This is a genomic window from Komagataeibacter swingsii (assembly GCF_003207895.1).
GTDB classification, from domain to species: Bacteria; Pseudomonadota; Alphaproteobacteria; order Acetobacterales; family Acetobacteraceae; genus Komagataeibacter; species Komagataeibacter swingsii.
In genome coordinates this window covers 1-115343 of record NZ_NKUB01000010.1, presented here as the reverse complement: position 1 = coordinate 115343, position 115343 = coordinate 1, and the positions used below count along the sequence as shown (strand labels likewise).

The window sequence follows — 115343 nt, the reverse complement described above, 5'->3', positions numbered from 1 at the left end:
CCGCAGCCCTTGTCCTGCTGGATGAAGCCGGCGCGCGCGTGTCGCCCTTCCTGCGCGATGGCGGGCTGACGGGAGGCATCCACATCCTTGCCGCTGCCCCCGGCATTGCCGATACGCTGTCGGACGCGGTGGGCGTCTCCCTTAAATAACCGCAATATATGGCTGTATCGCGCCACATGGTCTTGCCTTATGGACCATGATTCAGCCATGAAAACGGACCACTCCAAGGCACGGGCCGTTTTGGTGGATCTGCCGTTACGAATCGGAAAGGGAGCATGGGTTTGCACAAGTTTCATCTCATCAGGACATCATTCGCCGCCCTGGCCCTGATGATGCCGCTGCATGCCGCCATGGCTGCCAGCATGGAAGAAGAACAGAGCCTGGTGGACCGCGCCACCCTGACCGTTCGTGACATGTTTTCCACCGCGACCGCAGGCAGCAAGGTGACCCGTTACCTTGCTGAATCCCGCGGGGTCATCGTCTGCCCATCCGTCTTTCGCATGTCGATCGCCTTTGGCGGCGGGGGCGGCGGCTGTGTGTTCCTGACGCGTGACGCCCACGGGTCGTGGTCGGACCCGGCGTTCTACCGCATGTCCTCGGCCAATTTCGGCCTCCAGCTTGGCATGCAGGATGTCGAGGTCATGCTGTTCGTCATGACCGATGACGGCGTGCAGTCCCTGCTGGACAGCCAGATGAAGCTGAGCGCGGATGTCGGCACGTCCTTCGCCTCCTCCGGGTCGGGACTGGAAACCGGCACGGCGGGTGAACACAACACATCCATCCGGGGCGTGCAGAAATCCAAGGGCCTGTTCGCGGGCGCCGCCCTGGGCGGGTCCAAGATGCGGGTCAACAGTGCGGCCAACCGGGCCTATTACAACCAGATCGTGGGACCGGAAGACATCGTGGTTTCCATGCGGGTCAACAATTCAGGCGCGGACCCGCTGCGTTCTGCCCTGACCGAGGTCCTGACTGCGGCACAGGCCCGCCCGGACAGGAATGGCAAGACCAGCACCACGAATACGGACACCACGACGCAGCCCATGGCAACGGCCCCATCCGGATCGGTCAGCAGCCAGAGCCTGCCGCCGCAGTAACCACGCCGCCAGACACAGCCGCCCGCCCCCTATCTGGGGGATGCGGCCTGTGCATGTTTCCCGGCCCGAAACGCCGATACGTTGCGGTTATGATCCCCCAGCGTCGCCGCAAAATCGTGGCCCCCATGCCCGTTCGCCACGAAATAAAGCTGGTCGCCCTGTGCCGGGTGGGCTGCGGCCTCCAGCGCCGCCGCCCCCGGTGAACAGATCGGCCCCGGCGGAAGGCCCGCTATCACATACGTATTATAGGCCGTAGGCTGCATGAGGTCGGCATGGGACAGGGCATGGCCCAGTGGCCCCGCACCCTGATTCAGCCCATAGACCACGGTCGGGTCGGACTGCAGCCGCATGCCCTGATGCAGGCGGTTGAGGAACACACGCGCCACGATCGGCCGTTCAGCCGGGTTTCCCGTCTCCCGCTCGATCATGGATGCCAGAACCAGCAGGTCATGTCGGTTCATGATGGTCGGGTCCACCTCCCGCCCTTCCCATGCCTGGTCCAGCGTGCGATCCATGGCGCGCTGCATGCGGGCCAGCATCTGCGCACGCGGCATACCCCATTCGTAATCATAGGTCAGCGGCATGACCGCCCCTTCGGCAGGGAATGGAAAGCTGCCATCCATATACGGCGCATGTTCCAGCAGGTTTGCAATCTGGATGGCGGACAGGCCTTCGGGCACTGTCAGCCTGTGCACCACCGGCCTGCCGTGTCGCAGCACGAACAGCACCTGCTGTATGGAGGCATGGGCGGGGAATACCAGTTCAGCGGCATGGAACGCCCCATCCACACGGGTCAGCGCGGTTGCGGCTTCAAACACCCTGCGCGTCAGCGGGCCGGCATCAACAATGCCTGCCTGCTGCAACGTCAGCAGCACCTGTTCCGTGCCGCCATGCGGGATCACGACCGTACGCTGTTCGGTCAGGGGACCGGGGGCTTCGTAATGCCGCATCCCCATGAAGGCGATAGCCAGAGCGGACAGGACCAGCACCAGAAACACCAGCCCAAGTGCAGCCAGAACCCTGCGCACGCCCTCTCCTTACCCTGTCCCAGAAATGAAAAGGGGCGCCCGCAGGCGCCCCGGTCTCACACGCCGCGCAAGATCACGCTGGCATTGGTCCCGCCAAACCCGAAACTGTTGGACAGGATCGTATCGATCTTGCGTTCCTGCGCCGTATGCGCGATCCGGTCGATCACGCTTTCACGCGACGGGTTATCCAGGTTGAGCGTGGGCGGCGCCACGTTATCGCGAATGGCAAGGATGGAATAGATCGCTTCCACCGCGCCCGCAGCCCCCAGCAGGTGGCCGGTGGCGGACTTGGTGGACGACATGGCCAGATTGCGCGCATCATCGCCAAACAGGCGTTCAACCGCTTCCAGTTCCAGGTCATCCGCCATGGTGGACGTGCCATGAGCATTGACGTACTGGATGTCGGCCGGGGTCAGGCCCGCGCTGCGCAGGGCGTTCTGCATGGCGCGGAAAGCGCCTTCATGCCCGGCGGCGGGTGCTGTGATGTGGTGCGCATCGCCCGACATGCCGTAGCCGATGACTTCGGCATAGATCTTGGCGCCACGGGCCTTGGCGTGTTCGTATTCTTCCAGCACCACGATACCGGCGCCTTCACCCATCACGAAACCGTCGCGGTCACGGTCCCACGGGCGGGATGCCTTTTCCGGTTCATCGTTGAAATGGGTGGACAGGGCCTTGGCGGAACAGAACCCCGCGATGCCCAGCGGGCACACGGCGGCTTCGGCCCCGCCGGCGACCATGACATCCGCATCGCCCAGCATGATCATGCGCGCGGCGTCGCCAATGGCATGTACGCCCGTGGCGCAGGCCGTGACGACCGAATGGTTCGGTCCCTTGAATCCGTATTTGATCGAAACATGCCCCGAGACCAGGTTGATCAGGGCGGACGGGATGAAGAAGGGTGACAGGCGGCGTGCCCGTCCTTCCTTCACCGTCACCGATGCCTCGTAAATGGTCTGGAGGCCACCAATCCCCGAACCGATCATGACACCGGTGCGGCAGCGGTCTTCTTCCGATTCCGGCTTCCAGCCCGAATCCTCGACCGCCTCGGTCGCCGCCACAAGACCAAGATGGATGAAACGATCCATCTTTTTCTGGTCCTTGACGGGTATCCAGTCCGAAAGGGTCAGGCCGCCACTTTCCGTCGGCCCCGCGGGCACTTCGCCCGCGACCTGTGCCGGCAGGTCGGACGCGTCGAACGAAGAAATGCGGCCAAAGCCGTTTTCCCCGGCCACGAGACGTGACCAGTTACGCTCCACACCCAGTCCCAGTGGGCTGACAATGCCCATACCGGTTACGACAACGCGCCGTTGTCCAGACGTCAATCCGGTAGACTGCATCAACCCGTCCTGCTCCTGAAAGTAACGATACCTGACTGAATTCGTGTAATTATGATCGGAAACAGACCGATCAGGCAGCTTTCTGCTTCTCGATATAGTCGATCGCGTCCTTCACGGTCGTGATCTTCTCGGCGGCGTCTTCGGGGATCTCGACGCTGAACGCTTCCTCGAACGCCATGACCAGTTCAACCGTGTCCAGGCTGTCGGCGCCCAGATCATCGATGAACGAGGCATCGGGGGTGACCTTGCTTTCGTCCACACCAAGGTGCTCGACTACGATCTTCTTAACCTTATCGGCGATTTCGCTCATCTGTCTCTGCTTCCTGTCTGCCCCTGAAAGAAACGGGCGGTTCGAAACGTGTTCGTCCTGTAACGTCCCTGCAAACCAGTGTTTCACACCAGCCCGCTTCGGACGAAGCTGCGGGCGATTAGCACGGTTTTGATGCGATCGCCAAGGCGGCGAATGCATTTCCTGTCTGCTCGCCCCGCAATTAAGGGGACAGCGCGGCCGTCAGGACTACCTTTTTTGTCACTTCCGGCCTGCTGTCCAGCAAAATATCACATCTGTCAGACCATCGCCATGCCGCCATTGACATGGATCGTGGCCCCGGTAACCCACCCGGCCTCGTCAGAGGCAAGGTAAACCACGGCCGGGGCGATGTCGGTGGCCTGCCCCATGCGGCCCAGCGGGATGGAGCCGACCAGCTTTTCCTTCTGCGCCTCCGGCAGAACATCGGTCATGGCAGTCTGGACAAAGCCGGGCGCCACGGTGTTGACGGTCACGCCCCGGCTGCCCGCTTCCTGCGCCAGCGACTTGCCCATGCCGATCATCCCGGCCTTGGCGGCGGCGTAATTGGCCTGGCCCGCATTGCCCGTCACCCCCACGACGGAGGCGATGTTGACAATCCGCCCCGCCCTGCGGCGCAGCATGCCCTTCAGGGCCGCGCGACACAGGCGGAAGGGGGCGGCCAGGTCAACATCCAGCACGCGGCTCCAGTCCTCGTCCTTCATCCGAATCGCAAGCGTGTCGCGTGTCAGCCCGGCATTGTTGACCAGGATGGCCAGTGGCGCACCGGCCTTTTCCTCGGCGCTGGCGACCAGCGCGTCGGCCGCCGCCGCATCCGACAGGTCGGCGGGACAGACATGCAGCCGGTCCACGCCACCTTCCGCGCCGATGGACGCCACGACGTCCTCCAGCACCGCCTGCCGGGTGCCCGACAGCACCACGACCGCACCCTGCGCATGCAGCGCACGCGCGATCTCGCGCCCGATTCCACCCGATGCCCCGGTAACCAGAGCAACCTTTCCGTCCAGCCTGAACATGACCTGTCCGTTCCCTTTGGTATCCATCAATTCAACATGACCCCACGACCGCTGCCGTGGGACAGATGCTTCTTTTTCAGCGTGCGGCCAGATAGGCCTCGATATCGGCCGGGGTCCCGACCGAACGGGTGGCCACGTCGCCATTGATCCGCTTCACCAGCCCGGCCAGAACCTTGCCCGAACCGATTTCGACAAAGCTGTCGATGCCCATGGCCACCATGGCGTCCACGCTTTCACGCCAGCGCACGGTGCCGGTCACCTGACGCACCAGCAGGTCGCGGATCGTGGCGGGGTCGGTGACCTTGGCCGCCGTGACGTTGGCCACCACCGGCACGACCGGGGCCTTGATGTCCGTATCAGCCAGGGCTGCGCGCATTTCCTCGGCGGCCGGGGCCATCATCGAGCAATGGAACGGGGCGGATACCGGCAGCCTGAGCGCGCGCTTGACGCCCTGCGCCCTGGCCAGGGCGATCACGCGGTCGATTGCCGCCGTCTCGCCCGCCACGACCACTTGGCCGCCGCCGTTGTCATTGGCGACTTCCAGCACCTGCGTGTGGGTCCTGCCCGCTTCATCGGCAAAGGTCGCGGCTTCCGCGCACAGGCTGGCGGCGCGGTCCATGTCCATGCCCACGCCGATCAGGGCCGCCATGCCCCCCTCGCCCGGCGGCACGGCCTTCTGCATGGCGTTGCCGCGCAGGCGCAGCAGGCGGGCCGTCTGGGCGATGCCCAGCGCGCCGGCGGCCGCAAGGGCCGAATATTCACCCAGCGAATGCCCGGCCACCAGCGCCACGTCACGCTTCAGGTCCACGCCCCCTTCACGCTCCAGCACGCGCAGCACGGCCAGCGAGACCGCCATCAGCGCGGGCTGGGCATTGTCGGTGCGGGTCAGGTCCTCCATCGGGCCTTCGAACATGAGCTTCGAGAGGTGCTGGCCCAAGGCGTCATCCACTTCCTGGAACACTTCCCGCGCAGGGGCGAATGCCTCGGCCAGATCGCGTCCCATTCCAACAGACTGACTTCCCTGACCGGGGAAAACAAAGGCTTGCACAGGCATGACTTCCATCCACACTCATATTGTTTTTCGGTTCAACCGCGTGATGCGGGTTGCGGCAGGCAGTGTCAATCACCATCCCGTCCCGCGCGCAGGCGGTACCATGCCAGCAGCAGCGCATCCCACGGCAGCGCCGCCCCTTCGCGCAGGCGCCAGAACCAGCGCCGGCCCAGCCGCTGCGCGGCGGGCGCATCCGGCGGGGGCACGCGCACCACCTGCCACCCCATCATCCGCATGAGCAGCAGGCAACGCGGCAGGTGGTAGGCACTGCTGGCTACCGCAACCGGCCCCGCATATCCCTGTCGCCGCAGCAGCCCCGTGCACCGGATGGCGGAGGCCAGCGTATCGGGGGCCGTGTCCTCCACCATGATGGCATCGGGCGGGACGCCCATGGCCTGCAGCATATCGGCCATGACGACCGCCTCCCGCCGGCCCGAAGGCTGCGAAGGGCCGCCGGTGGGCACATACACCACCCTGCCCCGCCGACGGCCAAAGGCATGGGCCGCCCCCACGCGCAGGCGCAATGTGCGCGTGGGGGCGCCATCGGGATGCAGTCTCGCGCCGAATATGACGACTGGCAGGCCGTCCTGCCACGCCTGTTCCGCCATGGTCAGCGCGGCGCGCGCAGCAGCACCCGGTTCAGCGATTCCAGCGTGGTGAAAACCTGTTCCCAGACTTTTGCGAACCGGCTGGCGGACAGGCCGCGCGTTTCCATGATCGCGGCGATCTCTCCCACCGTGCGGTCCCCGTCGATCAGGGGCAGGATGCCGCGCGCCTGCGGCGGCACGGCGATCGCGACCTGCAACGTGCCAAAGGCGAAGGGCAGCCGGTCATCGCCGCCGATCATGCGGGCAAGCTCGATGCCCGGGATTTCACGCATTATGGGTACGGCATCCGCCGCCATGGGGTTGGCGCGGCCCACGGGTTCGCTGGCCCGGCGCACATAGGCGACATGGGTGGCCATGTTGCCCGCCACGTCCTCCGCCACGGCCTGGCGCGCGCGTTCGGGCAGGGCCGCGATCCGTTCACGCAGGCGCGGATCGGGCAGCAGCAGGGCGGGATCGTAACGGGCCGGTTCCATCAGGCACGCGGCCGCCAGCCCCGCGCGGTCCAGCAGGGCGTGGAAGGCGGTGATGTCATACGCCCGGTCACGCGGGTTGAGCAGCAGGTCATACAGCCCTGCATCGCCCCCAGTCAGGTGATCGCCAAAATTGCCGTTCTGCCGCAGCCACGCCGTGGCGGGCAGGTGCCGCATGACACGGCGCGCCACGTCCAGCCGCTGCCGTGGCGCATCCGCCACCGGGGCCAGTCGCTCCAGCGCGTCCTGCAGCATGTACACGCCCGTGCGGCCATAGGGGGCATAGACCATGAGGCCCATCCCCCCACCCGGGGCCAGCACGCCTTCCAGCGCCGCAAGCCCGGCATCGGGGTCAGGCAGGTGGTGCAGCACGCCACAGCAGTCGATATAGTCGAACGGCCCGGGGGCGACCGCGGCGAGGTCGGCCAGGTCACCGCGTACGAAGCGCATGTTTTCCAGGCCACGCACGTCCGCCCGTGCCCGCGCTGTCTCCAGCGCCACGGGGGAACGGTCAAGGCACAGCACCTCCCCCGCCCGCCCCGCGCGCGCCATGTGGGTGGCCAGCATGATCGCGCCATCCCCCGTGCCACACCCGGCCACCAGCACCCGCAGCGGCAGGGATTGCGGCCGGGTGGCCCCGAAGACCCAGTAATCGATTTCGCGCAGGTGGCTGGGACTGCCGATCAGCAGGCGGCCCTTTTCCTCACGCGGGTCGCGGGCGGGATAGGGATACTGCTCGTACTGGGCCTGAAGTCCCGCATCACGCGCATCGTGGGCGGGCAGGGCATCGGTTTCATGCTGGCTCATGGCATGGCTCTCAGCGCGGCAGCAGCTTGCCGCGCTGCCATGCCTCGGCGGCTTCATCGGCACTCATGCCATCAAAGCGCATGGCGTGGTCCAGCGCACTGACCACCTTGTTGCCCAGCGTCAGTTCATCAAGTTCATCCAGCAGGTCCTGGTCCATGTCGGCCCGCGCGGCGGAACGCAGCAGGATACGCGCATCCTGTTCCGCCCCGTACGCGCCCTTCGGGTCATCCAGTTGCACCAGGCGCTGGCCATAATGCAGGAAGGAGGGCTGCCATGTCGGGATGATTTCGGGCAGGCCACCGGCAAGGATATGGGCCGCGTGGTCATACGCCTGCGCATCAGGCCGGCTGGCGATGGTGTAGCCCGCTTCCGTCAGGTTGTAGGCCGCGACAACCTGACGCACACGGTCAAGGATGGAGTCCGGGGTCACGATCTCGCGGCAGACGGGGCAGCCCTCACCGGCCAGTTGGGCCAGCGAGGTGATGCCGGTCGCCGCCGCCTCGGGCAGGCACCAGCCAAAGGCCGGGCGATACAGCTGGCCAAACGCCTCCATGCCCAGGTCGGGGGCAAGGAAGGCCGCATCGACATCGGGCAGCCATGCGGACACGAACAGGTCCACATCGCCACGGCGCATGTGCTCCACCATTTCGGCGCGGGCGGCCACGACGTATTCGATTTCAAGTTCATAGGCTTCCAGCACGCGCGCCACGGCTGCCGCCGATGCCTGCTGCAGGGTATTGTCCAGATGACCCAGGGTCACGGTTGTCATGTAATCTTGCTCCTTGATGGGATGGGTCCGGCCCGTCAGCCCTGCTGCTGGGGCACACGCAGGCGACCGGTCTGGACCGGGGCCTTGCGCTGGGGATGGGTGGCAGGGACGACATAATCGAACACGAGGGTGCTGATGATGAAGGGGGCCGCGAATTTCCTGAAGGCTTCATGCGCGGGATCGAAATAGGCCGGGTCGGTCACGACGGGACGGCCGACATAGTAATTGCGGTCCCCCTCGGAATTGAACGTGACGACGAAGGCCTGCTGCAGTCCCTCGTCCAGCCCTTCCCCGCTCATCTGCGCGCCGGTCTCGATGGCGGCGACGACAGGGCTGCCATCGCTGCGCCGGGAAATCTGGCGCAGCGCCATGAAGCGGCTTACGACCTCCGCGCGCTGGGCGTCGGTAATGACGGGCAGGAAGCGGAACATGACGATATGCCGCACCGTGCCACGGTGGAAAGCGGGGGACGTGAAATTCACCAGCCCGACCTGTGATGCAATCAGCCGCTCGGCACGGGCGGCGTCGCTGATCTGGGCTTCGGGCGGCGTATCCGTCCCTGCCGTGTCGGGGGCGGGGGCGGGGGGCGCATCCGCCCGCGCCGTGCCCGCCAGCGCAAGGCAGCCCGCCGCCACAAGGGCGAGATACCGCGTCTTCATGTCCCGAGCCTTCATTATGTCTGTCTTCATTCCTGTCTGTAATCCGGGGCGGGTCAGGCCGCGGCCATGACCCGCGCGAATTTGCGCTGCCGCATCATGAGAAGGTGGTACACCGCGCGCGCGATCAGCGCATGCAGCCGCCCGTGCGGCGTCCACCCGATTGTCTTGAGGATCATGCCCGTCACCCGCACGGCATGCCGGGGCTGGTAGAAGCGCAGCGCGCGCGACATGTAGGCCGCGATGCAGCGCTTGTGGTCATAGGGCACGGTGCTGGGTTCGTTGGTGGTATGGAAGGCGGAGGCCAGCTCGTCATCCTCGCTTTCCGTCACGCGCCCCAGCGCGATGCGCGTGCGCCGCCATACCCCAAGGTGCTCGCGCCGCAGGTAGCGGTGCATATGGTCATAGAACAGCTTGAAATGACGGTATTCATCTGCCGCGACCTGCCGGCATATCGCCTTGAGCACGGGTTCGTCCGTGGCGTCGGCCAGCGCGGTGTAGAATGAGGACGTACCCGTTTCCACCATGCAGCGCGCGATCAGTTCCCCCGTGCGCGACCCGCGGATGGAAGCATCCACGTCAAGGTCCAGCCGGTAGGACCGCCGGTACCGCTCGAACGCCGCCATGTAATCCCATGACGGGTCCGCCAGCATGGCCCACCGGCCCAGGGCATCGCCATGCTGCACCTCCTCCTGCGCCCAGTTATCCGCCGCCTTGCTGAAATCAGGGTCATCGGCGAATACATTCTTCAGGTAACAGGCATAATCCAGGCCGTTGCGTTCAACGACCGAAGCGGCCTTGACCAATGGGACAATGTCAGGGTCCACACGTCGCGGATCGAAACGGTCCCAGTCCATCTGTTCAATGCGCCAGTGTTTCATCGCTACCTGTTCTTCTGCATTTTCTCCATGACGGCGCGCCGCGCGTGCCATTGCTGGAGACGACATGACACATGTTTCATGTTTACGCCAATCCCGCATCCATCCCACCCCTGTCATTCCGGGGCCATATCGTGCTAGGGGCGTAGCCCGACACCGCCAATAAGAACGACAGATTGGGTCGCCAAATGAATATTCACGAATATCAGGCAAAGGCGCTTCTGCGCTCCTACGGCATGCCCGTGCCTGAAGGACGTGCCGCCACCACCGCAGCACAGGCCGCCGATGCCGCCCGCGCCCTGAACGCGCCGGTTACGGTGGTCAAGGCACAGATCCACGCCGGTGGCCGTGGCGCCGGGCATTTCGCGGGCAAGCCCGAAGGCAAGGGCGGCGTGCGGCTGGCGCGCAGCATGGACGAAGTCAGCGACGCGGCAGACGCCATGCTGGGCGAAGTGCTGGTCACCAAGCAGACCGGCCCCATGGGGCGCCTCGTGCGCACGCTGTATGTCGAATCCGGCTGCGATATTGCGCGTGAACTGTATTTTTCCATGCTGGTCGATCGCGGCACGGGCCAGATCGTCATTGTGGCATCCCCCGATGGCGGTATGGAAATCGAGGAGGTGGCGGCCCGCACGCCTGAACGCATCCTCAAGGAATATGTCGACCCGGCGAAGGGGCTGTGCGACTACCAGTCACGCGACCTTGCCGTGCGCCTTGGCCTGACGGGGCGCGAGATCAGAGCGTTCCAGAACGTCGTACGTTCCGCCTACAGCGCCTTTACCGGCCTTGACGCCGCGATCGTGGAAATCAACCCGCTGGTCGTGACCGGGTCGGGCGACCTGCTGGCGCTGGACGCCAAGATGGCGTTCGATGAAAACGCGCTGTTCCGCCACCCCGAACTGGCGAAGCTGCGTGACGTGCACGAGGAAGACCCGCGTGAACGCGAAGCCGCCGAATACGGGCTGGCCTATGTCGGGCTGGATGGCAACATCGGCTGCATGGTCAATGGCGCGGGGCTGGCGATGGCGACGATGGACATCATCAAGATGGAAGGCGAGGAGCCGGCCAACTTCCTTGATGTAGGCGGTGGCGCGTCCAAGGAGCGGGTGGCGGCCGCCTTCCGCATCCTGATCGGCGATCCCAAGGTGCGCGGCATCCTGGTCAACATCTTCGGCGGCATCATGCGCTGCGACGTGATCGCGGAGGCCATCATCGCCGCATCGCACGAAACCGGGCTGAACGTGCCGCTGGTGGTGCGGCTGGCGGGCACGAATGTCGAACGCGGCAAGGCGCTGCTGGCGGAATCCGGCCTGACGATCATCCCCGCCGATGACCTGGGCGATGCCGCCCGCAAGATCGTATCCGCCGTCCGTAACGCGGGAGCCTGAGCGCATGTCCATACTCGTCAACAAATCCACCAAGGTGATCACGCAGGGCTTTACCGGCGCGCAGGGCACCTTCCACACCGAACAGGCCATCGCCTATGGCACCCGCATGGTCGGCGGCGTCACACCGGGCAAGGGCGGCAGCCTGCACCTGGGCCTGCCGGTGTTCGACACCGTCGCACAGGCGCGCGAGGCCACGGGGGCCGAAGCGTCCGTCATCTACGTGCCGCCCGCAGGTGCCGCGGATGCGATCCTTGAGGCGATCGCCGCCGGCATCCCGCTGATCGTGTGCATTACCGAAGGCATCCCGGTGCAGGACATGGTGCGCGTGCGCGCGGCCCTCGAACGGTCCGACAGCCTGCTGATCGGCCCGAACTGCCCCGGCATCATCACGCCCGATGAATGCAAGATCGGCATCATGCCCGGCCCGATCCACCGCCGTGGCCATGTGGGCATCGTCTCGCGCTCGGGCACCCTGACCTATGAGGCCGTGGCCCAGACCACCGCCATCGGGCAGGGGCAGAGCACCTGCGTCGGCATTGGCGGCGACCCGGTCAAGGGCATGGACTTTACCGATGTGCTTGAACGCATGATCGCGGACCCGGACACCCATTCCATCGTCATGATCGGTGAAATCGGCGGCACGTCCGAAATCGATGGCGCCGAACTGATCCGCGCCAGCGGCACGCGCAAGCCGGTCGTGGGCTTCATCGCGGGCGCCACCGCGCCGCCGGGCCGCCGCATGGGCCATGCGGGCGCGGTGATTACCGGCGGGCACGAGACCGCCAGCGCCAAGATCGAGGCCCTGCGTGAAGCGGGCATCCATGTCGCCCCCAGCCCCGCCGAACTGGGCACCACGCTGGCCCGCGTGCTGGGCTGACCCATATTTCCGGCGATGGCCCCATAACAACAAAAGTGTGGTCATCGCCGGTTTTGTATGGCACAGCCGGGAAAGTTTTCCACTTCACCGCCAGAGGATCCAGACCGATGCCCGATGGGAGCAGCCCGGACACCCTGTCCATGCACGCCGGGGCCACCAGCCTGCCCCCCATAAGGACAGACTGGACGCGTGACGAAGTCGCGGCCCTGATGGCGCTGCCCTTCCCGGACCTGATCTATCGGGCGCAGACGGTGCATCGCGCCCGTTTCGACCCCACGGAAATGCAGATTTCTACCCTGCTGTCGATCAAGACAGGCGGGTGCCCCGAAGACTGCGCCTACTGCCCGCAGAGCGCGATGCATGAAGATGGCGGCGTAAAGGCCAGCCGCCTGATGGCGGTCGAAGAAGTGCTGAAGGAAGCCCGCGCCGCCAAGGCCGCGGGTGCGGCGCGCTTCTGCATGGGGGCGGCATGGCGCAGCCCCAAGGAACATGACCTTGAGACCGTGTGCGCCATGGTCGAGGGCGTCAAGGCGCTGGGGCTGGAAAGCTGCGTGACGCTGGGCATGCTCGACAACCGCCAGGCGCACAGGCTCAAGGATGCCGGGCTGGATTACTACAACCACAACATCGATACCTCGCCCGAATATTATGGCGACATCATCTCCACCCGCACCTTTCAGGACCGGCTTGATACACTGGAAAACGTGCGCGACGCCGGGATCAATGTCTGCTGTGGCGGCATCGTCGGCATGGGGGAGGACACCACGGACCGCGCGGGCATGATCGCGACGCTGGCCAGCCTGCCCCGCCACCCCGAAAGCGTGCCGATCAACATGCTGGTGCGCGTGGAAGGCACCCCGCTGGCCGACAGGGCCACGGCGGTCGACCCGATCGAATTCGTGCGCACCATCGCCGCCGCCCGCATCACCATGCCCGCCAGCCGCGTGCGCCTTGCCGCAGGCCGCGAGGACATGAGCGATGAAGCCCAGACGCTGTGCTTCCTTGCCGGCGCCAATTCCATTTTCTATGGCGAACGCCTGCTGACCACGCCCAACCCGGCGGCCCTGCGTGACCGGCAGTTGCTTGACCGGCTGGGCATGCATACATCACACAAACAGGGCTGAACCCGACGCAGCCGGGCGCGGGACCGGCGGGGCAGTTCCCACGCGTGGTGCCCTTTTCCGGCCGCGTGCATTACGAAATCTGGAACATGTCCTATACCGTAAAGGAAATCTTCCCCACCCTGCAGGGTGAAGGCGCGCAGGCGGGCCGTACGGCGGTATTCTGCCGGTTTGCGGGGTGTAACCTGTGGTCGGGCCTGGAACGCGACCGGGAGCGGGCGACGTGCCGGTTCTGTGATACGGATTTCATCGGCACCGACGGCCCCGGTGGCGGCCGCTTCGCGGATGCGGACCAACTGGCGGATGCCATTGCGGCCCGGTGGCCCGGACCGGACAGAAAGGCAGCCTTTGTCGTCCTGACCGGCGGTGAACCCCTGTTGCAGCTGGATGACGCGCTGGTGGCGGCACTGCATGCGCGGGGTTTTGAAATCGCGGTGGAGACCAACGGCACCGTGGCCGCGCCGGAAGGGATCGACTGGATATGCGTCAGCCCCAAGGCGGGTGCGGACCTGGTCCAGACACGCGGGCATGAACTCAAGCTGGTCTATCCGCAGCCGGACCTGCCGCCCGATCAGGTGGCCGGGCTTGATTTCCAGCAGTTCTGGCTCCAGCCGATGGATAATGCCGACCGTGCCCGCAACACTGCCGACGCGGTCACGTATTGCATGCGCCACCCGCAATGGCGGCTGTCGTTGCAGACCCACAAGCTGATCGGGATACCCTGACATGCGCGCTCCCCCTCCCCCATCCCATCCTGAAAACGAAGCCGCACTGGTCCTGTTTTCCGGCGGTCAGGATTCAGCCACCTGCCTTGCATGGGCGCTGGCGCGTTTTGGCCGGGTGGAGACGCTCGGGTTCGATTACGGGCAGCGCCATGCGGTCGAACTGGAATGCCGCGCAGCCCTGCGCGACGGGATGGCGACACAGAATGCCCTGTGGGCGCAGCGCCTGGGCGCCGACCATACGCTCGACCTTGCCGCCCTTGGCACCGTATCGGACACGGCGCTGACGCGTGAAGCCGAAATCACGATGAATGAAAACGGCCTGCCTAACACATTCGTGCCCGGCCGCAACCTGATTTTCCTGACCTTTGCCGCGGCCCTGGCCGCACGCCGCAACATCCGCCATATCGTGACCGGCGTGTGCGAGACGGATTATTCCGGCTACCCCGACTGCCGCGATGACACGATCAAGTCCCTGCAGGTGACGCTCAACCTCGGCATGGATGCCCATTATGTGCTGCACACACCACTGATGTGGATAGACAAGGCGCAGACATGGGAGCTGGCCCACCAACTGGGTGGTGATGCGCTTGTCCGCCTGATCAACCGTGAAAGCCATAGCTGCTACCTTGGCACGCGCGGCACGCTGCATGCATGGGGGCATGGCTGCGGCACCTGCCCCGCCTGCACATTGCGCAGGGCGGGATGGGAGCAGTACATGGCGGCACGCCAGCATGTTTGAACTGGTTTTCACCCGGCGCTTTTCCATGGCGCACCGGCTGCTGGCGGGCGAAAGCGAACGCTGCGCCCTGCCCCACGGCCATAATGAATACATACGCGCCCACCTGCGCGCCACGAACCCCACGGCGCTGGATGGCCGTACCAACATGGTCATGCCCTTCCAGCGCGCAAAGGGCGTCTGGCACGGCTTTATCGACAACCATGTCGATCATGCCCTGCAACTGGCGGAAGATGATCCGCTGCTTGCATGGTTCGCCAGCAACGAACCACGGCGCGCGCGGCGCATACTGGTTACCCCCGGCGACCCCACGACCGAACTGCTGGCCTGCCTGCTCATGGCCAAGCTGAACGCCTTCCTTGCCGCCGATGGCGGGGCGCTAACCTGCGCCAGCATCGAAATCGAGGAAACACCCACCAACACGGTCCGTTACAGTGGCGACCCGCTGGCGGTCCTGCCCCGGCCGCGCGCTGCGCCCCAATGCTGGTGGCGACGCGCGGATACGAGCATTTCCGATACCTGATGACCCTGCTGCCCCGAAAGGCCCTGTTTTTTTCATGTCTGCACTCGCCCGTTACCGTCAGGAATGGTTCGGTAACATCACGCGCGATACACTGGCCGGCATGGTCGGCACGTTTGCGCTGATCCCCGAAGTCATTGCATTTTCCTTTGTCGCGGGGGTCGATCCCGCAGTCGGGCTTTATGCGTCCTTTGTCATAAGCGTGGTGATCGCCTTTACCGGCGGCAGGCCGGGCATGATATCCGGGGCGGCCGGATCGGTGGCGCTGGTCGCCGCCGCCCTGGTGCGCGCCCATGGGGTGCAGTACCTCCTGGCCGCGACCCTGCTGTGCGGGCTGCTGCAGGTGGTGTTCGGCATCCTGCGCCTGCATGTGCTGATGCGCTATGTCTCGCGCCCGGTGCGGACCGGGTTCGTCAATGCACTGGCCATCCTGATCTTTTCGGCGCAGGTGCCGCATATGCTGCATGTGACATGGCATACCTATGCCATGATCGCGCTGGGGCTAGTCATCATCTATACCCTGCCCCGGCTTTTTTCCGCCATTCCGTCGCCCCTGATCTGCATTGTGGTGCTGACCGTGGTGTCGGTCCTGTGCCCCATGCCGCTGCACACGGTGGCCGACCTTGGCCGCCTGCCGGACAGCCTGCCACATCTGGTCTGGCCCGATGTGCCGTTCTCGGTTGATACACTCAGCATCATCGCGCCCTTTGCTCTCGCCATGGCCAGCGTGGGCGTGCTGGAATCCATGATGACGGCCCGCGTGGTGGACGACCTGACGGAAACCCACAGCAGCAAGCGGCAGGAATGCATGGGGCTGGGTATCGCCAATATCGCCGTCGGCCTGTTCGGCGGCATCGCGGGCTGCGGCATGATCGGACAGACGGTGGGCAACCTGCGCTATGGCGGGCGGGGGCGGCTTTCCACGTTCGTCGCGGGCGCCTTCCTGCTGCTGCTTATGGTCATGCTGCGCCCGTGGGTGGCGCAGGTGCCGGTGGCGGCACTTGTGGCGATCATGATCATGGTGTCGGCCAGCACGTTTTCCTGGTCGTCGCTGCGTGACCTTGTCCATCACCCGCGCACCACCAGCGTCATCATGCTGGCGACGGTGGCGGTTGTCGTGGGCACGCATGACCTTGCCGCGGGGGTCGCCGTGGGCGTAATGCTCAACGGGCTGTTCTTTGCCTTCCAGGTGTCCAGCATGCTTTCGGTCAGCAATGCGCTTTCGGCTGATGGGCAGACGCGGACCTATATCGTGAACGGGCAGGTCTTCTTTGCCTCATCCGACGGCTTTGCCGATGCGTTCGACCTGCATGATACGGCCCGCCATATCACGATCGACCTGACCCATGCCCATATATGGGACATGACGGCGGCCGGCATGCTGGAAGAACTGATCGGCAAGATGGAAGCACAGGGCATGGATGTGCAGTTGATCGGCCTGAACGGGGCCAGCACCCGGTTTCTGGCCCGGCATACACGGTTGCAGGCCGGATAATCCAACTTTACCAATTTTTGGGCACCGCCTTTTTTGCAAAAAAGGCGGCATTCCTTGAAGCTTTTTGAAAAAAGCTTCACCAAAAACTTTGACCAATTCACCCGATACACACAACGGATGCACCTGTTGTGTAAAGGGCTGACCCTTACTTTTTCTTTGTTGCCGTCGTGGTGTCGGACTGGGCAAAAGGATCTGCGGCGATGGTCGTGCCCGCCTGCTTCGCCCATTGATCGGCGGCGGCCTTGTCGCCTGCCTGCCGCGCGCTCTGGCTGGCGCGGGCATAAAGCTGGGATGCCTCCTGCATATTCCCCGCCTTGCCAGCCGCGCGTGCGGCAACGCCAAGGGCACGGGCCATATCACGGTAATCCACCTGCGTCTGGCGGATGGTTGCCGCCTGCATGGCGTCCTGCATGGCCGTCTGCGTACTGCCCCCCGTGACCAGCAGGTTCCGGGCAGCTATTTCCCTTGCATCCGCCGTCCAGCCATCCGGCAGTTTCCCGGTCAGGCTGGCAAAATAGGCATCAACCGAGGCAAGCGTGGCCTGATCCCCGCTGTCATCCGCAATCAGTCCCCGGATCAGCTGGGCTTTCTCGACAATGTCGGTATCCTGCGCGCCTGCGGCACGTGTTGCCGCGGCAGCCGCTTCGGTATCGCGACCCAGCCGGCGCAGGGCACCTGCCTGCACCAGGTCCAGCCCGGCATCGTCACCCGTCTGCCCCCGCATCGCCAGGGCCGAACGTGTCGCGGTTACCGTGGACAGCGCATCCTGTGGCTTGCCTTCATCCAGTTGCACCGTCGCAAGGTTGTAGCCTGCATCGCCAATAGCCGAGACATCGTCGCGGGCAATGGCGCGCTGGCCCGCGGCCCGGTACTGCTGCTCCGCCACAGAAAGGCGCTCAAGACCCACGGCATCCTTCGCGTTGTCCATATCCTGCGACAGGGTTGTGTCACCCGGCTGGGTGACCGCCTGTCCCCCGCCGCCACATCCCGCCAGCGCAAGGGCAAGGCCAAGGGCCACGTGTTCCTTTTTCATGCTCATGGCTGCACCTTCTGCGCCGGAAGGCGGGCATGGACATGCTTCGCCGCCTTGTTGCCATTACCACCCAGTATCCACAGGCCACGCATCTGGTCGACCAGCTTCTGCAGGCTGCTGGCGGTCGTCTGCGCCTGGACCAGAAGCACAGGCAACTGCTGGCTGGCATCCTGCAGGTTGTGGGTAATGGCTGGGGTCGCGTTGCTCAGGTCGCCCGTGGCCTTCTGCACGTTGGTCATGCTTGCGCTGGCCTTGTCCATGACACCCGCAAGCTGTTTTTCGATCGGAGTCAGCTGTGCAACGGTGGCGTTAAGGCTGGTGATCATCTGTTCGGCCTGGCGGATCAGGTCGTCATTGGTCATGAGGCGCCCGATGGACCCCTTGCCCGCATGCATGTCCGTAATGGTGGCGTCCAGCGTCGCCATCATGTGCTGGGCATTGTCCAGAACCGGGATGACGCGGTCGCGGATGTCACTGAAGGTCTGGGTAATGGTGTCAGCCGGGTTGGGGGCGTTGGTGGCGCTGAGCACCGCGTAGCTCCAGTCCAGCTTGTCCCCCGTCCCGCGTGAGACGTCGATGTAGCTAGCGCCAGCCACCACAAAACGCTTGCGGATGATGGCGGTGCTGTCACGGCGGATATAGGGTTCGATATCGGGATCGATCTCCACAATGGCGTACATGCCCCCCGACGGATTGATCCGCACGCGCCGCACGGTGCCCGCATGGATGCCCATGACCTCCAGGTCGTCACCAACCGACAGCCCGCTGACCCCGTTTTCGGGCAGCACGATCCGCAGCCTGCCCGCCGGCGTCAGCCAGTCGCGCAGCACGCCGGCCTCGATCACCGCGCCAAGCAGGATGACAAGGGCCACAAGGACCAGTATCCCCACCCATTCATCGGCGTAACGGACACGCACAAGCTGCCGGATTCCGTCTGACTGTTGTTTCTGGACCATTACACCACCCGCATGGGAAAAAGACCTTCGTCAAGAAGGCGCATGTGGATATTCACCGCCTTGCGATATTCATGCCAGGCCGCCGCGGAACGGACGAACCATAGCACGCCACAGCCACGATCCCGCGCCGTGGTCATCATTTCAAGGAACGGCAGGATATTCTCCTCTGGCAGCGTGTCGGATATGTCCTCCAGCAGCAGCAGGTCCGGCCGCCCCATGAAGGCGCGCACACACGCCGCCCGCGCCAGATCCGCGCCTGACAGCCGGTCCGGCGCCGAGGTTGGCAGGCCGGGCAAACCAAACCGGTACCCCAGTTCGGTAGCGTGCAGGACCACGTTATCAAACGGGTCCGTGGTATGGTACAGGTGCGGCAGCATGATGTTGAGATGCGTGCCAAACAGGTTGAGCCAACTGCTGTTGCGCGAAACGCGGCCAATACGCCCACGCAGCGCGTTGAGCTGCCGGTCGTGCAGCGCGCTCCAGTCCAGCCCCATGAACTTGATGCTGCCCTGCGTCAGCCCGATCATGCCGGAACACAGGTCGGCGAACATGGCGGCCCGTTCGAAATCACGGCAGTCAATCACCGCGCATTCACCGGGCATGATGCGCAGGTTGTACGGCGCGGGCATGAGGCCGGTCTCCTCGAACGACGGCACGACGTCACGCAGTTCCAGCAGGGGAGCGTTGGCTGTCATGTCAGAAATCCAGCATGAAGAGGATATTGACCACCAGCACCAGCATGATCCCGCGCGCAAATCCACGCGGCATGATGGTGGCCATCGTATCATTGCTGCCGACGGTCAGGCCCGATACGCATGACCCCACCCCGACGAAGAAACCGACCAGCACGAATTTCAGCGGGATGATCAGGTAATCCCACGTGGTCATCGCGCCAAGGACATTGAAGAAGAATGTCCAGACCGAGGAGGTGATGGCCCCCGTGGAATGGGCGACCACGAACCCCATCAGCAGCGATACGACGGCAAAGATCATGCCCAGCGTAAAGCCGCCCAGCGTAAAGGCGAACGTACGCGGCATGACCAGCGCCAGGAACGGGTCGATGCCGCGCGCCTGCAGCGCCCGCACTTCCCCCCCCAGCACCATCATCCCGATTTCGGTCAGCGACAGCATGCCGCTGCGCCCCATGATGATGATGCCGACAAGGATGGGCGAGATTTCACGCACCAGCACGGAAACAAGGATCGACCCCGTCATCTGCGCCATGCCCGCGTAACCCAGCCAGTACGCAGCCTGCGACACCACCATGAGGCCCGTCAGCGTCGCGGTGATCACGATACTCAGGAAACCGCCACTGACCACCTGCCGCAAGGTGGCGCGGAATTCATAGATAACCGGCCTGCGCCATGAATTGGGCCGCATGCTTTCGCGTAGCACGCCCCACCCGGAACCGATCACCAGCAGGGCGAAACGGACCTGGTGCCGCGTCAGCCGCCCAAGGGCTGCAAGCCAGGGCGCGAACCGCCGCAGCAGGTGCACCAGACGGCCGTCATGGTCCGGCTGGGGAACAGCCATGGGGTCGGCCTGTGGCGCCACGTGGTCAGGGGCGTGGGTTGGCGTATCGGTCATCGCCGCCCGGCCAGCACATAGGTACGTGTCAGCCCCATGCCGGGGATGAAGAACCGGCCACGTTCACGGAACAGGAAGTACTGGCGCAGGCGCTGGTAGACATTTTCCGATACCTGGATCGTACCGACATCCGGCGCGCCCTGCGCCATCATCTCGGCCATGCCCATGGCGTCGCCCCACAGGTTGAACGCCTGCGGCTTCTTGCCCAGCATGCCGCCGAATACCGGCCCGACATCCAGACCGATGCGGAAGACCGGGTCCAGATCCGCCTTGGACAGCATGGCCAGCGCGTTTTCACGCATCATGAGCGCCGCATTCGCAATGCGGAACACCGCCCCCTTGTCCGGCGTGCGCGAACACCCGGCCACACAGACGACGCGATGACCCAGCATGCGGATGGAGTACAGCCCGCACTGGTGGGCGATATCCTGCAGCGCGCCCGCCATGTCATCAATCAGCTTGATGTTGGCGGTCGGGTCGTTCTGGGCCGTCATGATCATGTCGGACAGGCTGATGACCATGATGGCGACGGCAGGGTAGAACCCTTCCATCTGGCTCAGGTCGGTCGTGCCCGGCTGCCCGTTTATGGACAGCGCGCCGGGGGCCAGCAGGAAGCCCTGGCTCGGATCCTCGGGGCCTTCGCCACCCTGGGCGGGTTCCGTTTCCAGTTCCTCTCGCGCCGCGGCCACCGCCGTGTAATGCTGGGCGGAGAAGCGGGCCGCCGCCACCCCGGCGATCATGTCCACGAAATGATAGACCATTTCGGCGCGTGGCGCGTCTTCCAGCGTGATGACGCCAACCGGGCCGCTACTGCCCAGGATCGGGCTGCAGAACAGGGATTTGCTGCCAAAGGCACGCATGTATACGCGGTAGAACGCTGTCGTGCGGTCATCGGTGGCAGCATCGGTGGTGACCAGCGCGTCACCATGGGAAACAGCGTCAAAGAAGCTCTTGAGGTCCGTCGTGGACATCTCGAACCCGCCGGAATGCACGTCCTGCTGCCGGTCGTAGGAATCGATGCACATGAGCGTATGCCCATCATGCAGGATCCGCCATATGGCCGCCCGGCGGCCATGGGACTGGTCCGCCAGCGTTTCGGTCAGGACAAGGGCATTGTCTTCGGGGTTGAACAGGTCGGGATAGGCCGCAACCGACTGCAGGGCATGGCTTTCGTAATTGGCAACCGCCCGCGCCTGGGAAATCTGGTTGCGCAGGCGGTCCCCGCGCCGCGCCTGCAGGAACAGCAGCAGGCCAAAGCCCAGCGCCATGATGACGACCAGGACGAAGAACAGCAGGTTCTGCCGCCCGTCCGCCATGGCGAAACGTGAAAAATCATCCTCGGGCGCGACCAGCAGCAGGACCCAGCTATCCTTGCCCACCGGCAGGTTGGCGGTGATGGTCACATACCGCCGCCCCTTCACCTGGACGGTGCGCGCGCCGTAGCTATGGACGCGGTATTCGTCAAACGCCTTGGTCATGACCGGGTATTTCAGCGGGTCCAGCGTCATTTTACCCGGGTCGCCATGCGCCTTGGCCTGCGTATCCTGCATGCCATGGCCGGCGACGACATGCCCGTCCTGATCGAGCAGGATCGCGTTGCCACTTTCGCCGATCTTCAGCGAATTGAGAAAATTATTGAGATGGTTGAGGGACATGTTGATGGCATAGACATATGTCTTGTCATTCACGCCCTTGTACGGGACGGCCGCCGTGATGGTCACCTGCTTGGTGACCTCCACGATGTAGGGATGGGTCCAGATTTCCTGCCCCGACTTGACCGCATCGGTAAACCAGTCATGCCCGCGGGGATCATACGTGCCCGCCGGGGTCTGCCACTGCCTGAGCAGCTTGCCATTGCCGTCACGCAGTTCATGCGTGAAGGTCGCCTTGGGCGTACCCACGTCATGCAGGGTCGTAAGCGCGGTCTGGCCGGGCTGTTCACCATGTTCCAGCGTACTGAAATTGCCATCGCTGTCGGCGATGTAGAACGACTGGATCTGCGGGACATTCCGCATCATGGTGCTGCTGTAGCCGTTGAAGATCTTCTGCTCGACTTCCGGCGCGCCATGTTCGAGCATGTCACGCGCCACGATCGCCCCGGCCGAGGCAGGCATGAGGAAGGAACTGACTTCCTTGGCGATATAATCCTGCTGGCTGACCAGCAGGTCATGCGTAAGGCTCAGCGCGCCGGTCCGGACGGTCCGGTAGGAATGCCACCCCACCCCGGCAATGACGGCGATGACCGAAACCACACCGGCCACCGGAATGCCGATATGAAACAGGAAGCGCCGGAACTGGTCGGAAGGGGCAATCGTGGGATCGACAATCTCGTCCGTGGACAATGCTCTCTTCCTGTTTCAATACAATCAGGTACGGGTAACGGGCACAGACTAACCCAAAGCTGCCACCAGGGCCACTCCCTTTCGTTACATACCGCCCATTCAGCCCTGCCACAACGGATCGGACAGGCGGCTGACAAAGGCATGATGGGCTTCCAGTTCGGCGGCGTCCGGCCGGACGCGCACGCTCATATGCCCCGCCGGCCGCGCATAGACATAGGTGGCGATGCCGCCGCCTCCTTCATCCACCGACAGGCTCAGCCCGCGCTGCCTGCCCCCGGTCAGTTCCAGATACACCGCAGCCAGCAGCCTGCAGTCCAGCAGCGCGTTATGGGTCGTACGTTCCGACAGGTCGATGGAAAAACGGCGGCACAGCGCGTCAAGGCTGTTGGGCATGCCGGGAAAACGCTCACGCGCCATATCCAGCGTATCGACCATGCGCCCCATATCCAGTTCGGGCAGACGCGCACGCGCCAGTTCCGCGTTCAGGAACCCGAAATCGAAGCGGGCATTATGCGCGATCAGGGGATCATCGCCGATGAATTCAAGGAATTCGGGGGCCACCTGCGCGAATTTCGGCTTGCCTTCAAGATCCGCGCGGGTAAAGCCATGCACGCGCGATGCTTCTTCGGGCACATCACGTTCAGGGTCGATCAGGACACGGAAACTGCGCCCGGTGGGCAGGTCGCCAACCAGTTCAAGGGCCGCGATTTCAATGACGCGGTCCCCCTTCAGCGGATCAAGGCCGGTGGTTTCCGTATCGAACAGGATGGTGCGTTTCATGTGGGCTTTCCCCTGGCCGCAGCCCATGCGGCTGGACTTCCCTCGCGCATCGCATACAGCAAACGCCTGACCTGCCGCACCGTTTCGTGGCGTGACAGACCGGTTTCGATAATGACATCGGCCCGCCGCCGCCTTGCGGCATCGGGCATCTGGCGGGCGATGATGGCGTCAATCTGGGCCGGTGTCATCCGTCCCCGCCGCAATACGCGCTGGCGCTGCATGGATGCGGGCGCGCTGACCACCACCACGCGGTCGCATATCCTGTCGGCTCCGGTCTCGAACAGAAGCGGGATATCCAGCACGACCCACCGGCAGCCATCGCGCCGCGCGCGTTCCACGAACCGCGCGCGCGCCCGGCGCACCAGCGGGTGGATGATGGCTTCCAGCCCCTGCATCACCCCCGGATCGGACAGCGCCGCCTGCCGCAGCACCGTCCGGTCCAGCACGCCATCGCGCACCGAACCGGGAACCAGCCGCGCGATGGCGGGCAGGGCCGCGCCATGCGGGCCTTGCAGGCCCGCAACGGTGGCGTCGGCATCAAACACCCGCAGGCCCGCGCGTTTCAGCAGGGCCGCCGTGGTGGACTTGCCCATGCCGATCCCGCCGGTCAGGCCCAGTATGCGCATGAAAGACCCCGTTCAGCCCGCATGCGCGCGCTTGAGGTCGGCATCCAGCAGGGCTTCAACCGCAGGCCCGATATCCGGCGTCGCGCCAAACCATTTTTCAAACCCCAGCCCGGCCTGATGGATCAGCATGCCCAGACCATCGACCGTGGGCAGCCCATAGCTGGCCGCCTGCCGGAGCAATCCGGTCTGTCGTGGCACATAGACAATATCGCACACGACCAGGCCGGCAGACGCCCGCGCCAGATCCAGCGGGAACACGGCATTCGCCCCCCCATCCATGCCGATGGAGGTAGTATTGACCAGAAACATGCATGACGGCAGCACGGCGCCCGCACCGGCCCAGTCAACGACCGTGATGCCCGCCAGTGACGCGGCCAGCGCATCGGCCCGCGCACGGGTACGGTTGGCCACCACGACCTCCACGCCGCGATCCAGCAGGCTTGCGGCGATGGCGCGCGCCGCCCCGCCCGCCCCCAGCAGCAGGGCGCGGCCACCCGTGACGGAAATCCCATGCGCCTCCACATTGGCCACGAATCCGTCGCCATCGGTGGAATAGCCCTCGATCCGGCCATCAGGTGCGAAGACCAGCGTGTTGACCGAACCCGAACGCCGTGCCGAACGGTCCAGAAGGCCGTGTTCCTCCACGATGCGATAGGCTGATTCCTTGTGCGGGATGGTCACGTTCACGCCACGGAAACCCGCCGCCTGAAGACCCCGGACCGCGACATCGAATGCCCCCGGCGCCACCGGCAGGGGTACGTACGCCCCGTTGATCCCGCATTGGTCCAGCCAGAAATTATGCATGAGCGGCGAGCGCGAATGCGCCACCGGCCAGCCGATCACCCCGGCCAGCAGGGTATGGCCGTCAATGCGAGGGCTGCGTTCCATCATCTTCCAATCCATCAAGGTCAGGTGCGGCGGTCAGTGCCGGAACTCTTCCCACGCCCGTGGCAGGATACGCGCAAGGCGGCCGGCCCAGTCCGCCTGCCCCTGTTCCGTTGCAATCAGGTCCTGGCGTATCTCGATTTCCAGATAGGGCACGCCGCGCCCTTCCGCATGCACGGGCACGGTGTAGTCGCTGACATCCGTCAGGGCGTAGGGTTCGTTGCTGCCGACCACCAGCCCGTCCTCGGCTGCCAGCAGGTCACGCACCCGCAGGCCGAAAGCGGGGTTGCGGTTATGCAGCACGCCCGTATGCCATGGCCGCGCCATGCCGTTCATGCGGTCGGTAAAGCTGTGCAGGGACACCAGCACCACGGGCAGCCCGCCCTCCAGCCGTGTCGAGATCTCCCGGCTGATCCGGTCATGATAGGGCAGGAAGATTTCCTCAACCCGCCTGCCTTCTTCGGCCGCCGTGATGTCGATATTGGCCGGAACCCGCGTCCCGTCACTTTCCCGCACGATGGATGTCGGATGCCCCGGCGCGCGGTTGCAGTCGATCACAAGGCGGGAATAGGCCTGTTCAATCAGGATGCAGTCCAGTTCACGCGCCAGCATCCGCCCGGTTTCGGCCATGCCCAGGTCACAGGCGATATGACGCGCACGATCGGCGGCGCTGACCCCCATGTCCCCCAGCGCGGATGGCAGGCTGCGCCCCGCATGGTCGCTGACCAGCACGAATGGCAGGCCGGACGGTGGCGTCACGCCATCAAGCGCGGATGTACCGAACTGGATGACGGGGGCCGGGTCATCCTGCGTCAGCAACCGTAATGGCTCCTGCGCAAGGGCTGTATGCTGCATTGTGCGGGACATCCTGTGCCATGGGCGGGTTCGCACCCGATATTACAGATCACGCCGCATGAGTGAAAGACCCCCCGCCGCAACCCACCTCGCCGGCCCCGCCATGCGGGGGGGATTACCGGGCACGGGAACGATTGTATCTGTGGCGGCAGATGGGTAGGGTGCGCGGCATGTGATGGCGTTACGCCACGACGTATCAGACACGATCCTTTTCACACTTGGGGTAGCTGGAACACAGGATGCCGGGGAACGCAAAAACGCTGACGGATCAGGACGCGCAGAAGGCGAACGCACAATGGGGCGGCCGCTTTGCCGGGGGGCCGGCGGCGATCATGCAGGACATCAACGCCTCGATCGGTTTTGACAAGGCCCTGTGGCGGCAGGACATCGCGGGGTCGAAGGCCCATGCCGCCATGCTGGCGAAAACCGGCATCATTTCCGATGCGGACGCCCGTGCCATTACCGAAGGGCTGGAGCAGATCGGGCGGGAAATCGCGGCCGGCACCTTTGAATTCAGCACCGCGCTTGAAGATATCCACATGAATATCGAAGCCCGCCTGTCCGACCGGATTGGCGAGGCGGGCAAGCGCCTGCACACCGCGCGGTCGCGCAATGACCAGGTGGCGACCGATTTCCGCCTGTGGGTGCGTGACGCGATCGACGGGCTGGACCGGCAGGCGGCGTCCCTCATGCGCGCGCTGGCGCGGCGGGCGGCGGAACATGCCGCCACCCCCATGCCCGGCTTCACCCACCTGCAGACCGCGCAGCCCGTGACATTCGGCCACCACCTGATGGCGTATGTGGAGATGCTGGCCCGCGACCGCGGCAGGCTTGCGGATGCGCGGCGCAGGCTCAATGAATCCCCGCTGGGGTCGGCCGCCCTTGCGGGCACGTCCTTTCCCATCGACCGGGACATGACGGCGCATGCGCTGGGCTTCGACCGCCCCACGGCCAATTCGCTCGATGCCGTATCGGACCGTGACTTCGCGCTGGAATACCTGTCCGCGCTGTCCATCATGGCCGTCCACCTGTCGCGGCTGGCGGAAGAAATCGTGATCTGGTGCTCGGCCCCCTTCTCCTTCATCCGCCTGTCCGATGCGTTCACCACCGGCTCGTCCATCATGCCGCAGAAGCGCAACCCCGATGCCGCCGAGCTGGTCCGCGCCAAGGGCGGGCGCATTACCGGTGCGCTGGTGGGGCTGCTGACGGTGATGAAGGGCCTGCCGCTGGCCTATGCCAAGGACATGCAGGAAGACAAGGAACCCGTATTCGCCGCGACCGATGCCGCGGCACTCAGCCTTGCCGCCATGGACGGCATGATCCGCGACCTCAGCGTCAATGCGGAGCAGATGCGCGCCTATGCCGGGTCGGGCTTTTCCACCGCCACCGACCTTGCGGACTGGCTGGTGCGGGTGCTGAAGGTGCCCTTCCGCACCGCCCACCATGTCACAGGCCGCCTGGTCGGCAGGGCGGAGGCGAAGGGCGTGGGCCTGGCCGACCTGACGCTGGAGGACATGCAGGCCGAGGAACCGGGCATCACCGCCGACATCTTCACGGTGCTGGATGTCGATTCCTCCATCGCCTCGCGCACCAGCCATGGCGGCACAGCGGCGAAGAACGTGCGCGCGCAGGCCGCGCGCTGGCTGGATACGCTCGGGACAGGAGAAAGCGGCACATGAACATCCATCCCACCCCACGCGGGCGCGCCATCGTGGTGCTGGCGCTGGCGGGCCTGGTCATCGCCTCCGCGCTGGGGGCATGCGGGCGTATCGGGTCGCCGCGGCAGCCTTCCGATTCCCGGGCCTATTACACGACCTATCCCAGCCCCGACCGCTGACGGGTCAGGCCAGGCTGTCCGGCCCGAAACTGTCGGGCAGCAGCTCCGCCAGCGTACGGACCAGCAGGACCGCCCCCCCGGCCGACACCATGGTGACAGGGGTCCGGGGGGATGCGAATTCCCTGATTTTCTGCCTGCATCCGCCGCATGGCGTGCAGGCGGCATCCCCGCCCCCGCAAACCACCACGCGACGGATATCACGCCCGCCCTGCGCCACCATGGCGGCGATGGCGCCGGCCTCGGCGCAGGTACCTTCGGGATAGGCCGCGTTTTCGACATTGCACCCGGTGAATATCCGGCCATCCGCCGCCGCCACCGCCGCACCGACCTGAAAGCGCGAATACGGCGCATAAGCCCGCAGGCGCACGTCAATCGCGGCCTGAACCAGGGGGTCATTGCTCATACCGGTCTGTCCTTACCTGTTCTTTCATGCGTCAAGCACCTTGGAAGCGACAGGGCAAGGCGGTATCGTGCGCCCATCATGGCTGATGCTTCCCCTACCTGTCGTGGACAGGACCCATCCGTTGCCGACCTTCTGGCCGTCCGTCCGGCGCTGTCCATGCATGCCATGGACGGGCTTGTGCTGGAAGACGTGCCCCTCAACGCCATTGCCGACGCGCTTGGCACGCCCACATGGGTCATGAGCGCGGGCACGCTGCGCGCGCGCTACCGCAGGCTTGCCACGGCCCTGGCCGCCACCGGCCGGCCGGTTTCCATTCACTTCGCCGTCAAGGCCAATGACCACCTGGCCGTGCTGCGCGTGCTGGCGGCCGAAGGGGCCGGGGCGGACGTGGTCAGCGGCGGCGAACTGCGCCGCGCCATGATGGCGGGCATCCCGGCGGAAAAAATCGTCTTTTCAGGCGTGGGCAAGAGCCTTGAGGAAATGCGCCTTGCCCTGCAGGCGGGCATTGCGCAGGTCAATGTCGAAAGCGCGGAGGAGCTTGACCTCCTTTCCGCCGTGGCGGAAGCCGAAGGGCTGGAAGCCTGCGTGGCCCTGCGCATCAACCCCGATGTCGATGCCGGCACCCACGCCAAGATCACCACCGGCCTCGCCACCAACAAATTCGGGATTCCCTACGACCGCGCGGTTGAACTTTATGCCCGCGCCGCCACTTTACCGGGTATCCGGCCCGTCGGGCTGGCAATGCATATCGGCAGCCAGATCGTACGCATGCAGCCCTACCGTACCGCCTATGCCAGACTTGCCGACCTCGTGCGGGCCATCCGCGCGCGCGGGCTTGCGGTCGAGGCGCTGGATTGCGGCGGGGGACTGGGCATTTCCTACCGCGATGAAACCGAAGGCGCGCCCGAGGCCCTTGCCGGGGCCATCCATGCCGAACTGGGCGATCTTGGCACGCGGCTGGCCGTTGAGCCGGGGCGCTGGCTGGCCGGTCCCGCGGGCGTGCTGCTGTCCACCGTGATCCTGCGCAAGCAGGGCTATGACGGCATGCCGCCGTTCCTTGTGCTGGATGCCGCGATGAACGACCTCATGCGGCCCAGCCTGTATGATGCATGGCATGGCATCATCCCGCTTTGCGCGAAAACCGCCGCCGCCCCTACCGAACAGGTGCACGTGGTGGGGCCGGTCTGTGAAAGCGGCGATACCTTCGGCCATGACCGCACCCTGCCGCATATGGAGGCGGGATCACGCCTGGCGCTGCTGGACTGCGGGGCCTATGGCATGGTCATGAGTTCCACCTACAACGCCCGTCCGCTGGCAGCACAGGTCATGGTGGATGGCGCGCGCTGGTCCGTCATCCGGGAACGCCAGCAGGTCGAAGACCTGTGGGCTGGCGACCATATTCCCGACTGGGTGGAGAATACCCTTCTCCCCGCTGGCGGAGGCCTATGACAGCCGGGCAGGACAGCTCCCAGCCCGGCGGCAGCCTGCCGCAACGCCTGGCCCACGCACGCCAGCAGGCGCGCCGTGCCCTGTGGGTGGAACAGTTGTGGCCGCTCATGCTGCCCACGCTTGACGCGGCCATGGGTGTTGCGCTGCTGGGGCTTGTGCGCCTGCCCCAATACATGCCGGACAGCCTGCATGCCGCCCTTCTGGCCGGGATTGCAGGCGGGGCGGCCTATGCCACATGGCGGCAGTGGCGTGGCATCCATGCCCCCACCACATCCGAAACCGACCGCCGGGTGGAACAGGCATCCGGCCTGTCCGGGCAGCCGCTGCGCACGCTGCATGACCGGCCAGCCAATGCCCCCACGCCTGAAATCACCTATCTGTGGCAGGTCCACCTGCACCGCACCACGGCGGCGCTGGGCCGCCTGCGGGGCGGGTGGCCACGGCCACGCCTGCCCGGCGGCACATGGTGGGCGGCGACCCCGGTCCTGGCCGTGCTCCTGGCCGGGGGCATGATGTGGACCGGCAACCATGCCGCAAGCCGGATTACGGCAGCCTTCCTGCCCGGCATGGATGATGCCGACACCCCCGCCCCGCAGGTCAATGCATGGATCACCATGCCCGACTATGCGCCCGGCGCGCCGGTTTTCCTTGATGCGACGCATACCAGCGCGACCGTTCCCGCCGGTGCGCAACTGACCATAACACTGAACGGGCTGAATGGCCGTCCGGCCCTGCGCATGCGGGCCAGCGGGACGCTGCCCGCCATCGGCCCGCATGATTTCCGCGCACTGGGCAATGCCAGTTGGAATGCGCAGGCCACCCTTCTGGCCAGTGGCACGCTACGCCTGCGCGGCCGGGGGCGCACGCTGGGGCAATGGACGCTGAACGTCACCCCCAACCCCGCGCCAGAGATCGCATGGGGCAAGGACCCGGGCAGCCATGAAGGCGAATGGCGCACCCGCCTGCCCTATCATGTGGCCCAGCCCTACGGCATCGCATCGATGCATGCGGAACTGGTCATGCCGGACAGCCCGCGCGACATCCTGACCGTACCAATCCCGCTGAACGGCCACCCCCGCGTGGCCGATGACGTGGCGACCCCCGACCTGTCGCAGAACCCGTGGGCGGGCGAGGACGTGACCGCGCGCCTGGTCGCCACCAGCACCAGTGGCATGAGTGCGACCTCCGTCCCCGTCCGGCTGCGCATGGGGGCGCGGCCTTTCAGCAACCCGCTGGCCAAGGCGGTGCTGGATATCCGCAAGCGCGTGGCCCTGCACCGTGAAAACCGCGCACAGGCAGCGCGCGAACTGCTGGCGCTGGGTCAGGCCGACACCATGCTGACCCATCATGTCGGCCTGCTGCTGGCATTGACCAGCGTCGCCGCCGTGCTGGGGGATGCGGATGACGTGACCGATGATTACGCCATTACGCAGGCGACCGGACGGCTGTGGTTCCTTGCGCTGGATATCGAACACAACCGCCGGGACATTGATAACGAACAGGCTGATTTTGGCGTGCAGGCGGCACAGGACGCCGTGCGCGAACAGCTTGAACACATGCGCGAAATGGGCGCAAAGGGTCAGGGGCAGGAGCAGCAGGCCGAACTGCAGCACCGCATGCAGGCGCTCAAGGACGCGATTTCACGCAAGATGCAGGCGCTGGCGCAGCAGGCCATGCGCGATCATTCCGCCATCCCCGCGATTCCCGAAATGACATCGCAGGGCGAACAGAACATGGCCCGGATGATGCAGCAGTTACAGGATGACGCCGCCAATGGCCGCAATGCCGATGCCATGCAGAAGCTGCAACAGATGGAGGACATGGCCAACGGCATCCGCAACGCCACCCCGCAGGACATGATGCAACTGGCCCAGCAGATGCAGGCCCGCCAGCAAGCAAGGGAACTGCGCCGGGCGCTGCGCGACCTGGTCAGCCGCCAGTCGCAACTGCTGGACCACGCCCAGTCGCGCATGGACCAGGCCCAGCGCCAGCAGGAACGCGACGCCGCCAGCCGCCAGACCGACATGGATGAAGAGGGTGGCGACCTGTCATCCATGTCCACCGCCGACCTGCTGCGCCAGCTTGGCATTACGCCGTCGGGCAGCGCCCCCCCGCAACAGGCCGGCCCCACCCCGCCGCCGGAAAGCATGACGCCCGAAGCCCACACGGCCCAGCAGCATGCCGACCGGGCCGTGCAGCATGCCCTGTCGCGCGCCCTGCATGAACTGCAACGCGAATTCAAACAGGCCAGCGGCAAGGACATGCCCGCGCTGGACAAGGCGCAGACGGACATGAAGGCCGTGCGTGCGGCGCTTGGCGCGGGCAAGGACCCCGATGCGGCAGCCGCCGAGAAAAAGGTGCTGGCCGACCTGCAGCAGGGTGACCAGCAGATGCGCCAGTCCATGCGCAGCCAGAGCGCCCGTGGCGGCATGACCGTGTTCCTGCCCATGCTGTCGCAGGATAATGGCAAGGGCAGCCATGGCAGCGGTGGCAACCATCCCGGCGGTGAGGATGATGATGACGACACCGACCAGCAGGCCGAAGACAAGGGTGATCGCGATCCGCTGGGCCGCAAGACCGGGGGCACCCATGCGGGCATGGATAATGATACCCACGTGCCCGACAACGCCAGCCGCGAACGCGCGCGCGAGATTGAACAGGAACTGCGCCGCCGTGATGCCGACCGCACCCGTCCGCCAGAAGAACTGGAATACCTGGACCGGCTGCTGCGTGCCTTCTAACGCAGCCGCGACGTTTGCGGATTTTTCTGAAGACGTTTCTGGGGAAGCTTTTTTCAAAAAGCTTCAGGCACCCTTAGAAGCTGTTTGAAAACAACTCCTTGATAAAAACAATAAAAGTTTTCGGGTGTCGCCTTTTTCTTAAAAAGGCGGCGTTCTTTCGAAGCTTTTGCAAAAAACTTCACCAAAAAACTTCCTTTAATTTTAAAGCACTATCATGAGCTGACTTTTCAAACAGTCTCTTATCCTTTTTGAAGAAAAGATAACCCGCATGGTCTTGCCCACCCGCTGCGGAGCCACGCATGGATTCCCTGCCACACGACATGGGATGCAGCCTTCCGGCATGCGGCCGTCGCTGGCGATCCCCTTGCCAGCCTGCCAGTGGCGCACGGACCCGCGCGCCACTGGCAGGCTATGTCATTGCAGGGCGACCTGAGCGGCCCAATCCCGACAGCATGATGGCACCGTATAACCAGGCGGATCAGCGCCACCCCGGCAGGTCAGGCATCGCTGACCTGCCCATCCTGCCGGACGGGAATGGCGCGGGTGACGGGTGCGGTGGCAAGGTCGATGGCGTCGTATGAGGGCAGGCTTTGCGATGCGTCCTCCCCATCCCGCGGCAGGAGCTGGGCATCGGGCAGTTCACCCTTGTGACGGGCCTGCGACAGGCGTTCAAGGTTTTCGCCAATGCGGGGGTAATCTTCCACCAGCTTGCGAAAGTTGCGCGCGCTCATCGTCATGAAATGCCCGAACTGCAGCGAACGGCTGGTCGCGGTGACACGCTCGTCCTTCAGCGCTTCTTCCCCACCCAGAACCGCACCCGCGCCAAAGCGCACGTCGTGCTTGGGGTAATGGGTTTCAGCCAGTCCCGCGCTGATGAAATACACCGTGCGCACCTTCTGCCCCTTACGGTACAGCCGCTCCCCGGGAGAGGAAAAGTGGATGGACATCTTCATGGCGATGTCATGCAGCACGCCATCGGCCATCCCCTCAAACAGGGGAAAGTTATGGATGCGGCTTTCGATCCCGGCCCGGATGTTGAATTTCAACCTGAAATCAAGCTGTTCGCGCCGGTGTTCCACATCGCGGTGCAATTCGCGGTGCAGTTCCTCGCTCAACAGCGATTCGGACATCAGGGTGTCGTATTTTTCCTCTTCCAGCCTGAGCGCGATCTGGCGCAACATGCGGTTTTCCAGCGCTTCGGAATAGCCGTGGTAATGCAGCCGCAGGGTCTGCAATGCCTCATCCAGCAGCTTACACTGCCGTCCCAGCACCTCACCCACGATTTCACTGATACGCGTGCCCAGCGTCGGCTCCATGCGCTGGCGCATGAAGCGTGTCAGCGACAGGGAAACGAAATAACCGATCATCAGCATCTCGAACCGTTCCATCATGCAGTACATGAGGGGCGTGTCGAAATTGAACCGATGATGGATGACCTGCGCCACACGGAAACGCAGCGACGGGCGCAGCCTGCGGCGCAGGGCGCGGACATAGCCAAAGCGCCCTTCCAGCCGTGCGCCATCCACCATGGCCTCGGCTGAGCGCAGCAGCGTTTCCATTACCCGGCGCGACAGCCCCTGTATGCGGAACAGGTCCAGCAGGATGGAGCGTTCGCGGTTGGCGACGACAATCAGCGCCAGTGTCACGCGCTGCCGGTCCCCCAGGGCGGTGTCAAAGGTATTGGCCTGCTCTTCCGAATGGACGCGGCGGTCGATCACCTCCACCACCGTATTGGTAACGTTGGAGGAAAAGCCCAGTTCGCCCGCGACCTCCCGCGTCTGGTCACGCACTTCCCCCAGCCCGATGGCAAGGATCTGGTGGCGTAGCGCCTGGTCAATCAGCGGCAACTGGTCCAGCTTGAGGAACAGCACGAGATACCGCAGCGACATCCCGTTCACGAACAGGGTAATCAGCACGAACCCCGTGGCGATAATGCCGATGAAGTGGGCGATGCTGCTGGAAACATGCTCGTTTTCCGTAACAGCCAGCGCCAGCGCCAGCGTAATGGCGCCACGCAGGCCACCCCATACCATCGTGACCTTGAACGGGGTCGGCACGGGCGGCGACAGCCTGGTGGCGGCAAGGATGGGCAGCATGCCAAACACCACCGCCCCGCGCGCCAGCAGCCCCGCGCCCGCGGCCAGCAGGATCAGCACGCAGTCCCATCTGGTCATGCCCACCAGCAGGCGCGGCACCAGCATGGACGCCAGTACGAACACCAGCGACCCGGCCCAGAATACTAGCTGTTGCCACAGCTCGTTTAGGAATCGCCATGTCTGTGGCCGGAAGGTGGACGGGCCGTAAATCGAAATCGTCAGGCCGGACGCCGCCGTAGCCACAACGCCGGAAAAGCCCAGGAATTCATCACATACGATATAGGACAGGTACGGCAGCGCCACCGTCAGCGTGACCTCCGCCGCGGGCGCCGCCCCAAGCGCCGGGATGACCATAAGGGTCAGGCGGCCAAACACGATGCCGATGATCAGCGCGCCGATGAAGGAGACAAGGAACTCCAGCACCGCGCCACCCAGCATGATCTTGTGATGCGAGGTGATGGAGCCAAGCAGGATGGTGAAAATGGAAATGGCGGCCGCGTCATTCAGCAGCGCCTCGCCTTCCACCAAGCGCGTCAAGCGGCTTGCGGCACCGATTTCCTTGAATATCCCCGCCACGGCCGAAGGGTCGGTCGTCGCCACGATGGACCCCAGCAGCAGGCACACCGCCAGCGGCATGCCGGCAAAGGGATACAGCGCAAAGCCGATGGCCGCGGTCGAGACCGCCACCGCCACCACCGCCAGCAGCAGCACGGTCGCGGTTTCATGCGCCAGCCTGCGCACATCAATGCCCAGCGCCCCCTGGAATACCAGTATGGGCAGGAAAATCAGCAGGAACGCTTCGCTGTTAAGCGGGAAATCCAGCAGCGTCTGCGCCGCGCCATTGAAGATTTCCAGGTGGGAATTGCGCAGAACAAGGTCGGCGGCCCCGCCGATCACGATACCCACAATGGCCAGCAGGACGGTTTCCGACAGTTCCAGACGGCGGGCAAGCGGCTGGACCGCGCTGACAACGACAAGCAGCACGGCAATCGCCATCAGAATTGCTGCCAGACCCGCTATCTCCATTCAAAATCCCCGATTTCCGGCCATATTGCGCTTACAGGCCGATCCTAATGGCTGACCATGAACAGATTATGTCCACCGTGTTTCAGATCAACAGAATCTGGCTTATAGGATCAACATCTGGCCGTGAAAGACGTTCTTTCACAGGCCCCCGTACCAAGTATCAATAATGCCACACCAACGTTGCATCAACAACACATGATGCATCACATTATGTTCCAGAATTTCACACCCTGACCGCATGGTCAGTGGCGGCCAGCCATGCACGGACCCGTGCCTGCGGGTCCGGCATGCGGATGAAGTCGGACACCGCCGAAACACAGTCCGCCCCCGCCGCGATACACAGCGGCGCGCGCGCAAGGGTAATCCCCCCGATGGCGACAAGCGGGATATCGCCAATGCGCTGCTTCCACACCGACAGTTTTTCCGTCCCCTGTGGCCCCCAGGGCATTTTCTTGAGCTTCGTGGGCCAGACCGGCCCCAGCGCCACGTAATCGGGGGTAACCGACAGCGCGCGGTCCAGTTCGGCATCACTATGGGTGCTGACCCCCAGCCTCAAACCCGCCGCGCGGATGGCGGGCAGGTCCGCCGTATCCAGATCTTCCTGCCCCAGATGGATGAAGTCCACCCCTTCCTCGATCGCCATCCGCCAGTAATCGTTCAGCACAAGGCAGACATCATGCGCGCGGGCCAGATGGAGGCCTTCACGGATTTCACGGCGCAGGTCATCTTCCGCCATGTCCTTGAGGCGCAACTGGATCAGCCGCGCACCCGCCTGCCCAAGGCTACCGACCCAGTGCGCCGCGTCCACGACCGGGTAGATACGTGACGGAAGCGCGGTGTTCATAGCACGGCCTGCCCGATCACGGGGGTAGAGGGCACGGCCATGTCACGTTCCTCCATCGGGTCGGCGATATAGGCCATGCGCCCGGCTTCCACCGCCATGGCGAAGGCCCGCGCCATTTCCGCGGGGTCGCCCGCCTTGGCCACCGCCGTATTGATCAGCACCGCGTCATACCCCAGTTCCATCGCCTGCGCGGCATGCGACGGCACGCCAATACCGGCATCAACCACCATCGGTATATCGGGAAAATGCGCCCGCAGCGCGCGCAGGCCAAACAGGTTGTTCAGCCCCTTGCCCGAGCCAATGGGCGCGCCCCATGGCATCAGCACCTCGCATCCCGCGCGCAGCAGGCGTTCCGCGCCGACCAGGTCCTCGGTCATGTAGGGAAAGACCCTGAACCCGTCTTCGGTCAGGATGCGGGCGGCTTCCACCAGCGCGAACATGTCGGGCTGCAGGGTGTCGGATTCGCCAATCACCTCCAGCTTGATCCAGTCCGTGCCGAACACCTCGCGCGCCATCTGCGCCGTGGTCACCGCTTCACGCACGGTATGGCAGCCCGCCGTATTGGGCAGGACGGGCACGTCCAGTTCCCGGATCAGCGCCCAGAACGCCTGCCCCGCGCGCGTGCCGGCGGCCTCGCGCCGCAGCGAGACAGTGACAACCCCGGCCCCGGCGCGGCGGACGGCATCAGCGAGTATTTCGGGGGATGGATACTGCGCCGTGCCCAGCATCAGGCGTGACGACAGTTCAGTGCCGTAAAAAAGGGTCATTGCGGTTATCCTCCCTGCATGGGGGCCAGAATTTCCACCCGCGCCCCATCATGCAGGGGATGGGCCGCACGCCTGCCGGCCGCGACAAAGCAGCCATCCACCGCCGTCGCGATACGGGCTGTGGCATCATAACCCAGTTCATCAAGCAACGCCGCGAGGTCGCAGGCGGTCACGTCATGGCGTTCGTCATTCACCAGAATCTGCATGTCCATCCTCCCTTTGTGCCGGGTTCAGCCTTCACCAAACACGATATCGGCCGCCTCGGCCGCACGAACGGGGGACAGCAGGAAGCCATGGCGATACATGCCGTTGATATGGATATGCCGCCCCGACCGCCTGACAGCGGGCATGTTGTCGGGATAGGACGGGCGCAGGCCGGTGCCGGTTTCCAGTATCTCGGCCTCGCCAAACGCCGGGTGCAGAGCATAGATCGCGCCCAGCATCTCCACCATCGAACGCAGGGTCATGGGACCGGCGTTCTCGCTTTCGATCATGGTTGCCCCCACCATGTACACATGGCCCGCACGGGGCACGATGTAGATGGGAATGCGTGGGTGCAGCATGCGCACGGGGCGATGCAGGGTCACATCGGGGCAGCGCAGCAGCAGCATTTCCCCCCGCACGCCACGCATGTCCGCCATCTGGTCACGCGCCGCGATGCCGGTGCAGTCCACCACCCAGTCATAGCCTGCGGTGCTGGCATCAGGCGGCACATTGAAATGCAGGCCGCCCCCCAGTTCCACCAGCCGCGCGGCCAGCGCCTGCAGGGCGTCGCGCGGGTTGACGTGCCCTTCGCCCGCAAAAAACAGCGCACGGGAAAAACGGTCGGCAAGATCGGGTTCCAGCCGCGCGATCTCGCCTTCGCCAATCGTGGAATAATGCGATGTCCGGCGCGCGAACCGCATGATTTCACGCACGTCACGCGCCGGCGCCAGCACAAGGGTGCCATTGCGGTCCACGCCGGGCACATGCGCATCCCACCAGTCGAGGGAGGCAAGGGACTGGGCCGTCACCTCCGGGGTGGCGGACTCGGCCTCGCACCACGGGGCCAGCATGCCGCCCGCCATCCATGATGCCCCCCAGCCCACGCGGCCGCCACATTCATGCACGCTGACCCGCGCGCCACGTTCGGCCAGGGTCACCGCCGCCGTCAGGCCCGACACGCCCGCGCCGCGCACAAGGACAGACGGTCCCGCCCCGTGGGGAACTGCCGTTTGTACTGCCATGTGCGTCATGTCCCTGTTCCAGTTATCTGTACGAGCGGTGATTGTGCCGGTTATGGCCCATGTGTCTATTCAACAGTCACGGATTTGGCGAGGTTGCGCGGCTGGTCCACGTCCGTGCCCTTCAGCAGGGCGACTTCATAGGCCAGGATCTGTACCGGGATGGTCTGCAGGATCGGGGCCACGAATTCATCCACTGTCGGGATCGCCACCACGCATTCCGCGATCTCACGCAGGCGCGGCGCCCCCGCCATGTCCGTGAATACCAGCAGGCGGCCACCACGTGCCTTCGCTTCCTGCAGGTTGGACAGCGTTTTTTCAAACAGGGGACCGGATGGCACGGTCGCCACCACCGGCACCGTGCTGTCGATCAGTGAGATCGGGCCGTGCTTCATCTCGCCCGCGGCATAGGCCTCGGCGTGGATATACGTAATTTCCTTGAGCTTCAGCGCCCCTTCCAGCGCCACGGGGAACATCGCCCCACGGCCAAGATAGAGTACGTCGCGCGCATCCGCCACGATGGTGGCCATGCGGCGGATTTCATCATGGCGTTCGAATACCTCGGTCGCCTTGCTGGGCAGGTCCAGCAGGGCGGTCACCATGCCTTCTTCCTGCTGCGCGGTAATCAGCCCGCGCGCACGGCCCAGGGCGATGGTCAGGCAGGCCAGGACGGAAAGCTGCGCGGTAAAGGCCTTGGTGCTGGCGACCGATATTTCTGGCCCCGCCACGGTGCCCAGCACGGCGTCGCTCTCACGTGCCATGCTGCTCTGTTCCACATTGAGGACCGAGACGATATGCTGCCCCGCCGCCCGCATGCCGCGCAGGGCGGCCAGCGTGTCCGCCGTCTCGCCCGACTGGGAAATCAGCAGGCCAAGCCCGTCTTTGGCCAGTGGCGGGTTGCGGTAGCGCATCTCGCTCGCCACGTCGATATCGACCGGCAGGCGCGCGTACTGCTCGATCCAGTACCGCCCGATCATGCCCGCGTAAAAAGCCGACCCGCAGGCGGTCAGGACCACGCGCGGAATGGCCGCAAGATCAAATGGCAGGTCCGGCATCACGACGCGGCGGGTGGCCGGGTCAACCAGGCGCTGCAGGGTCTGCCCGATCACGACGGGATGCTCGTGCAGTTCCTTTTCCATATAGTGCCGGTAGCCGTCCTTGCCGACCGATGCCGCGATCAGCGCGGTCAGCCGGACCGGGCGTTCGACCGGGTTGCCCGCCATGTCAAAGAACGCGGCGCCAGCGGGCGTCACCACGGTCCAGTCCCCGTCATCCAGATAGGCGATGCGGCGCGTCAGTGGCGCCAGCGCCAGGCTGTCGGAACCAAGGAACATCTCGTTATCGCCAAAGCCCACCACCAGCGGCGCGCCGTGGCGCGCGCCGATGACCATGCCATCATGCCCCGCGAAGATCATGGCCAGCGCATAGGCGCCTTCCAGCCGCTTGAGGCATTCATGCGCGGCCTCCCGCGGGGACAGGCCGCGCTGCAGGTGGTAATCGACCAGCTGGGCGATCGTCTCGCTGTCGGTATCGGTTGAAAAGACCTGGCCTGCCGCCTCAAGTTCGTGGCGCAGTTCCTCGAAATTCTCGATAATGCCGTTATGGACGACCGACACGCGCTCCGTCCCGTGGGGATGGGCATTGTTTTCGGTAGGCGCGCCATGCGTGGCCCAGCGCGTGTGGCCGATGCCGGTCACGCCCGGCAGCGGCATGCGCGCCAGAAGTGTCGCCAGATGGTCCAGCTTGCCCGCCGCGCGCCGGCGTTCAACATGGCCGTCTTCCAGCGTGGCGATCCCCGCGGAATCATAACCGCGATATTCCAGCCTGCGCAGGGCATCCAGAATAACCGGCGTGGCCTGACTGCTGCCGACAACCCCTACAATGCCACACATCAGCCCCGTTCCTTCCTGTTCTTCAGCCGTTCGCGAAACAATGCGGCATGTCCCGCCTTGTTGGCCTGCCGTGCCCGGCCAACGGCCATGGCGTCATCTGGCACGTCATGGGTAATCACGCTGCCGGCCGCCGTAATTACGCCGGCCCCCAGCCTGACGGGGGCAACCAGCACGGAATCCGAGCCGATGAAGCTGTCCGCGCCAATTTCGGTCCGGTGCTTGAACACGCCGTCATAATTGCAGGTGATGGTGCCCGCCCCGATATTGGCCCCGCTGCCCACCGTGGCGTTGCCCAGATAGGTCAGGTGACTGGCCTTGGCCCCCGCCCCCAGCGTCGTGGCCTTGATTTCCACGAAATTGCCCACGCGCGCCTTTGCCCCCACGTCGCTGCCGGGACGCAGGCGGGCATAGGGACCGATCTGCGCATCCGGGCCGACGGTTGCCCCCTCAACGTGCGAAAAGGCATGGATTTCCGCGCCACTTTTCACATGCACGCCGGGGCCGAACACCACGTTGGGATGCACCACCGTATCGGGTTCCAGCACGGTATCGGCACACAGGAAGACGGTTTCAGGGGCGACAAGCGTGGTACCGCCATCCATTACCGCCTGCCGTAGCCGCGCCTGCACGCTGGCTTCGGCCTGCGCCAGTTCGGCGCGGGAATTGATGCCACGCAATTCATCTTCCGGGGCCACGACCGCGCGCACGCTGCGGCCATCCGCCACGGCGCGCGCCACCACGTCGCCCAGATAGTACTCGCCCTGCGCGTTGTCGTTATTGATTTCATCCAGCCAGCGGCGGAAATCGACCGCATCGGCGCACAGTACGCCCGCATTGCACAGCCGGATCGCCCGCTGGGCCGGTGTGGCGTCCGCCCATTCCACGATCCGCTCAACCCGCCCGTCATGGGCCACAACGCGACCGTAACGCGCCGGGTCGGCGGGTTCCATGGCCAGCAGGGCAAGGCCGGTATCTCCGCTGCGGCGCTGCGCCAGAAGGGCGCGCATCGTATCGGGCGTAATCAGGGGGTTATCGCCATACAGGACCGCGACATCACCATCGCCAAACAGGGCTTCGGCCTGACGGGCGGCATGGCCGGTGCCAAGACGGTCCACCTGCACCACGACCTGATGCGGGGCGGCAAGGGCGGCCACGTCGCCCATGCCCGGCCCCACCACCACGACAATGCGGTCAAAGACCTGGGCTGCATTATCAAGCAGGTAACGCAGCATGGGCTGCCCCGCCAGCGGGTGCATGACCTTGGGAAGCTGCGATTTCATGCGCGTGCCGCGACCCGCCGCCAGTATGACGGCGGTCGACAGGGCGCGTGCGGGGGGAGATACTGCGGTATCGGTCTGGGTATCCATGGCAGTGTGCGGGTACTCCGCACCTGCGCACCCTGTCAAACCCTTATGCGCGCGCGATACCATCACTTAGAATTTCCGATTGCTACTTCATTCACATACTCAAAGGCGTTCATGATGACCTCTCTCCCGCCCCGCCTTGCCGTTTTTGACATGGACGGCACGCTGATCGACAGCCTTCCCGATCTTGCGGCCTGCGCCAACCGGCTTCTGGCCCATTACGGCCTGCCATCCATAGCCGTGGAACAGGTCCGCCCCATGATTGGCGATGGCGTGGCAGCCCTGGTCAGCCGCCTGCTGGTCCATGCGGGGTCCGCCACCACGGGCATTGACGTGGCCGAAGCAACCCGGCGCTACATGGCCGACTACACGCCCCATTCAACCGACCTGTCCCGCCCCTTTCCCGGCACTGCCGGCATGCTGGAAGACCTGCGGGCCGCAGGGTGGCAGATGGCCGTATGCACCAACAAGCCCGTCGCCGCCGCACGCCACATACTGCAGGTCCTTGATCTGGAAAAATGGTTCGTGGCCGTGGGCGGCGGCGACAGCTTCAGCGTGCGCAAGCCCGATCCGCGCCACCTGCTTGGCACGATCGAGATGGCGCATGGCGACCCGAAGCGCGCGATCATGACCGGCGACCACCATAACGACATGGCCACCGCCATCGGCGCGCATGTCCCCGCCATTTTCGCCCGCTGGGGCTATGGCCGCCCCGAAATGGAGGCGGGCGCTACGGTCGGCGCCGATTCCATTTCCGAAATCCCCCATCTGGCCGCCGAACTGGTGCCCGCGTAACCGATCAGACGTCGAGGTTGGCAACCTTCAGCGCATTGCCGACAATGAAGTCGCGGCGGGGTTCGACCACGTCGCCCATCAGGGTGGAAAAGACCTGCGCCGCGTTTTCCACATCGCCCACCTTGACCTGCAGCAGGGTGCGCATGGCGGGGTCCAGCGTGGTTTCCCACAGCTGTTCGTCGTTCATTTCCCCCAGGCCCTTGAAGCGGTTGATGGACAGGCCCTTGCGGCCCTGGGCCAGAATCCGTTCATACAGCGATGCCGGCCCGTTGAAGGGCTGGGGATGGCCGTCGATCACCAGTTGCACCGGCCCTGCGAAATCAGCCACCAGACGGTCATGGCGGTCAGCCAGCCAGCGCACTTCCGCGCTGCGCAGGGCCAAGGCCTCAAGGCGGTAGACCTCGCCGACCCCACGCACGCTGCGGGCCATTTCCAGGCCGCTGTCACTGACGGCCACCTTCCACCCGCGTTCGGCAGGCGGCGACACCGCATCCAGCCGTGCCTGCAGGTCAACCACCCGTTCCGGCACCGCCTGCGGGTCGGCCCGCAGCACGCCCGCAATCGCCGCCTGTTCCAGAATCCAGACCGGCACCCGTGCCGACAGGCGCGACAGCGCACGGGTCACGTCACGGATGAACATCACGTCGGCGCGCATGGCCTCGCCCCCGATCTCGCGCCCGTCGGCATAGCGCAGCGTGGCATTGGCCAGCGCCTTGTCCAGCAGGTAGGATTCCAGCGCCGCGTCATCCTTCAGGTAGCGCTCGTCATTGCCGCGCTTGGCGCGGTACAGCGGTGGCTGGGCGATATACAGGTACCCGTTTTCAATCAGTTCGGGCATCTGCCGGAAGAAGAAGGTCAGCAGCAGCGTGCGGATATGCGATCCATCCACGTCGGCGTCGGTCATGATGACGATGCGGTGGTAACGCAGCTTTTCGATGGAAAAGCCGCCATGTTCCACATCACCCCGGCCAATGCCGGTGCCCAGCGCGGTAATCAGCGTCCCGATTTCAGCCGAACCCAGCATGCGGTCGAAACGCGCGCGTTCGACATTCAGGATCTTGCCCTTCAGCGGCAGGATGGCCTGGAACCGCCGGTCGCGTCCCTGCTTGGCGGTGCCTCCGGCCGAGTCACCCTCGACGATAAACAGTTCGGACCTGGCGGGGTCGCGTTCCTGACAGTCAGCCAGCTTGCCCGGCAGGGAGGAGATGTCCAGCACCCCCTTGCGCCGCGTCAGTTCACGCGCGCGCCGCGCCGCCTCACGCGCGGCGGCCGCATCCATCACCTTGGCCACGATGTGGCGGGCTTCCTTGGGGTGGGTTTCAAACCAGTGGGAGATCATGTCGGCCGCGGCGGCGTGCACCACCGGCTGCACTTCGGATGAGACCAGCTTGTCCTTGGTCTGTGACGAGAATTTGGGGTCCGGCACCTTGACCGACAGCACGGCGGTCAGGCCCTCGCGCATGTCCTCGCCATTCAGGGCGTGGCTGTCCTTCTTGCTGGCGTTCGCTTCGGCATAGCGACCGACCACGCGGGTCAGCGCCTGCCGGAAACCGGCCAGGTGCGACCCGCCATCACGCTGGGGGATGTTGTTGGTGAAGCACAGCATGGTTTCATGGAAGCTGTCGTTCCATGTCAGGGCGAATTCGACCTTGATGCCGTTTTCTTCATTCTGCAGGCTGCCGGTAATCGGCGGCTCGACAATCGCGTTCTTGCCCTGGTCCAGCCATTCGACAAAGGCGCACAGCCCGCCCTCGTAATGGAATTTCTCCTCACGCGCCGGGCTATGGCGTTCGTCACGCAGGACGATTTTCAGCCCGGAATTGAGGAAGGCCAGTTCACGCAGGCGGCGTTCGAGAATCGGGAATTCGAATTCCACCCTGGCGAACGTTTCGGCACTGGGCTTGAACGTGACCTGCGTGCCGGTCGGCTCACGGCTTTCCCCCACCACGCGCAGCGGTTCATCCCGCTCGCCCGCGCGAAAGCGGATTACATGTTCCTTGCCATCGCGCCAGATGCGGACTTCCATCCATTCCGACAGCGCATTGACCACGGCCGCGCCCACGCCATGCAGGCCGCCCGATACCTTGTAGGAATTCTGGTTGAACTTGCCACCCGCATGCAGCTTGGTCAGCACGACTTCGGCCGCGCTCACCCCTTCTTCATGATGCATGTCGGTCGGGATGCCGCGCCCGTCATCACGCACGCTGACGCTGCCATCCCCGTTGAGGGTCACGATACAGGTCGTGGCAAAGCCTGCCTGCGCCTCATCCACGGCGTTATCAATGATCTCGAACGCCATGTGGTGCAGGCCCGAGCCGTCATCGGTATCACCGATATACATGCCGGGCCGCTTGCGCACCGCGTCCAGCCCCCGCAGAACCGAGATGGATGCCGCATCGTAGTCCGCGGCGGGTGTCACGCCCCCCACGGCCTCGGCATCGTGTTTCTGATCGGGACTGGATTGATCGGACATGCCGGCAGATGCTCCACAGCGGATAACAACAAAATAACAGAACGCATTATAGCCTGAACCACCCGGCGTAACCAGCATTCCCCACCGAAATCATGCACGCGGCGCAAGATTACCCGCACCCGGCGTCACGAATTCGGCAATCTGGCGCAACGGCGCGAACTGTTCAGCATCCGTTCCGGTCAGGAACACGCCGGTCTCCATCCGCCCGATGGCCTGAAACAGGGCGTCGCGCCGCACGGCATCCAGATGCACCAGCGGTTCATCCAGCAGAAGCATCGGCATCTGCCCCCGGCACGCCGCAAGGATGCGCGCATGCGACAGGACAATACCCAGCAGCAGCGCCTTCTGCTGGCCCGTGCTGGACTGGCCGGCCGGACGCAGGCTCAGCCGGTCGGCCATGCGCAGGTCGGTGCGATGCGCGCCAAGGCGGCTGCCCCCGCGCTGGCGGTCGATCATGCGCATGGCCGCGATCTGTTCCGCCAGCCAGTCCTCCACCGCAAGGGCGGGCATTGCGCGCAGCCGGTCGGCAATCGGGCAATCCAGTTCCAGCCACGCGGCGGGAAAGCCATCTGCCACCGCCTGCTCATCCGCGTTCAGGCGCGCCACCATATCCACCCGGGCCGCGACCGCCGCCACGGCATGACGCGCCATGGTGCGTTCAAGGGCGGCCAGCCAGTCCTTATCCGCCCCGTGCTGCGCCAGCAGGCGGCTGCGCTGCATCATCGCGCGGTCATGGGCCGCCAGTTCCCGCGCATGGCCGGGTTCAAGCGCCAGCACCAGCCGGTCCAGAAAACGGCGGCGACCGCCTGCCCCCTCCTGAAACAGGCGATCCATCTGCGGTGTCAGCCATACGGCGGAAAAATATTCCCCCACAGCGTCACGATTGCGCAGGGCCTGCCCATCCACGCGGAACGCCCGCCGTTCAGGCCGGACGGGATCTGCCCCGGTGGCGATCTGGATGGACAGGGCATCATCACCCCACTGCGCCGTCACATCGGCTGCGACACCCCACAGGGTGGCGTTGTTCCGGGGCAGTTCATCCATGCGCGCGCCCCGCAGGCCACGCCCGGGCACCAGCAGCGACACCGCTTCAAGCAGGTTGGTCTTGCCGCTGCCATTCGGGCCGGTAATGACCGTGACCGGGCATGCCGGTTTCCATGAAAGATGGTGGTAATTACGGAAATCCGTAAGGACCAGCCGCGTTACGCAGGCCATGCGACCAGACGGCCGCGCGTGGTCACACGCGCATCGGCATCAGGACATACAGCGCGGACGGGCTGTCCACATCACGCACGATGGTGGGGGCGGAACTGTCGGAAAAGGCGAATTCCACTTCCTTTTCCACCTGGTCGGTAATGTCGTTCAGGTACCGCGCCTGAAAACCGATCTCGATGGGGGCGGCATCATAGGAGACGTGGTTTTCGTCCAGCTCTTCCGTCGCGGTGCCCTGGTCCTGGCTGGCGGCGGACAGGGTCAGCAGGTTGCGCGCCATGCTCAGCTTGACCGGGCGGGAGCGTTCCTGACTGATCGCGGCCACACGGGATACGGCGTCGGAAAAGATCTTCTTGCCCACGCGCAGGATCTTGTCATTCCCGTGCGGGATCACGCGCTCATATTCGGGGAACGTGCCGTCAATCAGCTTGGATGTCAGCGTGATGTTGTCGATGGAAAACTGGATGCGGGTATCGGACAGGGCAACGTCAACCTGCTCCGGGCCTTCCTCCAGCAGCTTGCGCAGTTCGGCCACCGTCTTGCGCGGCACGATCACGCCGGGCATGCCGGCGCTGCCCGCGGGCAGTTCGGTTTCCACCCGGGCCAGACGATGCCCGTCCGTCGCCACCGCGCGCAGCACCTGCCCCGCGTCGCCTTCGGCCACGTGCAGGAAGATGCCGTTGAGGTAGTAGCGCGTCTCCTCGGTGGAAATCGCGAAGCGCGTGCGGTCGATCAGGCCACGCAGCACTTGTGCCGGGATACTGAATTCATGCGGCAGGTTCCCCGCCATCATGGACGGGAAGTCGTCCACGTCCAGCACGTTCAGGCTGGTTGCGAACCGGCCCGCCCGCAGGCCCAGCGGCGCGTCGCCCCCGGCATGGTCCAGTTCGACCTGTGCGCCATCGGGCAGCTTGCGCACGATTTCATACAGGACAGCCGCCGGCGCTGTGACCGCGCCATCACGCCTGGTTTCGGCCGCCACCCCTTCGACCACCGCAATTTCCATGTCGGTGGCGGTCAGGGTCATGGCGCCGTCCACGACGTTGATCAGCACGTTGGCCAGGATGGGGATGGTATTGCGCTTCTCGGCAACGCTCTGGATATGGGCCAGTGCCTTGAGCAGCGTTACGCGGTCGGCCTTCAACTTCATCGGTACGATATCCTCCACATCCCGTCCCGTCACGCCAGGCATACGTGCAGACGGGGGGCGACCATCCTAGCAGCCCCGGGCAATCCCGGTAAAGAGGCCGTTGAATCCTAAATTCATTCAGCTTTCCAGCATGCGTCGCAGCAGTTCCACATCCTCGGCAAAGGCGGGGTCCTGTTCCATCAGTTCCGTCACCCGGGTCACCGCGTGCATGACCGTCGTATGGTCACGGTTGCCGAACTTGCGCCCGATCTCGGGCAGGGAACGGCTGGTCAGCTGCTTGGCCAGGTACATCGCCACCTGTCGCGGCCGCGCCACGGCGCGCGCGCGCCGGGCCGAGGACATGTCGGTCAGGCGGATATTCCAGTGCTCGGCCACCTTGCGCTGGATTTCCTCAATGGTGACACGGCGGTCATGCGCCTTGAGGATGTCATGCAGCACGTCCTGCGTCGCCTCCAGCGTCACGGGACGGCCAAACAGGTTGGCGTGCGCGATCAGGCGGTTCAGCGCGCCCTCAAGCTCGCGCACGTTCGACGTGATCTTGTGGGCAAGGAATTCCAGCACCTTGGCGGGCACAATCACGCCGGATGCGCTGGCCTTGGCCTCAAGGATGGAGATACGCAGCTCGAACGTGGTGGCGTGGATGTCGGCCACCATGCCGCAGCCAAGGCGGGTGCGCAGCCTGTCCTCCAGCCCCGACAGGTCGGACGGCGACTTGTCGGCCGAAACCACGATCTGCCGCCCCGCATCGACCAGCGCGTTGAAGGTGTGGAAGAATTCTTCCTGTGTATTGTCCTTGCCGATCAGAAACTGCAGGTCGTCGATCATCAGCACGTCGACCGAGCGGAGCTGTTCCTTGAATTCCATGGTGGACTGGGAACGGATGGCCGCGATGAAGCGGTACATGAACTTTTCCGCCGACATATAGGCGACGGACACCCTGCCCTCGCGCAGCAGTTCGGCGCCAATGGCGTGCATGAGGTGCGTCTTGCCCAAGCCCACGCCACCATACAGGAACAGCGGGTTGAAACCGGGGCTGGACGGCCGTTCCGCAACCCGGCGGGCGCAGGCATAGGCGAATTCGTTGGGCTTGCCCACGACAAAGGTATCGAAGGTGAAGCGCGGGTCCAGCGGGGCGGCAAGATCGCTGCGTACTTCGGCGTGGCGCGGCTCTTCCGCGACCGGGGCGGGGGCTGCCGGACGGGGAGCGGCGTCCCCGCGCGCCGCGGCAAGGGTGGCGGGGGCTTCCGCGCCATCCGTCGGGGGCGTTGCGGGTGCGGCGCCGGGACGGGCGACCTGCAGTTCGACACGGCGGATGGCAGGCACTTCGGCGTTCCATAGCGTGCCAAGCCGGTCGCCATACTGCCCCCGCACCCAGTCACGCAGGAACCGGGTTGGCAGGTAGAGGGTGATCTCGTCCTCCTCCACCGGGCCAACCGTGATCTGGCGCAGCCATGTGCGGTATTCGACCTCCCCGACCTCGGCCTTCAGCCGTTCGCAGATGCGCGACCAGTGAATGGCGAGCACACTTTTCTGCGCATTGGCTTCCGCAACCGCGTCATAGCCTTCCAGTCCGCCCGTCATATCCACTCCCGGCTACATGGGGCATGGGACCACGCGCCCCCGCGCATGCATCCGTCCCCCGCTCCATCCATAACTGTTCCCGCCTGCCGCCAGCCCCGCACGCAGCGGACACGAAGCCAGCCGCGTACCTGACACGACCCACAACCCGGCCCGCAGGACCAAGGCGACAGATGACGTTGGAATTATCCATATAAGGTAGAGCAGGGAATCGGCTGAAGCAACGGGAATCTGCCCCCGGCCCATCAAAACCCGATCACACCACATGAAAATGACAAACAAAAAAGGCCGCTATCGCCAATAATGGCGATAGACGACCTTCTTCATTACTTACTGCATTCTTTTAGATGAAAGAAACCAACCGTTCCTTACGCAGCAACAAGGGACTTGATGCGTGCGGACAGGCGCGAGATACGGCGGGCAACGGTGTTGGCGTGGAGCACACCCTTGCCAACCGCACGCTGCAGTTCCGGCTGTGCGGCGCGCAGCGCAACGGCGGCCTCGTCCTTCTTGCCGGTCGCGATGGCGACCTCGACCTTCTTGACGAAGGTGCGTACGCGCGACAGGCGTGCCGTGTTACGGGCGTTGCGGACTTCGTTCTGGCGGATGCGCTTGCGCGCGGATGCTGTATTGGCCATTGCTCTCAGTTCATCTGCATAAATCAGGTTACGGCGGTCCGCCACCCGATCGTTGCGGACATCCCATATCAGGCTGGCGATCTAGTCCACCCTGACCCCATTCGTCAAGACAAGTCTTTGCCTAAATCATTTTCCACCCCCTGCTGGCGGGGGCAGAAAAAGCTTGAACGCCCGGACTGGGTGATCCGGACCACCCCGTCGCATGCCGGCGGGCCGGGACAGTCGGGGCAGCCTTCCCCTTCCCGCCCGTACACGCGCCAGGCATGCTGGAAATAGCCCAGTTCCCCATCCGGTTGCACGTAATCACGCAGGCTTGAGCCACCGGCGGCGATTGCCTCCGCCAGCACGGCGCGGATTTCGGCGGCAAGCCGCTCATGTCGCGCCGCGCTGATCGCACCCGCCGGGCATGCGGGATGGATGCGCGCGCGGAACAGGGCTTCGGACACATATATGTTGCCAAGCCCCGCCACCACGCGCTGGTCCAGCAGCAGGGCCTTGATGCTGGTGCGCCGCCCGCGGGCGCGCGCCGCCAGCCATGCGCCATCAAAGCGGCTGCCCAGCGGTTCCGGCCCCATGCCCGCCAGCAGGCGGTGGTTTTCCATCTCCGCCACCGCGACCAGGTCGACCATGCCGAACCGCCGGGGGTCCACCAGCCCGCAGCGCGCGCCCTGCGCCGTCTCGATCACCAGATGTTCGTGCAATGCCGGCGGCTGGTTGCGTTCGGCCGCCGTGGGGCGTGACAGCAGCACACGCCCGGACATGCCCAGATGCAGCACCACGACCATCCCGCCCGAAAGCGTGATGAGGATATATTTCCCCCGCCGGGCGAATCCATCGATCCTGCGCCCCTGCAGCGCTGCCGCCAGACCGGGCGGAAACGGCCATCGCAGGCCGCCATGATGCGTGCTGGCGCGTGAAATGGTGTGGCCTTCAAGATGCACTCGCATCCCGCGCATCACAGTTTCGACTTCAGGGAGTTCCGGCATGGCCTCATCTGGGGTTATACTTGTTCATCATGACCGACATCAGCCAGCCATACCATCCCTCCCCTTCCGCAGGCCGTCCCGATGACCGCCACGCGGATACCACCGATTTCGGCTTCCGCGACGTGCCGTTGCGCGAGAAGAAATCCCTGGTCCGCAATGTCTTTGACAGCGTGGCCTCCAAATACGACATCATGAACGATGTGATGTCGCTGGGCATCCACCGCGCGTGGAAGAAGATTTTCGTCAACGAACTCGGCCCCCACCCCGATCTCTCCCTGCTCGACCTTGCGGGCGGCACGGGGGACATCTCGTTCGGGTGGCTGCGTGGCGGCGGTGGCCCTGCCATCCTGTCCGACATCAATGTCAGCATGCTGACGGTGGGCCGCAACCGCGCACTGGAGCGCGGGCTTGTCTCCGGCCTCAACTTCCTGGCCGTGGATGCCGAGGCCATCCCGCTGGCCGACAATTCGGTCGATCGCGTCTCCATCGCGTTCGGCCTGCGCAACTGCACGGACAAGCTGCAGGTGCTGCGCGAGGCCCGTCGCATCCTGCGGCCGGGCGGGCGGTTCCTGTGCCTTGAATTCTCCCGCGTGCAGGTCGCGGCCTTCGCCCCGGTCTACGATGCGTGGTCCTTCCACGTGCTGCCGCGCATGGGGGCCGCGATCGCGGGGGACCGTGAAAGCTACCAGTACCTGGCCGAAAGCATCCGCATGTTCCCCGATCAGGAAACGCTGGCGGACATGATGCGTGAAGCCGGGCTGGAACGCGTGTCCTACCAGAACCTGTCCGGCGGGATCGCGGCCATCCATTCCGGCTGGAAAATCTGATGGGGAATGGGGCGACCCGTTCCGTCCTGCTGGTCGTGGGTGGCGGCATCGCCGCCTACAAGGCGCTGGAGCTGATTCGCGGGCTGCGCGAACACGGCGTGCGCGTACGTACGGTGCTGACGGATGCGGGGGCACGATTCGTCACCCCCATGTCCATCCAGGCGCTGAGTGGTGAACGCGTCTTCAGCGACCTGTTTTCCCTGACCGATGAAAGCGAGATGGGGCATATCGCCCTGTCACGCGGCAGTGACCTGATCGTGGTCTGCCCCGCCACCGCCGACCTGCTGGCCCGCATGGCCACCGGGCTGGCCGATGACCTGGCCACCACCGTGCTGCTGGCCACCGATACGCCTGTGTTGGTGGCCCCGGCCATGAACGTGCGCATGTGGACCCACGCCGCGACACAGGCCAATGTCGCAACACTACGCGCGCGTGGCGTGAATTGCGTGGGGCCGGAATCCGGTCTCATGGCATGCAACGAATCCGGGCCGGGGCGCCTTGCCCAAACGGGGACGATCCTTGCCGCCATCCTGCGCGCGCTGTCACCCGACCGGCCACTGGCTGGCCGCCGCGCGCTGGTGACCGCAGGCCCCACGCATGAACCGATCGACCCCGTGCGCTACATCGCCAACCGCTCCTCCGGCACCCAGGGATACGCCATTGCCGAAGCCCTTGCGGCAGCTGGCGCGGATGTAACGCTGGTCAGTGGTCCCACCACCCTGCCCGACCCGGCGGGCGTCCACACCATAAGGGTGGAAACGGCCCGCGACATGCTGGAGGCCTGTCGCCATGCGCTCCCGTGTGACATTGCCGTATGCACCGCCGCCGTGGCCGACTGGCATGTGGCCCCGGCGGCCCAGAAGATCAAGAAAACGGCAGATGCGCCCCCGCCCGCGCTGCACCTGGTGCCCAATCCCGATATCCTTGCAATACTGGGCAGGCCCGGCCCTGCACGGCCCGGACTGGTGATCGGGTTTGCCGCGGAAACCGAGCATGTGCTGGCGCACGCCACCACCAAGCGCGCACGCAAGGGCTGTGACTGGATCGTGGCCAATGACGTCAGCCCCGGCACCGGCATCATGGGCGGCGCGGAAAACGAGGTCACCGTGATCGACGCCACGGGCTGCGAACACTGGCCCAGGCTGGACAAGGCGCAGGTCGCCCACAGGCTGGTTGCGCGGATCGCCACTTTCCTGCAGACGCCCCCCAACCCAGAATAACCCGACGGACCAGACCATGATTTCCTCCCCCCTGCCCATACAAGTCCGCCGCCTGCCCCATGCCCACGGGCTGCCGCTGCCCGGCTACGCCACCGATGGCGCGGCCGGCATGGACCTGCTGGCCGCCGTGACCGAGCCGGTAACCATTGCGGCCGGAAGCCGCGCGCTGGTGCCCACGGGACTGTGCGTGGCGCTGCCGCGCGGATATGAAATGCAGATCCGCCCGCGTTCGGGCCTTGCCCTGAAACACGGCATCACCCTGCCCAACGCCCCCGGCACGATTGATGAGGATTACCGGGGTGAAATCGGCATCATCGTCATGAATACGGGCAGCGAACCCTTTGTGGTCGAGCGCGGCATGCGCATTGCGCAGGCGGTGCTGGCCCCGGTGGTGCGCGGGACATGGGTTGAATATGCACAACTGGAGGAAACGGATCGTGGCGCGGGCGGCTTTGGCAGTACGGGCACCGCAGGGTGACAGACGCCAGCCTGCCGGGGAACCTGCGGGTCCGCCCCAATGTTCCGGACCTGCTGGGCCTGCTGGCGATCATGGCCGGGGCTGTTGTCGTCGCCACCGCCGGGCGTCACATGCTGGTGCCCATTCCCGCCAGCGAGGCGGGGACCATCCACCTCAACCCCGCATGGCTGCCCGCCTATGCCGTGCGGACCACGCTGCGCATGTTCGCAGCCCTTGCCGCGTCGCTGGTGTTCACCTTCACCTATGCCGTCTGGGCCGCCAAGAGCCGGCGCGCGGGGCAGGTGCTGATCCCGTTGCTGGATATCCTGCAATCGGTGCCGATCCTTGGCTTCCTGACCTTTACGGTGGTCTTTTTCCTTGGCCTGTTCCCCGGGCGGATGATGGGGGCGGAACTGGCCGCCATCTTCACCATTTTCACCAGCCAGGCATGGAACATGGCCTTTGCCATGTATCAGGCGCTGCGCACCGTGCCGCCTGACCTGGAGGAAGCAGCCCTGTGCTTCGGCCTGACGCCATGGCAGCGTTTCTGGCGGCTGGAAGTGCCGTTCGCCATCCCCTCACTGGTCTGGAACACCATGATCTCCATGTCCGGCGGGTGGTTCATGGTTGTCTATTCCGAAACGATCACGGTGGGGAATACCGATATCGTGCTGCCGGGAATCGGGTCGTATGTGGGCGTTGCGATCGAACAGCGCAACATATGGGCGATCTTCTACGCCATCGCCGCCATGCTGGCGGTCATCCTGGCCTATGACCAGCTTTTGTTCCGCCCGCTGGTGGCGTGGTCGGCACGTTTCCAGACCGATGAGGGCACGACGCTTGCGGCACCCGACCCATGGGTGCTGACCCTGCTGCGGCGCACGCACCTGCTGCGGCAGGCCTGCCTGAAGCTGGGTGACATGATGACCCGCATCGGCTGGCTGCCACTGGGGCCGCGCCCATCCGCCCCCCGGCGGCGGCTGGTTCCCTCCCGCCTGCTGGATGGCGCATGGATCGCGGCGCTGGCCGTCTGCGCCGTCACCATCGGGTGGAAGACATGGGCGTATGCCAGCACCCATTACACAGCGGGGCAGATGCTGCATGTCACCATGCTGGGCAGCATCACGCTGGCGCGCGTCATGATAACGGTCGTTGTCGCGTCACTGATATGGGTGCCGCTGGGCATATGGCTGGGCCTGTCGCCACGGCGGGCGCGACGCGCGCAGATGGCGGCGCAGTTCATGGCAGCCTTCCCCGCCAACCTGTTCTTCCCGCTGGTGGTCGTGGTGATCGTGCGCTGGCACCTGAACAGCAATATCTGGCTGACGCCGCTCATGCTGCTGGGCACGCAGTGGTATATCCTGTTCAACATCGTGGCGGGGGCGTCGTCCTATCCCGGTGACCTGCTCGAAGCGGCCAAGAATTTCCATGTCCGGGGCTGGCTGTGGTGGCGGCGCGTGATGCTGCCGGGCATCACGCCCTATTTCATTACCGGCGCGCTGACCGCGTCGGGGGGCGCATGGAACGCCGCCATCGCGACCGAGGTCGCAAGCTGGGGCGACACGACGCTGAATGCGGACGGGCTGGGCGCCTATATCGCCCATGCCACCGTGGCGGGCGCGACCGACCAGGTGGGCCTGGGCATGGTGGTCATGGCGGCGTTCGTGCTGCTGCTCAATCGCGCCCTGTGGCGCCCGTTATCCAATTATGCCGCGCGGCATTACACCTTTGACTGAGAGTTCATGATGCAGCAGCCGTCCGACACCGCCCCACCTGCCCCCAAGCCCGGGACAGAGCTTGTCCGGATCATCAACTGCCGGCAGGCCTATCACAAGGAAAGTGCGACCGACCTGGTGGTGCTGGATGGGGTGAACCTGTCCATCCGCAGCGGGGAAATCGTGGGGCTGCTGGGCCGTTCGGGGTCGGGCAAGTCCACGCTGCTGCGCATTATCGCGGGGCTGCTGCCGCCCACGGCGGGCGAGGTGATATGGGAAGGCAGGAAACTGGAAGGCCCCGCCGACGGCATTTCCATGGTGTTCCAGTCATTCGCGCTGTTCCCGTGGCTGACGGTACAGAAAAACGTGGAACTGGGGCTGGAGGCGAAGGGCGTGCCCGTGGCCGAGCGCCACAAGCTGGCCGAGGACGCGATCGGGCTGATCGGGCTGGGCGGGTATGAAAACGCCTACCCCAAGGAACTGTCGGGCGGCATGCGCCAGCGCGTGGGGCTGGCGCGGGCGCTGGTGGTGCATCCTGACCTGCTGCTGATGGATGAGCCTTTTTCGGCGCTGGACGTGCTGACGGCGGAAAACCTGCGCACCGACCTTGTGGAACTGTGGGCGGAAAAGAAGCTGCCCATCAAGTCCATCCTGCTGGTGACGCATAATATCGAGGAAGCGGTGCTGATGTGCGACCGCATCCTGATCTTTTCCTCCAACCCCGGCCGGGTCGCCCATGAACTGCAGGTGCCCTTTGAACACCCCCGCAACCGGGAGGACGCGGCCTTCCGGCAGTTCGTGGACCGGATTTACGCGCTCATGACCCGTCGCGCGCCCGTGGTGTCGGAAGCGGACATGACCGACCCGGACATGAAGCATGTGCAGATCACGGCCGATGCCGTGGCCCTGCCGGCGCTGCCGATCAATACCATCGTGGGCATGATGGAAACGCTGGCCGCCGACCCGCTGCATGGCCGCGCGGACCTGCCGCTACTGGCCAGCCGGTTGCAGCTTGAGCTGGATGACCTGTTCCCGTTAGGCGAGTCGCTGCAACTGCTGGGCTTTGCCGAACTGGAGGACGGCGACATCATGCTGACCCCCGAGGGCATGCGCTTTGTCCAGAGCGAGCATGACATCCGCAAGAACATCCTGTGGCACAGCATGCTGCATAACATCCCCATGGTGCGCACCATCCGCGCCGTGCTGGATGAACGCCCCAATCACCGCGCCAGCGCCGAACGCTTCCGTGATGAACTCGAAGACAGCATGTCCCCCGATTACGCCCGCCAGACACTACAGACGCTGATCGGCTGGGCACGCTATGCCGAACTGTTCGATTTTGATGAAGAAGCCGACCAGCTTTTCCTGGATGACGAAACGGAATAACCGGCCCTAGCCCGCCGTATCCACCAGCCGGTCGCGAAACAGGCGGCGCATCTTGGCAATCTTGGGCGGGATCACCGCACTGCAATAGGGATTGCCGGGATTACGGGCGAAATAATCCCGATGATAGTCCTCGGCTGGCCAGAAATGCGTCAACGGCGCGATTTCGGTCACCAGCGGGTCGGGCCATACCTTGGCCTGCGCAATTTCATTGCGGATGGCATAGGCCGTCATTTCCTGTTCCGGTCCCTGCCAGAAGATGGCGGAGCGATACTGCGTCCCTACGTCATTGCCCTGCCGGTTGAGCGTGGTGGGATCATGCATGACAAAGAAGATCCGCAGCAGGTCGGCGCATGACAGCTCGGCAGGGTCGAACGTAACCCGCACGACCTCCGCATGGCCGGTGCGGCCCGAACAGACCTGTTCATAGGTGGGGTTGGCGGTATGGCCGCCAGCATAGCCGGGTTCCAGCCCCAGCACGCCGCGCAGTTCCTTCAGCGGTGCTTCAAGGCACCAGAAGCAGCCCCCGCCCAGCACCAGTGTTTCCAATGCGTTTTCGGTCATGCGTGCTTCCCCCTAGTAGTTCTAGTTCAAGCTCATATTACATCAGGCAGTTTTTTCTTGTTAGGACGAATACGCTTCAAAGCTTCCTCCAAGCGTTTGCGTTCAAATCGGAACGTGTAAATCCGTTCATGGTTTTCGGCTACTACTTCAGGCTTGGCGCGGGCCACGAAATCGGCATTGCCCAGCTTGCGCTCGACCTTGGTGATCTCAGCATCGACCTTGGCGCATTCCTTTTCCAGCCGCTGGCGTTCAACCGCAAGGTCAATGATCCCGGCAAGGGGAATGACCAGCGTTGCCTCGTCCACCACCAGCTGCGCGGCCCCCTGCGGCATGTCGCCTTCCAGCGGCTGTACTTCGGACACACGCGCCATGCGCCCGATCGCTTCCGACCATTTGGCGGCCCGCGCCACAGTCACGGGCGATGCATCGCGCAGCAGCACGGGGGCAAGGCGGGACGGCGGCACGTTCATTTCCGAACGCACGGTGCGGATTGCGCTAATGAAGCGGATCAGCCACTCCATTTCCGCACGTGCCTCGCTGGCCCCTTCCAGATGCTCGGGCTGCGGCCATGGTGCGGTAATCAGCGACCCTTCCGGCCCGAAGCCGAACTGCCGCCACAGGCTGTCGGTCACGAACGGGGTGACGGGCTGCAGCAGGCGCATGATGGTGCCCAGCACGTGGGCGGCCACCGCACGGGTCTCGACCGCTTCGGCCGTGTCACCTGCTGCAAGGACCGGCTTGGCCAGTTCAAGGAACCAGTCACAGAAGCAGTTCCAGACGAAGCGGTAGCACACGGCGGCGTATTCATCGAAACGGAAGGCTTCCAGCGCCTTTGTCGCGTCCTCCACCGCGTGTGCCAGTTCCGCCAGAATCCAGCGGCCCAGCGGGGACTGCACGCTGGCGGGACTGAAACCTTCCACCGGGGCCACGCCATTCATTTCGCAGAAGCGCGCGGCATTCCATATCTTGGTGATGAAGGAGCGGTATTCCTCCACCTTCCTGCGGCCCAGCTTCACATCACGGCCCAGCCCGGTCAGCGAGCAGATGCAAAAACGCATGGCGTCCGCGCCGTAGCTGTCGATCATTTCCAGCGGGTCGATGCCGTTGCCCTTGGACTTGGACATTTTCTGCCCGCGTTCGTCACGCACCAGCCCGTGGATGAATACCGTGCGGAAGGGCACGTCCTTCATGAAGTGCAGGCCCATCATCATCATCCGCGCAACCCAGAAGAAGATGATGTCAAACCCCGTGACCAGCACGTCGGTCGGGTAATAGCGGGCCAGTTCCGGCGTCTGCTGCGGCCAGCCCAGCGTGGAGAACGGCCACAGCGCGGAGGAGAACCACGTATCCAGCACGTCCTCGTCCCGCGTCAGGGCGGTATCCTGCCCGTAATGGGTCCGGGCCTGTAAGGCGGCATCGGCCTCGTCATGGGCGACGAATACATGCCCGTCCGGGCCGTACCATGCCGGGATGCGGTGGCCCCACCACAACTGGCGGCTGATGCACCATGGCTGGATGTCGCGCATCCAGGCGTAGAAGGTATTCTCCCACTGTCGGGGCACGAATTCGATCTTCCCGCTTTCCACCGCGTCAATCGCGGGGCCGGCAAGGGTCTTGGCGTCGCAGTACCACTGCGTGGTCAGGCGCGGCTCGACCACCGCACCGCTCCGTTCGGCATGGGGCACCTGATTGGTGTGCGGCTCGATCTTTTCCAGCCATTCAAGGCGTTCAAGCTCGGCCACCATCACCTTGCGCGCCTCGTCACGCGGCATGCCTTCGAGCGTGCGGACGAAGGCGGGATCGGCCAGGCCGTCCTCGGCACGCAGTTCATCCCCGATTTCGGCAAGGGTAATGCGGGCTTCCTCATCCAGCACGCTGGGCATGTCCAGCTTGTGGCGGCGACCGACCTCGAAATCGTTGAAGTCATGGGCGGGCGTGATCTTGACGGCGCCACTGCCCTTGGTCGGGTCGGAATGTTCATCCGCCACGATGGGAATGCGGCGGCCGGTCAGCGGCAGGATGACGTTCCCGCCCACCAGGTCGGCAAAACGTTCATCGTCGGGATGCACGGCCACGGCCATGTCACCCAGCATGGTTTCGGGCCGGGTGGTGGCGACCGTGATGGTGCGGCCCGGCTGCCCTTCGACAGGGTAGCGGATATACCACAGGCTGCCGCGCATCTCCCGGTTATCGACTTCCAGATCCGAAATGGCGGAACGGAAGGCGGGGTCCCAGTTGACCAGACGGCGGTCACGGTAGATCAGCCCCTCGCGGTAAAGGGTGACGAACACCTCCTTCACCGCGTCGGACAGGCCATCATCCATGGTGAAGCGTTCACGCGGCCAGTCCAGTGACCCGCCAAGGCGGCGCAACTGCCTTGTAATGCCACCGCCGGATTCGGCCTTCCATTCCCACACACGTTCGATAAAGGCGTCACGGCCCATTTCCTGCCGCGACGTGCCTTCCTTTTGCAACATCCGCTCGACCACAAGCTGGGTCGCGATGCCTGCGTGGTCGGTGCCCGGCTGCCACAGCGTATCGCGCCCCTGCATGCGCCGCCAGCGGATCAGCGTGTCCTGCAGGGTCATGGTCAGGGCATGGCCAATATGCAGCGTGCCCGTGACATTGGGTGGCGGGATCATGATGGTGTAGGGCCTGGCCGCACTGTCCGGCTGTGCGCTGAACGCACCACTGGCCTCCCACAGGGCATAGAGGGAAGTTTCTGTCCCGTCGGGGGAGAACGACTTGTCAAGCATCACGAAAAACCAGATCCACCATAATCAGACGCAGGGCAGGACAACGCGCCCGGCCAAGGGCAGATATACCCCAATCCGGCGCGAAGGGAACGCCGCGCATGCAATCTTTATCGGCCCGTGCGTCCCCCACCCCGACCGGGGCCACCTGCGATCACGCGCAGGCCACGCCATCCACTGCCGGACATGGTCGACGATGCAGGCCTATAGCCTCAGCGTCCCGGCTGGCTGGTGGCGTAATCGCTGATACCCCACAGCCGGTCATGCACGGCGCGGTAATAGGCCTGTTCATCATAAAGCGGGACATCAAGGCTGAGGTCGCGCGCGGTCAGCCGCCCGATGGCCGCCGTGACCTGATAGGAGGACTGCACAAGGTTGCCCGCGCTACGCACCAGCGCGATCTGCGCCTGAAGCAGGGTTTCCTGCTGCTGCAGCACCGCAAGGGTGGTGGTGGTGCCCACAATGACCTGGCGCTGCATGCCGTGCAGGGCCTCGGCATCGGCGGCAACGGCTTCGCGGTTGCTGCCGATCGCCTCGCGATTGGCCTGCATGCGCTGCCAGCTTGCCGCCGCCATCTGGATCGCGGCGCGGCGGCGCACGTCCACGATGCGCGCGGCCTCGGCCGCCTGCTGGCGGGCCATGCGCACGGCGGCATATTCACCCCCACCCTGATAAAGCGGCATGGAGGCGCTGACGAGCGCGTATTTGTCATTGCTCAGCGAACGGCCCTCCTCCTGGTTGATGGCGTGGGAGTAGGAGGCCTCGGCATTGACCGTGGGCATCAGCGCGGCGAAGGCCACGCCCACGGCGTCCTTTTTCGTGGCCTCGTCAAACAGCGCGCCGATGACTTCGGGATTGTTCTGCACCGCCTGCGTCATGGCGTCCTGTTCCGTATGCAGCGGCAGCACCAGTGGCTGGGGCGGCGTCAGGTCATCGGGCGCGTCGCTGCCGACCACCTGCCGGTAGGTCGCGCAATCCGCCTGCAACGTGCCTTCGGCCAGTTGCCGGACCGCGCGCGCATTGGCCAGCGCGCCCTGCGCCTGCGCCACGTCGGTATGGGTGATTTCGCCTTCATGCGCGCGCAGTTCGGTTGCATGCAACTGGGCGGCATAGACCTGCTCGTTATTGATGTCGATGCGCAGGATCTGTTCGTCTTCCACCACGCTGACATAGGCGCTGACCACATCGGAAAAGACCTGCTGTTCCGCCGCGATCAGGCGCGCGCGCTCGGCCATGACGGCATGCCGCGCCTTGTGCGTATTCGCCGTTGTCCTGCCCCCGCTATAGATCGGCTGCGAGATGCTGACCCCGCCGGAATAACCGGGGCTGTCGTAACTGCGGTCATACCCCCCGGGTTCGCCCGCGGCCGGGGACATGCGTATCAGTCCCGAATAATAGGACATGTTGGCGCTGCCGGTAATGGTGGGACGCCACCCGCCCAGTGCCTGCGGCACCTGTTCATCCGTCGCCCGCAGGGTGGCGCGTTCCTGCCGCAGTACGGGATTGGTCAGGTAAGCCATGGCCAGCGCCGCCTTGAGGGTATGGGGAATATCCTGCGCCCCTCCCGACTGGGGCATCGGCACGCGCGCCAGCGCCGTGCCACAGCACAGGATTGCCGCACTGCCCGCCCCGATTGCCCAGTTTCCCCGCATTTCCGTCCCCGCCCTGATCTGCCATGCGGGAACACGTCGCCCGCATGGCCTGTTTACGGACAGGATATTGCGCAGGCGTTAACCTGGGCCGGGCCGCCGCGCCATCAGAATACGAAGGCGGGGGCCGGTTCCAGTTCCGGCAGCAGCGGCACCGCGACGTCAAACAGCGGCTGAACCGCGCTGCCCTGTGCCGTGCGCACGATGCGACTGACGGATGTCACCCCGTCCCCGGCGCAGACCGGCGCGATAACGCGCCCGTCCTGCGCCAGTTGCCCCAGCACCGCCGGGGGCACCTCGCGCACCGCCCCGTCAATCATGACAAGGTCATACGGCCCGTCATCCGGCGCGCCATGCACCAGCGCGCCATCACGCCAGTGCACGTCGGGCGCCCATGTAAAACACAGCGCGCGACCGATATCCGCCAGCCGCCGCTCCGACTCGAGGGCGAATACCTCCAGCGCCTCCCCCATGGTGGACAGCAATGCCGCGAGGTATCCGGTACCCGCGCCCACCACCAGCACGCGTTGCCCCCTGACGGCCTCCGCCACCTGAAGCATGCGCCCCGTCACGCGCGGTTCGGTCAGGTAGCGCCCTTCCCCCAACGGCAGGTTCTGGTCGGCATAGGCAAAGGCGCGCAGGGCATCAGGCACCGCCAGTTCACGCGGCAGCGCGCGCATGGCCGCGATCACATCGGGATTGCTGACCTGCGCGGGACGGATCTGGGCATCCACCATGCGCTGGCGGGCCGCGGCAAAATCAAGAGGCACATAATCGGGGTCTGTCTTGTCCATAACGTTTCCTTGAAACACAATGCCCTGACGGGAAAGATTTCGGCCACCCGGCCGGACGGGCAACATTTTCCCGGCTTTTTTTTCTATTTATGCGCCGCTTTCGCACCGAAACAACGCCCTAACTGCACACAACGGCTTGACCTGAGGCACATTTCAGCGGATATAGCGCCAGAGCCGCTGAGGTCTGGTGGCAGAATGGTGATGCAGCGGACTGCAAATCCGCGTACGTGGGTTCGATTCCCGCCCAGACCTCCAACTACATCCTTAAATCCCCAGATAACGAGGATTTAAGAGCGGACAAAGTGTAAAACTCCCGGAATGTTTTACACTTCCTCCCTATCCTGCACTGCATTTCTGACCTTGATTGAAGCGATTGCCGAGCGCGCCAGACTGGCCTGATTCGCAGCCCGTGTGTACCGCTCGACCTCCTTCAATGTGGACCAGCCGCCCACTGCCTTGATCTGGTGCGCCGTGCATCCAGCTTCTGTCAGGCGACGGGCCGATGCTTTGCGCAGGCCGTGGGCGCTGATTTTCTCCGGCAGGCCGGCCTCGCGGCGCTGATCGCGAAACCAGTTATTGAAGCCGCCAGCCGTGAATGGCTTCCCCTGCCCTGTCATCAGGAATGTCTGCTGCTGGCGGGGTATCAGTTCCAGCACGCGGGCCAGCTGGGCGTGGATGGGAATGGTCAGGTGGGTGCCAGTCTTGCTCTGCCTTAGATCCATCACCCCGTCATGGATCTGGTACCAGCCCATCTGTCGCACGTCGCCCGGGCGCTGCCCGGTGTATAGCAGCAAGGCCAGTGCAAGCCGGGGCTTGCTACCTATCGGCCAGCGGTTTTCAAACTGGGCAATCTCGGCCTCGGTCCAGGTGTGGAAGCCATCAGTTTTTGACCGGATGCGCCTGACGTCACGGGTGGGGTCCACCTTTACCCAGTCATCCGGCCATCGCTGACCATCTCATCAAATAGCGTGGCTGACACGCCCACATACTGGGCCGACATGACCCGGCACAGCCCGCGCGGCGGCAGGCTGAATGGCAAAGAGCTTGTGCGTGCCATCGCTATCCCTCCTTCTCTCCCTGCTGTTTTGTCCAGGCCTGCGTGCCGCGTGCACGGATCAGCTTGCGGCCATTTTCAGTTACGAGAGTGTCCCGGAAGACGATGCGGCACGGGCTGTCATCCTCGCAGGTGATGCCCACATAACCGGCGCATCGGCCGCGCCTATCCCGTCACACTCACGGCGGATAGCTGGCGTGATCTTGCCGGCCAGTTGTGGCTGCCCAATACCCTCGCCCCTGTCACGGCCCGGAACGGCACGGTGTCGGACCTGCTGATCGGTGAGGTCACCCTGCGCCAGACGGTGGATGATGGCACGCATGCTGACGTCGTGCTCATGCCACCCTCGGCATTTTCCCCCGAACTGCTGCTCAATCCGGTGCTGGCAGACAAATTCATTCAGGCACTGACCGCCTCCCAGAACGATGGCGGCAGTTCCATCCAGACCGAAGACCAGGCCCCGCAGCAGGAGTCCACGTCATGACCGTGCTCCCGCTCCGCACGCCGCGTGATGATGGCGCTGGGCATCGGCCGCCAGACGGCGGACACGAACGAAAGCCCCAATACCCCGACCACCCAGATCGCGCTGGCCGCAGGTGAACTGCGCGCGGACGTACCGATCGTGCAGGAATACGGTCTGGCCAGCAGACCGGTGCCGGGGTCCGACCTGGTCGTGGCGTTCATCGGTGACGACCGCACCCGGGGCGTGGTCATCGCCACGGGCGACCAGCGCGGCAGGCCAAAGGATCTGCAACCCGGCGAGGTCTGCCTCTACCACCCCCAGACCGGCAGCCGGATATGGCTCAAGGAAGATGGGTCCATCGCCCTGAACCCGGCCAATGGAAAGACCACGATCGCTGGCGATCTGACCGCCAGCGGCACGATCACCGGCAATGAGGTCGTGGCGCAGGGCATCAAACTGTCCAGCCATGAGCATTCAAACGGCAATAACGGGGCGGATACCGGGCCGCCAGTCTGAAGCCTATTCCGCCGCCATCTCGTGCGTGGGGCGGGATGTACGTTCACGCACGTCCAGAACTTCAATGCCGATCAGCGCCCCATTGGCATCGTAATCCAGCATGACACCGGGAGAGACCTCACGGGTTTCCACGGATTTTGCCCCTTCCGGACCAACCCAGATGAACATGGCATCGGCTTCTGGATCATAGCTGGTCTTTATCATGATTTTGGTCTCCGCTTTTCAGCATCCCGATCGGGGAAGACAGTGAGAACAACTATATCAGAACCCTCAGTCCAATGGACAACCCGAAGGATGCGATTACCCAGTTCCGCAATCGTGCGGTACGAGCGCATTCGCCCGGCATGAACGGGATCGACTTCGCTCCATTCGGGTTTCAGGACTGTTTCCTTAACCCATTCTGGCAAAATGCCGCGACGTTGCATTGCCTCCTGCGCATGGGGCCTGAAAATCAATAACACGGTCTGGCTGCAGCCTGTGTCTGGATCATGCGGTATTCAAGCTCACGCATCTGGTTATCAGCAGATTCCACCGTCTTGCGCAGAACCGCTATCTCCTTACGGATCAGACGCAGCTGCTCAAGAATCAGGCTGTTGGTATCTACGGTCATGATGGCCTCCTGGCGGCACGATAGCACAGGCGATCATGGTGCCGCGAGTCAACGCGCACCCAACCCCACGGAAACATAATGGATATCGCAATCGTCTGGAACGTCCGCGAGGCACGCGGCGACTGGCCCGTCGTGTCCAGTGATCTGGGACTGGACAACCCGCTGCGCTCGGCCGTCATGGTCTCCCTGTTCACAGACCGGGTGGCACCTGTGCAGCCAACAGCCAATGACGTGGCCGCCGGCATCCAGTCTCCCACCGGCGCACCTGGCACGGTCGATGCAGATCCACGCGGCTGGTGGGGCGACGGGTTCAGCGACATCCCGATCGGCTCCCGCCTGTGGCAGCTCCGGCGCGCCATCAAGGTGGGCACAAGGGCCATGCCCTATCAGCTGGCGTCCGTGTGGTCCCCGACCTATGAGCGCAACAGCACGCGCGCTGCAAACCTGATCACCGATGCATTCCCCTCCACCACGCTGGAACTGCTGACGGAGTGGGAAGCAACGCTCGGGCTGCCCGATCCATGTGCCGGCACGTCCCCCACCATCCAGCAGCGCCGCGCACAGGTGGTGGCGCGGCTGACTGACAATGGCGGCGGGTCGGTTGCCTGTTATGTGGCCTTTGCCGCAGCCCTTGGCTTCGACATCACCATTACCGAATACGCGCCCGCGCGCGCTGACCTGCTGCGTGTCGAACAGCCGCTGTATGACCCGGACTGGGCCTATGCCTGGACCATCAACACGCCCGGCACCGCGATCGCGGAATTCACTGTCGATGAATCATACGTTGAGGAACCGCTGACCAGCTGGGGCAGCGCGGTCCTGCAATGCGAGTTCAACCGTATCAGGCCTGCCCACACCATCCTGCTGTTCGCCTATACCGGCGACCTGTCGGTGGGAACGTGGGGCACGGCCGTCTGGGGTGGGAATACCTGGGGATGCGCGATGGCTATGCGCTGGTAGACCAGACCCTGTTCCCGATCTGGGGCAGCGCCGATCCGGCCGACCTGAACGGGATCCGCAACATCACCGCAGGCCTGTCCGCCGCCTATCTGGACGTGCGGCTGGCTACGGCAGATATGTGGGAGGATCAGGACGGCAACCTGCCGCCCGTGGCTGTGACAGCCGATGACAGTGAGGGACGCCGAATAACAGACGTGATTGGGGTATTTTTGGGGGTATCGGCAAGACGCTGGGGGTATCGATGCCGACCGACGCTGCGATCCGGCGCGCCATGCTCCGGTAAACCCCTTACAGGCCGATAGATCCGGGTGGCCTGACGCCATGGCTGGCATCATATCCGCCTGCACCATCATCGCCCGGTTCCTTCCCGCGCCTGGCCATGCCATGGTCTGGGCATGAAACCAACCCTGCTCATTAGCGGCTGCCTGTCCGGCCAGCCCGTCCGGTATGATGGCACCGCGCGGACCCTGTTGCAGGACAGCCTGACGCGCTGGCAGGCGGAGGGACGGGTCATCGCCTTCTGCCCCGAAACCGCTGCTGGCCTGCCGACACCCCGGCCACCCGCCGAAATCATCCATGGCCGGGATGGCGCCGCGGTCCTGGACGGGTCAGGTCGCGTATGTGAAGCAGGCGGCCGTGATGTGTCCGCCCCCTTTCTGGTCGGTGCTTACCAGGCGCTGGATCTGGCACGACGGCATGGCTGCCGCTTTGCGCTATTGATGGATGGCAGCCCTTCATGCGGCAGCAGCTTCATTTATGATGGCCAGTTCACAGGCACACGGCATGCAGGACAGGGCGTGACGGCGGCATTGCTGCGCCGCAATGGCATTGCTGTCTATGCGCCCATCCAATTTTCCTGCCTTGAAGCCGTGATGGGCTGAACGACACCATACCCCGACAGGGATTTCCCACAGAAACACTATTTCCCTGACTATGGGCCGGGATATGGAACAGATGCGGCATCCCCCTGCTCCTTCCCGCTGGATGATGTTGAACGATAGACGGTAGGCCAGTTGCCCAATGGTGCGCTGCCCCCACAGGCTTCCTGCAGGGTCATGCCGGTCAGCACGAAATGTGTGCCATCCCACCGCCATTGGGCGCCCATGCCGCAATCGTTCCGCGCGCGCCCCGCGACTACTGTTGTCAGGGTGCTGGTGGCTGTATCGAAATCCGGGCATGTCAGTACAGGCCCATAATCTCCCGTATCACCATGATGCAGACGGGGCATGGGTAACCGGACAGGCTCCGGCACATCCGCCCTGCCGCGCGACACCACGAACAGGACGGAATTCCCCTGATATGGTCCCATCTGACACCCGATCATGACAAGGGCCGTGCCCTGATCCAGCCCGTACACACCATTTTTCAGAAATTTCCGCATATTATCTGTAGGTGGGTCGCAGGCCCCGCTCCTGATGAAATGCGCCTGTCCTTTCCACGCCACTGCCATCAGGCGATCCTGTTCGCCCGGATCAAACACGATATGCCGATGATAGACCGGTATGTAAGGCAACCATGGCCGCGCAGGAACGACGCTGGCCGGGCGCATGCCCCTTCGTATCAAGGCTGTCTGGCCATTCGTGCGGCCCTGTCGCGCATCCATACGCGACAGGGCGACGACAAGTCCCTTCAGCGGTACGACGTTGCGACCGATATCAAGGAACGCAGCATGACGGATGCGGTCCACAAAGGCGGAAACAACCGCAGGCTGATGGGCTGTCAGCGACGAACCTTCGTCCCCACTGACCCATTCCGTAGCGAAAAGTTCAAGCCTGTGGCCATCCACCCCCACTGCCTTACGATCGAAAGACAAGGGGGCATAGATGGTGACGGTGGCCTGCGCCTCTGGTCCGGCATCACGATGGAAGGTCAGTTCGGGCGCTTCCCCGCCATCGTCAGCAAAACCTCTGGCATCGCAGGCCAGCCCGTTATCACAGACAACAGACCATGCACCAAAGGTATCGTAAGACGGCTCAGCCCCCCATGCAGGACCGACGCACAACGCTAGCGCCACCAGTATGCCAGGCCAGTTTTTCATCCTGCCATCTTCTTCACCATATCCCTGTCCTGACCCTGCCAGTGCATGAATCCCCCTATCGGGTCCCTGCACCCTGCTGCACCACCCTGTCTGACGATCGCGCAGCCTGCACCAATGCCACGATGCCGGGCGTGATATCAGGCAGCAGGTCGCCCGCGGGCTGGGGGCTGGTCCTGACCGCCAGCATGGAAGCGGAGGCGGCAAACTGGCCCCGTGCCGTGGCAAGGGCCGCTTCGGCCTGTTCACGCCAGCCGGTGGGCGGTGCGCTCATGGCATCCAGCCCCGCCTGCGCCAGTTGCGCCAGCAGGGCGGATGCGGGCAGCACTTCGGTGACAGAGGGATCACGTTGCGCCAGCAGCCGCAGGCGGGCGTCATTATCGCGCCAGTTTTCCAGCCGGGCGCGCAGGCTTGGCGCCAGATCCTTACGCCCCGCAAGGCAAGACAGCACATCACGATAAAAAACCGCGGCCTGCGTACTGTCCGTCGCCGCGATATCGGCGGCACGGTCCAGCGGACGCGGATCGGCGGTCGGGGCGACACGGCTGGGGCCAAATACATGGTTATGGGCGTAATGACGCACCGGGCTGGTAACGGACAGCAGGGTTGCCAGCGGCGTTACGTCATCGGGGGCCAGTCGCGCCATCATGCGCGCCCGGTCGGCTGTCGCGCGGTTGCCCAGCAGTTCCAGTTCCGCCTGAACCACTGGCAGGCGCGTGGCAAGGCTGGCCGCATCACGCACGCTGGCGGGTGACCAGAACCGTTCCGCCAGTGCGGCCGCCCGTGGCCACAGGCGGTTGTCGAGCATTTCCTCCGTCACGATTTCTGTCCACAGGGCGGTCTCCGCCCCCATGACGCGGGCATCCTGCGCGGGCGTCATGCGCGCTGCGGGATCCAGTGCAAAGGGTTCAAGGAAAGGCGCATGGGCCTGCGCCACCTGATCGGGCGGCAGGCCATTGCCCTGCGGGTCCAGCGGGTCAACCCGGTAATGCTCGGCCGCAGGCAACAGCAGGTCAAGGTAATACCCCGACGACACCACGACCGGATGCCCCGCCTGCGTGGCCGCCGCCGTATAGCGTGACCCGCGCCACGGCTCGATCACGATGCTGGCGGGCACCGGGGCGTCCAGCAGTTCGTCCCAGCCCATCATGGTCTTGCCATCGCGCGCCAGCATGTCATGCACACGCTGCGTATACATGGCCTGCAGGGCGGCGGTGGTATAGCCATGCTGCTGCATCCAGGCGTTTATGCGTGGGTTTCGCATCCATTCATCGGGCCGGACCTCATCCCCACCCACATGGAAATAGGCATCGGGGAACAGTCCGGCCATTTCATGGTACAGCCGGGCGATAAAATCACGGGCCTGCGGGCTGGTGGGGTCGATCGCGGCCCGGACCACCCGCTTGGGGTCCATGGGGGCCGCCACGGGCTGGGCCGCGTATTGTGGATAGGCCAGCAGCAATGCGTAGCTATGGCCCGGCGTATCGAATTCCGGCACGATGCGGATGCCCCGCTGGGCCGCGTATGCTACCAGTTCACGCACCTGCTGCTGCGTATAGTACTGCCCGTGGGACGCCACCTGCTGCAGGCGGGGATACAGCCTGCTTTCCACCCGGAACCCCTGCCCGTCCGACAGATGCAGGTGCAGCACGTTCAGTTTTGTCAGCTCCATCATGTCCAACTGGCGTTTCAGCGCGGCAAGGGACATGAAATGCCGGCTGACATCCACCAGCAGGCCGCGCCATGCAAAGCGCGGGGCGTCATCGATTTCGGCCGCATCCAGCACCGGGCCGCCATCCCGCCGTTCCACCAGTTGCAGCAGCGTCGCCAGGCCACGCAGCACGCCCGCCGGGCCATCCGCCTCCAGCGTCGCGCCCTGTGCATCAGTATGCAGGCTGTAGTGTTCACGCATATGGATGGACAGCATATCCGCATCTGGCGCCAGGCAATGGATGCGCAAGGTCAGCCCCAGTCGCGCCCCCGGCGCGGCGTCACGCGCGGACAGGGCGGCAAGGCGCTGCGTGAAACGTTCCGCCGCATGGTCCAGCATGGCGGATCGCATCCCCTGCCATTCCACCGCCACCCCGCCGCTCAGCGGTACCGCGCCGGACTGGATGTGGCAGGTCCGCGGCTGCGGCATAAGCGCAGGTTCCGCCACTGCCACGGACATATGCGCACATAGTCCCGCCATGAACATAAACGGCAGGCCAGACCGGAAACAGCGGATATCAGGCATGGCGGCATTATTTCCCGTAAAAGAGCGTTTCAGAATAACATATTGATAAGCATTTGAAATTTTCAGGTTCCGATTTTCCCTACGCCCGGATCCGACCGGCCTGCGCGCCCCATCCACAGCGCATATGCCCCGATCAGGCCATAAGCGGACAGCATGATCCCCACAAAGGCGGGTTTCATGCCGATAACCGGGATCAGGACAGCAAAAAGCTGCGGCATGAACGCCCCGCCTGAAAACGCCATGACCAGCAGCGCCGTGGCGCGATGCTGCCCATTGCCCGCCGCCTGCAGGACAAGGGGAAACAGGATCGGCATCATCATGGCATTGGCCAGCCCCAGCAGCGCCACGCACAGGACCGACCCGACACCCGGCGCCATGGCTGCGGCAAGGCAGAGCACCATCCCCAAAATGGCGGATAACAGCAGGTAGCGGGCTGCCCCGTACCGGACAGGCACCATGACCGTCCCGGCCACATACCCCGCCAGCATGGCCCCCAGCGTAAGCGAGGTCAGGAACCGCGCCTGCCCCAGCGAAATGCCCATCCCGCGCCCATACACGCCAATGGCGTCCCCCGCCATGACTTCCACGCCCACATACAGGAACACCACGGCGATCCCCACCCATGCTCGCGCGGGCATGCGCCCGGAATGCGGCGCGGGGCCGCCGGTATCAACCAGCCGGATATCAGGCAGGCCCGCATGGCGCGGCCCAAGGGCGGCCAGCAGCAGGACAGCCGCCATGCAGCGATAGGGCGCCACCACGGCATGGGCGAACGCGGCCAGCACGGCCTCGCGCTGTACCCCGTCCACCGCATTGGCCAGATGGGCCATGACGCCGCCAATATCGTGCATGACCACAATGGAAAATATTATTGGTGCGATAATACCGGATGTCTTATTGGCGATCCCCATGACCGCGATGCGTCGCGCCGCCCCCTGTGGTGGCCCCAGCATGGTGACATACGGATTGACGGTGACCTGCAGCAGCGTCAGCCCCGCCCCCAGCACGGACAGTCCCGCCAGCGCACCGGGATACCAGCGCCTGCCCACGCATTCCCCGAATACGGCCGTGCCTGCCGCCATGACGGCCAGGGCCAGCACGATCCCGTCACGCAGCCCCATCCGCCGCGCCAGCCCCATCGCGGGAAAGGCGCAGGCCAGATAGGACAGGTAGAAACACATCGGCACCAGAAACGCCCCCACCGGGCCAAGCCCGAAAGCCACCTGCACGAAGGTAATCAATGGCCCGTTCAGCCACGTGACAAAGCCGATGATGAAAAACAGCCCGGCCATGACGGCCAGTGGACGCATGCCATGGGCGCTGTCGATTGCCGCCATACGATGCTGGGCCAAGTCGTTTTCCCTTCCGTCGGGGCGCGCCCGGTACCGCGCCCTGATTGTAATGGATACGCAACATGATACATGGAAATGCCCGCCGCAAACCCGCATATTCCGTGCCCGGGCATGACCTGCTATGCCGGGCGCCCCCACAACAGGACAGGCTTGGCCCCACATGCGCCTGCATTCCCCATGGCACCCGCACCTGCCCCCCGGTGACGCCTCACCCGCCGAACGCCTGGCGGATGCGCTGGCCGGTGACATACTGGGGGAAAAGCTGGATGCGGGGGACCGCCTGCCCGCGCACCGTGATCTTGCGTGGCGGTTGGGCATAGGGGTGGGCAGCGTAACCCGCGCCTATGCCATGCTGGAACGGCGCGGGCTGGTGCGCAGCGTGCGCGGGCGCGGCACATTCGTAGCCTCCCGTCCCGGCGGGGCGGGGCATGTGATCGACCTGTCGGCCAACATGCCGCCGCCCATGTTCGGCAATCGCGCGCTGGCCCGCACGCTGGGCCGGCTTGCCCATACGGTCGATCCGGCGCTGTTCAATGTCTATCCCCCCATCGCCGGCCATATCGAACACCGCCGGATCATGGGCCACTGGCTGGCGGAACTGGGGGTGGACATGCCGCCAGAGCGCCTGCTGCTGACCAGCGGGGCGCAGCAGGCCCTTGGCGTGGCCGTAAGCGCATGCCGCAAGGCCCGCGCCGTCGCCATAACGGAAGAACTGGCCTATCCCGGCATGCTGTCGCTGCTGCAGCAGGCGGGGCTGCCGCCCCGTGGCCTGCCCATGGACCGGCACGGCCTGCTGCCCGGCCCGCTGGAAGACATGCTGCATGCCCACGGGGCCGGCCGGTGCGTGCTGTATGTCACCCCCACCATGCACAACCCCACCACCGCCACCATGGACCATGCCCGCAGGCACGACATCGCGCGGATATGCCGGGCGCATGACGCCCTGATTATCGAGGACGATGTCTATGACTGCGCCCGTGATGACCAGTTGCCGCCGCTGGTGACACTGGCGCCGGAGCGGACGTTTTATGTCAACAGCCTGTCCAAGACCCTCAGCCCCGGACTGCGTATCGGAACCCTTGCGCCCCCTGCCCGCTTCATGGCGGCGGCACAGGAAGCCCTGCTGAATTCATCCCTCATGATCGCGCCGCTATCCTATGCCATGATGGCGCAGTGGATGCTTGATGGCACCGCGACCGCCGTCCGGCGCGCATTGCGGGGCGAGGCGGGACGGCGGCGCGAACTCGCCCAGCGTATTCTTGGCCCCGACCTGACGCCGCCAGCCTATGACGCTTTTCACGCATGGATGCCCATGCCGGTGGCGCAGGCCGTGGCGTTTGTCTCCGCCGCAGCACGCGAAGACGTGTGGGTGACACCGCCGCAGTCCTTCATGGCGGATCCCGAAAGCTGCATACAGGGCGGCGTACGGTTGTGCCTTGGCCCGGCGACCCTGCCCGACCTGACGGAAGCCCTGCGCCGCCTGCGCCACCTGCACCACGTGCGGGAGGGAATGCAACAATAGTGTCACGTGACACTTTCTTCGTGGATGGAAAGTGTCACAGCATCCTATCATCCGTGGACCAGACGCAAGCCGAGGACAGTCCATGACAGAGCAGCCCATTACGGTCATCGCCACCATACGTGTCCGTCCCGGCCATGAAAAAGCGGCACTTGCGGCCATCCATGACTGCGTGAAGGCATCCCGGCTGGAAAAAACCAACATCTCCTACCAATGCCATCGTGACGTGTCGGACCCGGAGGTTTTCGTGTTCGTGGAACGCTGGGCCAGTCCCGACGCGCTGGCCGAACATGAAACCACGCCCCATTTCCGCGCGATGGCGGATGTGTTCAAGACTGCGCTGGCCGAACCGCTGCATGTGCGCATCACACGTGAAATCTGATAGCGGGCCGCTGGGGCTGCTGGCGCGCCTCGCCATCGCGCTGTTCCTGTCCTACATGGCGGTCGCACTCCCGCTGGCGGCGCTGCCGGTCGCCATCCTGCGCTGGCCGGGTTACGGCAATGGGCTGGCCGGGCTGGCGGTGGGCATCGCGTTCTTTTCCACCATCCTCAGCCGCAACCATGCCGGGGCCTTTGCCGATATCCGGGGCGGGCGGCCGTGCATGCGCGCGGGGCTGGTGCTGTATGTGGCGGCCAGCCTGGCCTGCATGCTGGCGGGGATAGGCAGCCTGTCCCATGGCGTGCGCTACGTCATCCTGATCGTGGGGCGGCTGCTGCTGGGGATCGGGGAAAGCCTGACCATCGTGGGCATGCTGGGCTGGGGGATCGGCCTTATGGGCCAGCAGCGCGCGGGCCGGGTGCTGGCATGGACGGGGGCGGCCATGTATGGCGCCTTTGCCGTGGGTGGTCCGGTCGGGCTTGCACTATACGAACACTGGGGGCTGGGTGTCCTCATGCTGGTATCCGCCCTGCTGCCGCTGGCGGGGCTGGCGCTGGTGCACAATGTACCGCCTTCGCAGCCACATGCCGGGGGCCGGCCGCCGTTCTGGCGCATCCTGGGCACCATCCGCTGGCAGGGTATCGCGGTGGCGTTGCAGGGGGTGGGATTTGCCGCCCTTGGGGCCTTCCTGCCGCTGCGCTTTTTGCATGCGCACTGGCCTTACGCCGGGCTGGGGCTGACCTGTTTCGGGGGGGCCTTCGTGGCAGGGCGCGTGGTGTGCGGGCACCTGCCGGACCGGATTGGCGGGCTGAAGGTCGCACTATGCTCCCTGTTGATCGAGGCGACCGGGCAATACCTGCTGTGGTACGCGCCCACGCCGCTGCTGGCGCTGGCGGGGGCGGTGCTGACCGGGGCGGGGTGTTCCATGGTCTATCCCGCGCTGGGGGTTGAGGTCGTGCGACTGGTCGCCCCACACATGCGCGGCACGGCGCTGGGCGGGTTTGCCGCGTTCCAGGACCTGGCCTATGGCGCGACCGGGCCGCTGGCCGGACTGCTGGCGGACCGTTACGGATATGGGGTCGTGTTTCTGGTCGGCGGCCTGTGCGCCACGGGGGCGGCCATCATCATCCTGGCCCTGCTCAATGCCCGGTATGGGAGGGCGGCCGCATGACGGATACCGTCTATATCCTTGGCACCTGTGACACCAAGCATGCGGAACTGGCCTATATCCGCCAGTGCCTGCATGCGCGCGGGGTTACGGGACTGATCGTGGATGTCAGCACGCGCGACACGCCTGCGGATGCGGATATCAGCGCACGCACGGTCGCCGCCTGCCACCCCGATGGGGAAAACGCCGTATTCCGTGGTGAACGCGGGCGTTCCATCGGGGCGATGGCGGTCGCCCTGCGCCATTACCTGCTGGCGCGCGCCGACATGGCGGGCGTGATCGCCATTGGCGGGTCCGGTGGCACGGCGCTGGTGACGCCAGCGTTGCAGGCGCTGCCGCTGGGGCTGCCCAAGCTTGTGGTCTCCACCGTGGCGTCGGGCAATACCGCGCCCTATGTCGGGGGGGCGGACATCGCCATGCTGTATTCGGTCACCGACATGGAGGGACTGAACCGCCTGTCACGCGTCATCCTGTGCAACGCCGCCAACGCCATGGCGGGCATGGTGCGCACACCCTGCCATATCCCCCCTGACCCCCGCCCCGCCATCGGCCTGACCATGTTTGGCGTGACCACGCCGTGTGTCGATCATGTCGTCCATGACCTGTCGGGACGGTTTGACTGCCTGGTGTTCCATGCCACCGGCACCGGCGGACGGGCGATGGAACGGCTGGCGGATGACGGGGTCATACGCGGCTTCATTGACGCGACGCTGACCGAGTTCTGCGACTTGGTGGCTGGCGGCATTTTCCCGTGCGATACGGACCGCCTGGGGGCCGTCATCCGCACGCAGTACCCGTATGTGGGCAGTTGCGGCGGGCTGGATATGGTCAATTTCGGCGCGCGCGCCACGGTGCCCGAACGCTATCGCGGCCGCGTGCTTGTCGAACATAATCCCCAGATCACCCTCATGCGCACCAGTGCTGCCGAATGTCGCGCCATGGGCCACATGATCGGCCACAGACTGAACCGCTGCGAAGGGGAGGTCCGCTTCCTCTACCCCGAGGGCGGCTTTTCCATGCTGGACCAGCCCGGCGCGCCGTTTCACGACCCGGTGGCGGACGAAGCCTTTTATGCCGCCCTGTCCGAAACACTGGACCAGACCCCGCGCCGCAGGCTGATCCGCCTGCCCCATGCGATCAACGACCCGGCCTTCGCCGATGCGCTGGCGCATGAATTTTCCCGTATTTTCATGAAGGACACAGACAATGCCCAGCATTCCCCGCAGTGAGATCCTTGCCAGGTTCCGCACCATGATCGCCGCACGCAAGCCCATCGTGGGTGGTGGTGCGGGCACCGGCCTGTCCGCCAAGTGCGAGGCGGCGGGCGGCATCGACCTGATCGTGATCTATAATTCCGGCCGGTACCGCATGGCGGGCCGGGGGTCGCTTGCGGGGCTGCTGGCCTATGGCAACGCCAACCAAATCGTCATGGAAATGGCGCGCGAGGTCCTGCCCGTCGTGCCGAATACGCCGGTGCTGGCGGGGGTGAATGGCACCGACCCGTTCGTGGATTTCGATGTGTTCCTTGATGACATCAGGCGCATCGGCTTTTCCGGCATCCAGAACTTCCCCACCGTGGGGCTGATTGACGGCAATTTCCGCAAGAACCTTGAGGAAACCGGCATGAGCTACAGCATGGAAGTGGACGTAATCGCCCGCGCCCACCACAAGGACCTGCTGACCACGCCCTATGTCTTTGACCCGGCCAACGCCGTGGACATGGCCAAAGCGGGCGCTGACGTGCTGGTGGCCCATATGGGGCTGACCACTGGCGGCGCGATCGGGGCGGAAACCGCGTTTACGCTGGATGACTGCATCGAACGCATCAATGCCATTACCGAAGCCGCGCGCAGCGTGCGGCCCGACATCATCGCCCTGTGCCATGGCGGCCCGATCGCCATGCCGCCCGATGCGCAGAAAATCCTGTCCGCCTGCCCGGACTGCCATGGCTTTTATGGCGCATCCAGCATGGAACGCCTGCCGGTTGAGGTCGCCCTGACCGAACAGACCCGCACCTTCAAAGCCCTGACCCGGTAAGCCGGATTTCAAATTACCAAAAGGTTCTGGGAACCGCCTTTTTTCAAAAAGGCGGCGTTCTTCGAAGCTTTTCGCAAAAAGCTTCACCAAAAACCTCTACATGGTCTTCAGTCTATTGCCGTGCTGGCCCTGCCTGCCACGGCTGCTGTTCCAGCGTGGGCGGCGCGCCGGACGGGGCGCACAGGCTGCGACCAAAAGGCTGTCGCAGCGCGCCCTTGCGCAATGGCAGCACCAATGTTGCCGGGGTGATGCAGTAACCCGGATCGAACGCATTGCCCGACACCCAGCGCAGGGCTGTCCTGACCTGCCCGCCCGGATACAGTACGCCGCCTGGCGCGGCCACGGTCCGCCGCCACTGGACCGGGATGGCGTGATGATGCGCATCCTCGAATGACAGCGGGCCGGATAAAGCCAGCGAACAGGCCCCCGGACCCGTATTGCGCAACACAAGCCACATTCCGCCGTGCATCATGCCATCAAACGCACCCTGTCCATCATCCAGCACCATGGCCATATGACGGGGCGCGCAATCCCGCGGCACACGGGCATGACCACAGGCCGGAAGGCAGGACAGGCCGAGGCTGATACCTGCCGCCAGCCACCGCATCATGGCCCGTCGCCCTGCCGTGTCGCGGGATTTACGTCAAAATGCACGACATGGCCGGTCGCGGGGTCAAGGTGGCAGGCCCATGCAAACGCCACCCAGCGCATGGGGCCTGTGGCCGGCATGTACTGGCCGCGCCCTTCTATCAGGGCCGGACTGACCACGACCTGACTGGCGGGGCGATCATCCTGCAGGAAGAAGCGGTGTGGCAGCGCGCCCCTGCGCACCAGCACCAAACGGGCTGCGTCCTGGCACAGGAAGGTGGTCATCCGCCATGCCATGTCCTGCCCCATGACACCGGGGCGCTCCCGCGCGGGCAGCGCTGTGATGCGCTGCGTCATGATCCGCTGTTCCGCAGGCGAAGGATGCGCGGCTTCCGTCGCCCATGCGCCAGGAACCGGCCCGATGCACAGCATCGCCAGCCACAGGCCGCCCATGGCCAAGGCGCGGCCCATGCGACCCGATGTGATTGTTGCGTGGGACAGGGTCATGGTGATGCCTTTTCGCCCGATGGGGCGGATGTGGTGGACGGATCCGGCCGATATCCCGCACGCGCCTGCCGCAGCGTCACGCCCGCAAGCGTACGGGCCGCGTACCGCTTGGGCACCGCGATACGCTGCGCCAGATAGATCCCTGAATGCCCCGAACAGACATAGGCCACGAAACAGCCCGTAGCGAAATAGACAATATCCGCCGCGCCAAACAGTTCAACCGCCATAAGCGTACAGGCCAGCGGCGTATTGGCCGCACCGGCGAACACGGCCACGAATCCCACCGCCGCCAGCAGGTCCACCGGCGCATGCAGGACACCGGACAGCGCATTGCCCAGACCGGCGCCGATAAAGAACAGGGGCGTAACCTCCCCACCCTTGAAGCCCGCCGCCAGTACCGCAACGGTAAAGACCAGCTTCCACGCCCATGCCAGCGGATAGTGCGCCGGACCGAAGAAATCGAGGATCGACGCGCCCCCATCCTCCGGGGCGACAATCCCCAGCCCCAGATAATCCCGTGACCCGCATACCCATACCAGCGCAATGGTCACGGCCCCACCAATGGCGGGGCGCAGCCACGGCGTGGGGCAGGTCCGCCGCAACACCGCCGCAACCCGGTGCACGGATTCCGCAAACAGCAGGCTGGCCAGGCCAAAGGCCACGCCCGCCACCACCACCTTGGCCAGCAGGATGATGTCGGCATGGAAAAAACGCCCATCCCGCCCGGCATAACCATGGAAGCCAAGGGTATAGGGCACATGCTCGATCCCCCATGCATGGCAGACCCAGTCCGCCACCGTGGCGGCAAGGATGACGGGAACCAGCGCGCCATATTCAATACGCCCTACCCGCAACACCTCCATGCCGAACACAGCCCCCGCAACCGGCGTGCCGAATACGGCGGCAAAGCCCGCGGCAATGCCGGATATCAGCAGGATGCGGATTTCATGCGGGTCGCGCAGGCGGCACAGCCGCCCGATCGCACTGGCGATACTGCCGCCCATCTGCACGGCCGTGCCCTCACGCCCGACCGATGCGCCGAACAGGTGGCTGACAACCGTCCCCACCAGCACCAGTGGCGCCATGCGCAGGGGCACGCCACCGCCGGGTTCGTGAATCTGGTCCACGATCAGGTTATTGCCCCCCTCCGCCGTGCGGCCAAACCAGTGATAGAGCAGGCCGACCGCCACGCCCGCCACCGGCAGGCCATAGAGCAGCCATGGATGGGACAGCCGCGTCCCCGCCGCCTGATCCAGCAGCCACAGGAACACCGCGCACGCACTGCCAACACATGCCGACAGCCCGGCCAGGATACACGCCCATTTCAGCAACACGGCCGCCACACGGCAGCCATCGCGCATGATTACGTCAATATTCATTGATATTCGCCAGACCCGGCTTTTTTCATGGAACAACAGGCCACGCCCCGGGCCTGCATGCGGACATGATATCTATGACCCTACACGGATTCCTCCCTTGTTGCCGCAATGGCATTGGGTAGGAATCATCAGCCCCCATGCAGGGGACGGTTCGACCATCATGGTCCGGCAGAGTCCATTGCCGTCCATCCTTGAAAGCCCGGATCGTGGCCACGGTCAAGCATGATGGCGCGACCGCCTGCGCTTTCCCTGTCCGGCCTGCGGTCACGCATCCACCCCGACCAACCGGGCACATGATGGTGCCGCGTCGCGAACGGATGCGTGATAGTTTCAGTACCCGCGGCCGGGATCGCACAGCAGCGCGGGACGTTCGTTGCGTTCCATCTGGCCAATGACATCCACGACATAACGCACCTGTGCCTCCCGCGAGGCTTCGGATGCCACATGCGGCGTAACCGTGATCCGTTCATGACGCCATAACGGATCCCCCGCCGGCAGGGGTTCGGGCACGGTCACGTCCAGCACCGCGCCGCCCAGCACCCCGTCGTCCAGCGCGCGGACAAGATCGGCCTGCACCACATGGTTGCCCCGCCCCACGTTAATCAGGCCCGCCTTGCGCGGCAACTGCTTCAGCAGGTCGTAATCAATCATGCCGCGCGTCTGCGTCGTGCTGGGCAGCAGATTGACCAGAATATCCACGTCACGCAGGAAATCGGGCAATGCGGCGTCACCGGCAAAGACGCGGATACCCGGCACGTCCCGCGCCGAACGCCGCCAGCCTGACACCACGAAACCGACATGGCGCAGGTGACGCGCCACATAAGCGCCCAGATGCCCCATGCCCATGACCCCCACCCGCGTTTCAGCGCAGGTGCGTGACACGCGGTTGTTACGCCAGACCTCCGCCGCCTGCTGCAGCGCCCATGTGCGGGCGTCCCGCAGCAGTCCCAGCGCCGCCCACAGGACATAATCGGCCATCAGGGCCGCCGTCTGGTCCCCCCCCATGCGAACCAGCGGGACATGGGCGGGAAAAGCAGGATCATCAAGCAGATGGTTGACCCCGGCCCCGGTGCAGATGATGGCCCGCAATCCCTTCATGCGGGCCAGATCAGCGGAGGACGGCGTCCAGACCAGCGCGTAATCATCCGCCCGCAATTCCAGATCTGGATCATACCACGAACAGGTTTCCAGATCCGGGGCGACATGATGGAAGGCTGCGCGCCATCCCGCCACGTTATCGGCCCCATCCGCGCTGATAATAAGCCGTGCCATCCACTCCATCTCCCTTGTTAACGGACCGTTCCCGCGCCATGGCCTGCCCGCCTGATTGCGGCAGGCATACCGCCGTGCCCGCCGTGTACGCCTGAGCGCCTTATGCCTGCCGCGTCCATTTGCAGCCAGCGGGCCAGGAAAACCACCAGTCCATGCACGACCGGCGTGCCATGCATCCGAGCGTTGTCATAACCACAAATAAAAATTCAATATTCCAGCAAGTTGAAACTCATCCTGTCATTAGAGACTGTTTGAAACAGTCAGATCATGATAGCGCTTTAAAATTAAAGAAAGTTTTTGGTGAAGCTTTTTGCAAAAGCTTCGAAAGAACGCCGCCTTTTTGAGAAAAAGGCGGCACCCAAAAACTTTTATTATTTTTTATCAATGATTTGTTTTCAAACAGCCTCTTAGAAATACGGTTTCCATTCATGATACCGACATGGTCATGTACGACAGCGGGACCGTTACGATAGGGGATGGGCATATTCCTGCAAGATATCAATAATGCGTAGTTTACTTTATATGCGTGCAAACCATGCCTATCCGTCCCGGCCCTCACGATAGGCGCCGGGGGTCACGCCGGTCCATGAGCGGAAGGCGCGGTGAAAGCCGGATACTTCGGTATAGCCAAGCGAAAAGCCGATTTCCTTGATGGAACGGTCACTGTCGCGCAGCATGGCCTGCGCCAGGCGGGCCATGTGTTCGTTGACCAGGTCCTGAAAGCGCATGCCCTCCAGCGCCAGCATGCGGCGCAGGGTCCGCGCGCCCATGCCCAGATCGGCGGCGACGACCTCCAGCGTGGGGCGCGCGGCATTTGGCGGGGTGCGGAACTGCGCACTTATGCTCTGTCGGACCCGTTCGACCATGCTCAGGCTGTGGTTGATCCGCGCCAGCATGTTTTCGCAGTAATCCGCCATCATGTTGGCCGCGATGTCATTCGCCATTTCGGGCATGCTGCCCAGATGGCTGCGACAGATGCGAATTGCATTTTCCGTGCATGAAAACCGTACCGGACAGGAAAAATACCGCATGTATAACGCCGCATGATCCGGTCGTGGCACCACCAGGCAGATTTCCGCCAGTTCCAGCCCGCTGGTTTCCAGCCATGCGCTCCAGTTGCCCAGCCATTCTTCCACCAGGTACAGCAGGGTGCGCGCGGGCAGTTCAGGCAGGACGTGCGCGCCGATCACGGCATGGCTGGCATTTTCCACCAGGTTCTGCCGGATGCGGATGCCATAGCCCAGCAGGGCCTGGTACCGGATGAAGCGACTTATGGCTTCCCGCCATGTCGGTGCACTGATGCAGGCATAGCCCACCACCCCGAAATCGGCTGCATTGATATGCCGCCCGGCCAGAAAACCCAGCCCCGGCAGCGTGACTTCCGTCAGGATGCTGTCCAGCAGGCGCACATAATCCCCGTACAGGATATGCGATCCCCCCTGCCGCAGGCCGGAGCGGTCAAGCCCGAAACGGGCCAGGATATGGGTAACGGAAACCCCGCGTGATTCCAGCACCTGCAACAGCTTGTTCAGGTGCATGCCTGGTATCCGTAACGCGAACTGCCCCAGTTCCGGGCTGCCCGCGGGCGGACCATCAACCGGGGGGGCGGCCATATCAGGACCGGCTGGCATCATCCGCATCCCCTGCCGCCCCGTTGCTGGCGGGCCGCCAACGCGAACGGAACCCGCACCGGATCGCGCCGATACACATAGCGGCGTCCCATTCCCTTATCCGTGTCACTCCTGTCCCTGCACTTCATGGGGCATGAATAACACCAACCCGCCCCTCCTGCCTATCTCCGCGTGCCGGCCCGTGCGCAGGGGAAACACTTCCCCTGCAAGGCGGGTACCTCACATGGACCGGGACATCGCCACGACGCCGGGTCAGGGTTTCCTGACTGGCCGGGCCGGGCCGGGAAATCACGGCCATGCCCGAAACGGGCCTGCCAGCTACCGGAGCGGCCGCCCGAAAACCCGGAGGGCGACGGAAATACTGCCGCGCAATGCTAAGTTCCTTTCCGACATCGCCCTGGCCGTGCGACGCCACACGTTGCCTGGCGCCCGGTCCCTGCGCCTCTGATCCGGCTGTGGCACTCCGTGCACCCAACGCGGACGGAAGCCGGATTTCATTGACCCCGCAGGTTAGCGGATCAGCATGAACGCACGTTACAGATAGTGTTTCAATACTGTCCATTGTGGTGGCATGACGCCATCGCGCGGTTCAAGCCCGTAAGGGTAGCCTACACCCAGATCCGGTCCCGTGCCCCAATAGTAAAAAGGCAGTTTTTCCGCCTTGCAGCAGGCTATGGTCTTACCAAGCACGGCCAGCCAGCCAGCATCGCCCGCGCGGTCGGGCGTGTCTCGCTGCCCTGCGCCACATTCGCCGATATTGCCCTGTCTGCCGTACTGCCGCAGCCAACGGATAAAGGGCTGCAACCTTTCCACACCCGTATTGTCCGACATCCTGCCATTGCTCACCTGGTCGCCCGCCGCGACCTCCTCATCCCAGAAATAATGCTGGCCGGAATTGTCACGATCCAGGTAGCAATGGGCGGAAAACACCAGGCGGTCCAGCGGATCATGGAGCGTATGCAGGTCCGGATTATTGATCGCCCATGCCTGTGCGCTGGAATGCCCGTACCCCTCGACATGCACCGGCAGATGATTGCCGGCGTTACGGATTGCATGAATGGCATTCTGCGCGGCGTCGACCCATGCCGCGGCCTTGGCCCGCAAGGTGTCCCCGTCCAGGTCGGAAGGCTCATTCATCAGGTCCCACCCGGCAACGCCTGGTGCATCATGCATGGCGGTTACAAATTTCATCCAGAAATCCGCAAACATCTGCGCCGTCAGGATACCGCCACCGAATTTCTGCGCCGTGCCGAATATCATCCGGCCACCGTAATTATGACATGGCTCGCACAGGACCGAAATGCCAAGCGCATGGGCCGTCGTGACCACGTTACGGTACTGGGCGACTGCCGCATCGTTCAACGGCCCCATGGGCCGGTCCTGAAAATGTTCCCACAGGCCGGGCAGGCGGATATGACGCACGCCCTGCGCGGCGTAGGTCGCCAGCATGGCCCGGGTCGGCGCATTGGGGGGATTGTCTTCCAGGCCCGAACAGTTCAGGCCGCAGTAGAATTCATGCCCTGTCGTCGCCCTGGCCGGAGCGGCAAGCAGCGCGGCCCCCATTCCCCCAAGAAACAGTCGGCGGCTGAACTGGTGCATGCAATTTCCCTTTGACAATCGACCATATGCTTCCCATTCCTTTGCCTAATGTGGTTTCATGGTCAACAGCCCGTCAGGTCCTCTGTGCACTCCATACCCTTTCTTGCCTGCCTTCGTATGATACGGCACACACGCCCGGCCCTGCGTGCGATGGTGGCAGCGGGCATGGTGGCCGGACTGGCGCTTTCCCCTGCCCCGGCGCACGCGGTATGTCGGTGGGTATGGGACTGCACCGAAGGCGCGTGCCGCCACATCCCGCAATGCGACAATAGCTATGACACCGTGCCCAATGAACCACTGGAAGTAACGCCCAACGCGCCGCTTTCCACCGACAACCCCCTTCCCCCCAATATCCTGCCCTTCAAGACGACACAGTGTGTTTCACGGCGGATATGCAGCCAGAGCGGTCAATGTTCATGGTACACAAAATGCTGATACGCGCCGCCCTCCCGGTGCTGGGCATCGCGGGATGGACCCTGGTCGCGCCCGTGGCAGCCCATGCCGGATGTATTGGTTCCCCCCGTTTCCAGATGTGTACCAGCACATCCACGGGCGATACCTACAATGTGACCCGCCTGGGCAAGATGATCGATATCGAAGGGATCAAGGCGGCAACGGGGCAGCCCTATACACAGCATTCCCTTGTCATCGGCCATACGACCTATACCGACGGGCTGGATGCACATGCGCGCCCGTGGTTCGAGACGCGGCATGATTTTACCGCGCATTCCTATACCATTGAAGGGACGGACCCGATCGACAAGCCGTTTTCCTATGTATGCGACAGCATATCCGGCTGTAACTGATCGGCTGGCCGGGCCTGTTCCATGTGGTACAATGGTATCCTGTTGCGCCACATGACCTTTCCTGCCGCCCCCGCCAGCAGCAGGACGGCATTCGCCATGGCGGGGTCCGGCCGCAGGCGGCCCGACACGAAGCGCGGCAACAGGATCACGATCCGGACCAGCGCCATGATGATCTGCACCGCCCCACGCAGCATGATATCCGCCGCGCGCACGACCGGACGGGCGGCATGCCGGACGTAAATGCCCGCATAGACCTGCCCCCCGCTATAGGCCCGCATGACCTGATATGATAGCTGCATGCGCGCGGGTGGTATGCTTTCCCATGCCTGCGCACACCCGCACCATACCAGCCGTCCGCCACGCCGCGCCACACGCAGGAAAAGGTCGAGGTCTTCCCCCCCGCACGCGCCAAAGGCAGGATCGAAGGGTTCCCTGTCGGTAAAGCAGGTTGCCCGCCGCCAGATGGACGAGGCCGTGCTGACCACAAACCCCCGTATGCGCCGCCGGCCATCAAGACCCAGCGGCGTGCCATCAGGGCGGTCCAGCACACGGGTATAGCGCGCGCCTTCCGGGTCCCATGCCGGGGGGCTTCCCCCGGCGAAACGCGGCCGCACCGGGCCAATCGCCACATCCGCCCCACTGGCCTGCAGGGTTTCATGCAGATGGCGCAGCCATGTCAGGCCAACTTCCATGTCATCATCCAGAAACGCCACGATTTCCGCCTGTGCCGCGGCGATGCCCGTGTTGCGCGCAACCGAGATATTCCCAGGCGCGGATGTCACGCACCGCACCGCAAACGGGGCCTGCGCATACCGTTCGGCAAGCCGTGGGGCATAACCACCCGTGCCGTTATCCGAAATCACGATTTCCGCCACCAGGCCGCTTTCCCTGATACTGTCAGCACAGGTGCCTACAGCACGTTCAAGCAGGCGGGGCCGGTTATAGGTGCAGATCACAATGGAAACTGTGGGGATGCCTGTCGTCATCATGCCATAATCCCATGGGAAGACCGGGCATAGGTAGCCGTAATGGCGCGCATTCCCTCATCCAGACCGACCTGTGGCGCCCACCCCAGCACCGTGCGGGCAAGCGTGGCGGGATAGGTCGCGCGCAGGCCAAACAGCACCATTTCACTATCGGCGGGCACCATATCCACCCATGCCGGGCAGTAACGCGGCGCAACCCGCCGGATCACACGGAAAGGAAGCGCTGCCAGCCGCCATATTTTCAACCGCGTGGCGGATACGGGAACCAGCGGGGGTTCGCCCGCGGCCAAGGCCATGTGGCGGAACCAGTCATTCCATGACAGGGTATCCGCGCCATTGATGTTGAACGCCATGCCAGCCGCCTGTGGAACATGCATGGCGGCAATCGCCGCGCGCGCCACATCCGCGACATGCACGGGATTGCATGTGCCCTCGCCTGCCACGCCAAATGTGCCCCACCATCCTGAGCGGATGCGACGGACCAGGCTTTCAACCCACAATGGACTGTCGGGGGCATATACAATCGTGGGACGCAGGCGCACCACCTCCACGCCCTGCGCCTGCAGGCACTCGGCTTCCGCCGCGGCCTTCCATGCGGCATACCCGTTTCCCGTGATGGCGATACAGGGTGTCGCCTCCGTCACGCTGCCCTGTGCCGCGCCATAAACCGCGATGGAACTGATATGGACCACGCGCCGCACGCCGCACTGCCGCGCGCATTCCAGCAGCATGCGTGTCCCCCCCACCGTTACGCGCCGGTCGCCAACCGCGCAATGGATGACCGCCTCGACCCCCTGCAGGGCCTGCATCACGGATGAGCGGTCCAGCAGGTCAAGATGGACACTGCCCGCCGCACCATCACGTCGGCCGCACAGAACGGTCGTGTCCGGCAACTGGCGCGCCATATGCGCGATATGGCCGCCCACAAAACCACTGGCACCTGTAACAAGTATTTTCATGGGATAAAAAACATGCAGCCAGAATGTTGGAGACCCTGTTTCAATACCGCCAAACGGGTATAGTCGACAATCAATTAAACACGGTATGGAAATGGTAAGGCGCCCATGAGGATTGCACTGGTTGGCTGCGGTTACGTCGCGGATATGTACATGCAGACGCTGCCCGGCCTGTCCGGCCTGTCGCTTGCTGGCGCCTATGACCACAACCCCGACCGCCTGCGGGCATTTTGCGAATTCCATGCCATTCCCGCCTATGCCAGCATGGAGGCCCTGCTGGCTGATGACAGCGTGCAGATGGTCGTCAACCTGACCAATCCGCGCTCCCACCATGCCGTCAGCCGCCGGGCGCTGGAAGCAGGCCGCCATGTCTATTCCGAAAAGCCCCTGGGCATGACCATGGATGAGGCCCGCGACCTGGTGGACCTGGCGCGGGCAAAGGGGCTGTGGCTGGCGGCAGCGCCGTGCAATCACCTGAGCGATGTGGTGCAGGCCATGGGCCACCTCCTGCGCACGGACAGCGCGCGTTTCGGGCGGCCGCTCATGGCGCAGGCGGAAATGGATGACGGGCTTGTCCCATTCCTGCGTCCTGAAACCTGGCGCAGCATATCCGGCGCGCCATGGCCCGCGCGTGACGAATTCGAAGTCGGCTGCACGCTGGAACATGCGGGATACCAGATCACGCCACTGGTCAGCCTGTTTGGCCCCGTGCGCCGGGTCACGGCCTACAGCACCTGCCTCCTGCCCGATAAGGTACGAAAGGTGGGGGGCAGTGTCATAAGCCCGGACCTGTCGGTCGGCATGCTGGAATTCGATGGCAATGTCGTCGCGCGCATCACCAACAGCATTATCGCCCCGTCCAGCCGCACGCTACGGGTCGTGTGCGAGCATGGCGTGCTGTCCATGGCGGATGTATGGGAATACCATACGCCCCTGCGCTTTTCCCCCACCGGCATGACATTGCCCGCGCGCCTGACACGCAAGGTGGAAAAATACCTCTCGCCCATCCTGCCCGGCCTGCTGCTGGGCCGTCGGCTGCCCGTGCGCCACGGCCGCCGCGTCCCGCGCACGCAGGGCGGGCATCATATGGATTTCAGCCGTGGCGTCGCACAACTGGCGGCACAGGTGGCGCGTCAGGCCACGGTCCGCATGGATGCGGCACTGGCGCTGCATGTGACGGAAGTCACCCTCGCGCTGCAGGACGGGGCACGCTCGGCAGGCGGGGTCACGATGCAGACCGACCTGCCACATGATCGCATGGCGGCGCCTATCGTCCCTCGGGAATGAAATCGAGGCCGGACAGGCCGATCTTGCCGATGCCCTTGTTCATCTGCATCCGGTATTTCATCCGTCCGGTCAATCGCCACAAGATGCCATAGACGACAGCCTGCCCCAGCCCGACCACGCCTGCCTGCACCGCGGCAAGCAGCGGATGCCTGCTGATGGACATGCGTCCCTGCAGTGAATGCCGCCCGCTACGCCGCACGCGACGGGCCATGTAGTCGGGATTCAGGCGGCCGGCTTCATTGAATTCCAGCACGCGCGCATCCGGGCACCATACAAGGCTACGCCCTTCAAGCGCCAGCCTGAGCAGCAGCAGCGTATCTTCACCCCCGCTGGCGCCACGCACTTCGTCGAAAGGATGGTCGCCCGCCAGGCAGGTATCACGGCGCAGCATCGAATTGCCGGTTCCCAGGCCACGGGGCTGTGGCGGCCACCAGCGCAGGGGATGGATGCGTGTATCGGGCGGCAGACGGAAATCCGTGGTGTAGAACGCGCCCGCCGGGTCCCATGACGGGGCATGCCCCCCTTCGAATACAGGATATTTGGGGCCGAACGTGGCATCCGCGCCCGTACGCTGGTGGCACGTGTAATGCGCGGCAAGCCAGCCGGGTTCCGGGGCTTCATCATCATCGACAAACGCCACCAGCCGCCCGCGGGCCGCGGCAACGCCGGCATTGCGCGCCGCGGCGATATTGCGTTCGCCAGCGATGACATGCCTTACGGGAACCGCCCCCCCCGCCAGGCGCGCCACCATGGGGGCGGCAAGCTGGTCGGGGTGATTGTCGGCGACGATGATTTCCCATACAACCCCGTCGGGCGCCTGTTGCCGCAGGCACGCCGCAAGCGTGCGTTCCAGCAGGGCGATCCTGTCATAACAGGGAATGACAATGCTGATTTCCGGCGTGGGCAAACCCAACTCCTGCCTCTATGATCTGCCAACAAGATGACTGGCTGGTGATATACAATGCAAGCCCCGCAAAAAAAAATAGCGGTATCGACCCCCCATGCCGGCAATGTTTTTCCCACGCCCGCGCCATGGATCAACAATCTTTCGCTCGTGCTGCTCTCGGCCATGCTGCTGTACACGATCATCGGCATTCCCGATTTCAATCGTGATGCCACGATTGCCGCCGCCTCGGATCATGTCAGCCCCCTCAACCGATTCATCTGGCTGATCCTGCTGGCGGGCAGCATGCCCGTGGCCATCATGCGCTGGCGGCTCATCGCGCGACTGGCCCTTGCATCATGGCCGCTCATGCTGGTCTACGTTTATTTCATCCTGAGTGTGACATGGGCGCTGGACCCGCCCATTGCAGGCCGCCGCATCATGTTCGCTTTCGTGCAACTGGCCCTGACCATGATCCTGCTGGCAGGGCTGCGCAAGGCGGCGACACTGCATGTCGTCATCGCCATTTCCTGCATCCTTGCCGCCGCCGCTGACATGGCGGTCTGGATCATCATGCCCGGTTACGCCATGACGCCGGAAGGGCTGGCGGGCCTGCAACTCCAGAAAAACCAGACGGGCCTGCTGATGATGTATGGCCTGCTTGCAACCATAAGTGGCATGTGGCTGCTGCGCACGCGGTGGCAGAAAAGCCTGGCGGTGGGGGCGATCGGGTTGATGCTGCTGCTGCTCGTCGCCTCCAAATCCAAGACCAGTGAAGCCATTGTCGTGGTCGTACCCTGCATAACCTATGGCTTGCGCTGGGTGTCCATGCAGCGCTTTCTTGTCCAGCTGCTTGTCTATACGGCCATCTTGACAATCATGCTGGGAAGCATGCTGAGCTATCTGGCGTGGTGTGGTGCGACCGGTATCGATCCGTTTCTGCCGCTACGGGGCATGACATTTACCAGCCGTACGGACCTGTGGTCCTTCATGCTGGGCGAAATTGCCCGCCGCCCATGGCTGGGGGCCGGCTTTTCCTCCTTCTGGTCCATTGATCCCGCCATTCAGCCCAGCCTGAAAACCGATATGTGGTTTGGTGAGGAAGCGCACATCAACGAAGCGCATGAAGGCTATCTGGACCTGCTGGCGACGGGGGGAATCATCGGATTCGTGCTGGGGATCAGCACGCTGCTGTACTACCTGTTGATGGCGATCCGCATCCAGAAATACATGCAGCCCGGCAGCCAGGCATGGCGGACGGGACTGCTCAGCGCGCCGACCGCCTTTTTCTACCTGTGTTTCCTTGTGGCGCTTGTTATCCACAATTTCACGGAATCCAACCTGTTTTCCAATAATTCCCTGCTTGCGGTCGCCCTGTTCATCGCCATCATCGACATGGAAAAATGGCGGATCAGTTGCCCGCGCGCCCATCGGTATGCGGTGCCCGCGCGGGGGCCGTCGCCACACCCAGCGCACGCAGTGCCAGCGGCAACATAAGGAGGCACTGCGCCAACTGCCCCGCCATGGTTGCCGAGACCACCCATGGAAAAGACAGATGCGCCACGATCACCCCCCCCATGGCCATGCATGTCACCACAGCGCCGCCCAGGTCAACCAGCGCCAGTATCCTGTATTTACGCATGGCCAGCATGGTACAGTTCAGTGCGGTTACCGCGCCACCCAGCATGACATTGCCCATCCACAGATACGGCACGATCCCCACGCTGTCGTAACGGTCATGGTACAGCGTATGCGCAATCCAGTGCCATCCGCCAATCACCATGAAGGACCAGATCATGCTGCCAGCGGCGCAGCCCAGCGTGCCAAGTGTCGTCATGCGCACGATCCTGTGCGCCTCGCCCCTGTCCCACATCTGCGACAGGCGCGGCAGGCCCACGGACATCCATGCGGCACTCAGCATCCATGCCGGACGGATGGCAACCTGCACCGCAGTCAGCAGGGCCAGCGCCGCCGTGCCATACCAGCCCGCCACGACGAAGCTGTACAGCCGGTTGATCAGTTCCGCAGACCCCGCGCCCAGCAGCAGCCAGCCCGAACTGTGCAGGTAATGCAGGTTGGGCCTGATTGCGGCCCAGCGCCACAATGGCGTCATTCCCCCCGCCAGATACAGCAGCATGCCAGTCGATACGCCGCCATAGGCCAGCGCGGTAAGCAGCAGGCTGCGATCGACCGTTACAGGATGTCCGGCGGCATGGTCCGCCCCCAGCAGGCAGACAGCCAGCAGCAGTATCCCACCCGTCAGAAACATGGCCAGGCGGGTACGCTGGCGTGAAAACGCAAACGCGCGGACATACTGGAACAGGAGAAACGATGGAATGAACACCGCCGCCGCACTGGCATAAAACGGTGACCCATATGCCCGCATGCCACAGCTCAGCCCGTAGATGCCGGCCATGGTCAACAGGAGAAACAGGATCTGCACGCTCAGGAACAGCCGTTCCACCTGCGTACGTTCCGGGCCGTCTTTATGCGGTATGGTCAGCAGATGGGATGTAACAAGCGTGGCTTGCGCCGACCCCAGTATCCACGCAATGGCAAGCCAGAAGGCATAGACACCATACGCTGTCTGCGCCCCGTTGCGGGCCATCCACATATTGATGAAAAAGGTCAGCAGGGAACCAAACGCCTGCTCGGCAAAAGACAGCAGGAAGTTCATGCACCCTGCTCGGGCTGGACATCACGCAGGGGCATCCCCCAGTCCGGGCGGGTCGGGCGCAGCCCCATCACCCACCGATAGACCTCCAGCGTCTGCCGGGCCTTGTGATCCCAGGTAAACAGGGTCTTCACCCGTTGCATGGCGGCCTGTGAACGGGCACCGAGCTGGCCCGGATCAGCCACTATGGCGTCCAGCACCTGCCGCAGGGCCTCAACAAGCGCCTGCTGCGGCAACAGGGGCAGCAGGTAGCCGGTCTGCGGGGATGTCAGTTCCGCCGGTCCGCCATAATCCACCACGATGGGCACCACACCCATCGCCATGGCCTCCAGCACGACTGTGCCACCAAATTCATGCACGGACGGGAAAGCCAGTATATCCGCCTGCCGCAGATGCCCCGCCAGTTCCGGATGCGGGGTCTTGCCAGCAAAGCGCACCATGCCCGCGCACCCTTCGTCCGCCACCATGGCCCGCAGGCGCGCTTCCTCCGGGCCGAACCCGATGATTTCCAGCGTCATGCGTCCGGCCCGCAACAGGGGCGCAATGGCCTCGATCAGCATGTTGCAGCCCTTGTACGGCACCAGACGCCCCAGAAAGACGACATGCAGCGGGCGGGCGGCATATGATTGCGCTGTCCGTGTCGGCGCATCGGGAAAACGCGTCGGGTCAATCCCGTTTTCAGGAACATAGACGGCCCGGTCGCGCCATTTACGGTCCAGATCGCGCAATGCCGAACGCCCGCCCACCATGATCGCGGCGGCATCCCTGCGGGTGGAGCGTGCCCATGGCATGTATTTGTACAGACCGCGAAAACGCGATATCCATTCCCCTTCGCGCGTCTGCAGGGAGGGATATTCCTTCGGCCATGGCAGGCCGCCATTGATCGGCCCCAGCACGAACGGAATGCCCGCCCGCCGGCACCGTGCCGCGATCAGGCTGGGTACCGCGGGACTGAGCGGGGTCAGGCGATGGATTATGTCAAAACGCCCGGCCTGCCGGCCACGGCCAAAGCGCCGCCATGCCTCATGTTCCAGCAACAGGTAGGACGGGATGCTCAAGGCGGTCAGCATGGCCCATCCCTTGTTGGGACCACTGATCCATTCGACGGCACGGGCCATGGGCCGCACCAGCGCCTCGGTATCGATCGCGGTATAGTCCCGCCCTTCCACCAGTCCGGCACGGTCCAGCGCGGGACGGTTGCGCGAGCGGGTGACAAGATACGTATCGGCAATGCGGGACAGGGCCTCGTAATGCGACCAGCCCACCAGTGGAATGCTTTCCCATTCCGGGTTACACGATTCCGCAATGATCAGGACACGCGGCCTGAATGACCCTGCCCCGCCCATCAGTAAAACATCCCGTTGGCACCGGTATTAAGGTTAAGCGTCCTGTTCATCGGGATGGCCTTGTTCAGATACTGGTCGATAAACAGGTCAAACGACGCAATATCGGATTTTGTCACGTATATCATGTCATTGGGCTGGAGCAGCACGTTATCCTTGGCATCGGCATAACCGATATAGCGCTTGAGGTTGATCCGCCGCAGCATCGGCTTGCCATCTGAACGATGGCGGATCAGCACGACGCGCTCCAGGCTGCCGGTTTCAATGACGCCGCCCGCGGCCAGCACGGCCTGCAGCACATTGGTCGGTCCCTTGAGGTCGATCACACTCTGCGTCTTGACTTCACCACCGACATAGACCCGTGCCGAACCATAGCTGTTGACCAGCACGTCAACCTGCGGGTCACGCAGGATGCTGGCATAACGCAGGCGGATGCGGGCGTCGAATTCCTCGACCGTCTGTCCCGCCGCCATGACCGGCCCCAGCAACGGCAGGCTGATGCGTCCGTCCGGCCCGATTGGCAGGCTGTTGTTGTTGAGTTCGGGGTTAAGCATGTACCGCAGCGCCAGGTTGTCCCCCGCTTCGAGCGGATGCACTGGCGGCTCATCGACCCATGGCACGAATTCCGCGGCCCGCTGCGGATGGATGGGGATATGCTGCACACAACCTGCCAGCAGCAGGCAAATACAGAAAGCCACAGGCCGATGGAAAATAGACATCAGATTTTTACATGACCATGAAAGGCGAAGAGGCAGTACGCCGCCCCGCTGGGGTAAGGCAGGAGGACATCTCCTGCCCGCGAGCAACAATGCAGGGACAGCCAGTCAAAAATTCAGCCCCATGTGCATTACAGATGTGTTGGAAACAGCTCTTCGGGGGAAAAGACGTGTCGTATCGTTACTTCCGCCCCCATGTGAAAACCATGAAACAGCATGGCGATGCACAGGACGCACGGCAACAGGTAGCCCCATAACGACGGCGGCACCGGCCCGCATTTCATGCCCAGCGCCATTCCCCCGATACACCCGACCAGGGCGCCGACGATAACCTCGCCCATGGTATGGGCCTGCAACTGCAACCGGGTGTACCCAATGACCAGCGCCACGACCAGCAGGGGCACCAGCATGGCGACGGGATAACGCACCAGTTGCCGGCGCAACAGCAGGACCAGCAGCCCCCCATACGCCACGCATGCCGACGCGACATGCCCGCTGGGGCTTACGACCACGCCCTGTGTCAGCCAGGCATAGTACAGCCCCGCGATCTTGAGCAGCAGCATGGTCCCCAGCGTCAGGCCGACCACTACGCTCCATACATACATGCCCTGCCACCATCCCCGCAGACCCATGATGCAGGCAACCGTCAGCACCACCGGCAGAATATCGGCCTGATCTGCAAAATCGGTGACGTAATCGATCATAATGGAAAGGATGGCCCCATCTTGTTCCATAGCCACATATCATGGACCAGGCGGCACGACCAGAATCATGACGCCCGATCAAAACGCATTTTCCCTGCGGAAGAAAACGATCCAGACACTTTTGATAATAATCCGGATATCCAGCCATAAGGACCAGTGCGCGACATAAGTCAGGTCGTATTCCACCCTGCGCCGTGCCGCTTCCACCGTGGTCAGCGGCCCCCGGCTGCCATTGACCTGCGCAAGGCCGGTAATGCCGGGCCTTACGCGGTGCCGGGCGGAATAGCCCTCCACCACATGTTCATACGGCCGGCCACATACCTCCATGGCGACGGCATGGGCGCGCGGACCGACGATCGACATCTGCCCCATCAGCACATTGACGAGCTGCGGCAGTTCATCAAGGCTGAGATTACGCAGGTAGCGTCCCACCCGCGTCACGCGCTGGTCCCCACGCACTGTCATCTGCCGGCCACTCAGGTCTTCCTGATCGGTGTACATCGTCCTGAATTTCAGGACATTTATGATCTCGTTATTGAAGCCATAGCGTTTCTGCCGGAAAAATACCGGGCCATGACTGTCAATCCTGATCAGCAGCGCGATGACAAGGAACAGCGGGGCCAGCATGACCAGCGCCAGCAGGGAGATGATCTTGTCTTCCGCCAGCTTGACGATGTCACGCCAGCCATCAAGGGGGCGTTGGCATACGGGCAGCAGGCACATGCCAAAATCGGCATTGAAATCATCGCCTATAAAACCGGGCGGCAGGATATCCATCGCCAGCCGCAGTTCGGTCGGCAGGATGATAAGGCGGGCCAGCAGGTCGCGCATGCGCTGGCGTTCCATGTCTTCCAGGGCAAGAACGATCATGTCGGGCAGGCTGGCATGGCAGAAGGCCAGCAGGTCGCTGACATCACCATCACATCGCCACTCGCCGGCCCCCTGCTGGCATGAGAACTGGCCCACGACCCTGTATCTGTCAGCCCGTGCCCGCAGACGGGCGACAAGCCGGGTGACCATTTCCATATCGCCAACCAGCACAATCCGCCGGGGACGATTATGGAACAGGCGCCGGCGGGACACCCAGGCGGCGACACCCCGCCCCGGCGCGTTTGCCCGTGCGGCGCCATCGGCATCGGCTACGGGCATGCAGGGCACGCGCCCCGCGCCTCCCGATACCGGAAGGGGGCAGCCCGGGTCATATGGTGGGGGAGCAGAACGGTCCGTCATGTCCTGCCCTGCGCTATATCCTTGCACATGGCGCGCAGGAACCCTGCGGCAGATACCGCGTACCGCCATGCCAGGCGACGCGGTTCCTGCAATATGCGCCACAGCCATTCCAGATTGGCGGCCTGCACCCAGCGCGGCGCACCCCGCACCAGCCCCAGCGCCACCTTGACACCCTGGCCAATGCACAAGGCCCAGCACGCCGGCAGCAGGGCACGGTAGCGCCCCACGAATACCTCGCTTTGCGGCGCGCCAACGCACAACAGCAGTATGGTGGGGGCGAATTGTGTAATCTCGTGCGCCAATTGGCGGCATTCCGCGTCATTATCGACAAAGCCACAGGACGGGATAATGGTCCTGACCGCATGCGTCAGACCATTGCGCCCGGCCCATGATACCACGGCATTCTGGGTTTCCTGATCCGGCACGACAAGAAAAAGCCGCTGGCTGGCCAGACGGGCGGGATCAGCAAGCAGGGCTTCCACGATACCCCGTCCGGTTACCCGCCCGATTATGGGAACCCGCCGCATGCGCGCATAATAGTACAGTGGGAAACCATCGCACGTCACGATACGGGCCGAAGCATAAGCACGGCGGAAATCTTCATTTTTTTCAAGTAATGAAATATGCTGGATATTGGGCGTAACAACAAGCTGCACGCCATCGTCCGGTTTGCAGACGGTTGAAAGCACCATGGATGCAACACCCCGTTCCGTCAGCATATCAAAATGCAGACCAAATACTTTTTTATCAATATTTATCATTTTATTATCTTCGCTATATAATTTTTTGTGTTTTATTTACATTCTGTCATAAACAATCTTGGGGACATGGAAACGGCGACGGTTCAGGATCGCACCATCCACATTGCCCCCTATTTCGGCAATCTTGCGCTGCAGGACCGCGACTTCGTGCTGAAGGGTATGTTCCGCCGAAATAACAATCAGGCAGATATCGGCGTAGGGAACGAAGTTGAGCGCAATGGGCGAAACCCGGGGTGTCGGGGTATCACAGACGACCAGGTCGAATTTTTTCCGCGCGGCCTGCAGCAGCATCACCCAGTCCACTGTCTGGACAATGACCGACGAATCGGCAAAGCCCACACACAGCCTGTCGTCGTGATACCGCTTGAAGCGGAACCATGGCGGGAAGTCCTTGCTCTGTTCCCACTGGGCCGGATCATCCATGCCCGGGAATACGGCCTGCTGTTCATCATCCAGCGCCCCCACGCACAGCAGTAGCGTCTTCATGCCCTGACCGAACGACGTGATAATGGAGAGATCCTGCGCCATGGAGGAGACACCCTCACCACCGTGAGGCCCCACCATCTGCAGAATGCAACTTTTGCCACTGGCAACCGGTATGAGATGCGTCACCTGCGCGGCAACTTCTTCCAGCATGAAACGCGGCAGCAGGACAACGGGCCGGGTCTGGTTGCTCATTTCCGCAGCCTCACCAGCAGCCATCCAGCCCATTGTTTAACCAGCGCATCCGTGTGCGGCGATATCCATGTGGGCGCAGGCGCACCGGCATCCATCACGCTGGCAATGACCGGCATGCCGGTACGGCGCTCGACATCGAACGGGGTCAGGAAAACCTGCTGCGTCAGCAGGCGGGCCGCCAGCATGATCACGGCTGAACCGAAGCCTACGATCAGGCCAAGAACCAGGATGACAAACCGCAAGCTTCGCCCACCTGCCGGGGAAGCCGGTGATTGAATAATGCGGATATTGGCGTCATTTTCCGGATTAAGTTCGGCCGCCAGACGGGTTTCTTCCGCATTCTGGGCAATGACGCGATAGCTCTGCTCCAGCACATCGCGGGTCCGTTGCAGGGCATGATACTGCCCTGACAGCGAGACGAGTTCGTCCGAACGTCCCTGCAGCCCATTGAGTTCGTCGCTCAGGCCATCAAGCTTGGCCTGAAGGCCACGCAGGCGGGATGTCAGCAGAAGATTCTGCTGGAACAGTTCGTTATAAACCGTGTTGATACCCGTACGCTGCACCACGGTTTCGCGCGCAGGCGTGCGGTGCAGGCTGCCCTGCACCATGTTGATCTGGCGCTGCACATTGCGGACGAGCGCATAGTCATTCTGGTAACGCCCCTTCAGATCCGCCTGCTGGATCTGAAGCTGCGTCAACCGGTCCGTCAGCATCTTGTGTTCCTGCGAAATATCGGTTTCCTGATAGATCAGCGACTGCGCCGGAAGATCCTGCAACGCCTGGACCAGTGTCGCGCTCTGCGCCTTCAGGTTCCCGATTTCACCTGCCACGCCTTCCTTTTCATCGGCGATTTCGCTGATGCGGTGAAGCAACAGGACAGTCTGTTCCTTCAGGTCGCTGATCTGGTGCGCTTCCTGGAAGGCAACGAGATTGTCTTCTGCCGCCTTCAGTTCGTTCGTGATGTCCTGACGCGCCTTTTCACTGCCAAATGTCACATGGCGCTGGAAAATTTCAGCACGATCGGCCAGGTATTCGTCAATAATGGCGGATAACGTATCAAGCGCTACCTGGCGGTCATTATTGCGCAGTTTCAGTTCGATCACGTTAGCCTGCGGCACCGCGGCAATGGAAAAGTCCCGCAGCAGGCGCTGGGCCGCAAACGGCAGTTCTTTCCTGTCCTTGCCCCGGAATGACGGGTAAACCACCCGCACGCCCAACTTTTCCAGGGTATGCTCGATCAGGGACTGGCTGTTCAGGATCTCCAGTTCGCCCTGCATGATTTCATTACGGTCAAGCGCAATGTCGTTACCCGTATCCCGCGCACCGGGGTGAAAAACGTAATCATTACTGTATAGAACCAGCAATTTGGCCTGGGCGACATAAGAGGTATGCGCCTTAAGCGCGAACAGGACACCAAAAGCAACAGGAATTGCAAACGCAAAAGCTACGGAACGCTTATAATAAAACAAGCCCACCGCGGCATCGCGCACATAATCCATTGCTGAAAACGTCGGCAATGTTGCTTCCGCTTTCTTCATTTAGGCTCTTACCTTATCATCATTTAATTAGTTATATTTTTTGTTTATTTTTAATTACTGCAAATTTCAACGCAAAGACATAAAGATGCCTTTTGATTGCCACATTGTTAAGCTACATATGATATGTATCTAAAGTCTGCAAGATGGTATCTGAACGGTAAACATTATTTTTCATATATATGCTACATTTTGCCTAAATACCGTTGGTTTAAGAATATGTTCCTACCCTCATCCATAGTCAGTCAGGTAATACGCCCTTCCACTACAGCACTATGTTTTTCAAAATATATACGATATGATACCCCTGCCGCTTGCTGGCATTGAATTTTTTCCAGCCATGCTTTACCGGGAGCGCCGCCCCAATTATCACTCTTTCCACAAAACCGGATGCCGAATAGCCATCGGCCATCGTTTGCCATGCCGTCCATTACTATCGTGCGGGATATGATGCGAATCCACCTGGTCCCTCCGTCATCATCCACCATGATGACCTGTCACAAGACAGTCGCTCCTTTCCGCCTTCGTGCAACAGGCAACAGGATATGAGCACCGCAGTCCAACCCGGCGCCAGAAGCATGACGATGATACGCGCGATATCATCGCAGCCGGTCACAGCGCACGTCCATGCGACAAAGAAAGATACCAAACTCCATTTAAACAATGAAGTCATCGCATGATACGACTTTGGAATATATGGTGTAGACCATAAGAAGTTATTTGAAACCAACCCATTGATAAAAAACAATAAAAGTTTTGGGTATCGCCTTTTTCTTAAAAAGGCGGCGTTCTTTCGAAGCTTTTGCAAAAAGCTTCACCAAAAACTTCCTTTAATTTTAAAGCGCTATCACAAGTTGACTTTTCAAATAGTCTCTAAGATATACTGACACAAACTGAGAGACTTACTGTAATATTATATCATGAAATTACTTTTGAATGACAAACATTTTTTGTAAAAATTTCTGCAAATGACCGGAGAAAAATTATATAATAGTTATATTTCTGCTCATTACTTAATTAATAAATAACAGAGAATGAACAAAAATATTTTATTTATTTAATAACTTTACTATAAAAATTATATACAAATCACAAGTATGTAGTCAGTTTCACTGTTACGCTTATTACATACAGACCTGTCAAGCCTTACTTACTAGACAATGCCCGCCAGCAGGCTGGCGTTGGTAAGTTGTCCACTCCACATCGAAAATGAACACCATACTGCATTACGATTTCATTATATGCGGATTTTTTTCAGGAACTGACGATATCTATGATTTATATTTCTGGTTTTTTTAAATAAAAATACAACAAGATTTTTTATTTTTTTATTCCTGTATTTTCTTTTTATTATTGCTTCCTTATAATAAAAACTCTTCCTCCGCCTTTCCCTACTGATATTTTTCAACGCTCCAATATCCCGGTTTATGCAGCATTCTATGATCTTCTTCATGGACTCCGTTCCAGACATTACCGGTGTAATGTCATGTCCCACTAATGGAACATTGACTATCTGTACATTCCCGGATTCTTTTTTTATCCGAAGCGCATGAAACATGTCTGTCTTATGTAGATTATCAACAAATATAAAAATGCTACCCTGCATATCGTCGGATTGAATGCCCATATTTTTCATATCGGATCTGAAATGACACTTCCAGTAATCATCAACAAGATTACATTCTTCTGCATCTATAGACCACTGCGGACATAATGATATTACTGTATCCGCTCCAAAAAGCTTCGAATATTTTATGGCGGCATACCCTCCCATTGAGGCGCCGTATATAACTATCTTATCAAACGCGCTTATTATTTTTTCCGCGCTTTCATAGCACAAATCCATACTATTTTTCGGGAACCAGTTTGCTTTTTTTGATACAATGCCCAAAGCAGAAATATTTGCATTTATTGCAACAGTGTCCGCAAAAAATCTATCTCCTCTACTATCGAATATCATGTCATTAAACGTTATCAACAGGAAACGACTGCTATCTGATCGAAAAAAACATTTCAATTCATCATCTTCATAAACAATACGTTTCATATCAACTCATCCAAAAAAATAATAAAAAACTATTATTTATATAAAAATTTCCATAATATACAGTTATCCTCAAGAAATTGATATGTAGGCATACAGATTTTTTCATCTCCTGCCCAACAGCTTTCTTATTCCACACGGCGGCTACCGCAACATGCATACCAATGATAACGACAAAATATTACCATCACATTCCATATATTTACATAATATTTTACCCATAAAATCCTGCGTTTCAAGCCGACAGCATATAGCCCGACACAATAGCACACCACACTCACTCCAGCCCGTTAAATCAGGAAATGGCATGCAATGCGGCCGTCCTGTTTCTTTCGGGATACGAACCCGCCCTACTCTGATCAGATCGGGGTGCCGACCGCCATACAGGCGACTTTCAGGGTCAACCATGTCTACCATCCTGTCCGTAAATGGATTATGTTTCCTGGTATAAAATTCAAAACCGAACCTTCAATACAGCACTGTGCGCAGATATTTCCAATCGTATTACATAACGGACCCATCTGACATGCTGCCTGACAATCCCGGAGCAGATGCTGGTGATGGTCCACACCTGCAAACATCAAGCCAGTCACACCTGCCTGTTCCTCCGCCTGATCAACGCAGAAAAAATGGGGCAGAGGATTCCTGTTCATAATCTGCATTTTCTTATTGCGAATGATATTCGTTTTCATTATAAGCGAAGGCACTCACGGCACGATCAGGCAGTTTTCCCAACCGTCGATTTCCCAGCACACCGCCGTGAAAACTCCTGCGGCATCGCGATGCCGCACTCCTTTTTTTCATGCAGGGACCATGCCAATCATGAGTGAAACCACAGGACGCACGGCCGACTGGCACCTTGAACATTCCTCACCCGGCCTGCTTCTGCATTATCTTGATCCCCGGCGCCCGTTCGCCCGGCAGGTCAATATGCTGGCAGCCCGGTTCCGTGGCATACAGGCCCTGTGCAACGACGGCGCTGGTTCCCCTGCCCTGGCCCGGCTGCGCAATGCGCTGGCGTTCCACATGGTCAGGATGTCACGGTGGTGGCGGTTTGATTTCTGCCCCCATGGCGTGACCGGCGTGCGCAATCCGCTTTTCCTGACCTATGTGAAGACGCATGCTGAACGCTCGGCTGACGATGATGCCCTGTTCGACCTGTTCACCCTGCAGCGCCACATGCATGCGGGTGACGGGGGACATATCCTTGTCGTGGGGCAGGATCTGCTAACGGATCCATCCGTCTCCATCCTGTATGGTGTGGACGGGCAGCGTAATTTCCGCTTCGCCACCGGCTCCCGTGGTGTCGAACCGCTATGGAACAGGCAGCCACATCCCGATTTCGCATCCGCATGGCTTGCCGCGCATGCCGTGCATGCGCTGATCCGCGATGACAGCGCTGACATACATGAATATGAAACCGCCCACCGCGAACATATATGGGCACGGTCGTGGCATCACCGGCATTTCCATCGCAGCGGCAATCTGCCGGTCATCCGCCAGTATGCGCAGGCCAATGCCCAGATGATGAACTGCCAGTCCGCCTTTGGCCGCGCTGAAATGAAAACGGTCGTGGAACGTATCGCCTTTGACATTGCCCGCACGGCATTCCAGCGGCACATGACGGTTGCGGACCTGATTGAGGAAAGTGACGCGCTCTCCATCAGCCTCCGTTCGGCCAACACCATCAAGCAGCGTGCGCGCGCCTATGTGGCGACCTGCATCGACCCGGTTGCCCGGCCTGAAATGGATGCGCTGCTGGACCGGGTCGTATCCTATGTCCCGCGCCACTGCCCGTAAACACGCCGCGCCCCGGCGTGGACCACGGGGCGCGGATACCTGTTTCCTTTATACAAATACACTCCGTATTACTGTGCGGTATAACCACCATCAATGACCAGTTCGCTGCCGGTCATGAACTTTGATTCGTCAGACGCCAGGAACACGATGCCATAGGCAATGTCATCCGGCTCACCCAGGTGGCCCAGCGGGTGCAGGTCAACCAGTTTCTGCCGGGCTGCGGCCTGATCCGGGGTTTCCTTGGTGAAACCCTGCACCATCGGGGTCCAGATATAACCGGGATGGATGGAATTGACCCGGATTTTGTAACCCTGTTTCGCGCAGTGCAGTGCGGCTGACTTGGTGAACAGCCTGACCCCACCCTTGCTGGCGTTATAGGCGGCAAGGGTGGGGTCACCGACCAGTCCCTCGATGGAGGACAGGTTGATGATCGATCCCCCACCCTGCGGCTTCATGGCCTCCACGGCGTACCGCGTGCCCAGGAAAACCCCGTCCAGGTTGACCGACTGCACACGCCGCCAGTCGGCCAGGCTGGTTGTCTCGACAGAGCCGGAATAGAGGATACCCGCATTATTGACCGCTACATCTAGCCGCCCGAACTGCGTGGCAATGGTGGCCATCGCCTGTTTCCAGTCGTCTTCAGCCGCGACGTTGAGCGGGATGAACAGCGCTTCGCCCCCTACGTTCGTAATTTCGGCGACGACGGCCTGACCTTCATCCGCCTTCAGGTCGGCCACGACCACCTTCGCGCCTTCGCGCGCCAGCAGCAGGGCCGTCGCCTTGCCAATCCCACGCGATGCGCCCGTAACAAGCGCCACCTTTCCCGATACACGTCCCACGTCTTTTTACTCCTGAATAAGTAACTCCCCTTAAAATATAAGAAAATTCTTATTCAGCACATTGATGGGACACAACACATCCACAATTTAACAACACGTTTTTGTGATATCATGACCCAGCTCTCAGGCCAGTCAACAGCCTGCGATCATAAGAAAGTCCTTGGCGAAGCTTTTTTCAAAAAGCGTAAAAGAATGCCGCCTTTTTGAAAAAAGGCGGCACCCAAAAACTTTTATTTATTTTCAAATAATTCCTAAGCCGCTTCGGCATCGTTTTCGGGAACCGCATTGGCAATGCCCATAAGCGCGCGCCCAAGCTCGGTCTTTATCATGCGCCGTGCATAGGATTCCAGCCCTGCCGCATCAATAAAGCCACGGCGGAAGGCCACTTCATGCGGGGAACCAACCAATAGCCCCTGACGGGACTGGATGGTCTGTACGAACTGTCCCGCCTGCATCAGGCTGTCGGGCATGCCCGCGTCAAGCCATGCGCAGCCACGCCCCAGGCGCTGCACATGCAGGTCGCCATTTTGCAGGTAAAGCCGGTTCAGATCGGTAATTTCCAGTTCCCCACGTGGCGAAGGCTTCAGGCTGCGGGCATATTCGCGCACCCGCCCGTCATAGAAATACAGCCCCGTTACCGCCCAGTTCGACAGCGGGCGCGTGGGTTTTTCCACAATATCCAGCGCATGCCCGTCGGCGGCGAAACTGACCACGCCATAACGTTCGGGATCACTTACCTCATAGGCAAAGACCGTAGCCCCCGTTGGCCGGCTGGCCGCCGTGCGCAGCTGCTTGCCCAGATGGTCGGCAAAAATCAGGTTATCACCCAGTATCAGGCCACACGGCGAATCATCCAGCCAGTCATCGGCAATGATGAAGGCCTGCGCGATCCCATCGGGCGAAGGCTGCTCGCGATAGGTGAAGGTCACGCCCAGATCCGCCCCATCCCCCAGAAGCCTGCGGAACAGCGGCAGGTCCGCAGGCGTCGATATGATCATGATATCGCGTATTCCCGCCAGCATGAGCGTGGATAGCGGATAGAAAATCATCGGCTTGTCGTAAACCGGCAGCAACTGCTTGCTGACCGCCTGCGTCATGGGATGCAGGCGCGTGCCCGAGCCGCCAGCCAGAAGAATACCCTTGGTCGGTTTCGTTGCGGTGTTCTCGCTCATGCTGCTGTTCCCATCTTGTCACCCGCGTGGCCAAGGCGTTCCCCACCATAACGGGCGGCCCGAATGCTTTCCCACCATTCCCGGTTATCCAGATACCACTGCACCGTGCGCCGGATGCCATGTTCAAAATCATGGCGGGCACGCCAGCCCAGCGCCTGTTCCGCGTGGGTCGGGTCGATTTCGTAACGGAAGTCATGCCCCGGCCGGTCGGTCACGTGCCGGATCAGGCGCGCATGCGGGCCTGCCGGGTCGGGATGCAGTTCATCCAGTATCGTGCAGATCGCTTCCACCACCTGCATGTTGGTGCGCGGCTGTCGCGCGCCGATGGCGTAGGTTTCGCCGGGCTGCCCCTGTTCCACCGCGCGGACCAGGGCTTCGGCATGATCCTCGACAAACAGCCAGTCGCGCACATTCTGTCCCGTGCCGTAAACCGGCAGTTCACGCCCCCCGATCGCGTTGATCGTGACCAGCGGGATCAGTTTTTCAGGAAAATGCCATGGCCCGTAATTATTGGTGGTGTTGGTGACAAATGCTGGCAGGCCATAGGTATGGTACCATGCCCGCACCAGATGGTCGGACGATGCCTTGCTGGCCGAATACGGGCTGCGCGGATCATAGGGGGTCTGTTCGGTAAAGGGCGGGTCACCGGGGCGTAATGCGCCAAAGACCTCATCGGTCGAGATATGATGGAAACGGAATGACTTGCGCCGCCCCGCATCCTGTCGCATCCACCACGCCCGCGCGGCCTCAAGCAATGTATAGGTGCCAACTATATTTGTGCTGACAAACGTGCCGGGTCCATCAATGGACCGGTCCACATGGCTTTCCGCCGCCAGGTGCATGACCGCATCGGGGGCGAAATCGTCAAATACCCGCGCCATGGCGGCAGCATCCGTAATATTCGCCACTTCCAGCCTGTAGCGCCCGCTTGCCGCGGCATCTTCCGTTGCCTTTATACTTGCGGCATAGGTCAGGGCATCGACATTGAGGACATCATGCGCGGTCTGGGCCATAAGGTGCCGCACCACCGCGGAACCGATGAACCCGCAGCCGCCCGTTATCAGTATGCGCATTTCCAACCTCCTTTCCCCGTAACATGGCCGTACGCCCCGGTTGCTTTCCACAATAGGGGAAAACCGATCGTTCCGCGCATTGAAGCCGGACAGGAATATTGCAACAGCCATGTATAACCACAAACAGATTACGATAGTCTAATGGACTGTCTGTGTCATAAATATGGAGAACGCTACCTTGATGCGATAAAAAACAGTATTGCGGCAGAATAACCCGTTGCCCCGGGCACAGCCATTCAGGCCGCATTGCGCACCGCAATCATGGCGTCACGCGCTTCGACCCGCTGCATGACCCTGCGGCCAAAACGCTGCGAAGGCCGTTCGACCAGATGGTAACAGGCCACGCCCACAAGCAGGCATACCCCGAATATTGCAAACGTCACCAAAAGCCCCGGCACGAAACCAAGATGACGCAGCCATGCACCCATGCCCCATGATATGATGCCGATAATCAGGTAATGCGTCAGGTAGAACGAAAACGATATGCGCCCCAGCCAGATGACCGGCCCCGAACGCAACAGCGCGTCCACCCCGCCGCGCTGGTAGGCCAGCCCGAAAATAAGTGCCGTGAACCCGAATACATCCAGAACCGGCACGACCGGAAAGAACAGTGTCGCCACAATAAACGCGACAGCCCCGAATGTAATGGACGCAGCATGCCGTTCCATGCTGTCAGGCAGCATGTGATAGGCACGGTACAGCAATATCCCCGCTGAAAAGCAGAAGAACATGCGAATGGCCCCAAATGTGCCCGTCGGGTTGTTATTGGCATGGTGGCAGGCAAACAGCACCGCAACCAGCACCCCAAGGCTTGCCGCGCACAATGCCAGCGCATGGCGCGGGGATGCGATGCGCATCGCCCCCATGGCCAGCAGTGGGAACAGCAGGTAACCCAGTACCTCCGCACTCAGGGTCCATGATACGATGTTCCATTCCCCCAGCTTCAGCACGGTCCAGCTCTGGACCAGCAGCAGGGTCTGCACGAACCCCGGCAGGGACAGGTTATGGGCGCGATAGGCGAAGGCCGGGTCCGTATAATAACGCTGCATGGCCACGTAACCGGGCGCAAGCAGCACCAGCGGCACCATGGCCAGCAGCACGAATGTATTGAGCGGATAGACCCGGAAAAAGCGGACAATGAAAAAATCCCGGATCACATGCCACCGCAGCACGGCAAACTGCCCTTCATGCACATGCATCAGGATAAAGCCCGACAGCACGAAAAACAGGTCCACGCCCCGGAATCCGTTGAACAGGAACAGCGACTGCAACATCCATGGCTGGTGCAGGATATCGGCAGCCAGACCGTAGAAATGGGTCATGAAAACCCATAGCGCCGCAACACCACGGACGCCGGTCAGGCTGGGGATGGAACGGGCCTTGGGCATGTTATCCCCCTGGATGCATCTGTCTTGTCAGGTTTCAGAAAAACCGCTCGTCAATCGTCACCACATCACCCGGCAGCAGGGCGGTCGCACGGGATATGCGCCCCTCATGCGCGGGGGTATTGAGGTCTTCATGCCGCACATCGGTCGCATGGCTGGTCACGGCGCGATAGGTAAAGCCACCCGCCAGTGCGACAGCGGTCAGCATGGTCATGCCCGGCTGGTAGGGATACTGGCCGGGATGGTTGACCTCGCCCAGGATATAGATCGGCCTGTACTGCGCGACCTCCACCGATACGCTGGGCTGGGTCAGGATACCCTTGCTTTCAAGGCTGGTGGAAATATGCCGGGCCAGGTCACGTGGCTCAAAACCCGCCGCACGGACCGTGCCCAGCAACGGGAAATCGATATTACCATTGTCACTTACGGTAAACGTGTTGCTCAACTGCGGGTCGTTATAGGTAATGACGCGCACCTGATCGCCCGGGCCAAGATGGTAGGCCCGGGTATCGACCGCTTCAAAGGACTGCTCCCGCGCCGAGGCGCAGCAGCTCAGGGCAAGCAGGGCCGTGACACCGGCTGCCTGCATCATCATGGGCCGACACGTGTTCCGTATCATTGCAAACATGGTCACTCCCAAATCATTCAATGTGGTTTTCCTCCGTATCCGCCCGCGCGGCCAGCCGCCATCAGCCAGAGAAGGAAAAGCCCAACAGTATCGTATTGCTCGTAAACGTTGAAAGACGCCCCGGGATGTTCAAATAATTCACGTTCCCGCCCGATGTGGCGTTATTGACATAGTTGTAGGTAAGGGACGCCCTTACGTGACGGTCGATGTTCCAGAAAACCGACCCGCCAAAGTGGATCTGTTTCTGCAGGCGGCTTCCCTCCAGGCCGGACGTGGCGGTACCCGTGACAACCGTCATGCTGGACTGCGACGCGCTTTCCCCATATTCGGCATAGGCGCGCAGGAACACGTTATGCCGCAGTTCATGATCCCATTGCAGCCGCACATCGGTTACGACCTGATTGCGGGCAAAGGGCGTTTCAGGGTCGCTCAGGTGGCGCGCCGCCGTCAGGTTGACGGTGTCGATGCGGCGCGGCATCCATGTCACATTGACCTCGAACGTAGGCGTCGTGACGGAAGGGCTGCGACCGCTGCTGAAGCTGCGCGTTTCCCCGCCAACCAGCAGGCGGTACTGCCACACCTGCCCGCTGCGGAAATCCACGCCACCGAAGCCCGCCCCATCGGCATAGTTGTTGACCGATGCCTCCGGCGCGGAATCATACTGTGCCGCGGAGCCACGGAAAACGATGACGGCCGCATTCCCGCGCGAGAATTCGTAGCGCGAGGTCAGGGACCCGGTCTCGGTCTTGTGGCTGATGGTGCCGTAATCAATTGAAATCGGCCCCGGCGCCGTCCCGAAGGAAAAATCCTGATAATCGAATGCCGGGATCAGGCTGAAACGGCCGAACATCTTGGTATAGGTCAGCCGCCCGTCATTGACCTGGTAAGGCACGGGATAGACCACGCCATACACGCCCAGGTTGGTCGCGGACAGGTGGTACTGGTAATGGGAATAGGCCATGCTGAGCGTATCGTGGCCCAGGTTGAGCGTCCCGCCGATACTGCCGTGCCAGTTGGTGTAACTGGCGATCGACTGCGTCGGGTAACGATGGTCGTCCATTCCCACCGATGCCCCCAGCGCGTGGCGCCGCCAGCGTGAATTGAGGCTGACATTGGCCGAGGTCTGCACCACGGGGCTGCCCGACCCCGGGATACCCAGCGTATTGGAATTGTAGCCCACATTTTCCGACGCGCTGGGCCGTAGCAGCCAACTGCCCAGGCCAATGCCATCCGTCTGCTGGCCCATCATCTGCCGGGTCACGACCGACCCGGTCATGTCCGTCGAATAGCCGGGAATGTCAGCCGGGAAAAGCTGCTGGATCAACTGCGCATGCGCGCTGTGCGCATGCAGCCCGATCCCCAGCATCACCATCCCGACCGGTCCCCGCGACAGGCAGCGCCACACACTGGCGCTGTCCTGCAACCGCCCTACCTTCATACCTTACCCTAACCTGTAATCGTAAGACGGGGATTGCCCCCCGCGCGCTGAACACACCGGTGCGCCATGTCACGCAGTCCCGGGTCCAGCCGGTATGCGGCAATAGCCATCGCCAGCCCCGCCATGGCGGCGGCGCATGCGGAAGCTACCAGATTCATGGGAATCAACAGACTCACAATCAGCGCTCCTGTCATTATCAACATTCCCGGCACAAGCCGCCAAGTCTGCCGTGACAGGCAATCTGACAACAGGTAAAGAGCAACTAAATTAATCGTGACCCGCAGCGTCCAGGCCGCTGCCGCCCCCGGCAGGCCCCACCATTTTATCATGACCCACAACACACAGAAGAAGGGCAGGATCTCCACCATCGAGACCTTGGCCGTGATATGGGGCCGTCCCTGCCCCTGCAGCAATCCATACGGCAGGAAGGCAATGCCGTTGGTCCAGGCCCCGAACATCAGGATTTCAGCCACGGGGCGCGAGACTTCGGCAAAGCTGCCGCCAACCCACATATGCAGGAACGCCCCCGAAAACAGGATGCCCGGCGCGCAGATCATGCCGAACCCGTAGGTCAGCGACGCGGTGGCCCGCCGGGTCAGGTCGACCGCCTCCCCCCTGCCGGCGCGCGACAGGCGCGGGAACAGCGTGCGCGCCAGCGCCGTCGCCACGACCTGCGAGCGCATGGCAAGGTTCATCGGCACGGTGTACTGCCCCACCGACGTCACCCCCAGCGTCGCACCGATGATAAGCTGGTTGGACGTATCCAGCAGCGGGTTGATCAGGCTGGAAATACTGACCCACGACCCGTAGCCCAGCAGGCGCTTGAGCCATTTTACGTCAAAATCCATCGGGCGGATCGGCCATTCCAGCACCATGACCACGCAATAGGCCAGCCCGATCATGGCCAGCCGCGACAGCACGATGGACGGAAGGACAACCGTAAGTTGTGGACCGAAAAAATGGATGCAGATCAGCGGAATGATCTGACCCGCCATGGTGGTGCTGGAATTGAGCATGTTGGACAGCAGGAATCGTTCGCGCGATTCCAGCGCCCCCGTCGCCACGCCATTGACCATGCCCAGCGGCAGCATGACCGCCATCCACGGATAGGCATGGCGCGTTTCCGCCAGCAGGTCGGGCGGGATGCGCACGAAATGCAGCAGCACCATATCCCCGATCGGATACAGGATCAGCCCCCCCAGCGCACCCAGGGCAAGGTTGCTGTAGAACGCCGTCATCAGCACGGGCGAACGCTCGCGCGCCGTGGCGTGCCCCAGCTGCGCCAGCGCATTGGCCGATGCGCGTGACAGCCCGAAGTCCAGAAACCCCAGGTACCCCAGAAGAATCCACGAAATCGCAACAATGCCGTAACGGTCCGTGCCAATGAGCTGGAGGTAGAACGGCACGGTGCCCAGCGAGACGACAATCGGGAAAATGGAACCGAATACGTTGAACAGGAAATTGGTGGAAAATTTGCTTTGCGCCATCACTCCGCCCCTGCCGCCGCCATGACGGGTCGAGACCCCGCCTGACCCAGAACCTGTTGATAGAGGCGCACATAGTCCTGCGCGACACTGTTCCAGTCGTAATGACTGGCCACTTCCATATTCCGCGCCCGCAATGCATCCGCCGTATCGGGCAGGGATGCGGCCAGCGCCTCCACCTCCCGCGCGGCGGGGGCAAGGTTGTCGGGATCGACCATGACGCCTGCCGCCCCCTGCTGCATGAGCCGGGCAAAGGGGGTGATGTTGCTCAGGATGGGGACCAGTCCCGCGGACATCGCCTCCACCGCCGCAAGGCCAAAGCCCTCATGCGCGGACAGGCAGCCAAAGAAGCCTGCCTCCCCCATCAGGTCGCGCAGGGCGGCGTCCGACGGGCCGGATACGATACGCAGGGCGTCCGTAATGCCGCATGCCTGCGCCTGCTGCCGCAGGTCAGCCACCGTCAGGTTGGAATCCTGCCCTGCCACGATCAGCCTCCACCCCGGGTTTTCGCGCCGCAGCAGGGCGACAAGCTGGAACAGCAGCCTGAGCCGCTTGTGCACGGCAAAGCGCCCGAAGGCCAGGATGGTGCGCCCCGGCTTGCGGGATGCCGCGTCACGGAAGCGCGCCTGGTTGATGCCGTTTTCAATCGTCACCAACCGCCCCGCGGCCACCGTGCAGAACAGGTCGGCATCGCTGTAGCTGCACGCGACAATACGTTTGTACGCCCGCACGGATACCGGCGTGATGGTGCGGAACCATATTTCCTTGATCCGCCGCAACGCGCCGGTATGGAAAAAGCCGCCATGGGTGGACGCGATCATGGTCTTGCGGTGGAACGGCCATGTCCATGCCAGGAAATCGAAGAAGAAATCGATCGCATGGACATGCAGCAGGTCGAACGCCCCGATATGCCGTAGCACCTGTGGCGCCAGCGGATAACGGCTCGACCCCCGCCACGGGATGCGGATGACCGGTATGCCATCGACCATGTCACGATGCGCAAGCCGGCCCGGACGCCCGAATACACTGTCGAGCGTCAGGACCTGCGCATCAATGCCCCTGTCCTGTCTCTGGCTGCGGGCAAGGTTGAGCAGTGAATCCTCCAGCCCGCCGACAGAGGGGCTGAACTGGCGACAGATATGCAGAACTTTCAATATTTCGTCCCCCCTGCTTCTCATTTCTCGTCAAAACGGCTCAGGATCTTGATGTCCCGGTTGCCGTAGCTGTAGCCCATCACGTCCATGGCGTTGTCTTCCACCATGGTGGCCACTACCCCCGCCACCGGCGCGCCATATCCCTCCAGCCGTTCCAGGCAGGCCATGACGGCGCGCTGGGCGGTGCTTTTCCAGCGGCAGACAAAAATAACCTGATCGGCCATGTTGGCGTGTACCAGCGCATCACTCAGTCCCAGCAGCGGCGGGCAGTCGATGATGATCAGTTCATATGACCGCTTCAGTTCCGTCAGGATCGCGCGCAGACGACGGATTTCAACGGGGCTGAAGGCATGCTGCATCGTGCGGCCCGCGGGAATGTAGTCAAACCCGGTATCAGGGTCCGTGCGGATGATATCGGCCACCGGCACGCCCGTCGTCACCAGGTCGCTCACGCCCAGCGAGGGCAGGCCCGTCGTGGCATCGGCCAGATAATGGTCCAGCATGCCCCGCCGGTGGTCGGCATCGATCACCAGCACCTTCTGCCCGCCCCGGCGCGCCACGGTCGCCATCCACAACGCCAGCGTGCTCTTGCCTTCCTCCGGCCCGGCCGACGTAATGGCCAGGCACATCGGCTGCCCGCCTTCATGCACCCGCATGGACAACTGCATGACAAGGCTGCGCACCGCCTCGGTCGCGCGCGAATACGGGTGGTCGATCACATGCCGCCGCACGGCCTGTTCCGTCCGGCCGCCCACCTTGGGCACAACCGCCAGCAGCGGCAGCGGAACGGCGGCGCGGAGGCGTTCGATTTCGGTAAAGCCGGCGGCAAAATAATCCCGCAGCAGGACCGCCCCCGCCCCGGCCGCCAGCGCCACGGCCATCAGCCCCAGGCCGATTTTCTTGCGGTTGGGGAAGCTGGGCACGTCGGGCGCGGAGGCGTGGGAGACGACGGCGATGGGCGGCTGCAGCAGGGCGGCGCGGTCCACGACTTCCTTGGCGTGCTCCAGAAAGGTCTCGTACACGGTGCGCGCGCTCTGCGCTTCCTGGTCCAGCGTGCGGTATTCCGCCTGCGGGGCACTCTGCCCGCCTGCCTTCTGGCGCAGCAGGTCCAGGTTTTCATTCAGGCGCTGGACTTCGGCGCGGGCGGAAATCTGGTCTTCGCGGATTGTGCTCAGGGCGGCCTGCGTTTCGGCCTCCAGGCTGGCGCGGGTTGTCGCGATCTGCTGGTCCAGCGCGCGCAGGCGCGGGTGCTGCGGGCCATAGGTCGCCGCTTCCTCCTGCCGCGTGCTCTGCAACTGCATGAGCGCATTGGCGGTCGCCACCAGAATGGGTTCCTGTGACAGGGCGACCGCGGCACGCGCGTCCCCGCGCGCCGCCGCGTCACGCAGCGCGTCGGCACGGGCCTGCGCCGCCGCCAGCCGCCCTTCCGCCTGGCTGAGGTTGGCGGAGGTATCGGCAATCTGGCGTTCGATAAGCGGCGTGCTGGTGCTGCCTTCGGTGGTGTTGGTCAGGCCGTGGGCGTTATCGAAGGCATTGGCCTTCTGCACCGCATCCAGCCAGCGCTGCCGCAGGGCGGCCGTACGGTTGTCCAGCCATGTCGCCACATGATTGATATCCGCCGTCTGCCGCGCCAGCGCAATGCGCTGGTAATTCGTGACCACGGCATTGGCCAGGGCCGCCGCGCGCTGGGCATCGCCATCAACCACGTTGATATCAAGGATCTGCGTGCGGGGTTCCGGTGTTATGGTCAGGTTATTGAGGAAGGCGTCTTCCTCATGCTCGCGCTGCACCTGCGGGTCAACCGGCGCGCTGGCATGGCACAGCACCCCCAGCCCCATGTGGCACAGCCGGTCGCGCACGCCCACATGGGGCGGGGCGGCCGGTGGCGGCAGTTCCGCCAGGACGGCGGCGGCGACATCACGCGAATGGATCATCGCAGCTTCGGTCGACACCAGCTCATCATCCGGCGGGGCCAGGTTCTGCTGCTGCCCGTTGGGGGCCAGCGGGTCCTGCTGCGCGCGTCCCGACACCACGACGGTCGTGGTCGCGGTATAACGCGGCTTGAGCGTAAGCATGACCGCCCCGCCCGTGACCGCTACCCCCAGCACGGTCAGCGCAAACAGCATCCTGTGCCGCAGGAACGCCCGTACTGTCTGACGGATGACAAGGCCCACATCGTGCGCTGTCCATGACATTGAAGTGGCCCGCCCGTGTATGGAAACGTAATTCATGCTGTTTATCCGGCAAGTTTCCGCGAAATGGACGACGAGGGCCGATCGAAAAGCCTGCGCCGCAAATAAACGAGGACATGAAACCCGAATACAGGCAGTCCCAGCAGGTAACGCCGCCACAGCCTGCGCGGTTCGCGCACCAGCCGCACAAGCCATTCCAGCCCCATGTTCGCGACCCATCGGGGCGGGCGGTGCACACGTCCGGCCGCATGGTCAACCAGCGCGCCCGCCGTAATGATGACACCGCTGGAAAGGTGGTCCATGTTGTCATACAGCCAGCGTTCCTGGCGTGGCATGCCCATGGTCAGCAGGATGATGTCTGGCCGCGTCGTGCGCAGGCGTTCCAGCAGCAGCGTGGACTCACGCGATCCGGGGGTCGGGTCGAAGAAGCCATGCTGCGTGCCCACCGTGCGCACGCCATACCTGTCGGAAAAGGCTTTCGCCGCCCTGTCCACCACGTCCGGCCTGCCCCCGATCCAGAACACCGATGCGTCCCGCCCCAGATGCGACAGGACCGGCCCGATCCATTCCGGCGGCGTGGTGCGCGGCAGGTGCCGCCCCGTAAGCACAATGCCCGCAAGCTGCACGCCCGCCCCGTCACAGAATGCAATGTCAGCGCGCCGGAACAGCGTGCGCAGCCATGGCTGTTTCTGCGAGACCACCGCCATATGGGCGTTGGCGTTGACGACTGTCATCTTCTGTCCCGTCCGGACCGCATTCACGACGCGCCGGGCAATATCCGCCCGCGATATGTCATGCAACGGCAGGTTCATGACATCGACAACCGGACTTTTGACTGTAATTTGCGTATCTGCGTTCATGTGAATACACCATTCATGTCAGGAAATTGAAGAATTCAGAACGCATTCCGACTGAAGATCTCACGTTTTATGGTCAGGAAAATGATCTTGATATCCAGCCAGATCGACCATGCGCGTATGTATTCCAGGTCCAGCACCACGCGGCGGCGCAGGTCATCACGCGTAACCAGCTCGCCCCTTGATCCATTGATCTGCGCCCAGCCGGTAATGCCGGGCTGCACGCGATGGCGGGCGACATATTCCTCCATCGCCTCATGCAGCAGTTGCCCGCCCGCGCGCGTCTGCGGCGCATGGGGGCGTGGGCCGACCAGTGACATCTCGCCACGCAGCACATTGAAAAGCTGCGGCAGCTCATCGATGCTCAGCCGCCGTATCCATTTGCCGACACGGGTTACGCGCGGGTCAGTGCGCGATGTCTGGCGCGCGGCTTCCAGATCCGACATGTCCGTGTACATAGAGCGGAACTTGAATACGTTGAAGTAACGGTTGTTGAAGCCCTGCCGGGGCTGGCGAAACAGCACGGGACCACGGGAATCCAGCCTGATCGCCAGTGCGACAAGCGCCAGCACGGGGGCCAGCGCCACAAGCAGCAGCATGCTGGCGGTCAGGTCGAAGGCGCGTTTTTCCAGCATGTCCCATTCACTTAACGGACGGCGCTGCAATACGGTCAGGGAAAACGGGCCGAAACGTTCAACCGGCCAGCCGTGGCAGTCCTCCGTCATGAGCGACGGCACGACATATACATCGGCCAGCACACCACGCAGGCGCCACAATATGTCCATGACATGCGGCTGCCCGCCCTCGCCGGGGGGAAGGCATATGATGACCGCATCAATGTCATCCTCCCGCGCATGCGCGACCAGATGTTCTATCGTGCCGTCAACATTGCTGCCCTGATCGTCAAAAATCCCGACAAGGCGGAACATGCGCTGCATGCGGGTATTGATGCGGGTGGCCATCTGCACCGCCTCCCCGCCCGAACCGATGATCGCCACCTTGCGCGCCAGGCGATGGGTGACCGCGCGCGTCTGCACGACATACGTGCCCACGCACCGTTCCAGCAGCAGAGCGATCATTACGAACGCCAGCCATTCCGCCCCCATGCGCAACGTGACGCCAGGCGGCCATGACAACGTGAGCAGGACAGTGCAGAAGATGACCTCGCCAAAGACGACAGGCGGCAGCAGGTAGCGGACCTGGCACGAAACCCGCGTCAGGGCGGGAATATCCAGCAGCGGGATGTTCCTGGGGAACAGAAAAAACGCCCCCGCCGCCATGATATTGGCCAGCAGAAGGGCGCCAGACAGTTCATCGGGCGTATCATAGATACGTTGCCACGTAATACATGCCATGATGGCAAGGCACACGGACATGGCGTCCGACACGACCACGACCTGTGTCAGGACGGGATGACGGTAGGCGAAGCTGTCATCCTCCGTACGCGCCGTATGGACCCGTCGGGGGATGCTGTCGATCCCGGCAGATAGCGACGACAGGTCCGTTTCATCATTTTTCAAGTGCCTGATACCAACCGTTGATTGCTATAACCCATGAGCCCAATTGCGCAGTCCGATTGACATGATGCGCCATGGTTGATTGACGAGCTGGTTCCAGGCATGGCAGG

Annotated in this window: 110 protein-coding genes, 1 tRNA gene and 1 riboswitch (1 of these 112 running past the window's edge); of the genes, 36 read left to right on the top strand and 75 right to left on the bottom strand. The window is 63.2% G+C overall.

Going from position 1 to position 115343, the window contains the following annotated elements; translation table 11 throughout:
- Together CFR76_RS09590 and CFR76_RS09585 are read left to right on the top strand one after the other, a co-directional pair.
- Window positions 1–149, top strand: partial view of an inositol monophosphatase family protein gene (locus CFR76_RS09590; protein ID WP_110556933.1) — the 3' portion only. It extends 640 nt beyond the left edge of the window; 149 of the gene's 789 nt are visible here — the last part of the coding sequence; its start codon lies off the left edge, out of view; the stop codon is at window positions 147–149.
- Between the two features lie 126 nt (window positions 150–275).
- Window positions 276–1094, top strand: coding sequence for a lipid-binding SYLF domain-containing protein (locus CFR76_RS09585; RefSeq protein WP_208623962.1), 819 nt, complete (start codon window positions 276–278; stop codon window positions 1092–1094).
- Window positions 1095–1123: 29 nt separating this feature from the next.
- Here the strand turns inward: CFR76_RS09585 and mltG are convergent, their stop codons facing one another.
- The 10 genes from mltG to CFR76_RS09535 all read right to left on the bottom strand — a co-directional run bounded on the left by mltG (window position 1124) and on the right by CFR76_RS09535 (window position 10027).
- On the bottom strand, window positions 1124–2122 hold the full coding sequence (gene mltG, locus CFR76_RS09580; protein ID WP_110556932.1) for an endolytic transglycosylase MltG: 999 nt from the start codon (window positions 2120–2122) through the stop codon (window positions 1124–1126).
- A 56-nt stretch (window positions 2123–2178) separates the two neighbouring features.
- Entirely contained in the window at window positions 2179–3462 is a 1284-nt protein-coding gene (gene fabF / locus CFR76_RS09575) for a beta-ketoacyl-ACP synthase II (RefSeq protein WP_110556931.1), read from the bottom strand.
- A 70-nt stretch (window positions 3463–3532) separates the two neighbouring features.
- Window positions 3533–3772: an acyl carrier protein gene (locus CFR76_RS09570; RefSeq protein ID WP_003618476.1), complete on the bottom strand. Its 240-nt coding sequence runs from the start codon at window positions 3770–3772 to the stop codon at window positions 3533–3535.
- Between the two features lie 257 nt (window positions 3773–4029).
- Window positions 4030–4785, bottom strand: a complete 756-nt coding sequence (fabG, locus tag CFR76_RS09565) for a 3-oxoacyl-[acyl-carrier-protein] reductase (RefSeq protein ID WP_110556953.1) — start codon at window positions 4783–4785, stop codon at window positions 4030–4032.
- A gap of 76 nt (window positions 4786–4861) precedes the next feature.
- Window positions 4862–5848, bottom strand: a complete 987-nt coding sequence (gene fabD / locus CFR76_RS09560; protein WP_408884365.1) for an ACP S-malonyltransferase — start codon at window positions 5846–5848, stop codon at window positions 4862–4864.
- A gap of 56 nt (window positions 5849–5904) precedes the next feature.
- A complete protein-coding gene (locus CFR76_RS09555; protein WP_110556930.1) occupies window positions 5905–6444 on the bottom strand; it encodes a YdcF family protein in 540 nt (179 codons plus the stop codon).
- Between the two features lie 2 nt (window positions 6445–6446).
- Window positions 6447–7721, bottom strand: coding sequence for a class I SAM-dependent methyltransferase (locus CFR76_RS09550; RefSeq protein WP_110556929.1), 1275 nt, complete (start codon window positions 7719–7721; stop codon window positions 6447–6449).
- A gap of 10 nt (window positions 7722–7731) precedes the next feature.
- The gene (locus CFR76_RS09545) at window positions 7732–8490 is read right to left on the bottom strand and encodes a glycine betaine ABC transporter substrate-binding protein (RefSeq protein ID WP_110556928.1); all 759 of its coding nucleotides are present in this window, start codon (window positions 8488–8490) and stop codon (window positions 7732–7734) included.
- Window positions 8491–8525: 35 nt separating this feature from the next.
- On the bottom strand, window positions 8526–9149 hold the full coding sequence (locus CFR76_RS09540; protein WP_110556927.1) for a Dabb family protein: 624 nt from the start codon (window positions 9147–9149) through the stop codon (window positions 8526–8528).
- A 53-nt stretch (window positions 9150–9202) separates the two neighbouring features.
- Window positions 9203–10027 carry an acyl-ACP desaturase gene (locus CFR76_RS09535; RefSeq protein WP_110556951.1) on the bottom strand — a complete coding sequence of 275 codons (825 nt, stop codon included), beginning with the start codon at window positions 10025–10027 and terminating at the stop codon, window positions 9203–9205.
- A 185-nt stretch (window positions 10028–10212) separates the two neighbouring features.
- Here CFR76_RS09535 and sucC point away from each other — a divergent pair, with 185 nt between their 5' ends.
- The 7 genes from sucC to CFR76_RS09500 all read left to right on the top strand — a co-directional run bounded on the left by sucC (window position 10213) and on the right by CFR76_RS09500 (window position 16886).
- Complete coding sequence (gene sucC, locus CFR76_RS09530; RefSeq protein ID WP_110556926.1) at window positions 10213–11412, top strand: ADP-forming succinate--CoA ligase subunit beta; 1200 nt, start codon at window positions 10213–10215, stop codon at window positions 11410–11412.
- Between the two features lie 4 nt (window positions 11413–11416).
- The gene (sucD, locus tag CFR76_RS09525) at window positions 11417–12289 is read left to right on the top strand and encodes a succinate--CoA ligase subunit alpha (RefSeq protein ID WP_025437909.1); all 873 of its coding nucleotides are present in this window, start codon (window positions 11417–11419) and stop codon (window positions 12287–12289) included.
- 107 nt (window positions 12290–12396) lie between these two features.
- Window positions 12397–13413: a biotin synthase BioB gene (bioB, locus tag CFR76_RS09520; RefSeq protein ID WP_110556925.1), complete on the top strand. Its 1017-nt coding sequence runs from the start codon at window positions 12397–12399 to the stop codon at window positions 13411–13413.
- 86 nt (window positions 13414–13499) lie between these two features.
- Complete coding sequence (gene queE, locus CFR76_RS09515) at window positions 13500–14135, top strand: 7-carboxy-7-deazaguanine synthase (protein ID WP_025437907.1); 636 nt, start codon at window positions 13500–13502, stop codon at window positions 14133–14135.
- A gap of 1 nt (window position 14136) precedes the next feature.
- Entirely contained in the window at window positions 14137–14874 is a 738-nt protein-coding gene (queC, locus tag CFR76_RS09510; protein ID WP_110556924.1) for a 7-cyano-7-deazaguanine synthase QueC, read from the top strand.
- On the top strand, window positions 14867–15394 hold the full coding sequence (locus CFR76_RS09505; protein WP_110556923.1) for a 6-pyruvoyl trahydropterin synthase family protein: 528 nt from the start codon (window positions 14867–14869) through the stop codon (window positions 15392–15394). The genes queC and CFR76_RS09505 overlap by 8 nt, the downstream gene beginning before the upstream one ends.
- A gap of 34 nt (window positions 15395–15428) precedes the next feature.
- Window positions 15429–16886, top strand: a complete 1458-nt coding sequence (locus CFR76_RS09500) for a SulP family inorganic anion transporter (RefSeq protein ID WP_110556922.1) — start codon at window positions 15429–15431, stop codon at window positions 16884–16886.
- Between the two features lie 145 nt (window positions 16887–17031).
- Here CFR76_RS09500 and CFR76_RS09495 read toward each other — a convergent pair whose 3' ends face one another.
- The 9 genes from CFR76_RS09495 to CFR76_RS09455 form a co-directional block, all read right to left on the bottom strand.
- Window positions 17032–17925 carry a hypothetical protein gene (locus CFR76_RS09495; RefSeq protein ID WP_110556921.1) on the bottom strand — a complete coding sequence of 298 codons (894 nt, stop codon included), beginning with the start codon at window positions 17923–17925 and terminating at the stop codon, window positions 17032–17034.
- Complete coding sequence (locus CFR76_RS09490) at window positions 17922–18875, bottom strand: MlaD family protein (protein WP_110556920.1); 954 nt, start codon at window positions 18873–18875, stop codon at window positions 17922–17924. Before CFR76_RS09490 ends, CFR76_RS09495 begins: the two co-directional genes overlap by 4 nt.
- The gene (locus tag CFR76_RS09485) at window positions 18875–19570 is read right to left on the bottom strand and encodes a P-loop NTPase family protein (RefSeq protein WP_110556919.1); all 696 of its coding nucleotides are present in this window, start codon (window positions 19568–19570) and stop codon (window positions 18875–18877) included. The genes CFR76_RS09490 and CFR76_RS09485 overlap by 1 nt, the downstream gene beginning before the upstream one ends.
- A gap of 1 nt (window position 19571) precedes the next feature.
- Entirely contained in the window at window positions 19572–20462 is an 891-nt protein-coding gene (locus CFR76_RS09480; protein WP_110556918.1) for an MlaE family ABC transporter permease, read from the bottom strand.
- Entirely contained in the window at window positions 20459–22804 is a 2346-nt protein-coding gene (locus CFR76_RS09475) for an adenylate/guanylate cyclase domain-containing protein (RefSeq protein ID WP_110556917.1), read from the bottom strand. The genes CFR76_RS09480 and CFR76_RS09475 overlap by 4 nt, the downstream gene beginning before the upstream one ends.
- A 99-nt stretch (window positions 22805–22903) precedes the next feature.
- Entirely contained in the window at window positions 22904–23584 is a 681-nt protein-coding gene (dnaQ, locus tag CFR76_RS09470) for a DNA polymerase III subunit epsilon (RefSeq protein WP_110556916.1), read from the bottom strand.
- Window positions 23581–24210, bottom strand: a complete 630-nt coding sequence (coaE, locus tag CFR76_RS09465) for a dephospho-CoA kinase (protein ID WP_110556915.1) — start codon at window positions 24208–24210, stop codon at window positions 23581–23583. Before coaE ends, dnaQ begins: the two co-directional genes overlap by 4 nt.
- A 12-nt stretch (window positions 24211–24222) precedes the next feature.
- Window positions 24223–25098 carry a shikimate dehydrogenase gene (locus CFR76_RS09460; protein ID WP_110556950.1) on the bottom strand — a complete coding sequence of 292 codons (876 nt, stop codon included), beginning with the start codon at window positions 25096–25098 and terminating at the stop codon, window positions 24223–24225.
- A gap of 33 nt (window positions 25099–25131) precedes the next feature.
- On the bottom strand, window positions 25132–25950 hold the full coding sequence (locus CFR76_RS09455) for an N-formylglutamate amidohydrolase (RefSeq protein ID WP_110556914.1): 819 nt from the start codon (window positions 25948–25950) through the stop codon (window positions 25132–25134).
- A 239-nt stretch (window positions 25951–26189) separates the two neighbouring features.
- Between CFR76_RS09455 and argH the strand changes: the two genes are divergently transcribed.
- Both argH and CFR76_RS18015 read left to right on the top strand, forming a co-directional pair.
- Window positions 26190–27629, top strand: a complete 1440-nt coding sequence (gene argH, locus CFR76_RS09450) for an argininosuccinate lyase (RefSeq protein ID WP_110556913.1) — start codon at window positions 26190–26192, stop codon at window positions 27627–27629.
- On the top strand, window positions 27626–27787 hold the full coding sequence (locus CFR76_RS18015; RefSeq protein ID WP_167402097.1) for a hypothetical protein: 162 nt from the start codon (window positions 27626–27628) through the stop codon (window positions 27785–27787). Before argH ends, CFR76_RS18015 begins: the two co-directional genes overlap by 4 nt.
- A 4-nt stretch (window positions 27788–27791) precedes the next feature.
- Here the strand turns inward: CFR76_RS18015 and CFR76_RS09445 are convergent, their stop codons facing one another.
- On the bottom strand, window positions 27792–28190 hold the full coding sequence (locus tag CFR76_RS09445; protein ID WP_110556912.1) for a cytidine deaminase: 399 nt from the start codon (window positions 28188–28190) through the stop codon (window positions 27792–27794).
- Between the two features lie 78 nt (window positions 28191–28268).
- On the opposite strand from CFR76_RS09445, the gene lysA reads away from it, so the two are divergent.
- Both lysA and CFR76_RS09435 read left to right on the top strand, forming a co-directional pair.
- Window positions 28269–29639 (top strand): diaminopimelate decarboxylase, encoded by a 1371-nt coding sequence (gene lysA, locus CFR76_RS09440; RefSeq protein WP_110556911.1) that lies wholly within the window; start codon window positions 28269–28271, stop codon window positions 29637–29639.
- Window positions 29636–32380 (top strand): DUF4175 domain-containing protein, encoded by a 2745-nt coding sequence (locus CFR76_RS09435; RefSeq protein ID WP_110556910.1) that lies wholly within the window; start codon window positions 29636–29638, stop codon window positions 32378–32380. Before lysA ends, CFR76_RS09435 begins: the two co-directional genes overlap by 4 nt.
- Window positions 32381–32433: 53 nt before the next feature.
- On the opposite strand, the gene CFR76_RS18700 is transcribed toward CFR76_RS09435, so the two are convergent.
- The 8 genes from CFR76_RS18700 to glmU all read right to left on the bottom strand — a co-directional run bounded on the left by CFR76_RS18700 (window position 32434) and on the right by glmU (window position 41595).
- Window positions 32434–32562 (bottom strand): hypothetical protein, encoded by a 129-nt coding sequence (locus tag CFR76_RS18700; protein ID WP_264986445.1) that lies wholly within the window; start codon window positions 32560–32562, stop codon window positions 32434–32436.
- A 315-nt stretch (window positions 32563–32877) separates the two neighbouring features.
- Window positions 32878–35502, bottom strand: coding sequence for a cation:proton antiporter (locus tag CFR76_RS09430; protein ID WP_110556909.1), 2625 nt, complete (start codon window positions 35500–35502; stop codon window positions 32878–32880).
- Between the two features lie 223 nt (window positions 35503–35725).
- Window positions 35726–36346: a thiamine phosphate synthase gene (locus CFR76_RS09425; protein WP_110556908.1), complete on the bottom strand. Its 621-nt coding sequence runs from the start codon at window positions 36344–36346 to the stop codon at window positions 35726–35728.
- The gene (locus CFR76_RS09420; RefSeq protein ID WP_110556907.1) at window positions 36343–37113 is read right to left on the bottom strand and encodes a thiazole synthase; all 771 of its coding nucleotides are present in this window, start codon (window positions 37111–37113) and stop codon (window positions 36343–36345) included. The genes CFR76_RS09425 and CFR76_RS09420 overlap by 4 nt, the downstream gene beginning before the upstream one ends.
- 5 nt (window positions 37114–37118) lie before the next feature.
- Window positions 37119–37319: a sulfur carrier protein ThiS gene (gene thiS, locus CFR76_RS09415; protein ID WP_110556949.1), complete on the bottom strand. Its 201-nt coding sequence runs from the start codon at window positions 37317–37319 to the stop codon at window positions 37119–37121.
- 24 nt (window positions 37320–37343) lie between these two features.
- Complete coding sequence (locus CFR76_RS09410; RefSeq protein ID WP_110556948.1) at window positions 37344–38339, bottom strand: FAD-dependent oxidoreductase; 996 nt, start codon at window positions 38337–38339, stop codon at window positions 37344–37346.
- Window positions 38340–38404: 65 nt separating this feature from the next.
- Entirely contained in the window at window positions 38405–40228 is a 1824-nt protein-coding gene (gene glmS / locus CFR76_RS09405; RefSeq protein WP_110556906.1) for a glutamine--fructose-6-phosphate transaminase (isomerizing), read from the bottom strand.
- Complete coding sequence (gene glmU / locus CFR76_RS09400) at window positions 40228–41595, bottom strand: bifunctional UDP-N-acetylglucosamine diphosphorylase/glucosamine-1-phosphate N-acetyltransferase GlmU (RefSeq protein WP_110556905.1); 1368 nt, start codon at window positions 41593–41595, stop codon at window positions 40228–40230. The genes glmS and glmU overlap by 1 nt, the downstream gene beginning before the upstream one ends.
- Window positions 41596–41706: 111 nt before the next feature.
- On the opposite strand from glmU, the gene gph reads away from it, so the two are divergent.
- Window positions 41707–42387, top strand: a complete 681-nt coding sequence (gph, locus tag CFR76_RS09395) for a phosphoglycolate phosphatase (RefSeq protein ID WP_110556904.1) — start codon at window positions 41707–41709, stop codon at window positions 42385–42387.
- Between the two features lie 4 nt (window positions 42388–42391).
- Here the strand turns inward: gph and gyrB are convergent, their stop codons facing one another.
- From gyrB to mutM, 6 genes are all read right to left on the bottom strand, one after another.
- A complete protein-coding gene (gyrB, locus tag CFR76_RS09390; protein WP_208623961.1) occupies window positions 42392–44860 on the bottom strand; it encodes a DNA topoisomerase (ATP-hydrolyzing) subunit B in 2469 nt (822 codons plus the stop codon).
- Between the two features lie 90 nt (window positions 44861–44950).
- Entirely contained in the window at window positions 44951–46075 is a 1125-nt protein-coding gene (recF, locus tag CFR76_RS09385) for a DNA replication/repair protein RecF (protein WP_110556902.1), read from the bottom strand.
- Between the two features lie 22 nt (window positions 46076–46097).
- Window positions 46098–47222, bottom strand: coding sequence for a DNA polymerase III subunit beta (dnaN, locus tag CFR76_RS09380; RefSeq protein WP_110556947.1), 1125 nt, complete (start codon window positions 47220–47222; stop codon window positions 46098–46100).
- 117 nt (window positions 47223–47339) lie between these two features.
- Complete coding sequence (gene dnaA / locus CFR76_RS09375; protein ID WP_110556901.1) at window positions 47340–48803, bottom strand: chromosomal replication initiator protein DnaA; 1464 nt, start codon at window positions 48801–48803, stop codon at window positions 47340–47342.
- A 365-nt stretch (window positions 48804–49168) separates the two neighbouring features.
- Window positions 49169–49438, bottom strand: a complete 270-nt coding sequence (gene rpsT / locus CFR76_RS09370) for a 30S ribosomal protein S20 (RefSeq protein WP_025437878.1) — start codon at window positions 49436–49438, stop codon at window positions 49169–49171.
- 104 nt (window positions 49439–49542) lie between these two features.
- Complete coding sequence (mutM, locus tag CFR76_RS09365) at window positions 49543–50424, bottom strand: bifunctional DNA-formamidopyrimidine glycosylase/DNA-(apurinic or apyrimidinic site) lyase (RefSeq protein ID WP_110556900.1); 882 nt, start codon at window positions 50422–50424, stop codon at window positions 49543–49545.
- Between the two features lie 29 nt (window positions 50425–50453).
- Between mutM and CFR76_RS09360 the strand changes: the two genes are divergently transcribed.
- The 5 genes from CFR76_RS09360 to CFR76_RS09340 are packed head-to-tail and all read left to right on the top strand — an operon-like array spanning window position 50454 to window position 56029.
- On the top strand, window positions 50454–51251 hold the full coding sequence (locus tag CFR76_RS09360) for a class I SAM-dependent methyltransferase (protein ID WP_110556946.1): 798 nt from the start codon (window positions 50454–50456) through the stop codon (window positions 51249–51251).
- Window positions 51251–52471: a bifunctional phosphopantothenoylcysteine decarboxylase/phosphopantothenate--cysteine ligase CoaBC gene (gene coaBC, locus CFR76_RS09355; protein ID WP_110556899.1), complete on the top strand. Its 1221-nt coding sequence runs from the start codon at window positions 51251–51253 to the stop codon at window positions 52469–52471. Before CFR76_RS09360 ends, coaBC begins: the two co-directional genes overlap by 1 nt.
- Window positions 52472–52487: 16 nt before the next feature.
- A complete protein-coding gene (gene dut, locus CFR76_RS09350) occupies window positions 52488–52949 on the top strand; it encodes a dUTP diphosphatase (RefSeq protein ID WP_110556898.1) in 462 nt (153 codons plus the stop codon).
- Window positions 52946–54664: an ABC transporter permease gene (locus CFR76_RS09345; protein WP_110556897.1), complete on the top strand. Its 1719-nt coding sequence runs from the start codon at window positions 52946–52948 to the stop codon at window positions 54662–54664. The genes dut and CFR76_RS09345 overlap by 4 nt, the downstream gene beginning before the upstream one ends.
- A gap of 9 nt (window positions 54665–54673) precedes the next feature.
- Complete coding sequence (locus CFR76_RS09340; protein WP_110556896.1) at window positions 54674–56029, top strand: ABC transporter ATP-binding protein; 1356 nt, start codon at window positions 54674–54676, stop codon at window positions 56027–56029.
- A 6-nt stretch (window positions 56030–56035) separates the two neighbouring features.
- Here the strand turns inward: CFR76_RS09340 and msrA are convergent, their stop codons facing one another.
- From msrA to CFR76_RS09320, 4 genes are all read right to left on the bottom strand, one after another.
- A complete protein-coding gene (msrA, locus tag CFR76_RS09335) occupies window positions 56036–56590 on the bottom strand; it encodes a peptide-methionine (S)-S-oxide reductase MsrA (RefSeq protein WP_110556895.1) in 555 nt (184 codons plus the stop codon).
- A gap of 32 nt (window positions 56591–56622) precedes the next feature.
- Entirely contained in the window at window positions 56623–59346 is a 2724-nt protein-coding gene (locus CFR76_RS09330) for a valine--tRNA ligase (protein ID WP_110556894.1), read from the bottom strand.
- A gap of 209 nt (window positions 59347–59555) precedes the next feature.
- Window positions 59556–60995, bottom strand: a complete 1440-nt coding sequence (locus CFR76_RS09325) for a TolC family outer membrane protein (protein WP_110556893.1) — start codon at window positions 60993–60995, stop codon at window positions 59556–59558.
- A gap of 104 nt (window positions 60996–61099) precedes the next feature.
- A complete protein-coding gene (locus CFR76_RS09320) occupies window positions 61100–61786 on the bottom strand; it encodes a protein-L-isoaspartate O-methyltransferase family protein (protein ID WP_110556892.1) in 687 nt (228 codons plus the stop codon).
- Window positions 61787–61967: 181 nt separating this feature from the next.
- On the opposite strand from CFR76_RS09320, the gene CFR76_RS09315 reads away from it, so the two are divergent.
- Window positions 61968–62041, top strand: a tRNA-Cys gene (locus CFR76_RS09315).
- A 68-nt stretch (window positions 62042–62109) separates the two neighbouring features.
- On the opposite strand, the gene CFR76_RS09310 is transcribed toward CFR76_RS09315, so the two are convergent.
- Window positions 62110–62709 (bottom strand): tyrosine-type recombinase/integrase, encoded by a 600-nt coding sequence (locus CFR76_RS09310; protein ID WP_110556891.1) that lies wholly within the window; start codon window positions 62707–62709, stop codon window positions 62110–62112.
- 285 nt (window positions 62710–62994) lie between these two features.
- On the opposite strand from CFR76_RS09310, the gene CFR76_RS09305 reads away from it, so the two are divergent.
- Window positions 62995–63324 (top strand): phage baseplate assembly protein, encoded by a 330-nt coding sequence (locus CFR76_RS09305; protein ID WP_408884366.1) that lies wholly within the window; start codon window positions 62995–62997, stop codon window positions 63322–63324.
- Window positions 63325–63351: 27 nt separating this feature from the next.
- A complete protein-coding gene (locus tag CFR76_RS09300; RefSeq protein WP_110556890.1) occupies window positions 63352–63819 on the top strand; it encodes a phage baseplate assembly protein domain-containing protein in 468 nt (155 codons plus the stop codon).
- Between the two features lie 3 nt (window positions 63820–63822).
- Here the strand turns inward: CFR76_RS09300 and CFR76_RS09295 are convergent, their stop codons facing one another.
- From CFR76_RS09295 to CFR76_RS18010, 3 genes are read right to left on the bottom strand one after another with little or no spacing between them, the layout of a single operon-like run.
- Complete coding sequence (locus CFR76_RS09295) at window positions 63823–64023, bottom strand: DUF2283 domain-containing protein (RefSeq protein WP_110556889.1); 201 nt, start codon at window positions 64021–64023, stop codon at window positions 63823–63825.
- Entirely contained in the window at window positions 64020–64280 is a 261-nt protein-coding gene (locus CFR76_RS09290; protein WP_110556888.1) for a DUF4258 domain-containing protein, read from the bottom strand. The genes CFR76_RS09295 and CFR76_RS09290 overlap by 4 nt, the downstream gene beginning before the upstream one ends.
- Window positions 64271–64429 (bottom strand): hypothetical protein, encoded by a 159-nt coding sequence (locus tag CFR76_RS18010; RefSeq protein WP_167402096.1) that lies wholly within the window; start codon window positions 64427–64429, stop codon window positions 64271–64273. Before CFR76_RS18010 ends, CFR76_RS09290 begins: the two co-directional genes overlap by 10 nt.
- 78 nt (window positions 64430–64507) lie before the next feature.
- Between CFR76_RS18010 and CFR76_RS09280 the strand changes: the two genes are divergently transcribed.
- The 3 genes from CFR76_RS09280 (at window position 64508) to CFR76_RS09270 (ending at window position 66270) form a co-directional block, all read left to right on the top strand.
- On the top strand, window positions 64508–65389 hold the full coding sequence (locus tag CFR76_RS09280; RefSeq protein ID WP_110556886.1) for a putative phage tail protein: 882 nt from the start codon (window positions 64508–64510) through the stop codon (window positions 65387–65389).
- Complete coding sequence (locus CFR76_RS09275) at window positions 65365–65691, top strand: hypothetical protein (RefSeq protein ID WP_110556885.1); 327 nt, start codon at window positions 65365–65367, stop codon at window positions 65689–65691. Before CFR76_RS09280 ends, CFR76_RS09275 begins: the two co-directional genes overlap by 25 nt.
- 93 nt (window positions 65692–65784) lie before the next feature.
- The gene (locus tag CFR76_RS09270; RefSeq protein ID WP_110556884.1) at window positions 65785–66270 is read left to right on the top strand and encodes a DUF523 domain-containing protein; all 486 of its coding nucleotides are present in this window, start codon (window positions 65785–65787) and stop codon (window positions 66268–66270) included.
- A 50-nt stretch (window positions 66271–66320) separates the two neighbouring features.
- Here CFR76_RS09270 and CFR76_RS09265 read toward each other — a convergent pair whose 3' ends face one another.
- The 3 genes from CFR76_RS09265 to gluP form a co-directional block, all read right to left on the bottom strand.
- On the bottom strand, window positions 66321–67427 hold the full coding sequence (locus CFR76_RS09265; RefSeq protein WP_110556883.1) for a DUF1176 domain-containing protein: 1107 nt from the start codon (window positions 67425–67427) through the stop codon (window positions 66321–66323).
- Window positions 67428–67482: 55 nt separating this feature from the next.
- Window positions 67483–69660 (bottom strand): beta-N-acetylhexosaminidase, encoded by a 2178-nt coding sequence (locus CFR76_RS09260; protein WP_110556882.1) that lies wholly within the window; start codon window positions 69658–69660, stop codon window positions 67483–67485.
- Window positions 69661–69722: 62 nt separating this feature from the next.
- A complete protein-coding gene (gluP, locus tag CFR76_RS09255; RefSeq protein ID WP_244191858.1) occupies window positions 69723–71012 on the bottom strand; it encodes a glucose/galactose MFS transporter in 1290 nt (429 codons plus the stop codon).
- Window positions 71013–71172: 160 nt separating this feature from the next.
- On the opposite strand from gluP, the gene CFR76_RS09250 reads away from it, so the two are divergent.
- The 5 genes from CFR76_RS09250 to CFR76_RS09230 all read left to right on the top strand — a co-directional run bounded on the left by CFR76_RS09250 (window position 71173) and on the right by CFR76_RS09230 (window position 76115).
- Window positions 71173–72534, top strand: a complete 1362-nt coding sequence (locus CFR76_RS09250; protein ID WP_110556881.1) for an aminotransferase-like domain-containing protein — start codon at window positions 71173–71175, stop codon at window positions 72532–72534.
- An 82-nt stretch (window positions 72535–72616) separates the two neighbouring features.
- Entirely contained in the window at window positions 72617–72913 is a 297-nt protein-coding gene (locus CFR76_RS09245) for a putative quinol monooxygenase (protein ID WP_110556880.1), read from the top strand.
- The gene (locus CFR76_RS09240) at window positions 72888–74081 is read left to right on the top strand and encodes an arabinose transporter (protein WP_110556879.1); all 1194 of its coding nucleotides are present in this window, start codon (window positions 72888–72890) and stop codon (window positions 74079–74081) included. The genes CFR76_RS09245 and CFR76_RS09240 overlap by 26 nt, the downstream gene beginning before the upstream one ends.
- The gene (locus CFR76_RS09235; protein ID WP_110556878.1) at window positions 74078–75307 is read left to right on the top strand and encodes a Tm-1-like ATP-binding domain-containing protein; all 1230 of its coding nucleotides are present in this window, start codon (window positions 74078–74080) and stop codon (window positions 75305–75307) included. Before CFR76_RS09240 ends, CFR76_RS09235 begins: the two co-directional genes overlap by 4 nt.
- Window positions 75285–76115: a phosphoenolpyruvate hydrolase family protein gene (locus tag CFR76_RS09230; protein WP_110556877.1), complete on the top strand. Its 831-nt coding sequence runs from the start codon at window positions 75285–75287 to the stop codon at window positions 76113–76115. Before CFR76_RS09235 ends, CFR76_RS09230 begins: the two co-directional genes overlap by 23 nt.
- Window positions 76116–76227: 112 nt before the next feature.
- Here CFR76_RS09230 and CFR76_RS09225 read toward each other — a convergent pair whose 3' ends face one another.
- From CFR76_RS09225 to CFR76_RS09200, 7 genes are all read right to left on the bottom strand, one after another.
- On the bottom strand, window positions 76228–76725 hold the full coding sequence (locus CFR76_RS09225; RefSeq protein ID WP_110556876.1) for a DUF4232 domain-containing protein: 498 nt from the start codon (window positions 76723–76725) through the stop codon (window positions 76228–76230).
- Complete coding sequence (locus tag CFR76_RS09220; RefSeq protein ID WP_110556875.1) at window positions 76722–77210, bottom strand: hypothetical protein; 489 nt, start codon at window positions 77208–77210, stop codon at window positions 76722–76724. The genes CFR76_RS09225 and CFR76_RS09220 overlap by 4 nt, the downstream gene beginning before the upstream one ends.
- On the bottom strand, window positions 77207–78589 hold the full coding sequence (locus CFR76_RS09215; protein ID WP_110556874.1) for a voltage-gated chloride channel family protein: 1383 nt from the start codon (window positions 78587–78589) through the stop codon (window positions 77207–77209). The genes CFR76_RS09220 and CFR76_RS09215 overlap by 4 nt, the downstream gene beginning before the upstream one ends.
- A gap of 112 nt (window positions 78590–78701) precedes the next feature.
- Window positions 78702–78781, bottom strand: a riboswitch (Fluoride riboswitch).
- Window positions 78782–78919: 138 nt separating this feature from the next.
- Window positions 78920–79861: a 2-hydroxyacid dehydrogenase gene (locus tag CFR76_RS09210; protein ID WP_110556944.1), complete on the bottom strand. Its 942-nt coding sequence runs from the start codon at window positions 79859–79861 to the stop codon at window positions 78920–78922.
- 265 nt (window positions 79862–80126) lie between these two features.
- Entirely contained in the window at window positions 80127–80345 is a 219-nt protein-coding gene (locus CFR76_RS17715) for a hypothetical protein (RefSeq protein WP_146222657.1), read from the bottom strand.
- 55 nt (window positions 80346–80400) lie between these two features.
- Window positions 80401–81495 (bottom strand): AraC family transcriptional regulator, encoded by a 1095-nt coding sequence (locus CFR76_RS09205; RefSeq protein WP_244191857.1) that lies wholly within the window; start codon window positions 81493–81495, stop codon window positions 80401–80403.
- Between the two features lie 531 nt (window positions 81496–82026).
- Entirely contained in the window at window positions 82027–83091 is a 1065-nt protein-coding gene (locus CFR76_RS09200; RefSeq protein WP_110556872.1) for a glycoside hydrolase family 5 protein, read from the bottom strand.
- A 117-nt stretch (window positions 83092–83208) separates the two neighbouring features.
- Here CFR76_RS09200 and CFR76_RS09195 point away from each other — a divergent pair, with 117 nt between their 5' ends.
- Window positions 83209–83526 (top strand): hypothetical protein, encoded by a 318-nt coding sequence (locus CFR76_RS09195; protein WP_110556871.1) that lies wholly within the window; start codon window positions 83209–83211, stop codon window positions 83524–83526.
- Window positions 83520–83897: a hypothetical protein gene (locus CFR76_RS09190; RefSeq protein ID WP_110556870.1), complete on the top strand. Its 378-nt coding sequence runs from the start codon at window positions 83520–83522 to the stop codon at window positions 83895–83897. The genes CFR76_RS09195 and CFR76_RS09190 overlap by 7 nt, the downstream gene beginning before the upstream one ends.
- On the opposite strand, the gene CFR76_RS09185 is transcribed toward CFR76_RS09190, so the two are convergent.
- Entirely contained in the window at window positions 83864–84886 is a 1023-nt protein-coding gene (locus CFR76_RS09185; protein ID WP_110556869.1) for a glycosyltransferase family 2 protein, read from the bottom strand. The genes CFR76_RS09190 and CFR76_RS09185 overlap by 34 nt on opposite strands.
- A complete protein-coding gene (locus tag CFR76_RS09180) occupies window positions 84883–85842 on the bottom strand; it encodes an NAD-dependent epimerase/dehydratase family protein (RefSeq protein WP_110556868.1) in 960 nt (319 codons plus the stop codon). The genes CFR76_RS09185 and CFR76_RS09180 overlap by 4 nt, the downstream gene beginning before the upstream one ends.
- 105 nt (window positions 85843–85947) lie before the next feature.
- On the opposite strand from CFR76_RS09180, the gene CFR76_RS09175 reads away from it, so the two are divergent.
- Window positions 85948–87126: a Gfo/Idh/MocA family protein gene (locus CFR76_RS09175; RefSeq protein ID WP_110556867.1), complete on the top strand. Its 1179-nt coding sequence runs from the start codon at window positions 85948–85950 to the stop codon at window positions 87124–87126.
- Here the strand turns inward: CFR76_RS09175 and CFR76_RS09170 are convergent.
- Window positions 87107–88033 carry a glycosyltransferase family A protein gene (locus CFR76_RS09170; RefSeq protein WP_167402095.1) on the bottom strand — a complete coding sequence of 309 codons (927 nt, stop codon included), beginning with the start codon at window positions 88031–88033 and terminating at the stop codon, window positions 87107–87109. The two genes, CFR76_RS09175 and CFR76_RS09170, sit on opposite strands and share 20 nt — an antisense overlap.
- 54 nt (window positions 88034–88087) lie before the next feature.
- Between CFR76_RS09170 and CFR76_RS09165 the strand changes: the two genes are divergently transcribed.
- Window positions 88088–89506, top strand: coding sequence for an O-antigen ligase family protein (locus CFR76_RS09165; RefSeq protein ID WP_110556865.1), 1419 nt, complete (start codon window positions 88088–88090; stop codon window positions 89504–89506).
- Here CFR76_RS09165 and CFR76_RS09160 read toward each other — a convergent pair.
- From CFR76_RS09160 to CFR76_RS17710, 9 genes are all read right to left on the bottom strand, one after another.
- A complete protein-coding gene (locus CFR76_RS09160) occupies window positions 89421–90686 on the bottom strand; it encodes a lipopolysaccharide biosynthesis protein (RefSeq protein ID WP_110556864.1) in 1266 nt (421 codons plus the stop codon). The two genes, CFR76_RS09165 and CFR76_RS09160, sit on opposite strands and share 86 nt — an antisense overlap.
- A complete protein-coding gene (locus tag CFR76_RS09155) occupies window positions 90683–92029 on the bottom strand; it encodes a glycosyltransferase family 4 protein (RefSeq protein ID WP_110556863.1) in 1347 nt (448 codons plus the stop codon). The genes CFR76_RS09160 and CFR76_RS09155 overlap by 4 nt, the downstream gene beginning before the upstream one ends.
- Entirely contained in the window at window positions 92029–92688 is a 660-nt protein-coding gene (locus tag CFR76_RS09150) for a polysaccharide biosynthesis/export family protein (RefSeq protein WP_167402094.1), read from the bottom strand. The genes CFR76_RS09155 and CFR76_RS09150 overlap by 1 nt, the downstream gene beginning before the upstream one ends.
- A 185-nt stretch (window positions 92689–92873) precedes the next feature.
- A complete protein-coding gene (locus CFR76_RS09145) occupies window positions 92874–93476 on the bottom strand; it encodes a phosphatase PAP2 family protein (RefSeq protein WP_110556861.1) in 603 nt (200 codons plus the stop codon).
- A gap of 48 nt (window positions 93477–93524) precedes the next feature.
- Entirely contained in the window at window positions 93525–94676 is a 1152-nt protein-coding gene (locus CFR76_RS09140; protein ID WP_167402093.1) for an exopolysaccharide biosynthesis polyprenyl glycosylphosphotransferase, read from the bottom strand.
- A complete protein-coding gene (locus CFR76_RS09135; protein WP_167402092.1) occupies window positions 94673–95368 on the bottom strand; it encodes a WecB/TagA/CpsF family glycosyltransferase in 696 nt (231 codons plus the stop codon). Before CFR76_RS09135 ends, CFR76_RS09140 begins: the two co-directional genes overlap by 4 nt.
- Window positions 95369–95473: 105 nt before the next feature.
- Window positions 95474–96115: a P-loop NTPase family protein gene (locus CFR76_RS09130; RefSeq protein WP_110556858.1), complete on the bottom strand. Its 642-nt coding sequence runs from the start codon at window positions 96113–96115 to the stop codon at window positions 95474–95476.
- The gene (locus CFR76_RS09125; protein ID WP_146222655.1) at window positions 96112–97479 is read right to left on the bottom strand and encodes a GumC family protein; all 1368 of its coding nucleotides are present in this window, start codon (window positions 97477–97479) and stop codon (window positions 96112–96114) included. Before CFR76_RS09125 ends, CFR76_RS09130 begins: the two co-directional genes overlap by 4 nt.
- A gap of 1408 nt (window positions 97480–98887) precedes the next feature.
- On the bottom strand, window positions 98888–99697 hold the full coding sequence (locus tag CFR76_RS17710) for a hypothetical protein (protein WP_146222654.1): 810 nt from the start codon (window positions 99695–99697) through the stop codon (window positions 98888–98890).
- A 548-nt stretch (window positions 99698–100245) separates the two neighbouring features.
- On the opposite strand from CFR76_RS17710, the gene CFR76_RS17705 reads away from it, so the two are divergent.
- Both CFR76_RS17705 and CFR76_RS09120 read left to right on the top strand, forming a co-directional pair.
- On the top strand, window positions 100246–100524 hold the full coding sequence (locus CFR76_RS17705; protein ID WP_146222653.1) for a hypothetical protein: 279 nt from the start codon (window positions 100246–100248) through the stop codon (window positions 100522–100524).
- Complete coding sequence (locus tag CFR76_RS09120) at window positions 100517–101494, top strand: hypothetical protein (RefSeq protein ID WP_110556856.1); 978 nt, start codon at window positions 100517–100519, stop codon at window positions 101492–101494. The genes CFR76_RS17705 and CFR76_RS09120 overlap by 8 nt, the downstream gene beginning before the upstream one ends.
- A gap of 68 nt (window positions 101495–101562) precedes the next feature.
- On the opposite strand, the gene CFR76_RS09115 is transcribed toward CFR76_RS09120, so the two are convergent.
- The 11 genes from CFR76_RS09115 to CFR76_RS09065 all read right to left on the bottom strand — a co-directional run bounded on the left by CFR76_RS09115 (window position 101563) and on the right by CFR76_RS09065 (window position 115236).
- Window positions 101563–102333, bottom strand: a complete 771-nt coding sequence (locus tag CFR76_RS09115) for an SDR family oxidoreductase (RefSeq protein ID WP_110556855.1) — start codon at window positions 102331–102333, stop codon at window positions 101563–101565.
- A gap of 251 nt (window positions 102334–102584) precedes the next feature.
- Window positions 102585–103505, bottom strand: a complete 921-nt coding sequence (rfbA, locus tag CFR76_RS09110; protein ID WP_110556854.1) for a glucose-1-phosphate thymidylyltransferase RfbA — start codon at window positions 103503–103505, stop codon at window positions 102585–102587.
- Window positions 103502–104578, bottom strand: a complete 1077-nt coding sequence (gene rfbB, locus CFR76_RS09105) for a dTDP-glucose 4,6-dehydratase (RefSeq protein ID WP_110556853.1) — start codon at window positions 104576–104578, stop codon at window positions 103502–103504. The genes rfbA and rfbB overlap by 4 nt, the downstream gene beginning before the upstream one ends.
- A 236-nt stretch (window positions 104579–104814) precedes the next feature.
- A complete protein-coding gene (locus CFR76_RS09100) occupies window positions 104815–105966 on the bottom strand; it encodes an acyltransferase family protein (protein ID WP_110556852.1) in 1152 nt (383 codons plus the stop codon).
- Between the two features lie 34 nt (window positions 105967–106000).
- Window positions 106001–106558, bottom strand: coding sequence for a polysaccharide biosynthesis/export family protein (locus tag CFR76_RS09095; RefSeq protein ID WP_110556851.1), 558 nt, complete (start codon window positions 106556–106558; stop codon window positions 106001–106003).
- A gap of 94 nt (window positions 106559–106652) precedes the next feature.
- Window positions 106653–108029 (bottom strand): outer membrane beta-barrel protein, encoded by a 1377-nt coding sequence (locus CFR76_RS09090; RefSeq protein WP_244191856.1) that lies wholly within the window; start codon window positions 108027–108029, stop codon window positions 106653–106655.
- Between the two features lie 8 nt (window positions 108030–108037).
- Complete coding sequence (locus CFR76_RS09085) at window positions 108038–109516, bottom strand: flippase (RefSeq protein WP_110556850.1); 1479 nt, start codon at window positions 109514–109516, stop codon at window positions 108038–108040.
- A complete protein-coding gene (locus tag CFR76_RS09080) occupies window positions 109516–110667 on the bottom strand; it encodes a glycosyltransferase family 4 protein (protein ID WP_110556849.1) in 1152 nt (383 codons plus the stop codon). The genes CFR76_RS09085 and CFR76_RS09080 overlap by 1 nt, the downstream gene beginning before the upstream one ends.
- A 20-nt stretch (window positions 110668–110687) precedes the next feature.
- On the bottom strand, window positions 110688–112898 hold the full coding sequence (locus CFR76_RS09075; protein ID WP_244191855.1) for a GumC family protein: 2211 nt from the start codon (window positions 112896–112898) through the stop codon (window positions 110688–110690).
- A 5-nt stretch (window positions 112899–112903) separates the two neighbouring features.
- Entirely contained in the window at window positions 112904–113719 is an 816-nt protein-coding gene (locus CFR76_RS09070) for a WecB/TagA/CpsF family glycosyltransferase (protein WP_110556847.1), read from the bottom strand.
- Between the two features lie 35 nt (window positions 113720–113754).
- On the bottom strand, window positions 113755–115236 hold the full coding sequence (locus CFR76_RS09065; protein ID WP_110556846.1) for an exopolysaccharide biosynthesis polyprenyl glycosylphosphotransferase: 1482 nt from the start codon (window positions 115234–115236) through the stop codon (window positions 113755–113757).
- Between the last annotated feature and the right edge of the window lie 107 nt (window positions 115237–115343).

Bases quoted from the DNA above. Each gene is read 5' to 3' on its own strand.
- CFR76_RS09200 (WP_110556872.1), bottom strand. From the start codon at position 83,091: ATGCACCAGTTCAGCCGCCGACTGTTTCTTGGGGGAATGGGGGCCGCG.
- lysA (WP_110556911.1), top strand. From the start codon at position 28,269: ATGGCTGATGCTTCCCCTACCTGTCGTGGACAGGACCCATCCGTTGCC.
- sucC (WP_110556926.1), top strand. From the start codon at position 10,213: ATGAATATTCACGAATATCAGGCAAAGGCGCTTCTGCGCTCCTACGGC.
- CFR76_RS18015 (WP_167402097.1), top strand. From the start codon at position 27,626: ATGAACATCCATCCCACCCCACGCGGGCGCGCCATCGTGGTGCTGGCG.
- CFR76_RS09085 (WP_110556850.1), bottom strand. From the start codon at position 109,516: ATGGCGCAAAGCAAATTTTCCACCAATTTCCTGTTCAACGTATTCGGT.
- argH (WP_110556913.1), top strand. From the start codon at position 26,190: ATGCCGGGGAACGCAAAAACGCTGACGGATCAGGACGCGCAGAAGGCG.
- fabG (WP_110556953.1), bottom strand. From the start codon at position 4,785: ATGTTCAGGCTGGACGGAAAGGTTGCTCTGGTTACCGGGGCATCGGGT.
- CFR76_RS09270 (WP_110556884.1), top strand. From the start codon at position 65,785: ATGAAACCAACCCTGCTCATTAGCGGCTGCCTGTCCGGCCAGCCCGTC.
- recF (WP_110556902.1), bottom strand. From the start codon at position 46,075: ATGGCCTGCGTAACGCGGCTGGTCCTTACGGATTTCCGTAATTACCAC.
- CFR76_RS09570 (WP_003618476.1), bottom strand. From the start codon at position 3,772: ATGAGCGAAATCGCCGATAAGGTTAAGAAGATCGTAGTCGAGCACCTT.
- CFR76_RS09160 (WP_110556864.1), bottom strand. From the start codon at position 90,686: ATGAACTTCCTGCTGTCTTTTGCCGAGCAGGCGTTTGGTTCCCTGCTG.
- CFR76_RS09550 (WP_110556929.1), bottom strand. From the start codon at position 7,721: ATGAGCCAGCATGAAACCGATGCCCTGCCCGCCCACGATGCGCGTGAT.
- CFR76_RS09260 (WP_110556882.1), bottom strand. From the start codon at position 69,660: ATGCCTGATATCCGCTGTTTCCGGTCTGGCCTGCCGTTTATGTTCATG.
- glmU (WP_110556905.1), bottom strand. From the start codon at position 41,595: ATGGATACCCAGACCGATACCGCAGTATCTCCCCCCGCACGCGCCCTG.
- CFR76_RS09135 (WP_167402092.1), bottom strand. From the start codon at position 95,368: ATGGTGCTTTCAACCGTCTGCAAACCGGACGATGGCGTGCAGCTTGTT.
- CFR76_RS09095 (WP_110556851.1), bottom strand. From the start codon at position 106,558: ATGATGATGCAGGCAGCCGGTGTCACGGCCCTGCTTGCCCTGAGCTGC.
- CFR76_RS09320 (WP_110556892.1), bottom strand. From the start codon at position 61,786: ATGGACAAGACAGACCCCGATTATGTGCCTCTTGATTTTGCCGCGGCC.
- CFR76_RS09130 (WP_110556858.1), bottom strand. From the start codon at position 96,115: ATGAGCAACCAGACCCGGCCCGTTGTCCTGCTGCCGCGTTTCATGCTG.
- dut (WP_110556898.1), top strand. From the start codon at position 52,488: ATGATTTCCTCCCCCCTGCCCATACAAGTCCGCCGCCTGCCCCATGCC.
- CFR76_RS09215 (WP_110556874.1), bottom strand. From the start codon at position 78,589: ATGAATATTGACGTAATCATGCGCGATGGCTGCCGTGTGGCGGCCGTG.
- CFR76_RS17715 (WP_146222657.1), bottom strand. From the start codon at position 80,345: ATGCCCATCCCCTATCGTAACGGTCCCGCTGTCGTACATGACCATGTC.
- CFR76_RS09140 (WP_167402093.1), bottom strand. From the start codon at position 94,676: ATGACGGACCGTTCTGCTCCCCCACCATATGACCCGGGCTGCCCCCTT.
- CFR76_RS09070 (WP_110556847.1), bottom strand. From the start codon at position 113,719: ATGAACGCAGATACGCAAATTACAGTCAAAAGTCCGGTTGTCGATGTC.
- CFR76_RS09455 (WP_110556914.1), bottom strand. From the start codon at position 25,950: ATGCAGCATACAGCCCTTGCGCAGGAGCCATTACGGTTGCTGACGCAG.
- coaE (WP_110556915.1), bottom strand. From the start codon at position 24,210: ATGCGCATACTGGGCCTGACCGGCGGGATCGGCATGGGCAAGTCCACC.
- queE (WP_025437907.1), top strand. From the start codon at position 13,500: ATGTCCTATACCGTAAAGGAAATCTTCCCCACCCTGCAGGGTGAAGGC.
- CFR76_RS09420 (WP_110556907.1), bottom strand. From the start codon at position 37,113: ATGACCCTTTTTTACGGCACTGAACTGTCGTCACGCCTGATGCTGGGC.
- dnaN (WP_110556947.1), bottom strand. From the start codon at position 47,222: ATGAAGTTGAAGGCCGACCGCGTAACGCTGCTCAAGGCACTGGCCCAT.
- CFR76_RS09490 (WP_110556920.1), bottom strand. From the start codon at position 18,875: ATGGTCCAGAAACAACAGTCAGACGGAATCCGGCAGCTTGTGCGTGTC.
- CFR76_RS09425 (WP_110556908.1), bottom strand. From the start codon at position 36,346: ATGAACACCGCGCTTCCGTCACGTATCTACCCGGTCGTGGACGCGGCG.
- CFR76_RS09535 (WP_110556951.1), bottom strand. From the start codon at position 10,027: ATGAAACACTGGCGCATTGAACAGATGGACTGGGACCGTTTCGATCCG.
- bioB (WP_110556925.1), top strand. From the start codon at position 12,397: ATGCCCGATGGGAGCAGCCCGGACACCCTGTCCATGCACGCCGGGGCC.
- CFR76_RS09410 (WP_110556948.1), bottom strand. From the start codon at position 38,339: ATGGCAGTACAAACGGCAGTTCCCCACGGGGCGGGACCGTCTGTCCTT.
- sucD (WP_025437909.1), top strand. From the start codon at position 11,417: ATGTCCATACTCGTCAACAAATCCACCAAGGTGATCACGCAGGGCTTT.
- coaBC (WP_110556899.1), top strand. From the start codon at position 51,251: ATGGGGAATGGGGCGACCCGTTCCGTCCTGCTGGTCGTGGGTGGCGGC.
- thiS (WP_110556949.1), bottom strand. From the start codon at position 37,319: ATGCAGATTCTGGTGAATGACGAACGCCATGACGTGACCGCCTGCGAC.
- CFR76_RS09545 (WP_110556928.1), bottom strand. From the start codon at position 8,490: ATGACAACCGTGACCCTGGGTCATCTGGACAATACCCTGCAGCAGGCA.
- CFR76_RS09435 (WP_110556910.1), top strand. From the start codon at position 29,636: ATGACAGCCGGGCAGGACAGCTCCCAGCCCGGCGGCAGCCTGCCGCAA.
- CFR76_RS09330 (WP_110556894.1), bottom strand. From the start codon at position 59,346: ATGCTTGACAAGTCGTTCTCCCCCGACGGGACAGAAACTTCCCTCTAT.
- CFR76_RS09500 (WP_110556922.1), top strand. From the start codon at position 15,429: ATGTCTGCACTCGCCCGTTACCGTCAGGAATGGTTCGGTAACATCACG.
- CFR76_RS09090 (WP_244191856.1), bottom strand. From the start codon at position 108,029: ATGAAGGTAGGGCGGTTGCAGGACAGCGCCAGTGTGTGGCGCTGCCTG.
- CFR76_RS09480 (WP_110556918.1), bottom strand. From the start codon at position 20,462: ATGACCGATACGCCAACCCACGCCCCTGACCACGTGGCGCCACAGGCC.
- CFR76_RS09495 (WP_110556921.1), bottom strand. From the start codon at position 17,925: ATGAGCATGAAAAAGGAACACGTGGCCCTTGGCCTTGCCCTTGCGCTG.
- CFR76_RS09585 (WP_208623962.1), top strand. From the start codon at position 276: ATGGGTTTGCACAAGTTTCATCTCATCAGGACATCATTCGCCGCCCTG.
- CFR76_RS09235 (WP_110556878.1), top strand. From the start codon at position 74,078: ATGACGGATACCGTCTATATCCTTGGCACCTGTGACACCAAGCATGCG.
- CFR76_RS09280 (WP_110556886.1), top strand. From the start codon at position 64,508: ATGGATATCGCAATCGTCTGGAACGTCCGCGAGGCACGCGGCGACTGG.
- rfbB (WP_110556853.1), bottom strand. From the start codon at position 104,578: ATGCGCATACTGATAACGGGCGGCTGCGGGTTCATCGGTTCCGCGGTG.
- CFR76_RS09155 (WP_110556863.1), bottom strand. From the start codon at position 92,029: ATGGGCGGGGCAGGGTCATTCAGGCCGCGTGTCCTGATCATTGCGGAA.
- CFR76_RS09185 (WP_110556869.1), bottom strand. From the start codon at position 84,886: ATGATGACGACAGGCATCCCCACAGTTTCCATTGTGATCTGCACCTAT.
- CFR76_RS09230 (WP_110556877.1), top strand. From the start codon at position 75,285: ATGCCCAGCATTCCCCGCAGTGAGATCCTTGCCAGGTTCCGCACCATG.
- CFR76_RS09220 (WP_110556875.1), bottom strand. From the start codon at position 77,210: ATGACCCTGTCCCACGCAACAATCACATCGGGTCGCATGGGCCGCGCC.
- CFR76_RS09540 (WP_110556927.1), bottom strand. From the start codon at position 9,149: ATGAAGACGCGGTATCTCGCCCTTGTGGCGGCGGGCTGCCTTGCGCTG.
- glmS (WP_110556906.1), bottom strand. From the start codon at position 40,228: ATGTGTGGCATTGTAGGGGTTGTCGGCAGCAGTCAGGCCACGCCGGTT.
- CFR76_RS09265 (WP_110556883.1), bottom strand. From the start codon at position 67,427: ATGAAAAACTGGCCTGGCATACTGGTGGCGCTAGCGTTGTGCGTCGGT.
- CFR76_RS09430 (WP_110556909.1), bottom strand. From the start codon at position 35,502: ATGGAGATAGCGGGTCTGGCAGCAATTCTGATGGCGATTGCCGTGCTG.
- fabF (WP_110556931.1), bottom strand. From the start codon at position 3,462: ATGCAGTCTACCGGATTGACGTCTGGACAACGGCGCGTTGTCGTAACC.
- CFR76_RS09300 (WP_110556890.1), top strand. From the start codon at position 63,352: ATGATGGCGCTGGGCATCGGCCGCCAGACGGCGGACACGAACGAAAGC.
- CFR76_RS09175 (WP_110556867.1), top strand. From the start codon at position 85,948: ATGAGGATTGCACTGGTTGGCTGCGGTTACGTCGCGGATATGTACATG.
- CFR76_RS09225 (WP_110556876.1), bottom strand. From the start codon at position 76,725: ATGATGCGGTGGCTGGCGGCAGGTATCAGCCTCGGCCTGTCCTGCCTT.
- rpsT (WP_025437878.1), bottom strand. From the start codon at position 49,438: ATGGCCAATACAGCATCCGCGCGCAAGCGCATCCGCCAGAACGAAGTC.
- CFR76_RS09145 (WP_110556861.1), bottom strand. From the start codon at position 93,476: ATGGAACAAGATGGGGCCATCCTTTCCATTATGATCGATTACGTCACC.
- CFR76_RS17705 (WP_146222653.1), top strand. From the start codon at position 100,246: ATGCTGGTGATGGTCCACACCTGCAAACATCAAGCCAGTCACACCTGC.
- CFR76_RS09555 (WP_110556930.1), bottom strand. From the start codon at position 6,444: ATGGCGGAACAGGCGTGGCAGGACGGCCTGCCAGTCGTCATATTCGGC.
- CFR76_RS09340 (WP_110556896.1), top strand. From the start codon at position 54,674: ATGCAGCAGCCGTCCGACACCGCCCCACCTGCCCCCAAGCCCGGGACA.
- CFR76_RS09295 (WP_110556889.1), bottom strand. From the start codon at position 64,023: ATGATAAAGACCAGCTATGATCCAGAAGCCGATGCCATGTTCATCTGG.
- gyrB (WP_208623961.1), bottom strand. From the start codon at position 44,860: ATGTCCGATCAATCCAGTCCCGATCAGAAACACGATGCCGAGGCCGTG.
- CFR76_RS09250 (WP_110556881.1), top strand. From the start codon at position 71,173: ATGCGCCTGCATTCCCCATGGCACCCGCACCTGCCCCCCGGTGACGCC.
- CFR76_RS09205 (WP_244191857.1), bottom strand. From the start codon at position 81,495: ATGATGCCAGCCGGTCCTGATATGGCCGCCCCCCCGGTTGATGGTCCG.
- fabD (WP_408884365.1), bottom strand. From the start codon at position 5,848: ATGGAAGTCATGCCTGTGCAAGCCTTTGTTTTCCCCGGTCAGGGAAGT.
- CFR76_RS09190 (WP_110556870.1), top strand. From the start codon at position 83,520: ATGCTGATACGCGCCGCCCTCCCGGTGCTGGGCATCGCGGGATGGACC.
- CFR76_RS18010 (WP_167402096.1), bottom strand. From the start codon at position 64,429: ATGACCGTAGATACCAACAGCCTGATTCTTGAGCAGCTGCGTCTGATC.
- CFR76_RS17710 (WP_146222654.1), bottom strand. From the start codon at position 99,697: ATGAAACGTATTGTTTATGAAGATGATGAATTGAAATGTTTTTTTCGA.
- CFR76_RS09245 (WP_110556880.1), top strand. From the start codon at position 72,617: ATGACAGAGCAGCCCATTACGGTCATCGCCACCATACGTGTCCGTCCC.
- CFR76_RS09180 (WP_110556868.1), bottom strand. From the start codon at position 85,842: ATGAAAATACTTGTTACAGGTGCCAGTGGTTTTGTGGGCGGCCATATC.
- gph (WP_110556904.1), top strand. From the start codon at position 41,707: ATGATGACCTCTCTCCCGCCCCGCCTTGCCGTTTTTGACATGGACGGC.
- CFR76_RS09275 (WP_110556885.1), top strand. From the start codon at position 65,365: ATGCGCGATGGCTATGCGCTGGTAGACCAGACCCTGTTCCCGATCTGG.
- CFR76_RS09240 (WP_110556879.1), top strand. From the start codon at position 72,888: ATGTGCGCATCACACGTGAAATCTGATAGCGGGCCGCTGGGGCTGCTG.
- queC (WP_110556924.1), top strand. From the start codon at position 14,137: ATGCGCGCTCCCCCTCCCCCATCCCATCCTGAAAACGAAGCCGCACTG.
- mutM (WP_110556900.1), bottom strand. From the start codon at position 50,424: ATGCCGGAACTCCCTGAAGTCGAAACTGTGATGCGCGGGATGCGAGTG.
- CFR76_RS09120 (WP_110556856.1), top strand. From the start codon at position 100,517: ATGAGTGAAACCACAGGACGCACGGCCGACTGGCACCTTGAACATTCC.
- CFR76_RS09210 (WP_110556944.1), bottom strand. From the start codon at position 79,861: ATGGCACGGCTTATTATCAGCGCGGATGGGGCCGATAACGTGGCGGGA.
- CFR76_RS09460 (WP_110556950.1), bottom strand. From the start codon at position 25,098: ATGGAACGCAGCCCTCGCATTGACGGCCATACCCTGCTGGCCGGGGTG.
- CFR76_RS09100 (WP_110556852.1), bottom strand. From the start codon at position 105,966: ATGCCCAAGGCCCGTTCCATCCCCAGCCTGACCGGCGTCCGTGGTGTT.
- CFR76_RS09445 (WP_110556912.1), bottom strand. From the start codon at position 28,190: ATGAGCAATGACCCCCTGGTTCAGGCCGCGATTGACGTGCGCCTGCGG.
- CFR76_RS09075 (WP_244191855.1), bottom strand. From the start codon at position 112,898: ATGAATTACGTTTCCATACACGGGCGGGCCACTTCAATGTCATGGACA.
- CFR76_RS09325 (WP_110556893.1), bottom strand. From the start codon at position 60,995: ATGCGGGGAAACTGGGCAATCGGGGCGGGCAGTGCGGCAATCCTGTGC.
- CFR76_RS09195 (WP_110556871.1), top strand. From the start codon at position 83,209: ATGATACGGCACACACGCCCGGCCCTGCGTGCGATGGTGGCAGCGGGC.
- CFR76_RS09360 (WP_110556946.1), top strand. From the start codon at position 50,454: ATGACCGACATCAGCCAGCCATACCATCCCTCCCCTTCCGCAGGCCGT.
- dnaA (WP_110556901.1), bottom strand. From the start codon at position 48,803: ATGACGGGCGGACTGGAAGGCTATGACGCGGTTGCGGAAGCCAATGCG.
- rfbA (WP_110556854.1), bottom strand. From the start codon at position 103,505: ATGAGCGAGAACACCGCAACGAAACCGACCAAGGGTATTCTTCTGGCT.
- CFR76_RS09505 (WP_110556923.1), top strand. From the start codon at position 14,867: ATGTTTGAACTGGTTTTCACCCGGCGCTTTTCCATGGCGCACCGGCTG.
- msrA (WP_110556895.1), bottom strand. From the start codon at position 56,590: ATGACCGAAAACGCATTGGAAACACTGGTGCTGGGCGGGGGCTGCTTC.
- CFR76_RS09165 (WP_110556865.1), top strand. From the start codon at position 88,088: ATGCAAGCCCCGCAAAAAAAAATAGCGGTATCGACCCCCCATGCCGGC.
- dnaQ (WP_110556916.1), bottom strand. From the start codon at position 23,584: ATGAAACGCACCATCCTGTTCGATACGGAAACCACCGGCCTTGATCCG.
- CFR76_RS09485 (WP_110556919.1), bottom strand. From the start codon at position 19,570: ATGACAGCCAACGCTCCCCTGCTGGAACTGCGTGACGTCGTGCCGTCG.